Genomic DNA, 115,343 nt, shown 5'->3' on the forward strand with positions numbered 1-115,343 from the left:
CGTTTTTCCTGGGTCCAGCCAAACCATTCTGGTGGGGTCAATTCTGCACCGCTGGTGTACGGAGGCGTAAAGCCATAGGCAGGTAAATCACCTTGGTTTTTCACTTTGTTCACGATGATATCGCGATCCATACCCAGTTTCAGTGCTTCACGAACGCGTGCATCGGTGAATGGCGCTTTTTGGTTATTGATTTCGTAATAATAGGTGCACAGATACGGGTCAACATGAACTTCTTGTGGGATCTCTTTTTTAAGTTTCTGGAATAATTCAATCGGCATGTTGTTATAGGTCATGTCGATCTCGCCGCTGCGGTAGCGGTTAACATCAGTCACTTCAGAAGAGATTGGCAGGTAAGTAACCTGATTGATAACTGTTTTCGCATTATCCCAATAGGTTGGGCTGCGTTCTAACACAATACGTTCGTTAACGGTCCAATCTTTTAACTTATAGGCACCATTACCGACAAAATTCTGTGGCTGAGTCCACTTCTCACCAAACTTCTCAACCACAGTTTTATTAACTGGAGACATGGATGGATGAGCTAACAGTTTATCTAAATAAGGAACAGGTTCGGTCAACGTGACTTCCAAAGTATGGTCATCTAACGCTTTTACACCCAAGGTATCAGGTGATTTTTTGCCGGTAATAATATCGTCGATATTCGCGATATGGGCATATTGTACATAACTCGCATACGGAGAAACTGTTTTAGGGTCCGCCAGACGTTGCCAGCTATAAACGAAATCATGTGCTGTTACAGGGTCACCATTTGACCATTTAGCATCTTTACGCAGATGGAAAGTCCAAACTTTAAAGTCTTTGTTATCCCAACTTTCAGCGACACCAGGCAGAATCTTGCCGTTTGGATCGTTAATAACCAACCCTTCCAATAAATCGCGCGAAATATTGGATTCAGGCACACCTTCAATTTTATGCGGATCCAGTGACTGAGGTTCGGAACCATTATTGCGAACTAAAACCTGTTTCTCGGCCAGTTGTACACCTGCCGGCACATTGGCGGCAAAGGCAGTTCCCACAGCCATCATACCCATAGCAGCAGCGATACCTGCGGCCAGGAAAGTTTTCTTTGTGATGTTGGTCATGCTGATATCTACTCCAGATTTTATTATTGCGTCGCTCAGAGACTGAGCAAGCTTCACCTTTAAAAGGTATCTTTAAATCACATTGCGCGGGGAACGAACCCGGCCATGTAATGCCCTATATGTATTAGCATCAGACTAAAATCGGTACTGTGCTATACATCCCTATTACCTTGTCTGTCTCTTATTTGCTGTCATGCCACCGCGATTTTCGCTTGTGAACAATTGACATATAAGTCTGTTTTGCTGCGATAAACTTTTATAACTTAATATTTACTGCAACTTACGCATATAAAGATTTTTTAAATCCACTAAATCTTGTGGGTCTTTACCGGTAAATCCGCCGACAGTTGGCCGAATAAGTCGAACACTGACTCGATAATAGACCGGCACCATTGCAGAATCTTTATCCAATAAGTTCTCTGCCTGTTGATATAAAGCAGCGCGCGCCTCGACACTCGAAGTCGTCAGCGTTTTAGCTAACAGCGCATCGAATGCTGGATTTTTATAGAAGAAAGTATTATTGCTGCTATCCGATAGCAGCATATTCAGAAAAGCGGTCGGCTCATTGTAGTCACCACACCATGTTGCTCTGGCAACATCAAATTGCCCTTGATGGCGGCTTTCTAGAGAGGTTTTCCATTCTTGATTCTGCAAGGTAACGGTAGCACCCAAGTTTTTCTGCCACATAGAGGCAGCGGCAATCGCCTGCTGCTTATTTTGATCTGAGGTGTTATAAAGCAACGTAAACTTTAATGGATTTTGGGCATTGAAACCGGCCTCGGCAAGCACTCTTTTCGCCTCTGCATTGCGTTGTTCTTGAGTCCAGTTGGCCCATTCTGGCAATGCGAAATTACCCCCTGCGGTAAATGTCGGGGTAAAGCCATAGGCAGGGATCTGCCCTTGCCCCATAATTTTAGTCGCAATAATGTCGCGATCCAGCGTTAATTTAATTGCCGTTCTCACTCTGACGTCAGTGAATGGTGCTTTTTTATTATTAATTTCGTAATAGAAAGTACAGAGGTATGGGCTGATATGAACCTGCGATGGCAGATCCTTTTTCATTTTGGCAAATAAATTCGGGGGAATGGCACTGTTAGTCATATCGATTTCGCCGCTGCGATAGCGATTAATATCACTGACTTCTGACGTTATCGGTAAAAAAGTCGCCTTATTGATGACCGTTTCGTTGTTATTCCAGTAAGTCGGGCTACGCTCCAGCACAATCCGCTCATTAACCACCCATTCTTTTAGCTGAAAAGCACCATTACCGATAAAATTTTGTGGTAGAGTCCATTTATCACCATACTTTTCAACAGCCTCACGCTTAACCGGCTTCATCGAGGTGTGAGATAACATGCTGATAAAATAAGGAACCGGTTCCGTTAGCGTCACTTGCAAGGTTTTGCTATCTAATGCCTTAACACCTAATTCATCCGGTTTTTTGGTCCCTTTCAATACCTCGTCAACATTCTCAATTTGGGCATACTGCAAATAACTGGCATAAGGTGAACCCACTTTAGGGCTAGCCAAACGCTGCCAACTATAGACAAAATCCTGAGCAGTGACCGGAGTTCCATCACTCCACACGGCGTTATCTCGCAAATGGAAGGTCCAGACTTTATAACCGTCATTATCCCAGCGTATGGCAACTGCCGGAATTATATGCCCATTAGCATCATTGCTCACCAGACCTTCTAATAAATTCAGAATAATATTGGTTTCAGGAATGCCTTCAACCTTATGCGGGTCTAATGAGGCAACCTCGGAACCATTATTAATGGTAATACTCTGATCTATCACTAATGCCACACTGGCCGGAACTGCCGCCGCCATTGATACAGCCGAAAATGACAAACCCAGAATAGCGCCAATTATTGCCAGTGGTGGTTGCTTAAACTTTATTTGCATTTCAAACCGCCCTTTTACGAGATTTCGTGATGTTTTTCTCAAGGTTTACGTCAATCTGCTGCCCACAACGACTAGCAATAACTATTCCAAAAATCAAAATTCGGTTTAGTTTCATTAAAAAACAAGAAATCTCTTGTCGGGAAGTTGTCCGAAAACTAACAGAACCCGAAATCTGACGCCAATAAATTTTACAGAAATGTTAAGCAATTCTCTTTTCTACAGAGTAACTAACGATATTACCTATCTTAATTAGTCGCCTAAGAAATAATCATCTATATGATTTAGCTCAAAAAAAATCATTTAAAATTTAAATTCACAGCAAAAAAAATGTCAAAAAAGCCGTTCTAGAAACATAAAGTTAACATTAGCACTAATACCAGAATAAACACCTACTGATTACAGAGTAATCACTAATAACACCTAGATAAATTCCGCACAAGCCCTACAGAATGATGTGAGCATTTTAACAACAAATAGCGTATTTAGTTTACTCTGAGGGTCACTGAATGATTTATTAAAGATGAGTAAATAAGCCTTAAGCAAAATTATCTTTATAGAGATAGCATTATTGCAGCATTTAAGTGCAATAGATTAAATTACATACATATTCTGCACTAAAATAATGCTTAGATATTTAAATACCAGGCTGAAAAACAGCAAAGGTCACCCGTAATAATACCGGTGACCTACATACCGTGGGATATGGGGATAGATTAAAGTAATCCGGGGAAAATCGCTTTGATACCGGTGACAATAAACTCGATGCCTAATGCCATCAGCAACAACCCCATAATACGCGTTATAACGTTAATACCGGTTTGCCCTAACAGCCGAACCAGCAGCGGAGCCGCCCGGAATAGCAACCAGCAACAGAACGCAAACAAGGCCACAGCCACCGTCAAGCCTAACAAATTCTGCCAGCTGTGATAGCGGGAACTCCAAACAATTGTTGAACTGATGGCACCTGGCCCTGCCATCAGGGGCAATGCGAGTGGCACAACACCGATACTTTCACGGACCGCCGTTTCGGTTTTTTCCTGCTTGTTCTGCTTATCCTCACCGAGTTTGCCGCTGATCATCGACATCGCAATGCTGACGACCAGAATCCCACCGGCAATACGGAATGAGTCGATGGAAATACCAAAAATTTTCAGAATGGCATCCCCCAAGAACAAGGATATCCACAAGATAATCGCCACTGACAGGTTAGCTGTCAGGTTAGTTTTATCCCGCCCAGCCGCTGCCTGATAGCTGGTCATACTGATAAATACCGGCAATATACCTACCGGGTTTACCAGTGCAAATAAGCCAACAAAAAACTTGATGTAACCTGAAAGGTCCAACAATGATTGACTCACACATCACTCCGCGCAATAGCTGATAAAAACGTCACAGATAACAGGCCATTATAATTTAATGCCCCAAGACAACACACCTTATGGCCCGTGCCTGGAAAATTCGCGACAAAAATAATGTCGCAACCATGCAGAATGGCACCTGCATTATTCAAGCCTCTGACCACAGTTCTTTTCACTAAAAATCACCCTTAGGGCGCTCTTCTACAGATGTGCGCGCTAATGTAATGGAATTAGTCATAGGAATCTATGTAATAAAACAGCATTTATACAAGGTAAATTTTTACCGTTTAAAATGATAACTCTTGTTAATGTCCTGTGGTGTTAATGAAGCTTTAACGTCATGAATTATCAATTTATTCATGTTAATGATAATTACTCTCAACAAATAATTGCTGAATGGTGTCAGCTTGACGATTTTGTGATTTAAATCACGAAAAATATACCTAAGAATAGTTAAGCTCTGAACAGTGGTAGAGAGTAAGTTCACTGAGAAACAGAGTATAAAGGTTGAAAATGATATTTTCCCCCTCATCTTATTCTTAGTGGAACAAAAGCTCTTTCAGTAAATCAGCGGTAAAAAATGGGAAAGTAAGCTATAAAACTAGCTCTATTTGACCTTACGGCATACTAGAGCCTGACTATACTAGTTGCTTCAACAGCTCATTTACTAAAAGAGTTTAACATTATCAGGAGAGCATTATGGCTGTAACGAATGTCGCTGAACTTAACGAGCTAGTAGCACGCGTCAAGAAAGCCCAGCGCGAGTATGCCAACTTTACTCAAGAGCAGGTTGATAAAATCTTCCGTGCCGCAGCTCTGGCTGCAGCGGATGCCCGTATTCCCCTGGCCAAGCTGGCGGTAGAGGAATCAGGTATGGGTATTGTTGAAGATAAAGTGATCAAGAATCACTTTGCTTCTGAATACATCTACAATGCCTACAAAGATGAAAAAACTTGTGGCATTTTAGAAGAAGATAAAACCTTCGGTACAATTACTATCGCTGAACCTATTGGTTTAATCTGCGGTATCGTGCCAACAACTAACCCGACTTCTACCGCTATCTTCAAGGCATTAATTAGCCTTAAAACGCGTAACGGTATCGTATTCTCTCCACATCCACGTGCTAAAGACGCAACCAATAAAGCTGCAGATATCGTGCTTCAAGCCGCTATTGCCGCAGGTGCGCCAGCAGATATTATTGGTTGGATTGATGCGCCAACAGTTGAGTTGTCTAACCAACTGATGCACCACCCTGACATTAACCTGATTCTGGCAACCGGTGGCCCAGGCATGGTTAAAGCAGCTTATAGCTCAGGTAAACCGGCTATCGGTGTTGGTGCAGGTAACACTCCTGTTGTGGTTGACGAAACCGCTGATATTAAACGTGTTGTTGCATCTATCTTGATGTCAAAAACCTTTGATAATGGTGTGATTTGTGCCTCTGAACAATCTATCATCGTGGTTGATTCAGCTTACGACGCAGTTCGCGAGCGCTTCTCTTCCCATGGTGGCTACCTGTTACAAGGTAAAGAGCTGAAAGCAGTTCAGGATATCATTCTGAAAAATGGTGGTTTAAACGCCGCTATCGTTGGTCAGCCAGCAACTAAAATTGCTGAAATGGCTGGCATTAAAGTTCCTAGCAACACCAAAATTCTTATCGGTGAAGTTAAGGTTGTTGACGAGTCAGAACCATTTGCTCACGAAAAACTGTCGCCTACTTTAGCGATGTATCGTGCGAAGAGTTTTGAAGACGCAGTTGATAAAGCGGAAAAACTGGTAGAAATGGGGGGTATCGGCCATACATCTTGCCTGTATACCGACCAGGATAACCAACCTGCACGCGTTAAGTATTTCGGCGATAAAATGAAAACCGCCCGAATTCTAATCAACACCCCTGCCTCTCATGGTGGTATCGGTGACCTGTACAACTTCAAAGTGGCGCCATCTCTGACGCTAGGTTGTGGTTCATGGGGTGGTAACTCCATCTCTGAAAACGTTGGGCCGAAACACTTGATCAACAAGAAAACTGTGGCTAAGCGAGCAGAAAACATGTTGTGGCATAAACTACCGAAATCTATTTACTTCCGTCGTGGCTCTCTGCCTATCGCGTTGGAAGAAGTGGCAACTGACGGTGCAAAACGTGCCTTCATCGTGACTGACCGCTATCTGTTCAACAACGGTTATGCCGATCAAATCACCAGCGTGCTGAAATCTCACGGTATCGAGACTGAAGTCTTCTTCGAAGTAGAAGCGGACCCTACCCTGAGCATCGTGCGCAAAGGTGCCGAGCAGATGAACTCCTTCAAACCAGACGTGATCATTGCGCTGGGTGGTGGTTCACCGATGGATGCTGCCAAAATCATGTGGGTCATGTACGAACACCCTGAAACCCACTTCGAAGAATTGGCACTACGCTTTATGGATATCCGTAAACGTATTTACAAGTTCCCGAAAATGGGTGTGAAAGCGAAAATGATCGCGGTAACCACCACATCAGGTACCGGTTCAGAAGTGACACCATTTGCGGTAGTTACCGACGATGCAACAGGCCAGAAATACCCATTAGCTGACTACGCATTGACTCCAGACATGGCAATCGTTGATGCCAACCTGGTCATGAATATGCCTAAGTCTTTATGTGCCTTCGGTGGTCTGGACGCAGTAACTCATGCTATGGAAGCTTATGTTTCTGTATTGGCGAATGAATATTCTGACGGCCAGGCTCTGCAAGCGCTGAAACTGCTGAAAGAATTCCTGCCAGCCAGCTACAATGAAGGTGCTAAAAACCCAGTGGCTCGTGAGCGTGTGCATAATGCCGCAACCATCGCGGGTATCGCTTTTGCTAACGCCTTCTTGGGTGTCTGCCACTCAATGGCCCATAAACTGGGTTCTGAGTTCCATATCCCGCATGGCTTAGCCAACGCCATGTTGATTTCTAACGTTATTCGCTATAACGCGAATGACAACCCAACTAAGCAGACTGCTTTCAGCCAATATGACCGCCCACAAGCGCGCCGTCGTTATGCTGAAGTTGCAGATCATCTGGGTCTGAGTGCTCCGGGCGACCGTACTGCACAGAAAATTCAGAAACTGCTGACTTGGTTAGATGAAATCAAAGCAGAGTTGGGTATCCCAGCATCAATTCGTGAAGCTGGCGTTCAAGAAGCTGATTTCTTAGCTAAAGTAGACAAACTGTCTGAAGATGCATTTGATGACCAGTGTACCGGTGCTAACCCACGTTACCCGCTGATCTCTGAGTTGAAACAGATTTTGATGGATACTTATTACGGCCGCGAATTTAGCGAAGAACTTGACCGTGAAGAAGTTGCTGTTACAGCAGCTCCTGCACCAAAAGCTGAAAAGAAAGCCAAAAAATAATAGTAATCTTAATGTGTAACCCCCATTTATAGCTGGGGGTTACACAACAGAAGATATAGCCCCCAATTGCCATTGCTGTTGGGGGTTTCTTTTTATAAGCACACTTAAAAACATTTGGTATATAACCGCTCAAATCGCCATAGTCCGTTCCTACGGACCACGCATCTAATCCCCGGACTAATCTCAATACGGCTTGCCACATCGCCACCAACCCCTGCTATACCCAAGCTAATGCGTTATAACGTCATCCCCCGAATCGGCTATTGATTAAGGAGACATTAGGATCAACATCGTGTCTTTTATTAATTTTGTAAGATTGTAGAAAATGTGGCGATAAAGCCAAAATAATGACCCAGTCCAGGATATAACGTTAAACCAAGGCTTTTCACCCCGCATAAATACGAGGGATAAAGCTGTATGGCTTCATATGGCGTAAACTCAGCAAAAGGTTGGTTACCCCACAGCTTCAAATAAGAAATCCCGTGAGGCATCCTTGGTGGACAATGAGTATCTAGGAAGGATTTTGGAGAGAAGCCGCTTTAATCGCCTCTTTATAATGGCGGCGACAAACAGAAACGTAGCTTTCGTTACCACCAATAACGACTTGTTCGCCGTCATGCACAGCTCTGCCTTGTTCGTCTAACCGCAGCACCATGTTTGCTTTGCGGCCACAATGACAAATTGTTTTCAGTTCAACCAATTTGTCAGCCCACGACAACAAATATTTGCTACCGGGAAATAGTTCGCCGAGAAAATCGGTACGCAAACCGTAACACAATACCGGGATATGCAGTTCATCCACCACCTGACACAATTGCTGAACTTGCTCTTTGGTCAAAAATTGGCATTCATCTAGCAAGATACAATGAACAGGTTTTTCCTGATGCTCAGTGGCAATAATGGATAATAGTGAAGTTCCACTATTATAAAGCAGCGCCTGTGAGGACAGGCCAATACGCGAACTGACAGTCCCGACACCAAAGCGATTATCTATCTCTGCTGTAAACACCAAGGTACGCATGCCCCGCTCTTGGTAGTTATAAGAAGACTGCAACAGCGCGGTGGATTTCCCTGCATTCATCGCAGAGTAATAAAAATAAAGTTGAGCCATGGGCCCGTAACTCCAGTGGTATAATAAATGGTCACAATGACAACGAGTATCAAGTTTATCATAAATTCAGACTTAACGAGGAGCAGACTACTTCTCTATATTACTGTTTTCTATATTAAGTAATGGTAGCGTTAATGTAGCTGCCGACACTTTCATTTGAAGCACCTTGCTATTATTAGGTACATACATGACCAATCTCACAATATTGATACAGCGAACGTATGCTGCTTGAACATTAACCAGATTAGGTGAGTGGGATAGCAATAGGGTCGGATAGGATGTACCGCGATTGGTTCATTAATGATACAAGTAATGTATTACCATGGTTAATTGGTAAAATAGTGATAACAAATATTGTCAGAACCTGACAAAACCAATACAGCATGCTTTTCCCTTACTCAATCTTTCATCGTAGCTATATCAATATCGCACTTTTTGCATGATCAGTTATTGCACACGCTAGCACGATAAGTCGTCTATTTTTGCTTTATTGATATAAAGCAAACTTATAACTTAGTGAGAAAATCATGTTTTCGCGTAGGGTCATTAGCGAGCAAAATGAACTTTTACGTTAAAAACACTACGGAGAATAACAAACCGCCATCGCTTATTAGTAGCAAGCAGCAACTTTTCGCTAATAAAATACGTAAATTCGAGGATGCTAATCAAATTGTCTATTGCAGAAATTAAAATAGCACTCTATTATTATCCAGACGCCCCCCCACCAATTATAATTTGAGACCAGGACAATGAGCGAAGCGTTAAAGATTCTTAACAACATCCGTACTCTGCGTGCACAAGCGCGTGAATGCACTCTTGAAACTTTAGAAGAAATGCTGGAGAAGCTTGAAGTGGTCGTTAACGAACGCCGCGAAGAAGATTCTCAAGTACAAGCTGAAATTGAAGAACGCACACGTAAATTGAGCCAATACCGTGAAATGCTTATTGCAGACGGTATTGATCCAAATGAACTGCTGCAAACTATGAGTGCAACTAAAGCTACAACTAAAGCTAAGCGTGCTGCACGCCCAGCTAAATATAAGTATGTAGACGAGAATGGCGAAACTAAAACCTGGACAGGCCAAGGCCGTACTCCAGCAGTGATTAAGAAAGCCATTGAAGACGAAGGTAAATCACTGGATGATTTCCTGCTGTAATAGTATTAGTTAATTTACTATTATGATAAAAGTACCCTCCTATTATACGGGGGGTATTTTTTTACCTCCCTCTTGCCCTGCAATCATAGTTGAAATCCTTATCAATACGGCTGTTGAATTAACATACAATTGCCAAGTAGCACCTAACCTAAACATATCGCATTCGATAAATACCCCTTAGTTATCACTGTGCTTGTAAATCTATAAGAATGCTCTGCTAATTTATAACAATACAATAATCGATATAACTGACTAAATTTCCCATAATATTGTGATATATGAGAATCTTGGAGTGAAAGAGTTGTGTCACCCCCGCCCTACGGCATGAAGATTGAGCACAAAACAGAAACTAATTAAGTTTTGTACCCAACACATAAAATCATCTTTAGAACTTATTACGCTCGATTAATCGATGTACCCCGACCAATCCCATAATAGGTAAAACCTCGGCTATTTAACCGTTCTGGATCGTACAAATTACGCCCATCAAAGATAACCGGCTGTTTTAATCGGAGCTTGATCATATCAAAATCAGGTGCTCTAAAATTCTGCCACTCAGTACAAATAATCAGAGCATCCGCCCCTTGTAGCGCTGATTCTTTTGTCCCCATTAACTTTAGGTCATCCCTTGCACCATAAATACGCTGAGCTTCATCCATTGCCTCTGGATCATAAGCTTGAATAATAGCGCCAGCACGCCATAAAGCCTCCATCAAAATCCGACTGGGGGCCTCTCGCATATCATCTGTATTGGGTTTGAATGCTAATCCCCAGAGTGCAAATGTTTTCCCTGCAAGCTGCGAATCAAAATGGTATTGAATAAATTCAGTTAACTTACACTTTTGTTCGTTATTGATTCTCTCCACTGCACGCAACAGTTGCGGCTGATAGCCACAATTTTCTGCGGTACGAATTAATGCTTGGATATCTTTTGGAAAACAGGAACCACCATAACCACAACCAGAATAAATAAAATGGTAGCCAATGCGAGAATCTGAGCCAATACCTTGGCGTACTTTTTCGATATCTGCACCGAGCCGCTCTGCGATATTAGCGATCTCATTCATGAAACTGATTTTTGTCGCCAACATACCGTTTGCTGCATATTTGGTCAGTTCTGCACTGCGGACATCCATAATTAACATGCGGTCATGATTTCTGTTGAATGGCTCGTATAGTTCGCTAATTAAATCAATCACACCATTATCATCAGTATCAATTCCGATAACGATACGCTCAGGCCGCTTACAGTCAGCAACAGCAGCGCCTTCTTTTAAGAATTCAGGGTTCGATACCACATTGAAAGCTATATCTTGTCCACGTTGCTGTAAAATCGCTTTAATCCTTTGCTGCACTTGATCCGCGGTACCCACTGGCACAGTTGATTTATCGATAATAACTTTAGGCGCATCCATATATTTCGCAATAGTGCTGGCAACGTCTAACACATATTTAAGGTCAGCCGCACCATCCTCATCAGGAGGGGTACCAACCGCAATAAACTGAATCGTGCTATGAGCAACACCGGCTTCGGCATCTGTTGAAAATCGAAGCCGGCCCTCGTCGTAGTTTTCTTTTACCAATGGCGCTAATCCTGGTTCAAAAATAGCGACACGGCCTTTTTGTAGGTCGGAAACTTTGTTTGCATCGATATCGATACACAGGACATCATGACCAACTTCGGCAAGTACTGCTGCCTGAACCAGTCCTACATAACCGATACCAAAAACCGTCACTTTCATGCAATCAATCCTCACGTTGGAATTCGATAAGAGACACACCGCCGACCATTATCAAGACCTAACCTTAATTTAGCCTGAGGTAGCCAACCTTATTGCCAGCGAATAATAAAAGTTAACTGAAAATTTTCAGCCACAAGTAAGGAGGAAAGTATATCAACCGATATTTCTTACATCTCGGGCATACTCATTGATTGAAACAAATGAGGTTTATTTCGTAGATTCGTTATAGAACCATTGAGACTTGGAGGGTCATAGCAGTGAATAAGTGAGCAAGATACATAAATTACGTGAACTATTTATTGAGTAATACTTTCAAAATATAAACTATTCATCGGCTGAAAGCATCAACCTCAATCGACTCCCTCCTCCCCATACCTGGCATTGCCATGCTTCACAACGCTGACTAATTTGATTTAAATGTGCTGTTTTTAACGTACCTAAAGGCACACCATTACTAAGTTGAATCTGATTTTTACCCGCACTAACATTCGCGTGAAGACCAGCCGAAACCAGAATTAAATTTTTATATTCCACATGATAATAACCAACGAGCAAAGGAAACTGCCCATCCAAATGAGTACGTCTTAGTAACTGGTTAACTTGTTTAAGTAACGTTGACATCTGCGGTAAACGCTGTTGTTGATGTGCCAAATGCTCTTGAAGAATCCCGTTAAATAACACGCGTAATAATAGTGCGGCTAAAATTCCGTTATCCCCGGCGCGGGTGACATCCAGACAATAAAATGCCAGGTCCTTATCTGATAATACAGCGATATCAAGGACTAATCCCGGTTTCTCGACCATCGTTAACTGCCGGTAATTTACCCGACAGTGTGCAATGGTTTGCTGTGCCGGTGGTTGCAATTGCTTAAGTAACTGCGCTGCATCATGAGGATTCTTACGTAATGCATCCCAATCCTGGATAAGTTCTGTCTCTTCAATTGCATGAGAGGTAAACAGTATGGGATAAAGGCATGCCAGCACCGCTTCACGTAACCGATTTAAATCCACGATCGGTTTCAACAGTACGTCTTTCACGCCCATACGCATGACTTTAGCAATGTCAGTCATCTTATCAGTAGCCGATATAACTAAAATAGGGATCTTTACTCCTTGCATGAGTAAACGCTCAACAAACTCGATCCCTCCCATCTTAGGCATAGCGAGATCGCAGAGTATCAGGTCAGGTGATTGGACCTTAATCTGCTCTAACGCCTCCAGGCCATTTTCTGCCTGCTGGACTGCCGCACCGAGTGCCCTTAGAAACTCAGTGATTACAGTACGGAAGACCGTTTCGTCCTCGACGACTAAAATATTTTTACCTGCTAATGGTTTTTCCATGTACTGCTTCTCTTGCTAACCTTAAACGTAATAGTGGCCCAAAATGGCTGTTTGTGCTTGTCTGAAATTGTTACGTACTGCTTTACTCACACACATTTGTTACTCATCAGCCCCCTACCAAAGGACGTAACTGCTCTATATTTTTCTCCACAGCCAATTGTCCAGCGGCAATGGCTTCATCCGCCCGATGGAAATCCAGCATTGATATTTGTGGGCAGTAGGGCTGGATCAACACATCGGGAGGATCTCCTGCCATACGGTTACGTTTTAATCTGTTCTCCAATACCTGTATTGAGGTAGACATTATCTCCATGGCGCTGGGAACGGCCATCGTTGGATTACCTGACATATTGGTTATTCGTGCTTTTAAGCGCAAATGCCAACTTGCTGGCATCTCCGGGGGTTTACCTTCAGGAGATGATTGTGAGGAAAACAGATCTTGCCGAATCAGATGTGCATCATGTTGCAAATCAACGGCAATCACAATGTCAGCGCCCATTGCTCTTGCCAAAGAAATAGGAACAGGATTGACTACTGCACCATCAACCAACCAATAGCTACCGAAGCGGACAGGAGAAAGCAATCCAGGCATGCTGCATGAAGCCCTAATTGCCTGTTTAATATCCCCCTCAGTAAGCCATAACTCACGGCCCGTCGTTAAGTTGGTTACAACAGACCCAAAGGGCAATTTACATTCAGTAATGTCCTGCACTTCAATTATTTGGTTTACAGCATTAAAAACCCGCTCACCCCGCAGTAATCCGCCACGACGCCAGGAGAAATCCATCAATCGAATAACATCCCAATATTTAAACGAACGAACCCAGCGTTCCATCACATTCAGGTGATCACTGGCATACGCTGCACCAACCAAGGCACCAACCGAACAACCGGCAACAACATCAACTTTGACGCCCATTCTTCCTAGCGCGTTAATGACCCCGATATGTGCCCATCCCTTCGCGGCACCCGCGCCAAGTGCCAGTCCAATCTTAATTTTTCTCATTTTTATTTCGTCCATTTTCGATCAATTTGGCACTTTACCGCTCAACTAAATAAATCAGACTCTGATTTTGTTATCGACACTGCCGCTTGGCTCTTAACGCTAGCACGCAACAACTTAGCGCTCACTCAGAGGAAAAATCCATATTTACTCGCCAGTGCTATAACCCTACTGATTGAACTATAGTTAACATTTATCCTTCTGGTAAATTGATACAAATAGTTTACATTTCATTACTAAGATATAGGCTGTAAGTGGAAGGATATACTGTGAATATTGAAATATGCCAAACCGATCTATTTAATCCAGATCTTATTGCATTAATTGCTCAATTAGATGCGTATCAAGAAGCACTCTATCCGGCTGAAAGTAATCATACAGAGTCGATTGAGAGTATGGCTCAGAAAAAAACATTCGTTTATATTGCAACACGACAAGGTCGCGCTGTGGGATGCGCCATTCTTTTCCAACCCGAAAGTACATATCCTGAGATTAAGCGCGTTTTTGTCATCCCTGACTGCCGAGGTCATGGCATTGCGTCAATGCTAGTTACAGCACTGCTCGAAAAATCTATCTCTTTGAATTTAAAATATGTTTATTTGGAGACAGGGATTCATCAACCTGAAGCGGTAAAACTGTACCAGCGATTAGGCTTTGAATTTACGTCTGAATTTGGTTGTTATCAATACGACCCACTTAGTTTCTATATGGTAAAAACAGTGGCTAGTTGTCACTAAGTAAAAGATAAAACAGAGAGGTAGCACTCAGTTCATTCAGTAACCGTTGCTATTTTTGACTTTATTGCTTTGACACTCGACATAACACAGCAAAATAGCCACTATAGTAGTGGCTATTCAGAGTAAATATTCGGAGTTAAGACAAATTAAAATATTTAATATTATCTAGTAATATAAGATTCAATAAATAGATAATCGCGTTACATGCTGTCATTTCACCGTTAGCTCTCGTGGGCTATAGTGTTATTAACTATAACTCGACCTTTCTCAGAACATTATGAATTCTTACGGATTATTTAGGAAATAATTAACCGTTAATAGTACCAAATGAGACACTCATTTTTTCGAACATAGCGATAACTTTATTGATCAGTTTCATGGGTTGCTCCTGTAAATATCATTATTTTTATGTGATACACATCACAGTTATTAAGTTACTCCATAATGAAACGCCGGTCAACTATTTTTGTGAGCAACATCACAAAACTTAAGTTCACCCCATATCCCGCGCAAAATTATCAACTTTGAACCTCATCCCGTGATTAGGTAAGATAAGGCCCTATTTGCCCCTATTTGATTGCCCGCCTTCTTCTGTTGCTGACCATTCATTCGCAGATAAGATGGCATTATTGGTTTTTCGGAGAAATTTTGTCAGAACAGTGCCCATGTGGCAGCAGCTTTGAATATCAACGATGCTGTGCGCCTTATATCCTTAACACGCAAGTTGCGGCCAAACCTGTAATACTGATGCGCTCACGCTATAGCGCCTATGTAAAAAAGGATGCGGACTATCTGATTAAAACCTGGCATCCAGACTGCAAGGCACAAGAATGGCGAGATGGAATAATTCAAAGCTTCACCAATACTGTATGGCACGGATTAACAGTTATTGCAGAAACTACTGGCAGTCATGATGACGAAGCCTTTGTTGAGTTCATTGCCCGCTTTACTGATCCAAATAATATGCAGATAAGCACAATGCATGAACGTTCCCGCTTCCTTCGAATAAAAGAACACTGGTACTATATCGACGGAGTCCGGCCGTCGGTGGGTAGAAATGATATCTGTCCTTGCGGTTCAGGGAAAAAATATAAGAAATGCTGCGGGCATTAACAGTAAAATCGTTTCATTACGGACCGTAGCATCAAACATTTACATAACATCAAGTACTGTTAAGACAGGATTTACCACCTTATGCCACACCAGAATGTACAAAAGAAAGTGTTACGCACTATATGCCCTGACGCTAAAGGCTTAATCGCAAAAATTACCAATATTTGTTACAAGCACCAGTTGAATATCGTGCAGAATAATGAATTTGTTGATCATCTGACTGGCCGCTTTTTCATGCGTACAGAGCTTGAAGGTATTTTTAACGATACTACCCTGCTGGCAGACTTAGATGATGCTTTACCCGAAGGCACCAACCGCGAATTACATACCGCAGGGCGTCGCCGTATTGTCATTATGGTCACCAAAGAAGCACATTGCCTCGGCGACTTATTAATGAAGAGTGCCTATGGTGGTCTGGATGTTGAAATTGCGGCGGTGATTGGCAATCATGATGCACTACAGAATTTAGTGGAGCGCTTTGATATCCCTTTCCATCTCATCAGCCACGAAGGTTTGACTCGTGATCAACATGACCAACGTCTGATTGAGCAAATTGAACAATACCAACCAGACTACGTGGTTCTGGCCAAATATATGCGGGTGCTAACACCAGCCTTTGTTCAACGCTTCCCTTACCAGATTATTAATATCCACCACTCATTCTTGCCTGCATTTATCGGTGCTCGCCCTTATCACCAGGCTTATGAGCGGGGGGTGAAAATTATTGGTGCCACGGCTCACTATGTAAACGATAGCCTGGATGAAGGCCCAATCATCATGCAAGATGTTATTCACGTCGATCATTCGTACACGGCTGAAGATATGATGCGAGCCGGGCGAGATGTGGAAAAAAACGTTCTGAGCCGTGCTCTGTATCGTGTTTTAGCACAACGTGTTTTTGTTTACGGTAACCGCACCGTTATCCTGTAAGCGCGCAATAAACAGATGTTTTTTGCCCAGATAAACATCGTCAAGAACAAAAAAGCACCGAACAACTTATTTTTTTCATTTCAAGTCTTTACAGGGGCGCTTCATTTGATATGATGCGCCCCGCTTACCAAAACAGTATTGATAAGCAGTTAGGCCAGTGGTGGGGTTCCCGAGCGGCCAAAGGGAGCAGACTGTAAATCTGCCGTCATCGACTTCGAAGGTTCGAATCCTTCCCCCACCACCATTTTTACCTTGAACTTTAAACTTATCCGCAAATTAATAAATCGAGATGAGCATTGAAGGGGAAGGTAAGAACCTTCGACAAGGTAGCATCACAGATACGGCCAAGTATCTTAGTAATAAAAACCACAAATTCAGTGGTGGCCCCATTCCCGAACGAAACGCAACAAACCATCATGCGTTATGCAGCGAGTAGATACTCTAAAAATACCTCATTCGGTGAGCTGTATTCCAGAGATTTGCGCCCCCGAGTGTTGAGGATGTGCTCCAGTCTCGCAATATCTTCATCGCTGACGCCATTAAAATCGGTTCCTTTCGGATAAAACCGCCGTATCAGACCGTTGGTATGCTCATTCAACCCCCGCTCCCAGGAATGATAAGGCCGGGCAAAGTAAACCTTTGCGCCCGTTACCTGAGTGATGTCCTTATGTTTCGCAAACTCGGGTCCGTTATCTGCCGTCAGGGTTTTAAACTCACAGAAAGTATTCGCCACGATGTCCCTGAACGCTTCCACGACGCTCTCAGCGCACTTATTGGGGAGTTTACGGATAATGACCTGCTTTGTGGCTTTGTCCACGACCGTCAGCAGGAATGACTTCTGGTCTTTGCCAAAAATCGTATCGATTTCAACATGCCCGGGAACCTGTTTGAGTTCAGCCTCAGCAGGCCTGTGCTCAATGCCAACCCTGTCCGGGATGGGCGTGCGTCCGGGCTCACCCGTATCATAGCGATAGCGTTTACCCCGGTGAGGGAGCTGAAGGTAAAGCTTACCGCCAGCCTGTCTGTCCGAACGGATATAGCGGTAGAGGGTATTTTTGCTGACGGCGATATCAAACTGGATTTTCAGTCTCCCAGAGATAACCTCAGGGGAGGTATGTACAGCCAGCGCCTGCCGGAGAAAGTCTTGTGTCTGCTGGCCCAGAGGGAAACAGGCATTGTGTGCCGAGGTGGCGCCCCGCCGTTGTCTGGCTAAGGCATCAGCGCGTCTGGAGGAGTAAAGTCCGTTGAAGGCGGGGTCCGTATTACGTCTGAGCTCCCGGCTCAGGGTAGAGCGAGAGACGCCGAGCTCTCTGGCAATGCAGGACTGATTAACGCCTTCAGCTTTTCGTTTTTCGATGTAAAAGCGCTCATGCTGAGTCAAATGTTTTCCCTTCATGCAACAGGGTCTCCGACAGGGTCAATACGGCTATTTTATCCGTACCTGACCGGTGGGTCACTTTGTTGCATTTCGTTTGGGAATTGGCGAGCTGTTTGCGTTGTGCAGCCCATCCTTAGGCCTTGCCTCGGTGAGACCGCTGCCAGCAGTGTTCAAATCTGCTGGCAGCCTACCTACAACGCCAGTGACTTTGGCTATCGTTTCTATCAAATAAGCGTATTTGGCTGCAAAATCAACTTGCTGGCGATACCGGCAGCGTTTTTTTCTGTTGATCAGAGGCAATGCCCAGTTCAATTAATTCCATTACTTTTATCGCTTCCGAGGCGGGTACTGGGTTGGCAGCAGTACCTAAAATGGCATCACGGATCCCCGCATAATAAGCAGGATAATTACCCGGCAACGTCAGTAGTGGTTTCTCAGCGAGGATGCCATCATGTGACAGTGTCACTACTCCATCGCGCATATCGTAGCCCCAATCTGCCTGCGGCAAACGTTCACCCGCTTTCAGCCTGTCCTCTTGTGGGTCCAGACCAAATTTAATGTAACTCCCCTGCATGCCGTGCACGATATAACGAGCAGTTTCTGCTGCGGCTAACACCGTACCGTGTAACACTACCCGTTGCCCCGGATAGCTAAGAACCGCGTGGAAATAATCAACAGATTGCGCACCGGGGCGCAGCATCCCTAAATCAACATTTAGCGTCTGTGGCAAACCAAACAGTTGTAGCGCCTGATCCAACAGATGTGGGCCTAAATCGTACCAAATGCCACTGCCCGCACCGGCTTGTTCACGCCAACGCTGGCGGATCTCCGGGCGATAGCGGTCAAAATGAGATTCGAAATAGACAACATTCCCCAGTGAGCCTTCAGCCAGCAGTGTTTTCAGCGTCAGGAAATCACTGTCCCAACGGCGATTATGGAACACTGAAAGCAATAAGTGGGCCTCATCTGCTTGTTTCTTCAATTCATTTGCTTGTGACAGTGTCACGGTAAACGGTTTATCCACCACTACATGTTTACCGGCAGCCAGTGCTTGCTGAGCCAGCGGGAAGTGAGTGTCATTCGGGGTTGGAATCACGATAAGATCGATTGAAGGATCATCAAATAACGTTTTGGGGTCAGAAACCACCGTCATTGTCGGCCAGTCAGCATGTACTTTACTGGCATCACTACTGGAAACCCCTGCCAGCTCTAGCCCCGGAGTGCCCATAATCAGCGGCGCATGGAACGTTTTGCTGGCATAACCATAGCCCAGTAAACCCACTTTGATTTTTTCAGCCATTATATTTCCTCTCGCGCAGCATATTTGCCAATTGATATCAGTCGATCAATCGATTTGACACCATGATGATTCCCGCGACAAGAGGTAATTTTTGGCTGAATGTCAGTGGCGAGATTAAATTCGCACTATGGCCTCAGCATTATCCCGCCATTCTGGCTGTCGGAGGCTGCGTTGCGGGTAGTTGGTTTCAATGCTACGACGCCTGAAATCACTGGGGCTAACACCAACACGCTTACGAAAAACGCGGGAGAAATAGAGTTGATCGTCGTAACCCACCACGCGACCAATAGTGGCAATCGGTTCTTGCGTGGTTTGCAGTAATAACTTAGCCCGAATAACCCGCTGGTCTTCACGCCAACGCAATATATTGATACCAACTTGTTCACGAAACAGATGAGCCAGACGTGACGGAGACAGGCAAACATGACGTGCAACTTCGTCAATGCGCAGCTCACCGGCCAAATTGCCGGTAATAAACTGGCACGCTTCAATCACTCGAGGGTCCATAATGCGTTGTGGACTAAGAGGATCTTCTTCCATTGCGCGCAGCAGTAAGCGCTCAAGTAGATTCATACCCAACTCTTCACCAAAACGCCGTCCTGATTTTTGCGTCTGTTCAATATTGGCAAACAGGCGATCAAATTCCAGTAATAAGTTGTTGTTAGGCAAAGATAACCGCCCAACTTCATGCGTTTTGCTATGCCACTCCAACCAGTCCGCCCAGTATGCCCGTGGCCGGAAATAGACCCAACGGTGATACCAACAATCACTGTTCGGTGAGCGACCATAATAGTGTGATGCCTTAGGGGGAAAGAGCAGCAAATCACCTGGATTGCTGTAAAAGGTATTCTCACCGTCAAAAATCTTACCTTGCCCCTTAATGGTCAGATTCAGGATATAGCCCTTCATGCCGCCTGGCCTATCGATAAAAAAATCGAGTGGTCCATCGGCCAGAATCGGGGTTAATCCTGCTACCAGATAGGCATTAAAGGTATAGCCGGGTAACAAGGGATTGGGTTGCGGTTCCTGAACCATTCGATGGTACATTTAGCCTCCTTGGAGTCCTGATCTGATTGGCGTGCAAACACATGTGTTTATTTCAGTTTATCGGGCAGAATTCACGCTGCCCGATAGTGATTACAGAACTGTGAGCCAGATAGGCTTTTTATGGACTTTTCTGTCACCGTGCAACTTATACCGTCCGTTTAGCCAACTGTTTGTAACGGTCGAAGATAACCGCTGCCAGCAGGATCAAACCACGGACCACATATTGGGAGAACGGAGAGATATTGAGTAGGTTCATGGCATTTTCCACTGTCCCCAGAATCAAGATACCGGCGATAACATAGGAAATCTTACCAATCCCACCTTTCAGTGACACGCCCCCCAGCACACAGGCCGAGATAACAATCAGCTCATAACCAATCGACGTCATTGGCTGACCACTGGTCATCCGTGATGCCAAAATGATCCCAGCCGCCGCCGATACCAAACCCGATAAGACAAAAATGATGATTTTAGTGCGAACTACCGGCACCCCCGCCAGGCGCGCCGCATCTTCGTTGCCCCCGATAGCCAGGGTATTGCGGCCAAAGGTAGTTTTGTTTAACAAGAAGCCAAACAAGGCCAGACAGGCAATGGTAATCCAGATAGGAGCTGGCAAACCGAGCCAATTGGTGTAACCCAATGCGAAGAAACGCTCATCCTCGATACCCACCGCTTTACCATCAGAGATGATATAGGCCAGGCCGCGAACAATCTGCATCGTCGCCAACGTGGTGATCAAGGCGTTAATTTTCAATCTGGCAATCACAAAACCATTGATCAGCCCGCATAGCGCGCCCAGTAACAAACCGGCGCCTACCCCCAGCCACATATTTTCGGTCATATTGATAACAACTGCCGTCGTTACCCCCGCACAGGCAATGACTGAGGCGACGGATAAGTCAAAATCGCCGGATGCCAGACAAAACAGCATGCCACAGGCCACCATCCCCGACATCGAGATAGCCAACCCCAACCCTTTCATATTGATAAAGGAGCCAAAGTTAGGCACAAATATCACACAACCAATAAATACCACCGCGAAAACTACCAACATCCCATAGCTATCCCAAATACGGGATAGTCCTAGTCCACTTTTAGCGGGTGTATCTTGTGGTGGTTGCGACTGACTATTGTGTGCTCCACCTTTTAACTCAGTTGATGCCGGGTTCTTCTTATCAGAACTCAAAGTAACGCTGGACATGGATAACTCCTTCACAATCAAGCAACCGCAGGCGCGGCATCAGTAGCAATATTCGGGGTGCGTAGCATCGCCAGACTTAACGCCTGTTCTTCAGTGGCAGAACCGTGGTCTAACTCACCAGAGATTGCCCCTTCCCGCATCACCACGATTCGGTCAGCCAGCCCAAGAACTTCTGGCAAATCACTGGACGCAAACAGCACCGCAATACCCTGTTTCGCCAGTTGATAAATCACGTTATAGATTTCATGTTTAGCCCCAACGTCGATACCTCGAGTTGGCTCATCCAACAGGATCACTTTCATATCTTCGGATAACCAACGGCCCAAAATGGCTTTCTGCTGGTTGCCGCCGGACAAATTCATAATCAGTTGTTGAGGGCTTGGTGTTTTGATATTCAAAGACTGAATACGCAGTGCCGCATTCTCCTGCTCCCAGCGGTTGTTGATCAAACAGCCAGCCGTCAGTGTTTTGCGCCGTGCGCTGATATTGATATTGTCCTGTACCGAATGAACCGGAATAATGCCATCTGCTTTACGGTCTTCCGGGCATAACATGATCCCGGCGGTGATGGCATCGATGGGTGAACGAATCGTCAGTGGCTTGCCATCCAGCAAAACCTGACCACTGCTAAGCCTGGTGCCACCAAACAACCCTTTCAGTAATTCACTGCGCCCCGCCCCCACCAAACCAAACAGGCCAACAATCTCCCCTTGATGGACGGTCAGACTTATTGGCGATTTCACCCCAATCGCCTTCACCTCTTGCAATGTAAGACGCTCTGGCCCTATTTCACGCGGCTGATAACCATAAATATCACCCAAATTGCGCCCAACCATGGCTTGTACCAGCGAGTCGTTATTCACCTGGGTCATATCGTCAAACGTGCGCACATACCGGCCATCTTTAAACACCGTAATGGCATCACTCAGTGCAAAGATTTCTTCCATCCGGTGTGATACATACAAAATGACCCGCCCTTCGGCGCGTAATTCACGGATCACCCGGAACAGTTGTTCTATCTCTCTGGCAGAGAGCGAACTGGTCGGCTCATCAAAAGCAATGATTTTGGCATTACGGGCCAGCGCTTTGGCAATTTCCACCATCTGCCATTGGCCGATGGAGAGATATTTCAGTGGGGTATCGGGGGAGATGTCCAGCCCCAAATGTGAGAGCTGCAAACTGGATTCATAGCGCAATAATTTGCGATCAACCATGCCCATCTTGGTAGGTAATTGGCCCAGATAGATATTTTCTGCCACCGTCATTTCCGGCACCAAATGCAGTTCCTGATAAATGATCGCGACACCGGCATCAAGCGCATCGGTGGTATTGGCAAAATTAACCACTTTGCCCTTAATGTGAATTTCACCCTGAGTCGGTGAGTAGTTACCGCTGAGAATTTTCAACAAGGTTGATTTCCCCGCGCCATTCTCTCCCATCAGGGCATGGATTTGACCGGCCTGACAGGTAAAACTGATATCATCCAGCGCTTGAACACCGGGGAAACTTTTTCCAATGCCACAAAAAGCCAGATAAGGTGACTGTTCGGCTTCCAGCTCGGCTTGTAACGCAGAATGGAGTGCTGACATGATGGCTTCCTTATAAAGTTTGGGTCGCACGGTACCACCCGTCTGTGTGGTCCATTGGGGCAAACCGTAGCCTGCCCCCGTGCGCCATAGCGTGTATACCCTTCGAATTTGACGCGATCAGAGGGTTAGCCGCCACGCCCATGACGTTGGGTATAACGGAATTACATCAAGCCTTTCTTCTCTAACTCGACTTTGAAGTTATCCCGGGTGATCAGCACCACATCAGTCACTTCAGTAAATTTCGGTGGTTCAACACCTTTGGTCACCCAGTCATTCAGCATCTGGATACTCTTATAACCATGAATATCCGGGCTTGGTAACAGAGAACCATAGAAACCGGTAGCCTGGCCTTTGGACAGTTCACTGACTGCATCAACGCCATTGATACCAATGCCAATCACATTGGGTGCTTTAAAGCCCTGACCTTCTGTCGCCCGGACACCACCCAACACGGTGTTGTCATTCATGCCGACAATCAGCCAGTTTTTTACTTCAGGATGCTGGACTAACATGGAGTTGGCGGCATCAAATGCCCCAGGGATATCATTGGATTTGGTCGGTACTTTATAGATTTGCTTTTCTGGGAACCCTGCGGCTTTCAGCGCGTCCATTGACCCACTGGTACGTCGGCGAGCCGTGTCCAGTTCATCAGAAGTGATCGCCATTACCGCCGTTTCACCCGGTTGCCAGCCGCGTTTACTCATCTCTTTCCACAGTTCCTGTCCTTGACGCTCACCAATTTTGGTCGCCGCCATCATGACTAATGGAACACTTTCCATCGGTTTGCCTTTGGCATTCACAAATTGGTCGTCTACTGCGATCACTTTCAGGTTATAACTGCGCGCCTTCGCCTCGATGGCCGGCCCCAGTTTCGGGTCTGGTGTACAGATAACAAAGCCTTTCGCACCACTGGCGGCAAGGCTATCGATAGCATTCAAGGTTTTCTCACCATCGGGCACTGCAATTTTTATCACTTCAAAACCTAAATCTTTCCCTGCTTTATCTGCAAACTTCCATTCGGTCTGGAACCAAGGTTCTTCAGGCTGCTTTACCAGAAAACCCAACTTCATGCTTTCGGCAATAGCTGAATGTGACATAACTGCCGCTAACCCAACGACTGCCAGCGCCTTAGTTAATTTATGCATAGTGTTCTCCGAACTATTTTTGTAGGAAGAGATGATTTTTGTTTATTTAATCGTCAACCACCCAAATCATCTGATTTTTAGTGGAAACGTTATCAATGTTATTTTTCAGTTTTAGTGCGGTTGAATGCTTTATTGAAAGCCACTTAACCTCACCACACCCGGTAAGACGCTGACAGTTTTAACGTTAATTATGCTTTAGAATGTAGAGCGCTATCACATCCAGGGATTACAGTTTATTTATCCATATATTCAGCAAATTTAACCTCTCTCTAACTTTTGACTGACATCACAAAAACACTGTAGGAAGCAGAAAAGTACATACTTCCAGCCATCGGCTCCTCACATCTTGCTGTCACTCACTCCTATGGTTATTGGCAATGAATTCCTGTTTTCTGCAAATGTTAGGAGCAACCACTATGACAACCAGCGTTGTATCGGCGGACCGTCCTTTATTAACCAATAAAGCTATAGCGCTCGGATTAGATTTTGGCAGCGATTCCGTCCGGGTATTGGCGGTAGATTGTCAACATGGCACCGAGATCGATACCGAAGTTGTCTACTACCCTCGCTGGCAGCAGGGCCTTTATTGTCAGGCCGCACAAAATCAGTTTCGCCATCATCCACTGGACTATATAGAAGCCATGGAACAGGCGATCCGTCAGGTCGTCAGCCGCCTGTCAGAAGAGCAGCGCCTGCAAATCGTCGGGATTGGTGTTGACTCCACGGGTTCAACACCCGCGCCGATTGATGAGCAAGGACAGGTATTGGCACTGCGCCCTGAATTTGCAGATAATCCCAATGCGATGTTTGTGCTGTGGAAAGACCATACGGCTATAGAAGAAGCGGAAGAGATTAATCGCTTATGTCGCAGTGGCGAATTTGCCGACTATTCCCGCTATATTGGCGGTGTCTACTCTTCTGAATGGTTCTGGGCAAAAATCCTGCACGTGACACGCGCCGATGCCGCCGTGCGTGATGCAGCGGTGTCGTGGATTGAGTTGTGTGATTGGGTACCGGCACTGTTATCCGGCACCACCGCCCCACAGGATATTCAACGGGGGCGATGCAGCGCGGGCCATAAAAGCTTATGGCACCCATCATGGGGGGGATTGCCACCGCGTGAATTCCTGGCGGCACTGGATACCCGTCTGGTAGACGACCTTACATACCCTATGTTTACTGATACCTACACGGCTGAACGGCCGGTGGGTTTAATTACTGCCGCATGGGCTGAGCGTTTGGGGCTACCGACCGGTGTTGTGCTCTCTGGTGGCGCGTTTGATTGCCATATGGGTGCCGTGGGCGCAGGTGCTCAACCTTATACCTTGGTCAAAGTTATTGGTACCTCCACTTGCGATATTCTGATTGCCGATGACAAGTTGGTGGGTGAGCGCGCCATTGCCGGTATTTGCGGTCAGGTTGAAGGCAGTGTGGTACCCGGCTGGATTGGTATGGAGGCAGGTCAGTCAGCTTTTGGTGACATGTATGCCTGGTTCAGTCGTTTACTGAGTTGGCCATTACGTCAGGCCGCCTTGGCACAACCCGAATTGCAACCCCAGTTAAAGCAGATTGAATCTACCCTCCTCGCGTCACTCACCGCTGAATGGGCAAAGAACCCTTCACTGGATCACTTGCCAGTGGTATTGGATTGGTTTAATGGTCGCCGTACGCCGAATGCTAATCAACGTTTAAAAGGGGTTATTACCGATCTGAATTTGGGAACCGATGCCCCTACTCTATTTGGTGGTTTTATCGCAGCAACCGCTTTTGGTGCGCGCGCTATCATGGAGTGTTTTGAACAGCAGGATATTCCGGTTGAGAACGTGTTGGCATTGGGCGGTATTGCGCGTAAATCACCGGTTATCATGCAAGTTTGTGCCGACGTGATGAATCGACCACTGCAAATTGTTGCCTCTGATCAATGTTGCGCGCTGGGAGCGGCAATTTTTGCCGCCGTGGCCGCAGGAATATATCGCGATGTCCCTGCTGCGCAGCGTCAGATGGCCTGTAAGATTGAGCGCACTCTGACACCTGACGCCAGCCAGGTTGCTCGCTATCAGCAACTTTATCAGCGCTATCAACAGTGGTGTCTGTCAGCAGAACCACACTATATGCCAGTAACCGATACACCTGCGCCAATGACCGAGACGACACACTGATCTTGGCGATCAAACTGATTTATAAATATATTTTTTATAACAATTTATTAAACGGAGTATCAGATGGACGTATTCAAGCAATCAGAAGTGTGGTTTGTCATTGGTAGCCAGAACCTGTATGGCCCGAAAACCCTGCAACAAGTTATGGATAATGCCCATCAGGTGGTTAACAGCCTGAATAGTGAAGCGGGCTTGCCAATAAAACTGGTACTAAAACCGTTGGTGACCACACCGGATGAGATAACTGCACTGTGCCGTGAGGCGAACTATGATACCGCCTGTATCGGGGTAATGACGTGGTTACACACCTTCTCTCCCGCCAAAATGTGGATTGGTGGTTTGAGTATTCTGAATAAACCTTTATTGCAATTCCACACTCAGTTTAATGCGCAGATCCCGTGGGAAACCATGGATATGGACTTTATGAACCTGAACCAAACCGCCCATGGTGGCCGCGAGTTTGGCTTTATCGGCGCGCGGATGCGCCAACAACACAGCGTGATAACCGGTCATTGGCAGGATAAAGCAGCGCATCAACGTATTGGTCAATGGATGCGAGTAGCGGCAGCCAAACAAGAAAGCCAACAGCTTAAAGTGGCACGTTTTGGCGACAACATGCGCGAAGTGGCAGTAACCGACGGTGATAAAGTGGCTGCTCAAATCCAGTTTGGTTACTCAGTTAATGCCTATGGGATCGGTGATTTAGTCACGGTGGTGGATGCCGTTAGCAAAGGTGATATTGATACCTTGGTTGAAGAGTATGAAGCCACTTACCGCTTCACTGATGCGGTAAAACTGAACGGCAATAAACGTGAAAATTTGCTGGATGCGGCCCGTATTGAATTAGGCATGAAGCGTTTTCTAGAACAAGGTGGTTTTAAAGCCTTTACCACTAACTTTGAAAATCTGTATGGCTTGAAGCAGTTACCGGGGCTGGCAGTGCAACGACTGATGCAACAAGGTTACGGTTTTGGCGGTGAAGGTGACTGGAAGACTGCCGCGTTGCTGCGCATTCTGAAAGTAATGGGCACTGGCCTGAAAGGTGGCACCTCGTTTATGGAGGATTACACCTATAACTTCCAACCAGGCAATGATTTAGTGGTTGGCTCTCATATGCTGGAAGTGTGTCCCTCTATCGCCAAAGAAGAGAAACCGTTGCTGGATGTACAACACTTAGGTATCGGTGGTAAAGCCGATCCGGCGCGCTTGATCTTCTCTACACCGGCAGGCCCGGCACTGAATGCCAGTTTAATTGACATGGGGAACCGTTTCCGCTTATTGGTCAACGTCGTCGATACTGTCGAACAGCCGCACCCCTTACCTAAACTGCCGGTAGCCCGTGCTATCTGGCAAGCTCAGCCGTCGCTGGCAACGGCTGCTGAAGCTTGGATTATCGCCGGTGGCGCGCACCACACGGTATTCTCTCAAGCCGTCGGGGTGGATGAATTGCGCCTGTATGCCGAGATGCACGGTATTGAATTCCTGTTGATCGACAATGATACGACGCTTCCTGCATTTAAAAATGAAATCCGCTGGAACGAAGTGTATTACCATCTAAATCGCTGAGTTAAGGCTAATACAGCGATTTAATTTGTTGATTTAAATAGACCTGGTAATTTAAATAGACTTAGTGATTTAAATAAATCAATTGATTTAAACATGCTATCCAGGGGCTTAACGGCCCCTGAGTTTAATGACAACCTGTCCGCCACGGTGAAAAACCAGCAGATCGTAAAGACGTCATTTTCCCCGCGCATAATAAGCACCTATTTAGGCTCGAACCGCACCATCCTTGCCACGGATACAATATCTTCTGCCTATTCTCCCCACCAGAGCTCGTGTCGTCGAAGTTTGTCAGCAGTCTGAGGAGCTTAACAGCCCTATATGTTTTCAACATCGCAGTCACTGCCGCTAACGTGCTGCCCATAACCAATGAGGTGTGGCCTCTTGTTGTATCGTTGTCTCACTTAACTGTTTATCCAACAAGATATGGCGACAGTGGCTTTCCTGCTGTAGCGCCGCCACCAGCTCAGCAGCATGGGACACCACAATCACCTGGGTATGTTGTGCCGCCTGCCCAATCAACCGCGCTAATGGTTTTAACAGATCAACATGCAGGCTGATTTCGGGTTCGTTCAGGATCATCATTTCGGGAGGTCGTGGCGATAGCAATGCCGCCACCAGCAATAAATAACGTAAGGTACCGTCTGATAGCTCTGCGACCTTGAGTGGCCTTAACAAACCTTGCTGTGACAACAGCAACTCAAAATTGGGTTCAATAGCCAACGTAGTTCCGGGAAAAGCATCTGTAATGGTATGCGTGAGTGCATCGGTATCCCCGATCTCTCTGATCGTTTGTAACGCTGCGGCCAAGTCCGCACCATCGCTGGCCAGTACCGGTGTATAAGTCCCCACTTGAAGCTGGCGAGCTGGCGCATGACGGTCGGTACGCAGATTGTCATAAAAACGCCAGGCCCGCATCCGTTCGCGCATAAGCAGAATCTCTGGGGCATCACGGGGGTCTGTGCTGTGGGTCATCATACTGTCATAGGCCGCTAACCCGTGATATGACTCGCGCCAAATTCCGCGCTCATCACGGATGCGAACCCGCGGGCCTCGCCGCTCAGCAAAAAGCGCATTATTGTTCAGGGTATCGCCACACCACAGGCTTTCAAGCTTGATTTCAGGATCCAATGCAAAAAATGACCTGCGCGGTGTGGGGAGACCCAGATCGATAGCATAACCATAGTCCGCACCAGCAAAGCCCAATTTGAGGCTCACGGGATGATGGCGAGTGGTACCTTCAATCGGTTGTTCTCCTGATTTCATCGACTGGGAAAACGACGCGGGCCCCGCCCAGAGGGTTGATTGTAAACCGCCCTCCGCCGCCAATGATTGGATAACCTGCCCCTGACCAATATCTGACAGCAACCGGAGCGCTCGATAAAGACTGGACTTGCCACTGCCATTCGCGCCGGTAATGACATTCAATTGCCCCAATTCAAGTACCACATCGCGTAACGAACGGTAGCCAGAGATAGCAAGCCGAGTGATCATCATTCTTCCTTCTTCAACAAAAAATCTTAATTTGCGAAACACTGATTATATACACAGTGGTATTCAATGACCCATCTTGTCTTCACCTCGTTTAGGCACTGTTTACGGTTTTGTGATTGGTGTCTTGTATATCGCTGTCGTTTTATTGCCGTTCAATCACTCAATTTAGCATCACAGAAACCGGTTACAGAAACCGGTTGCATAAATAACGTTTTCCCTAATACACTGAGGATAGAGATTTTATCAAACACCCTTTTTATCCATTACATGAGAGTGATTTTATGTCTGCTTTCCCGAAAAATTTCCTGTGGGGTGCCGCCAGCGCCGCTTATCAAGTTGAAGGTGCCTATGATACTGATGGTAAAGGTCCTTCTATCTGGGACACTTTTGCACATCTGCCCGGAACCACCTATCAGGGAACCAATGGTGATGTTGCTGTCGACCACTATCATCGTTTCCGCGAAGATGTAGCTCTGATGGCGGAGATGGGCATGAAAAGTTATCGTTTTTCAATTTCATGGCCGCGTTTGTTGCCAACAGGCCGTGGGGAGGTGAACGCCGCGGGAGTTAAATTCTACAGTGAATTGATCGATGCATTGCTGGAACACAACATCGAGCCGATGATTACGCTCTATCACTGGGATTTGCCACAAGCCTTGCAAGATGAAGGGGGTTGGGAAACCCGCAGCACCACCGATGCTTTTGAAGAATATGCACGTTTGTGTTATCAGCACTATGGTGATCGGGTCAAGCTCTGGTCAACGTTCAACGAGACCATCTGTTTTATTGGTTTTGGCTATATTACTGGCGGTCATCCGCCGGGCGTCCAGAATCCTGCCCGTGCTATCCAAGCCTGCCATCACGTTTTTGTCGCTCACGCCAAAGCGGTTGCAGCATTTCGTGCCAGCGGTATCGACGGGACAATAGGTTTTGTGAATGTCCTGCAAACCAACACGCCACTGAGTGATTCCGCCGAAGATATCGCCGCATTTCGCTTAGCTGAAGGGATCTTTACCCATTGGTTATATGATCCAGTGTTAAAAGGTGAGTATCCAGCTGAATTGCTGGCACAGACCCAGGCCATTTGGGGTGTTCCACAATTCGCCCCCGATGATGATGCTCTGTTACGTAACAATATCTGTGACTTTATTGGGTTGAACTACTATAAGCGTGAAACTATTGCTGCCAATAACCAAGAAACGCATCTGACCATGAACACCTCAGGTGAAAAAGGTTCCGGTCATCAACAAGGGAATGAGTTCGGCTTCAAAGATTTGTTTAAATTTGTCCGCAATCCTAACGGGATTTATACCGACTGGGATTGGGAGATTTACCCGCAGGGCCTTACCGAAGGTATCATGAATATCAAGGCGCGCTATGGTGACATCCCTATCTATATCACTGAAAATGGCTTGGGTGCTAAAGACCCAATCATTGAGGGCGAAGTGGTTGATGATGACCGGATTGATTACCTGCGTCAGCATATTGTGGCAATTGAAGATGCCATCAAGCAAGGTGCAGATGTCCGTGGTTACTATCCGTGGTCATTTATCGATCTACTCAGTTGGTTGAATGGCTTCCAGAAGCAATATGGTTTTGTTTATGTCGACCATCAGAAACAACTGGCACGTCAGCGTAAAAAAAGCTTCTTCTGGTATCAAGGGGTGATTAAAACCAACGGTGACAAGTTGTAATCACGCACTGTATGGCTGGTGATAGCTGGGTGAGAGATTCTCACCCAGCGTTATTCTAAGCGAGATTAATAACCCACTGCGCGATGCATTACTCAGTTTGTAACCGCCACAACCGTGCATAGGCTCCTTCCTGAGCAAGTAGCGCCTGATGACTGCCTTGTTCCAATACTTGCCCGTTTCCTAATACCAAAATACGATGACATTGGCGCAATGTATTCAATCGATGAGCAATGCAGATGACGGTGCGATTACGGATAATTTCTGGTAACTGGCGCATAATTGCCGCCTCAGATTCATAATCCAGAGCACTGGTGGCTTCATCAAGAATCAGTATTTTAGGATCCGCCATTAGCGCCCTCGCCAGAGCAACTCGCTGCCGCTGCCCGCCAGACAGCATACTCCCTTTTTCCCCCACCTGGGTTTGATAGCCCTGCGGTAGAGCCATAATAAAATCATGCGCCCCCGCCTGCCGGGCAATCGACTCAACCAGGGTATCATCAGCATTAGGCTGGCACTGGCAGATGTTGTCCCGCAGGCTACCAGAGAACAAGATGCTATCTTGCAGTACCACACTCATTTGGCGACGTAATGCCGTGGCATCGGTAATCGCCAAGTCCTGCCCATCTATCAGAATTTGCCCATGTTGAGGAATATATAACCGCTGTAGTAACTTCGTTAGCGTTGATTTGCCACAGCCGGATGGCCCGGTAATGCCAATAAACTCGCCACCAGCAATATCTAAATTGAGATTTTGTAAAACTTCGGTGGTATCTGATCGATAGCGAAAACGCACCTGTTTAAATGTCAACCGCCCGGTGCACCCATGACTTGATGATAATCCGGTGCAGCCGGGCTCGGTTGGATAATCCAAAATGGTACCAATCCGTTTCAGAGCGACTTGCGTATGGTGGAAATCTTGCCATATCTGAGCCAAACGTAAAATGGGTTGAGTTACGTAACCCGAAAACATTGAAAAAGCAATGAATTGACCTGGGCTTAACCCTCCTGCCAGTACCAATTTAACGCCAAACCACAACACTATGGCTGAGGTGACTTTATTGATAAGTGTAATACCTTGCTCAGCAATATTTGCCATCCTCATGCCAGCAAATGATGCCCGCACATAACGGGCTAATGACTGCTGCCAGCTACGATTAAACTGGCTTTCGGTGGCAGTGGTTTTTATCGTTTCCAACCCGCTAATTGCTTCAGTTAAAAACGACGTATTATCTGCACTGGCTTCATATTGACGCTCAACCCGCTGACGTAAAACACCGCCAATGGCCCACCAAAACAAGAGGTAACAGATCAGAGAGAACAGAACTATCCATGTCAGTTGGCTGCTATAACAAAACATCACAATTATAAATGTACCAACAAAGATCAGGTCCAATAACATGGTTAATGCAGACCCCGTCAGAAAACTGCGAATCTGCTCCATTTCTTGTACTTTGGCGATAGTTTGCCCTGTCTGCTGTGCGCCAAAATAAGCCAGGGGCAACCCCAGTAAATGGCGATAAAGGCGGGTGTTAAGTTCGGCACCAACTCGGCTGGAGAGATGTGAGAACAGCCAGCCACGCAAGAAGGTGTAACAGGGTTCGGCAATTGCCAATGCTATCATGGCGCAGCCCAATACCATTAAGCTCCCGACGCCGCGGCTCACTAAGACTTTGTCGATCACCGTTTCAAATAGCATTGGCGTCACCAGCAAAATAGCCTGTAATAACAGTGACACTAAAACGATATTACGTAATTGATGGCGATATTTAGTAATAACCGGAATAAACCAACCAAAGCCAAAAGAGGCTTTTTTCGGTCCCTGTAACTCTGCTTTCGCCAATAAAATAGCGTCACCACGCCACAAGCAGGCCAGTGCTTGCTGGCTTATTTGCTGCTGCTGTCCCGTGGCGGCAAAATAAACCACCGCACCCTGATCATTCAGCGCCAGTAGTACATACCACTGATTCTCATCACTGAATAAGATAGGTAGCGCCAGATGTTTCAAACGGTCATATGACTGACTGACTTTTCTGGCCCGCAAACCAATCCAACCGGCACCACGACACAGCGCAATGTAATCTATTTTTTCCGGCGCTAATCCGAGTTGATGCGCCAACTGCGCAGGCTCAACCGCCAGATCAAAACATGCAGCAGCCCGAGCCAGTGCTGCCAATGGCTGGATGACCTGCGTTGATGTTGAATTCTTCATCTCAACGCTCCCTCATGGCTTCGGATTGGTATTCTTGTAATGGGCTGAGTAAGTAATCGATAACCCGCCGCCGGCCGGTTTTAATCTCTACACTGACCGCCATACCTGCGGATAAACGCACCGACTTCCCTTCAACGCTCAGCCTGTCGCTGTCCAGACGGATCCGGGCCGGAAACACTAAGCCTTGTTGTTGGTCCTCCATCGCATCACGAGAAATATGCTTTACTTCACCCGACAACGTGCCAAATCGGGTATAAGGAAAGCTATCAACTTTCACCTCCACCGCCTGCCCTGGCAGCACAAAACCCACATCCTTATTGAGGATCATGACATCGAGTTCTAACTGATGACTTTCCGGCACCAATACCATTAACGGTTGAGCCGTGGTGACCACGCCGCCCAGAGTATGAATCGCCAATTGTTGAATCACGCCGGTAACCGGTGCGCGTAAGGTCTGTTGGCGCTGCTTTTCTAGCAATTTGATCTGCTCTTGTCGCAATTGGTTGATAACTTCATGAGCTTGATTTAATCGTTCCTGGTAGCTCCGCCTCTTTTCAGCTAAATAGTGCAGTCGGGTTTGTGACAGGTGGCGTGCTTTCGCCTGCAAGATAGCCTGTTCATTGTCCAAACGGCTACTTTCAGCCGTGGCATTTAGCCATTCCCGCTCTTGTAGCAATAACTCCACGTCGGCGATTGACTTGGATTTAGCGAGTGTTCGTAACGCCTGCAACCGTTGATGAATGTTTTTCATTAACGCTTTCTGGTGCGTAATATTAGTCATACCCGCTTGAATATGGGCCTGGTTAACCGCCTGTTCACTCTCCTGGCGCGATAACTCTGCATTGACCTCGTTTACTTCTTTGTGCAAAAGTGCCCTGGCGGTGATGTTCAAATCATCAGGGCTACTTTCAGGGGGAGTAAACATCGCGGCGGGGTTCACTGTCAGTAGCGCCACCATACGGGCAGCTTCCAGTAAGCGATGCATTAATTGCTGATTGATATTACCTAGCTCGGCATCAATGCCGATTGGATTTAACTCAATCAACACCTGGCCGGCTTCAACTTTGTCACCATCGCGCACCTTAATTGCGGCCACCACCCCCGGTTCTAGCGGTTGGATCACTTTCGAATGTTCAGAAACAATCACTTTGCCCTTAGCTGATGCGTGAATATCAAGCCTTCCAACAATCGACCATACCAATGCCAGCAGCAGTGTCAGCGCCAGAAACCATGCAGTGCGCCGTGCCAGTGGTGCCACTGGCCGTTCCACAATATCCAGATAGGCAGGCAGGAAATCATATTCATCACGGGTGCGCTGAGGCGAGAAATGGCGTTGCCAACGGTTCTTTATGGCATTGAACCATGCTGTTCTATACCAATATTGCATCAACTTCATTTTGATTCCTCATGGCTGAAGTCAGCCTGTTGCTGCCACAATCGGGCATAAACGCCATTTAGCGCCAGTAGTTGATCATGGTTAGCCAACTCAGTAATGCGGCCTTGTGTCATGACACCGATGCGATGGCAATGTCGCACCGTCGAGAGGCGATGGGCAATAGTGATGACAGTACGATTGGCGATAATGCGGGCCATATTTTTCTGTACTTCCGCTTGCGACTCGTCATCTAACGCACTGGTTGCTTCATCAAAAATCAAAATACGGGGATTAGCCAGCAATGTACGGGCAATGGCAATACGCTGACGCTGACCACCAGAAAGCGAGGCACCGCCCTCTGACAGCACGGTGTCATAACCTAGTGGCAAGGCGAGTATAAAAGCGTTGGCTCCCGCCAGACATGCAGCCTTGACCACCTCATCCAATGATGCCGTGGGTCGTGAATGGGCGATGTTCTCCCGTACCGTACGGTTAAACAGATAACTCTCCTGCATCACAACCCCTATCTGACGCCGCAACATGTCGAGGGATAAATTTCCAATTGGGATGCCATCAATATTGATTACACCCTGCTCTGCGATATAGAGGCGTTGTAATAGTCGGGCAACGGTACTTTTACCCGAGCCTGATGGCCCCACCAGCCCGATATGTTCGCCAGCACGCAGAGATAAGGAAAAATCCTGTAGTACCGGGTTTAAATCGACGCGATAACGGAAAATCACCTGTTGCAACGTGATATCTCCTCGAATCGGGTGGTCAAGTGGCACCGCCCTCACCGACTGCTCCGCAGGTAAGCTCAAAATGTCAGAGATCAGCATTAGCCCCACTTGGGCCCGGATGCTCTGTTGCCACAAATCAACCAACTTACTCATTGGCATCAATGCCTGCACCGCCAACATGTTAAAGGCGATCAGTTGCCCGATACTAAGCTGCACCGACATCACTTGATAAGCACCCACCACAATCACCACTGCACCAGCCAGTTTTTGCAATAACTGAGCCGCCTGACTACTGAGATTTTGCAGGTTTTGTACCTGAAAATTCGCTTCAGCATAATCACGTGTTTGGGTTTCCCAGCGTTGATGCATTTGGGGTTCCAGCGCCAGACTTTTTACCGTTTCCACGCCAGAGACAGTTTCAGTTAAAAATGCCCCATTTTGTGCGGCACAACCGCACAGGACTTCAACTTTCTGTTGTAATGGCCGGGTGGTCAGCGCCGCTAATAACAGATATAACGGCAATGTGCCTAAAATGATGAGCGTCAGTAGTGGTGAAATGCACCACATGACAATAAACAACACCAGGGTAAAAACCACATCAACACATAGCGTCAGTGCGGATCCCGTAATAAATTCTCTAATATTGTCCAGCTCCTTCACTCGAGCGACAATATTGCCCACATGGCGTTGCTTAAAATAACTTAGTGGTAATTGCCCCATTCCCGAACGAAACGCAACAAACCATCATGCGTTATGCAGCGAGTAGATACTCTAAAAATACCTCATTCGGTGAGCTGTATTCCAGAGATTTGCGCCCCCGAGTGTTGAGGATGTGCTCCAGTCTCGCAATATCTTCATCGCTGACGCCATTAAAATCGGTTCCTTTCGGATAAAACCGCCGTATCAGACCGTTGGTATGCTCATTCAACCCCCGCTCCCAGGAATGATAAGGCCGGGCAAAGTAAACCTTTGCGCCCGTTACCTGAGTGATGTCCTTATGTTTCGCAAACTCGGGTCCGTTATCTGCCGTCAGGGTTTTAAACTCGCAGAAAGTATTCGCCACGATGTCCCTGAACGCTTCCACGACGCTCTCAGCGCACTTATTGGGGAGTTTACGGATAATGACCTGCTTTGTGGCTTTGTCCACGACCGTCAGCAGGAATGACTTCTGGTCTTTGCCAAAAATCGTATCGATTTCAACATGCCCGGGAACCTGTTTGAGTTCAGCCTCAGCAGGCCTGTGCTCAATGCCAACCCTGTCCGGGATGGGCGTGCGTCCGGGCTCACCCGTATCATAGCGATAGCGTTTACCCCGGTGAGGGAGCTGAAGGTAAAGCTTACCGCCAGCCTGTCTGTCCGAACGGATATAGCGGTAGAGGGTATTTTTGCTGACGGCGATATCAAACTGGATTTTCAGTCTCCCACAGATAACCTCAGGGGAGGTATGTACAGCCAGCGCCTGCCGGAGAAAGTCTTGTGTCTGCTGGCCCAGAGGGAAACAGGCATTGTGTGCCGAGGTGGCGCCCCGCCGTTGTCTGGCTAAGGCATCAGCGCGTCTGGAGGAGTAAAGTCCGTTGAAAGCGGGGTCCGTATTACGCCTGAGCTCCCGGCTCAGCGTAGAGCGAGAGACGCCGAGCTCTCTGGCAATGCAGGACTGATTAACGCCTTCAGCTTTTCGTTTTTCGATGTAAAAGCGCTCATGCTGAGTCAAATGTTTTCCCTTCATGCAACAGGGTCTCCGACAGGGTCAATACGGCTATTTTATCCGTACCTGACCGGTGGGTCACTTTGTTGCATTTCGTTTGGGAATTGGCGCAGGGTTGGGTACCCAACCGGCGTATTACCATATTGATATAGATGACGAAGGACACATTTGCGGGTTAAGCTAGTATCATACAAAGAAGTGATAGCGACAGATGGTTATCACTCCTTATTAATAGATTACTAAGGTTCACTATGTCTCAACCGCAGGAATATCAGCGCATTGGCGGCTGGTTATTGGCCCCACTGGCTTATTTGATCGTCACACTGCTCAGCGCCAGCCTGATGCTAGTACTGTATGCCATGGCCATCTTCACCCCAGAGTCACGAGAGTATCTGGTGACCAACTCACAGGCATTTACCCTACAATGGTATTTCTCGGTGATAACAACCTTGGTGATGTGGGCCTATACATTATGGGTCATCTGGTTGTTTTGCAGCCGCTCACGTCGTCTACCGAAATGGTTTATTCTTTGGTTATTGTTAACCGTGCTACTGGCACTAAAGGCCTTTGCTTTCTCGCCGATCAGTGATGATATTGCCTTACGCACTCTGGGATGGCCCTTGCTGGCCGCTGCTGTTTTTGTGCCTTACATCAAACGTTCTCAACGCGTGAAGCATACTTTTACCGAACTTTAATGGGATTGCGCACCTTTTCCCCCTAAAATAGCCAGTAAATCGTAATAACCCTGCACTTCATCTGTTGTCGTCAGGCCGCCAATTTTGGATAATAGGCGGCTTTTATTTTTTTAGGCTTCGTAATGACTGAATACCTGCTCCTGTTTGTCGGTACTGTATTGGTAAACAACTTTGTGCTGGTCAAATTTCTTGGCCTGTGCCCGTTTATGGGGGTCTCCAAAAAACTGGAGACCGCTATTGGTATGGGGCTGGCAACTACCTTTGTACTAACATTGGCCTCTGTTTGCGCCTGGATGGTAAACAGCTTTATCTTGCTGCCGCTTGGTTTGGTGTATTTACGCACATTGGCTTTTATTTTAGTCATCGCCGTCGTGGTGCAATTTACCGAATTGGTGGTACGCAAAACCAGCCCGGCACTTTATCGTTTGCTGGGGATATTTCTGCCACTGATCACCACTAACTGTGCTGTGTTGGGTGTCGCGTTGCTTAATGTCAATCAATCTCATAATTTTATGCAATCGGCGGTTTATGGCTTCAGTGCCGCAGCTGGTTTCTCTCTGGTAATGGTGTTATTCGCTGCTATTCGCGAACGGTTGGCGGTGGCTGACGTTCCTGCGCCATTCCGCGGGTCTTCTATCGCCCTGATTACAGCAGGTTTGATGTCATTGGCCTTTATGGGCTTTACCGGGTTGGTGAAGTTCTAATGATGTCGTTATGGATTGCCGTAGGTGCATTAAGTACATTGGCGCTGATATCAGGCGTGGTGCTTGGTTTTGCTGCTCGCCGTTTTCAGGTTGATCAAGACCCCGTGGTTGAGCAAGTAGAAGCAATCTTGCCGCAAAGCCAGTGCGGTCAATGTGGCTACCCTGGCTGTCGGCCCTATGCAGAAGCTGTATCCTCTCAGGGGGAGAAAATCAATAAGTGCGCACCGGGTGGCGAACAAGTGATGCTTAAGCTGGCTGAACTGCTGGCGGTTGAACCACAACCTCTAGAGGGTGACGAAGCGGCGGCTCATCCACAGCGTAAAGTGGCCTTTATTGATGAAGCCAATTGTATTGGGTGCACAAAATGTATTCAGGCCTGCCCTGTCGATGCCATTGTGGGTGCCACCCGAGCTATGCATACCGTATTGCCAGACCTGTGTACCGGCTGCGACCTTTGTGTTGCCCCTTGCCCGACAGACTGTATTGAAATGATTCCGGTTGCCACCACCACCGCTAACTGGAAGTGGGATCTGAGCACTATTCCGGTCAAAAATCTTCCCAGCCAGTTAGTGGCCTCACAGATGATTCCAGTGAAAATGATAGATGTGGAGCAACATGTTTAAGCTGTTTACTGCCCGCCAACACGACAATATCTGGGATTTTGACGGGGGTATCCATCCACCGGAAATGAAGTTGCAATCCAGCACGGTGCCAATGCGCATCGCATCCTTGCCTGAGCAAATGATCATTCCGTTGCAACAACATCTGGGGCCAGAAGGTGAACTGCGCGTCAGAACCGGTGAACAAGTATTAAAGGGCCAGCCACTGACCGTGGGCCGTGGCCGCACAGTTCCAGTACATGCCCCCACCTCTGGCACTATTACGGCTATTGCCCCGCATACCACTGCACATCCCTCCGGGTTGGCTGAGTTGTGTGTACATATTACCCCGGATGGCGAAGACCGTTGGCGTGAGCAACAGCCGTGGGCCGACTATTTACAGCGAGATACCGCAGCGTTACTGGATCGTATTCATCAAGCGGGTATCGCCGGTTTGGGCGGCGCAGGCTTTCCGACCGCCAGTAAATTACAAGGTGGCGTGAACAGTGTTACCACCCTGATTATCAATGCGGCTGAATGCGAGCCTTATATCACTGCCGATGATCGGTTAATGCAGGAGCACGCGCAGGAACTGGTCGCCGGTATTGATATTCTAAGACATTTGCTGCAACCACAGCAGGTGTTGATTGGCATTGAAGATAATAAGCCCGCCGCCATTGCGGCTTTACAACATGTATTACAGGGCCATGACGAGATCCAGTTGCGGGTTGTACCAACTAAATATCCGTCCGGGGGTGCCAAGCAGCTCACCAAAATCCTGACTGGTAAAGAGGTGCCTTTCGGCAAGCACTCCTCATCCATTGGGGTATTGATGCAAAACGTGGGTACAGTAGTTGCCATTAAGCGAGCGATTATCGACGATGAGCCATTAATTGAACGAGTCGTGACACTCACTGGTGATGCATTAGCAAACCCAGGCAATTTCTGGGCCAGAATTGGGACACCGGTATTGCACTTGTTGAAACTGGCCGGATTTCAGCCTCAGCACCAACCGATGGTGATCATGGGTGGCCCGCTGATGGGCTTTACCTTGCCAAGTTTGGATGTACCGATCGTTAAGATCAGTAACTGTATTTTAGCGCCGACCGAAGCCGAAATGGGGCTATCTGAACCGGAACAAGCTTGTATTCGCTGTGGCTTATGTGTTGATGCCTGTCCAGCAGGTTTATTGCCCCAACAGCTCTATTGGTTCAGTCGAGGTGAAGAACACGAGAAAGCGCGCAATCATAACTTATTCGATTGTATTGAATGTGGTGCTTGCGCCTATGTATGCCCGAGCAATATCCCATTAGTACAGTATTACCGTCAGGAAAAAGCAGAAATCCGCGCCCTCGATCAGGAAAATGCCCGAGCAGCGGAAGCCAAAGCACGTTTTGAGGCCAAACAAGCGCGGTTGGAACGAGAAAAGCATGCGCGTGAACTGCGCCATAAACAAGCCGCGGTCAAGCTGACTGATGCTGACCAGCAAAAGGTTGAAGCCGCTGTCAGTCGATTAGCTCGCCAGGATAAGAATGCCGACGCGGTTATCAGCGTGATCGCAGGGCAAGCACCGGATAACAGTGCCGTTATTGCCGCTCGAGAAGCACGTAAAGCACAGGCCAGAGCACGTCAGGCAGAAAAACAGCTGACTGTCGCCTCCGATGAGTCAACACCGTCGTCGGTTGATCCGCGCCAAGCCGCTGTAGCTGCTGCCATTGCCCGGGTCAAAGCCAAGAAAGCCGCACAAGCACAGCTTGAGTCCGCGGTTGCGACGCATGAACATGAAGAACCAGAAGAAGATCCACGCAAAGCCGCTGTAGCTGCCGCCATTGCCCGGGTCAAAGCCAAGAAAGCCGCACAAACACAGCTTGAGCCCGCGGTTGTGACGCATGAACATGAAAAATCAGAAGTAGATCCACGCAAAGCCGCTGTAGCTGCCGCCATTGCCCGGGTCAAAGCCAAGAAAGCCGCACAAACTGCTAACCCAGATTAAGAGGTAACACACTGAACTGACGCACTGCCACTGCGGCAGTACATCAGTTCGTCAACATCTGATAGTTATAAACCACCGAGATATCACGCATTTTTGATTCGGCGTGACAACTGTCTATCTCAATAACTTCCATTTCGATACCACCACCAAACTCTTCGCGTAATTTTGGCAGCACTTCATTAAACAAATAAATTGAGAATTTCACACACTCTTTGGCACTACCTTGGTGGGATATGGAGAGAAACTCCCCCGCCGGAATAGAGATATGATCAACCTCACGCAGCCCCTGGATTTCATGCCGCTTGTCTTTATCAATCGCAGTCGAATAATTCACACTGTTTTGCCCTTGTTGACACTCTTTGGCAGAAAACAGCGAGTACACCCGTTGGCATGAGAAATTAACTTCCTTAAAGAAATCGAGCAGAATTTCATCTTTCATCGCCATACAGGAGGAGTGTTGACCACTACAATGGTTGTGTTCGTCAAAATCCAGCCGCCGTGTAAAGCCCACCAATTCTCGCGGTGGTAAAGATATCCGTTTGATTTCTGGGGTGTAATTTTCACAAAAACCGAAACGGGGAATCATCCCTTGCACATCCCAGTGTTCCATTTGACGAAAACTATTTGGGGTAACACCAAAACGCTTCTTAAATGTACGGGTAAAGGTTTGCTGCGAATCGAAACCCAACTCATCAGAGATTTCAATGATAGGACGGCGTGAAATGCGCAATGCAACCGCTGCGCGAGTCAGTACCCGGCCACGTATATAGGAGGCTAATTGTACCCCCACAATACTTTTAAATTTCCGTTGTAGATGCCATTTTGAATATCCAGAAATCTTCGCCACATCGTCCAGTGTGGGCCTCTTTTCTAAATTGATTTCAATCCACTCAATTAATTCTTCTATAAACAATATGTCTTCGTTTATCATCTTATTGTTCTTTAAATATATAATTACAGTGCATACTACATTAATCTATCATTATGCCAACGCTTTTCTCAAATCTAATTTCACAAGTTAATAAATCGTTAACTTACAGTTGATTAGCTACAGATAAAACAAAAACAAACCCATTAAAACAAAGAGTTAAATCTATTTATCTGAGACCAAAGCCTAATACCCTCAAGCCGCACAAAAACCCGTTTTTGCTATATGTTTGTTACCATCGCGATATAAATTGCAAGTTAAATTTTTAGATTAGCCTGATTTATTAAATGCTACAGCTTACTTAATATTTCAACACATTATGGATAATAACCCTATGATTAAGGCGTATTACACTTTGTCTGAATAGGGTAGAATGCGGCACAAATATTATCCCCCTGACGGCTGAGTGTATCGATGCCCGCAAGTATTGACTTGCCAGCGCGATAACTGCGTTTAAGAACTCTGTTAAGCATTCGACATATGGTTGTAATTTCATGAAATTCAGGCCAGCAGCATCGACCCAGAACAAAGGGTTGCAAATAGCCAGTTCCCCTTTTACGCACAATCAACGTAGTACCCGTAGCATCATGCTGCTGGTGATTCTGGCCTGCATTCCGGGCATTATTGCTCAGACCTACTTCTTTGGTTATGGCAACCTGATTCAGGTAGCACTGGCAATGGTTACCGCCATGCTAGCCGAAGGGGCCGTTTTGCAGTTACGCAAACAGCCCGTATTGATGCGGTTACAAGATAACTCCGCCCTGCTCACCGGCTTACTGCTGGGGATAAGCCTGCCCCCATTGGCCCCTTGGTGGATGATTGTGTTGGGTACGCTGTTTGCTATCGTCATCGCTAAACAACTGTATGGTGGTTTGGGACAAAATCCGTTCAACCCGGCCATGGTGGGTTATGTTGTTCTGCTTATTTCATTCCCGGTACAAATGACCAGTTGGTTACCGCCGCTGCCATTACAAGCTACACCGGTGGGGTTTTATGACTCTCTTTTAATTATCTTTACCGGATATACCCACAGTGGCGCTGATATTCATCAACTCCAGATGAGTTATGACGGTGTCAGTCAGGCCACACCGCTTGATAGCTTTAAAACCGCCCTACGCTCACAACCCGTAGATCAAATTCTGCAACAGCCCATTTTTGCCGCAACGCTGGCGGGGGTAGGCTGGCAATGGATCAATCTCGGTTTTCTGGCGGGCGGCTTATTGCTGCTATGGCGTAAAGCGATTCATTGGCACATTCCGGTCAGTTTCTTGTTGGCACTGGCTGGCTGTGCCGCAATTAGTTGGATAGTTGCCCCGCAAAGTTTTGCCCCGCCGATGTTGCACCTGTTTTCCGGTGCCACCATGTTGGGGGCGTTCTTTATTGCCACCGATCCGGTCAGTGCCTCCACCACGCCCCGTGGCCGGCTGATTTTCGGCGCATTAATCGGTATTCTGGTGTGGTTAATTCGGGTGTATGGTGGCTATCCTGACGGGGTTGCCTTTGCCGTACTGCTGGCCAATATTACTGTTCCACTGATTGACCACTATACCCAGCCTCGGGTTTATGGTCACAACCGTGCCGGTAAATAAGGAGCCGTTATGCTAAAAACCATGAAGCGTCACGGCATTACTTTGGCGCTGTTTGCCGCCGGTGCTACCGGATTGACGGCGGTGGTTAACTCACTGACAGAGTCAACCATCGCCCATCAAGCCGCTTTGCAACAAAAAGCGTTGCTGGATCAGGTTGTCCCGGCTGAAAATTATGACAACGATATGCAAGCAGAATGTTACGTTGTCACTGATGCCGCGTTGGGTAACCTGTCGCCTCATCGCTTGTATCTGGCCCGGTTGGCGAATAAACCCGTGGCTGCCGCGATTGAAACCACCGCTCCCGATGGTTATTCCGGCGCTATCCAACTGTTAGTCGGTGCAGATTTCCACGGTAATGTGCTGGGCAGTCGGGTGATAGAACATCACGAAACCCCCGGTCTCGGTGATAAAATTGATATTAGAATCTCTGACTGGATTAGCCATTTCAGCGGCCAACATGTAGCAAGTGAACAAGACAAACGCTGGGCCGTAAAAAAAGATGGCGGTACCTTTGATCAATTTACCGGCGCCACCATTACACCAAGAGCAGTGGTGCGGGCGGTGAAAAGCACCACGCTGTATTTGGAAACCTTGCCAGCAAGGCTTGATAGCCTGCCAGTCTGTGGAGAACGGCAATGAGTGAAGCAAAAAATCTGTTAGCGCAGGGGTTATGGAAGAATAACTCAGCGCTAGTGCAGCTACTGGGACTATGTCCGTTGTTGGCGGTCTCCTCTACCGCCACCAATGCCCTCGGTTTGGGATTAGCTACCACGCTGGTATTGGTATGTACCAATACCGCGGTATCGGCTTTGCGCCGCTGGGTGCCAAATGAAATTCGTATTCCAATCTATGTGATGATCATTGCTTCCGTGGTCAGTACCGTGCAAATGCTGATTAACGCTTATGCCTTTGGGTTATATCAATCCCTCGGGATATTTATTCCATTGATTGTTACTAACTGCATTGTGATTGGCCGGGCGGAAGCTTACGCGGCCAAGAATCCGGTGGGGTTATCGGCACTCGATGGCTTGGCTATGGGGCTAGGGGCAACCAGCGCGTTATTTGTACTGGGATCACTGCGTGAAATCCTGGGTAACGGTACGTTGTTTGATGGCGCGGATATGCTGTTAGGTAACTGGGCAAAAGTGCTGCGTATCGAAATTCTGCATCTGGATAGCCCTTTTCTGCTGGCAATGCTGCCGCCAGGTGCCTTTATTGGTTTGGGATTACTGCTGGCCGGTAAATATGTCATTGACGAAAAAATAAAAGCGCGCAAAGCACAAGTAGTAGCAACTGCGCCGCAACTTCAGGATGGAGATGCCGGGAAAGCCTTATGAATAAAGAAAAACGTGTCGCGATTCTGACCCGTCTGCGGGACAACAATCCACATCCAACCACTGAACTGGTCTACACCTCACCTTTTGAACTGCTTATTTCGGTATTGCTCTCGGCACAAGCCACCGATGTCAGCGTCAATAAAGCCACTGCCAAACTTTATCCGGTGGCTAATACCCCGCAAGCCCTGCTTGACCTGGGTGTCGATGGCCTGAAGGCATACATCAAGACCATCGGCTTGTTTAATACCAAAGCTGAAAATGTGATTAAAACCTGCCGTATTTTGCTGGAAAAACATAATGGCGAGGTGCCTGAAGACAGAGCAGCACTCGAAGCGCTGCCCGGTGTGGGGCGTAAAACGGCCAATGTGGTGTTGAACACCGCCTTTGGTTGGCCCACAATCGCGGTAGATACCCATATATTCCGTGTCTGTAATCGCACTGGCTTTGCTCCCGGTAGCAATGTAGATCAGGTTGAAGCCAAGCTACTCAAGGTGGTTCCGGCTGAATTTAAGCTTGATTGCCACCACTGGTTGATCCTGCATGGCCGCTATACCTGTATTGCCCGTAAACCGCGCTGTGGTTCGTGCATTATTGAAGACTTGTGTGAGTTTAAAGAGAAGGTCTACCCCGAGCATTAATCCACTGACCACGCTCAGTAAATACCTGTGGCGGTGAGCACCGGCCGACGATAAGAATGCTGATACATCACGCTGCCACTCTATGCAGTGAGCGCGATACACTTCTGGCGCGTCTCACCGCATGTTATCAACCACGATAAGCCCCCTCTATGCCGCGATTGCGGTATTCGATTAGACGCCATACCGCCGCGCCACTAAACTTGTGACAAAACAGACTCAAACAGTTAATGATTTTGTTACCTGCTTGAAACAAAAAAGACACCTGCGGCGTATCATTATGAAATTTAAATCAGCAATAAAACCCTATACCGGCGCAGCTGGTGGCTGGGGTTCTCTCGAAGCAACCACCCGCTTTGTCCTGGACAGCAAGCAAGCGTTGAAAAATATTCGCAATTTGTTGCGGGTCAATCAGGTAAAAGGTTTTGACTGCCCCGGTTGTGCCTGGGGCGACGATAATCACAGCACCTTCAGTTTTTGCGAAAATGGCGCTAAAGCGGTCAGTTGGGAAGCAACCCGCAAAGCGGTGGAACCCCAATTCTTTGCCGAACACAGTCTGACCACATTGCGCCAGCAGAGTGACTACTTCCTTGAGTACCAGGGGCGACTCACCCATCCGATGCGTTATAACCCACAAACTGACCGCTACCAACCCATCAGTTGGGAAGATGCTTTGGCGTTGATCGCTCAGCATATTAATGGATTGGATAACCCCGATCAGCTGGAGCTGTATACCTCCGGGCGTGCCAGCAATGAAGCCTCTTACCTTTATCAGTTATTTGGCCGCATGTTGGGGACCAATAACTTCCCGGACTGCTCAAACATGTGCCATGAAGCCAGTGGTACCGGATTAAAGCAGAGTATCGGCGTTGGTAAAGGTACCATTCAGATGCAGGACTTCGAACTGGCCGATGCTATTTTTGTTTTCGGACAAAACCCGGGGACTAACCACCCCCGCATGCTACACAGCCTTCGTCATGCCAAAGATCGCGGTGCACGTATTGTTAGCTTCAATACCTTGCGTGAACGCGGTTTGGAGCGTTTCGCCGATCCGCAAAATCCTCTTGAGATGCTGACACCAAAATCCTCCCCTATTAGTTCTGCTTATTTTCAACCTAATTTGGGTGGTGATATGGCGGCGGTGCGCGGCATGGTAAAAGCCTTATTGGAAACCCATCGCTATCAATTGGCGCAAGGGGAATCAGGTTTGTTTGATCAAGCCTTTATTGCGGTACATACACAAGGTATAGCGGCGTATCTGGCGGCCGTTGATAACACCTCTTGGGCGCAGATCACCCAACAGTCGGGCCTGAGTGAAGAGCAAATTCGCCATGCCGCTGATATTTATCAACATGCCGAGCGCATTATCATCACCTGGGCGATGGGGATCACTCAGCATAAACATTCAGTGATAACGGTGCGGGAACTGGCTAATCTCCAACTGTTGTTTGGTCAGTTAGGCAAACCCGGCGCGGGGTTATGTCCGGTACGTGGTCACAGTAACGTGCAAGGTAATCGCACGATGGGCATTGATGAAAAACCCGCAAAAGCCATGCTGGATCGTTTGGCCGACCATTTTGGTTTCACCCCACCACAAAGTGCGGGTCATAACACCGTGGAAGCTCTCGAGGCGATGTTGCGCGGTGAAGTAAAAGTGCTGATTTCCCTTGGCGGGAATTTGGCGGCGGCGGCACCGGATACTGAGCGCACCGCACAAGCATTACGCAGTTGCGAATTGACCGTTCATATCAGTACCAAGCTAAATCGTAGTCACCTGATAACCGGCACTGATGCCTTGATTTTGCCGACACTGGGCCGCACCGAGCGCGATATGCAAGCCAGTGGTTCACAATTCATTACGGTAGAAGATTCTTTCAGTATGGTGCACGCATCTGAAGGTGTCGGGAAGCCGCTGGCGGATACCCAGCACGCCGAAACCGCCATTGTTTGTGGCATCGCCAATCCGGTTTTCGCTAACAAAAAGGTTAATGGTGCAAAGCTGGACTGGCTGGCATTGGCCGCTGACTACAATCTGATCCGTGATCATATTGCCGCCACCATACCGGGCTTTGATAATTTCAACACGCGTTGTGATCAACCCGGTGGTTTCTATCTGGGTAGTGCCGCCGCTGAAATGCGTTTTGCTACCCCAAGTGGTAAAGCTGAATTTTGCGCAGCGCCCCTGCCAGAGAGTCTATTCCCGCCGATTGCAGGGGGGGCGGCCCCGTTTGTGTTACAAACATTGCGCTCTCATGATCAATATAACACCACCATTTATGGTCTCGACGATCGCTACCGGGGTGTCTATGGTCAGCGAGAAGTTTTGTTCATTAATCCACAAGATTTGGCCGCGTTAGCTTTAGAAGATGGCGTGCTAGTGGAAATAGAAACCTTATGGAATGATGGGATTACTCGTAAAGTCAGTGGATTCAAGTTAGTGAGCTATGATATCCCGCGCGGTAATCTCGCCGCATACTATCCTGAAACCAACCCACTGGTGCCCTTATCCAGCTTTGGTGATCAAACCCACACCCCAACGTCAAAATCAGTGCCAGTGACCATTCGACGCTGGCAACCACCATTGTCACAGCGCATTGCCTGAGTTTGTTAGCTAAAGCCGGCCCTCTGGCTGTTGCCAGGGCTGGCAATCATGGGCAACGGATATGCCCATACCTTTAACAAGGAATTCCCCTCCAACGTGATATGCCGCTTGCCCGATGGGGCTGATTCGCGTAAAACTGTCAGCCGGATTAAACCCACTCACTACACCATTTACTGGACGATATGTTTCAAGATAACCCGCTGCTGGCGCAGCTAAAACAGCAACTTCACACTCAGACCCCGCGCGTTGAAGGCGTGGTTAAAGGTACTGAGAAAGGCTTTGGCTTTCTTGAGGTAGATGGGCAGAAAAGTTATTTTATTCCGCCGCCACAGATGAAGAAAGTCATGCACGGCGATCGGATTATTGCCACCTTGCACACGGATAAAGATCGTGAAATTGCTGAGCCAGAAACATTGGTCGAGCCGTTTTTATCCCGCTTTGTCGGTCGCGTCCAACGAAAAGATGATCGTCTGTCTATCGTGCCTGACCACCCGCTGCTGCGTGATGCCATCCAATGTCGTCCAGCCCGTGAGTTAACCCACGACTTCCAGAACGGTGATTGGGCGGTGGCTGAAATGCGCCGTCACCCATTAAAAGGCGATCGTGCTTTTAATGCTGATTTGACGGCATTTATTACCAATGGTGAAGATCATTTCGTGCCGTGGTGGGTAACATTAGCTCGCCATAATCTGGAGCGTGAAGCCCCGGTTATGGTTGAATCTACCTTACATGATAGCGCCTTAGTACGCGAAGACCTGACGGCGCTCCATTTTGTTACTATCGACAGCAACAGCACCGAAGATATGGATGATGCGCTGTATGTGGAAGACAACGGTGACGGTTCCCTGTTGTTGACCATTGCCATTGCTGATCCAACCGCCTATGTCGATGAAAACAGTGAGTTGGATTTAATCGCCCGTAAACGTGCATTTACTAACTATCTGCCTGGCTTCAACATTCCGATGCTGCCACGCCACTTGTCTGACAACCTCTGCTCTTTGCGGCCAAATGAGCGCCGCCCGGTATTAGTGTGCCGTGTGACTATCGCCGCTGATGGCGCGCTGAGTGATGATATTCGTTTCTCTGCCGCCTGGGTCGAGTCCAAAGCCAAACTGGTTTATGACGAGGTTTCTGACTGGCTGGACGGCAACACAGGTTGGCAGCCACCGGATGCGGATATTGCCGAGCAAATTCTATTGCTGAAACGGGTGTGCGAGGCGCGTAGCAACTGGCGTCAAGAACATGCCCTGGTGTTTAAAGACCGTCCAGATTACCGCTTCCAATTGGGTGAAAAAGGCGAGGTGCTGGATATCATTGTTGAGCACCGCCGTATTGCTAACCGTATTGTTGAAGAGTGCATGATTGCCGCCAACGTCTGCGCTGCTATTGCTTTGCGCGATAATTTGGGCTTTGGCATTTATAACGTACATACCGGTTTTGATCCGGCATTGGTTGAACAGGCAGCGACCGTGTTGCAGGCCAATGGTGTCGAGGCTGACCCACAGGCTCTACTGACCCTACCAGGCTTCTGTGAGTTGCGCCGTCATCTTGATGCATTGCCAACCCAGTTCCTCGACAGCCGTATCCGCCGCTTCCAGACCTTTGCTGAAATCAGTACCGTTCCTGGCCCACACTTTGGTTTGGGGCTAGAGGCGTATGCCACCTGGACTTCACCTATTCGTAAATACGGTGATATGGTCAATCATCGCCTGCTCAAAGCCATTATTACCGGCCAGCAAGCGGAGAAACCACAAGACGAGATAACGATTCAATTGGCTGAGCGTCGTCGTCTGAATCGCATGGCCGAACGCGATGTCGGTGACTGGTTGTATGCCCGTTATCTACAGCCTCAAGCGGGTACTGATACCCGTTTCCCTGCGGAAATTATTGATGTAACCCGTGGTGGTCTGCGTGTTCGTTTGCTGGATAATGGCGCCGTGGCCTTTATCCCTGCACCGTTTATTCATGCAGTACGTGATGAGATGGTATGCAGTCAGGAAACAGGTACCGTGCAAATTAAAGGTGAAACGGTTTATAGCCAAAGCGATAAAATCGAAGTGCGCATTGCCGAGGTTCGCATGGAAACTCGCAATGTGGTGGCCCGCCCGGTGGTTTGATATTTAGAAAAAACACATTAAGCCGTGGTGATACACAACATCCCACGGCTTTTTCAATTGCCCCCCGTCAATCCCACTTGATATTCCCTCCAGTTTAGCGCTGTCAGCGTCACAAAATGTAAGCAAATACTACTGAATATTACGTTAAAATAATTTATTGATCACACTTTTCACTTTCGCACCTTTTCTTTCACATTAAAGCTCCTATGTTAACTAACGGTTTGTATCTTTTTTCCAAAACCGATGCTGATAACTGTTAAATTTTCCTCATAACAAGGAGTCGTTACCCATGAAGAACGTCAAGACTGTCGTCATATGGCTGACCGTGGCGTTAATTGGTGCATTTGCCTTTGCTATGCTGGCACTCAGCCGCGGTGAGCATGTCAATGCCATCTGGTTGGTGATCGCCTCAGTGGCGTGTTACAGCATCGCTTACCGCTTTTACAGCCTATTTATTGCCAAGAATGTGTTTGAGTTGGATGACCGGCGCCTGACACCTGCTGAGCGGCGCAATGACGGCTTGGATTATGTCCCGACCAATAAATGGGTACTATTCGGTCACCACTTTGCGGCGATTGCCGGTGCCGGGCCATTGGTTGGGCCAATTCTGGCCGCACAGATGGGCTTCTTGCCGGGGACTATCTGGATTTTGGTCGGGGTAATGATGGCCGGTGCAGTTCAGGACTTCTTGATCCTGTTTATCTCTACCCGTCGCGATGGTCGCTCTCTGGGGGAGATGGCAAAACAAGAGTTGGGCGCTTTTGCCGGGGTTATCACTATGCTGGGCGCGCTGGGGGTGATGATTATCATCTTGTCCGCGCTAGCATTAGTGGTGGTTAAAGCCTTGGCTGACAGCCCATGGGGCCTGTTCACCATTGCAGCGACTATCCCGATAGCACTGTTTATGGGCGTTTATATGCGCTTTATCCGCCCGGGGAAAATCGCGGAAGTATCCTTAATTGGTTTCGTACTGATGATGTCCGCAATTATTTACGGCGGCAATATCGCGGCTCACCCTTATTGGGGACCATTCTTTACCTTACACGGCACCACCCTGACCTGGGTGCTGGTTATCTATGGTTTTATCGCCTCAGTGCTACCGGTGTGGTTGTTGTTGGCGCCAAGGGACTATCTGTCGACCTTCCTGAAGATCGGCGTCATTATTGGTTTGGCCGTTGGTATTGTCTTTGCCATGCCTGAAATGAAAATGCCTGCCGTCACACGTTTTATTGATGGTAGCGGCCCGGTATTCTCCGGTAGCCTGTTCCCGTTCCTGTTTATTACCATCGCTTGCGGGGCTATTTCGGGCTTCCACGCCTTGGTTGCCAGTGGCACTACACCAAAACTGATTGAGCGTGAAAGTCACACCCGCTTTATCGGCTATGGCGCGATGCTGATGGAATCCTTTGTCGCCATCATGGCGCTAATTTGTGCCTCGGTTATCGATCCCGGTGTCTATTTCGCCATGAACTCTCCGGCAGCGTTGATTGGCACCACAGTAGAAAGCGCCTCTCTGGCCATTAGCAGTTGGGGATTTGTAGTCACACCAGAAACCCTGGCCATGATTGCCAAAGATGTTGGCGAGAACTCCATTTTATCCCGTGCGGGTGGTGCCCCCACTTTCGCCGTTGGGATGGCGCATATTATCAGTGAGATATTTAATAGCCGCAATATGATGGCCTTCTGGTATCACTTTGCCATTCTATTTGAAGCCATGTTTATTCTGACCGCCGTGGATGCCGGTACCCGAGCCTGTCGCTTTATGGTGCAGGATTTGGTGGGTGTCGTAGTGCCGAGCCTGGCAAATAACCGCTCATGGTTGGGTAACTTGTCCGGCACCACAGTGGCGGTCGCCTGCTGGGGCTTCTTTGTTTATCAAGGTGTGGTTGACCCATTAGGGGGGATCAATACCTTGTGGCCACTGTTCGGTATCGGTAACCAGATGCTGGCATCGATGGCGCTGATTTTAGGGACTGTCGTCCTGTTTAAAATGAAGAAGCAACGCTATGCTTGGGTAACCATCCTGCCAACAATTTGGCTGTTTATTACCTCAATGACCGCGGGCTGGCAGAAGATTTTCCATGAAAAACCGAGTATTGGTTTCCTGGCTCAAGCGAAGAAATTCTCTGCCGGTGTTGAGCAAGGCGTTCTGATTGCTCCCGCCAAGAGCATTAAAGACATGGAAACTATTGTGTTCAATAACCAGATCAATGCCGCCTTATGTGCCTTCTTTATGCTGGTGGCAGTGACCATGCTGATTTCATCTTTCTTTGTGGTCCGTCGTGCGCTGAAATCCAGCAAACCGACCACCCATGAGACTGAAATTGTCTTCCGTGAGGAGGTTGCCCGTGGCTAATGCAGGTATACCGTTTCGTACCCGAACAGGGTTAGCAACCACGCCGCGCCAGATTACGCGTTGTGTACCGTTGGTTCCTGTGGCTGTCCGCCCGACTCATCTACGGGCTTGGTTGCGCCTTATCGCACACCGCGTGGCACAAAGCTTTCGACTGATGGTGGGAGTACAGGATTACGGCAATTATGTTAATCATATGCGCCGACATCATCCTGACACCACACCGATGACCGAACGGGAATTCCACCGTTATTGTCTGAATGCCCGCTTCCCCAGTGAGGCCGGCAAACTGGGGAAATGCCCTTGTTAAACTAGCAAGCTGAATCATAAAGTGACATTGTCACGCCCTGTTGATGTTTCACAGGGCGTTTTTATTTTCCGTTTGAACAGCAGGCACCACCAACTAGCTCAAGATTGGCGAGCCAAATGCGCCCTGCCAATCTTGTTCAAATTGTTCTACTGCCGCTTTTACCGCAGGCGCGCTGATAAGTTGCTCTGCTACATCCACCGGAATGGTGACCGACTGACAGCCCGCCAACAGGCAATCTACTACTTGACGTGGCGTACGGAAACTGGCCGCCAATACTTTCGCGCCCGGTGCATGTAAGGTTAACAATTGCTGTAACTCACGGGCCATCGCAATGCCATCACCGCCTTGTGCATCCAGTCGGTTAACATAGGGTGCGACATATTCAGCCCCCGCCAATGCAGACAGCAGCCCTTGCCCGGCACCATATACGGCGGTACCTAATGTCGGAATAGACATCCCTTTCAATTGCTTAATAGCCGCCAATCCTTCTGCGGTGGCGGGGATTTTGATAACCAAACCGGGGACGCGCTTTGATAGCATGATTGCCTCAGACACCATCAGTTCGCTGTCACTGGCCAGCACTTGTGCGAAAAGTTTACCGGTACCGCCCAGAGCATCGCGCAGCGCAGGTAACACCTCCCAGATAGGCTTGCCCGCTTTGGCCAAAATAGTCGGGTTGGTAGTGACACCTTGTAATGGCAGTACGCGCGCCAGGCGTTTTACTGCAGCTACATCTGCGGTATCAAGATAAAGCTCCATAAGAACCTCCGGTTTGGATTATGTAAGCAGCCAGACTGGTTAAACAAATAAGCCAGTTAAGCAAATGGATTTACCACCAATCATCAGCCGCAATCATAGACCAATCATGAATCGATAATGTGATCTTTATCAAAATACCTTCATTCGAAAGCAAATTAAACTTCAATCAAAAGCAATGTATTTTACATACTGCAAAAAATGCGATGATAGCGTTGTAAGACAGAGTTGTGGCTTGCCTCACTTTTCCCTTAGTAACACAGGGTGTTATCCCTACTATTTAAGGTATTATTTATCATTATGATGTTGTTGTGAACCGGCGAACTTTTACCACCACGTTGGCTGGTTCAATTTTCAGCACACTTTATTATCGGGAATGCCATGAATCCAAGACAGCAAATAATTTTACAGTTGGTAAACGACCGGCAACGAGTCAGTGTCAGTGAATTGGCGCAGGAAACGCAGGTCTCTGAGGTGACAATCCGTCAGGATCTCAATCAGCTAGAGACGAGAGGTTTGCTCAAACGAGTGCATGGTTCAGCCGTCGCTCTTGAGAGTGACGATGTCGATGTTCGCATGATGACTCACTTTGCCATGAAGCAAAAATTGGCTAATCACGCCGCTTCACTGGTCAATGAAGGTGAGACGGTATTTATCGAAAGCGGCAGTAGCAACGCCCTGTTGGCGCATCATTTGGCACAACGCCCTGGTATCACCTTGGTGACGGTGAGTGGTTATATCGCCAGACAATTGAAAGAGTCTTCCTGTGAAGTGATTCTTCTAGGCGGAATTTATCAGAAAAAAAGTGACAGTATGGTTGGCCCATTGACGCAACTTTGTTTGCGCCATGTGCATTTCAGCAAGGCGTTTATCGGTATCGACGGTTATCAGGCAGATACCGGTTTTACCGGGCGCGATATGTTACGCGCCGATGTGATTAATAGTGTGTTAGCCAAAGGTGCTGAAAATATCATTCTGGCCGATGCATCAAAATTTGGTCAGGTGCATCAGAACTCACTGATGCCATTATCGTCCATCAACCGGGTCATTACCGATAACCGCCTGCCCGCAGGTTATCAGCAGCAATTAACGGCACAAGGCATTCAAGTCGATATCCTCAGCGAATAAGAGGAACAACATTCATAACGGAGTAACAGCAATAATGGCGGACATCACCTTCACGCGTGAACAGACTCAACGGATGGCACGTAAAATTCAGGATTATCTGGAGCAGAACCTGAGTATTGAGCTGGAAGATTTTGATGCGGAATTTTTACTGGAATTCATCAGTCGTGAGCTGGGCGCGCATTATTACAATCAAGGTATCAATGATGCCATTGCACAGGTCGAAGCAAAAATGCTCGATATCACTGACTCCGTGCTATGGCTGGAGAAACCCGTGCAAGACTGAACACGGGTCACCTTCTCAACGAGAGGCCCAAACAGCGATTATTGCCCGTAATAGGCATTTTTACCGTGTTTGCGTAAATAGTGTTTATCCAACAGTTGCGGTTGCATATCACCAAGTTGCGGGTTCAATTGGCGTGAGAAAATCCCCATATAAGCCAACTCCTCTAACACAACCGCGTTGTGTACGGCATTATCCGCACTGGTCCCCCAGGCAAACGGACCGTGTGAATTGACTAAAACCGCAGGCACATCTTCTGGTTTAATGCCCCGTTGATGGAATGTCTCAACGATGACATTGCCGGTTTCCCATTCATAGCGGCCAGCAATCTCTTCTTGCGTCATCAACCGGGTACAGGGAATGGTGCCGTAGAAGTAATCTGCGTGAGTGGTACCCCACGCAGGCAAATCTAGCCCAGCCTGGGCCCAAATGGTTGCATGGCGTGAATGGGTATGAACGATGCCGCCAATTTGCGGGAAATTAAGATAAAGCACCCGGTGAGTATCAGTATCCGATGAGGGCTTCTTACTGCCCTCCACCACTTTGCCGGTTTCCAGCTCTACCACCACCATATCGTCCAGTGTCATCACGTCATATTCCACACCGGAAGGCTTAATCACCAGTAACCCATGTTGTCTATCGACAGCACTGACATTGCCCCAAGTGAATGTGACCAAATTGTGGCGAGGTAACGCCAGATTGGCGGCCAGTACCTGTTGCTTCAGTTCGTTGAGCATCGTCGTATCCTGAATGACTGAATTTCTCTCATTTTCAGCGCCACAGGTAAGAACCGGTATGGGATAAATGGCTATAAACTGCGTGCAGATCGGCTGGAAAGTACAGTCTGCGAGGTACACATAGCAGAGCGTCATATTTTATTTAGCACTGACAATGGGTTAATCGTGCCTTTAGTCTCAGACAATCCCTAATTCCCCGTCTTGTCAGATCAAATTAGGACTATTTACCTATTAAATGATTCGCGGATATTTATACTAGTTTCTATTGGTGACAAAACGAGTTTTTAGCATTAATTCTGAATTTAAATCTAAACGACGATTTTTATTCTAAACACTAACAAAATGAGACTTCGGCTAAAATTGCTACAACGCCTATACTTAGTTAGGTAATTTCAATTTTGCACGGATACATCAGGATAGATAGATTCAAACTATATGACCTGATCTATCCGTACTTAGCCAACGTCAGGAGAATTATGATGATGATAATCAATAAACGATTTGCCACTGCCGCCTTGGCGCTAACACTGGCCTTGTCCCTGTCTGCTTGTTCTAATATGTCCAAACGTGACCGCAATACCGCAATCGGTGCCGGTGCTGGTGCTGTAGGTGGTGCGGTGTTGACCGGCAGTACGCTGGGGACATTAGGTGGCGCGGCGGTTGGTGGGGTTATCGGGCACCAAGTCAGCAAATAATGTTATCGGTATGATTTGACGTTGCAGGGTGTTAGCTACGCTCACTTACCTGTGTAAGCTCATCGGGATTCGTTTGCTTGCTGCCTACCTGCAACGTCAATTAATTAGGGAAAACTGATAAATGAAACTGTAAATTATTCTCAGCCACCCGCCAGTTTGACTTTCATCCCTTTGGCTTCGAGCAGTTGCTTAAGAAGATCGCGTTTATCTCCTTGAATTTCAATAATGCCGTCTTTAATCGAGCCACCGCAACCGCACTTCTTCTTCAATTCTGCTGCCAGTTTATCCAGCACCTCATCACTGCCATCAACACCGGTAATCAGGCACACGCCCTTTCCTTTACGACCACTGGTTTGGCGCTGAATACGAACAATACCATCCCCTTTTGGCCGCGCGGGTTTTAGCTCAGGCTCACTGATACGCCCCGAGTCAGTTGAATACACCAAACGGCTATTATAATTCGTCATTATGCCACCTTGCTCAATGATGCCAGAATCTCACTCAGTGTTTTTTCTGGGTCAGGAGATTGGGTGATCGGACGCCCAATAACCATATAATCCACCCCAGCAGAGACGGCTTGCTCAGGAGTCATGATACGGCGCTGATCACCGGCCTCACTGCCCTGCGGGCGAATACCTGGGGTAACCAGTTTAAAATCAGCGCCACAAACCTGCTTGAGGCGCACAGCTTCATGGGCGGAGCACACCACCCCCTCTAAACCGCAATCCCATGTCAGTTTCGCTAACCGTTCGGCATGTTCTGCCGGGCTGATGTTAATACCGATATCACGTAAATCTTCGCCATCCATGCTGGTGAGCACCGTAACAGCAATCAATAGGGGTGCCTGGTGCCCATAAGGCAATAAAGCTTCTTTGGCGGCAGTCATCATGCGTGCACCACCACTGGCGTGGACATTGACCATCCACACCCCAAGCTCAGCTGCCGCACTCACCGCCTTAGCGGTGGTGTTGGGAATGTCGTGAAATTTCAGATCAAGGAAAACCTCAAAACCACGCGCATGCAGATCACGGACCAACTGAGGGCCATATAAGGTAAACATCTCCTTGCCCACTTTTAACCGGCAATCTTGCGGATTAACACGATCAGCAAAGGCTAACGCAGCGTCTTTATTGGCATAGTCCAACGCGACAATGATCGGAGAAGATATCGGGCCACTGTTATTAGTTTTAGTTGCAGACGTCATTTTTAAGCCCTTTTCAGTCAATAAGTAATGATAACGCTCATATTCTACAGGCTGCTCTACTGAAATTACAGCTATCGAGCGACACCAATACTTGCTGTTTATGGGTCGTAATTGCCGCAGAGGGTCAATTTACGTCAAGCAGTGAGATTGTGCTTACCTGCCATTAAGTAAATCAGCTTCAAGAAACGTAAATTCTCAATCAAATATTTTGATTTAGATGCTCAGTTGTTTGTGATTCTCATTCAATATTAATGCTGTATCATTCACTCCATCGCCAGACAGTAATTGTCTACTGAATAAGTAAAAAATATCAATTATTCAATATAATAAACTAGAAACTGGAGTTTCACATGAAAAGCATTAAATTCATCGCCCCGGCATTAATTCTGTCTCTCGCATCATTTGCTAGCGTCGCCGCCACTCAAATACAAACTAATCAATCAGCAGGATTGAATGAAGCTGGCGTGATTTCTGCCAGTAATGCAACTACCTTGACCGAGTTAGAAAATGCATTGGCGCAGCAAGCCAAAGCTGCCGGTGCAAAATCTTTCCTGATAACCTCTGCGACCGGCAATAACAAAATGCACGGTACCGCCATTATCTATCGTTAATACCCGTCTCTCCGGTTAACGCTTTATCTCTTTCTAAGAGCGCATTTGCGCTCTTTTTGCCGTGGCTAATGTGAATTTTTTGTGACAGTTGTGTTATCCCCTAGACAGTTTCGCTTCCCTCGCTTAGCTTGGTATTTCCTCCTAAGTTAAAGGTTATATGATGAGCGAAATATCTACCTTAACCATTAAAATCCCTCTGGAATTAAAAGAGAAAATCAAGGCTGCTGCCTTAGAAAAACAGTTTTCCCTGAGTACCGAAGTGTGCGAAAGATTAGAAAAGAGCTTTGAGGTTGATGTTAAAAGTAGTAAAGCCAGCCGCAAAGATGCCAAGTTGCATCAAGGTGAGATTGATAGCCAAGGTGTAGAAGAGATTTCAGAGCAGCCGTTAAGCCAAAAAGAGTTGAAGAAACTGCGACAATTATTGAAAGACGGTGTGAAAGCGCCTCAGAAGAAAAAATAAAGATAACACCACAATACTTCATCAAAAACTATCGGGTGGCTCAGGTCACCCGATGACTGTCGCGATACCTCTGACAATAGAAACGTTTACTGCCCATCCAATCCCCGGATCGGCTTAACCGAAGCCCAGGCTCGGCATGATGGACAGTGCCAGTACAGAGAGTGCGCGGTAAAACCACATTTATGACAGCGATAACGGGGTTTGGTCCGAATCTGTTCTCCTACCATGTCTCGCAGCAACAGCAAGCTCTCTTTCGCTCGCCCTTCTTCTGCATCTGCCAGGTGATAATCCATTAATCGATAGAAAACACGCATGGTGGGATGGCGTTGTAACTGGCGGTTGATATAGGTTTGTGCCACATCACGGCCTTCATGCTGTTCCAGTATTTCGGCCAGCATTAGTTCAGCCGTAGCACCCGTATTATCTTCAACGCAGCGTTTGAGGAAATTCGCCCACGCCTCGGGCTGTTGTAGATGTTGGTAGCAATCGCTCAACATAGGTAATGCCTCGCTGACCACTTCCTTATCCTGCTCCAGCACACGCTCCAGCGCCTCTACGCCTTTGGCATATTCACCCTTGGCAATATGCACCCGACCTTGCATGATGGAGACACGGGCGCACTGCTTATCCGCAATAGCCGCTTTCTTCAGCAACCCCATTGCTTTCTCTAAATCATCACTCCCCATGGCTTGCAGCGCCAGTTCGCAATAGAAATGTGCTATCTCCAGCCGCTGATTATCTTTGCCCATCTTGACCAGTTTTTCCGCCACTTCAATCGCGTTGTTCCAATCACTGGTGGCCTGATGAATAACCAATAACTGCTGTAGTGCCCCGAGCCGGAAATCTTGCTCTTCAACCAATTGATTGAACATATCCTCTGCCCGATCATATAAACCCGCGGCCATATAATCACGACCAAGTTGCTGAATTGCCAGCAATCGTTGTTCAAAGGTCAGAGAAGCACTTTCCATCAACGCCTGATGAATGCGGATAGCGCGGTCAACTTCACCACGAGAACGGAACAAATTCCCTAATGTCAGATGCGCTTCAACGGTCGAACTGTCTTCTTTCAACATCTCAAGAAACAGATCAACCGCTTTGTCCTGCTGATTAGAGAGAAGGAAGTTAACCCCTGCCACATATTCACGAGACAGGCGGTTAGCATCCTGTTGCTTATCCTGCTGAGCGCTTCTACGCCCCATATACCAGCCATAGGCGGCAGCGACGGGCAACAGCAGAAACAGCATTTCTAACATAGAAAATTATTCCTTGCTGACAGCAGGTGTGGAAACAGCCGCACTGGATTCAATAGGCTGCTCTTGCTGTGACTCAAGACGTTTAATTTTCCGCTCTGCGCGCCCCAGTAAAATTCGAACTCGCAGATAAAAAAGCCCACAAATAACCCACCCAAGTACCAAGCCCGCCGCAAAAAGCGTTGCCAATAACGTAGATACCCGATATTCGCCCTGAGCCAATAAATAGTTAAAGGTAACGACTTGATCGTTATTTGCCCCTAACGTGACTGAAATCACGAAAATCACCAGTACTAACAAAAAAATCAGCAAATATTTCACGTTTTTTCCTAAAGGCCGAATCAACCTGATGAATTATGCCAAAAATGTGGCGCCCTTACTTGATAAATTAGCACTTCCTTACCCAGCAAAGAAACCCTGCACCAAGATAAAGCGCCGATTGGGCACCTAATTGATATTATTTTAAGCGACTGGGCTGAGAATAATAACTAATCACTCAATTTTCCTCATGCTCACGTTTTTCTATCTCGCGCTGTTCTTGTGGCAAAATGGCTAACGAGCCGAACCAACGTTGTACTAAGCTACACACAATGGCGACCAATAACCCGCTGATAAGTGCTGCGGCTACCAGATCCCGTGGCCAATGCATGCCTAATACCAACCGGCTCATCATGACACCTTGCGCCCATATCATTAGCAAAATGACGGTTTTATAATGTCGCCGTGGCCACAATATGCCTACCGCCAACAATGCCCAACTGGCAGCAAAAACCGTGTGACCTGAGGGGAAAGCGAAGCCAGTTTCAAACTGCCAATGACTGCTCAACCACGGCGGAATAAAGGTTTGGCTCTGTAGTTGCTGCTTGACCAACTCACTGCGTTCAGCACGGGGAAGCGAATAGAAAAAGCGATTATCAATATGATGTTCTGCCTCAAGCCAGACGACAAATGGACGAGGTTCTTGTACCTGCTCTTTAATCAGTGATTTTATACCCTGACCGACAAGAATTACGCCGCCCATCAGGACCAACAACCCTATCGCGGGCTTAATCCGAAACCGTAGGCACCATAAAAACCAGCAACTGAGCAACGCACTGGTCAAGATTCCCCATGGCGCAGTGACCGTTTCAGTCACCCAGAACACACTTTTCAACCAAACATTATTACTGCCGGGTTGCCACTGCCAACCAGAAAGCCAGATAACAAGGGTGGGTAAGAGTAAGATAAGTGTTCCGACAGTGATTCGTTTCGCTATATTCCACATCTGGGGCCCTTGGTTACACATGATGTCTATATCGTCTTTTCCATGGTGATAGCACAAATTGTACAGCGGCTATAACCACACAGTATAAGTCCCATTAATCATTGATAACATAAACAAAATTATGTTATTACCCAAATATGTTCTCGTCAGACATTTTCTCTTTCCTTTTCGCTGCTTTGTTGAACAGCAGTGAGCCAAAAGTTATGGCAATATAGCTAATAATGATCGCAGAGAAACTTTTTATTTAACCCTATGCCCTAAGATGAAGGGATATAACGGGTTAAAGCGGGTATCCACATCAGGATGCGCGATAACATCCTTAAGGTCTGAAGTTATAATATGAACAGTAAGATGCAGCTTAAACGTGTAGCAGAAGCCAAGTTACCGACGCCTTGGGGTGATTTTTTGATGGTCGGTTTTGAAGAGTTAGCCTCTGGCCATGATCATCTGGCCTTAATATTTGGTGATATCAGTGGTGATAAACCAGTGCTCTCCCGTGTTCATTCTGAGTGCCTGACAGGTGATGCTTTGTTTAGCCTGCGTTGTGACTGTGGTTTTCAGTTAGAAGCCGCATTGGCGCACATTGCCGAAGAGGGGCGCGGTGTGTTGATTTATCATCGTCAGGAAGGCCGTAATATTGGTTTGCTGAATAAGATTCGCGCTTACGCGTTACAGGATAAGGGCTTTGATACGGTGGAAGCTAACCATCAACTCGGATTTGCCGCCGATGAACGTGACTTCACCTTATGCTCAGATATATATAAATTACTGGGCGTCAAAGCCGTGCGCTTGCTAACCAATAACCCGAAGAAGGTTGAGATTCTCTCCGAGGCGGGGATTAATATCGTTGAGCGGGTGCCATTGATTGTCGGGCAAAATCCCAAGAATGAACAGTATATGGCCACCAAAGCGGCCAAAATGGGCCATCTGCTGACCAAATAATTAGCCGCGTTCAAGAACAATAAAGGGTGGTTTCTCAACCACCCTTTTTATCGAACAAGCACCGTAGTGACACTGTCACTAATGGCTGTGCCATTCTAATAACGACAACATTCTAATAACTACAGCATTTTGCGGATAACATAATGCAAAATGCCGCCATTTTCGAAATAAACCAATTCATTACCTGTATCTATACGGCAGTGGGTATCTACCGTTTGTTGCCGCCCGTCAGCATAGGTTATCGTCACCGCCACCTTCTGCCCTGGGGACAGTTTTTGTAACCCACTGACGCTAATGGATTCATCACCCGTCAGCCCCAAAGTTTTGCGATTAACCCCTGCTGGGAACTCGAGGGGCAAAATACCCATCCCAATCAGATTGGAGCGATGAATACGCTCAAATGACTCAGCAATCACTACCCGCACCCCCAGTAATCTTGGCCCTTTAGCTGCCCAGTCACGACTCGAACCGGATCCATACTCCTTACCGGCAATCACCGCCAATGGCACATTCTCCTGCTGATAGCGCATAGCAGCATCATAGATAGCCATCTCATTTTGTGACGGAATATGACGAGTGACACCCCCTTCAACCCCCGGGACCATCTCATTACGGATACGGATATTGGCAAACGTCCCACGCATCATCACTTCATGATTACCACGACGGGAACCGTAGGAGTTAAACTCTTTAATCTCGACCCCACGATCACGTAAATAGCGGCCCGCAGGGCTATCAAGCTTGATATTACCGGCGGGAGAAATATGGTCTGTGGTGACAGAATCAGCCAAAATCGCCAAAATACGTGCATGGTGAATATCCTCAACCGGATCAGGCAACGCTTTCATATCACTAAAGAAAGGAGGCAAACGGATGTAGGTGGAATCGCTCTGCCAATCATAGGTTGGTGTACTATTAACCTGAATCGACTGCCACTCTTCATCGCCATCAAATACGGCGGCATATTCCTTACGGAACATCTCAGTTTTAACCTCTTCGACAGCTTTAGCGATTTCAAATCCGCTAGGCCAGATATCCTTTAGATAAACCGGCTTGCCGTCAGGGTCGTTACCGAGCGCCTCTTGTGCCAAGTTGACATTCAAATTACCGGCCAGAGCATAAGCCACCACCAGCGGCGGCGAAGCCAGCCAGTTGGTTTTTACTAAAGGATGAATGCGCCCTTCAAAGTTTCGGTTACCGGACAGCACCGCACCGACGGTCAAATCCCCGACTTTGATGGCATTTTCTATTGGATCAGGCAATGGGCCAGAGTTACCAATGCAGGTGGTACAACCATAACCCACCAGATTAAAGCCCAAATTATCCAGATAAGCGGTTAATCCGGCGGCATTGAGATACTCAGTCACCACTTTAGAGCCTGGTGCCAGCGAGGTTTTCACCCACGGTTTGGTTTTTAGCCCTTTCTCTGCCGCTTTTTTAGCTAACAGACCGGCTGCCATCAGTACACTAGGATTCGAGGTGTTGGTGCAGGAGGTTATCGCGGCAATTACCACCGCGCCGGGCGCCAACTCGTGCGTTTTCCCTTCCAGCGTGAAGCTAACATGGTCAACTTTATCTTTTTTGCTATTAATTTCCAGTTCTTCAAACGCTTTAAAAGCTAAAGGCACTTTGGGTAAAGCGACCCGGTCTTGTGGCCGCTTCGGCCCAGCCATACTCGCTTCCACTGTGCTCAAATCCAATGAGAGCTGGCTGGTGAAAATTGGCTCATCACCAGGATGACGCCACAACCCTTGTGCTTTACTGTAGCCCTCAACCAAGGCTATCTGTTCATCACTGCGGCCACTTAAGCGCATATACCCCAGCGTCACGTCATCCACCGGGAAGAAACCACAGGTAGCACCAAACTCCGGCGACATATTGGCTATAGTCGCGCGATCTGCCAGTGGTAAATCCGCCAGACCATCACCATAAAACTCAACGAATTTTCCTACTACCCCATGTTTTCGCAGCATTTGCGTTACGGTAAGCACCAAGTCCGTGGCAGTGATCCCTTCACGCATCTTACCGGTCATTTTGAAGCCGACCACATCGGGAATCAGCATTGAGACAGGTTGGCCCAGCATTGCGGCTTCCGCTTCAATCCCACCGACGCCCCAACCGAGTATCCCCAAGCCATTGATCATGGTGGTGTGGGAATCGGTACCCACTAGCGTATCGGGGTAAGCGACCTCCCGCCCATCCTGCTGTTCATGCCAGACCGTCTGCCCCAAATACTCAAGGTTAACCTGATGGCAGATCCCGGTACCCGGCGGTACCACACGGAAACGGCTAAAGGCTTTCTGCCCCCAACGCAGGAAGATATAGCGCTCGTGGTTACGTTCCATTTCGAGCCGGACGTTCTCGCCAAAAGCGGCTTTATCGCCAAACTCGTCAACAGTGACGGAATGGTCGATAACCAAATCTACCGGTGACAATGGGTTAACCTGCGCCACATCGCCCCCCAGCCGTTTGACTGCTTCACGCATCGCAGCCAAGTCCACTACCGCCGGTACGCCGGTGAAATCCTGCATTAATACCCGCGCGGGCCGGTAAGCAATCTCCCGGCTGGCATGCCCGGTGAGCTGCCAATCGACAATGGCTTTTAAATCCTCCTCTTGAACCTGTTCGCCATCCAGATGACGCAGTAGATTCTCCAGCAACACTTTCAGTGATTTCGGCAGTCGGTCAATATCCCCCAGCACTGCCGCCAGTTGCGGCAGGCTGTAGTAGTGATATTCATGATTAAGAGCGACCAACTTGGCCATACTCGTTTTTCGCAAATCTAACGACATAGCGCCTCCATTGTTTCTTATAAGTGCTCTAAAACAGCATTCATCCCAACAAGGCTATTCCCTTGTAATTATGAGGTCTGAATTAAATATAACACAAAGAAACATTAACATTTTGGCAACAATGGCAATTACTGGCAGCGATAGGTGTAAACGATGGTGATGGCCAATTTGTGTCAATTACTCAGATTTATGGACAGGGTTATTTACATTATTGAAACCATAATCGTCCCATTCATAATCATCTTCCTGCTGAGACACTAATCCATCATTTATCTCTTCTATCTCTTCAGGTTCTTGAGTTAATTTAACTGAATAACTTTCTAGTTGTTTAAGACCTTTCTCATCATTCTCTATCTCATTTTTAAGAACGCCAGAAAAGTTTGTTATCATTTGTTCAATTTTATTATTACTACACTCAGCTAATTCATTGTTTATATAATGAGTTATTTCATCAAACTCATGAGAAATTTTTCCAAAAAATTTATGGCGATCATTTTCATACTTTTCATTCGTTCTACTTTCTATTACGGAATCAGCACTATTATCCTGATTGATATTTCCTTTTAAAAAATTCACCTCAATAATTTTTTCCATATCGGCAACAGATTGAGCACGTTCAAGCGCAGAACCATTCAAATGGAATAAATTCATTAACCAATCTAAAAATTTCTTTATTACCGTTCTGGAGTCCAGAGCCTCTTCTAACACCGTAGGGCATTGAGGGAAAAATTCAATAGAAATTGAAGGTTTTTCATGACTTAATTGACAATCTTTATCAAACAGAAACTCACCCGTCAATTTAAAAAGATTACAGTTATCTTCACTGTGGATCACCCCATAATGCATCCTCACACCAGATTGACCATTCCCCTCAAAGCGGAAAGTTGGGTTATAATCAGGAGGCAGCCCACATTCGCCAATTCCCAAACGAAATGCAACAAAGTGACCCACCGGTCAGGTACGGATAAAATAGCCGTATTGACCCTGTCGGAGACCCTGTTGCATGAAGGGAAAACATTTGACTCAGCATGAGCGCTTTTACATCGAAAAACGAAAAGCTGAAGGCGTTAATCAGTCCTGCATTGCCAGAGAGCTCGGCGTCTCTCGCTCTACGCTGAGCCGGGAGCTCAGACGTAATACGGACCCCGCCTTCAACGGACTTTACTCCTCCAGACGCGCTGATGCCTTAGCCAGACAACGGCGGGGCGCCACCTCGGCACACAATGCCTGTTTCCCTCTGGGCCAGCAGACACAAGACTTTCTCCGGCAGGCGCTGGCTGTACATACCTCCCCTGAGGTTATCTCTGGGAGACTGAAAATCCAGTTTGATATCGCCGTCAGCAAAAATACCCTCTACCGCTATATCCGTTCGGACAGACAGGCTGGCGGTAAGCTTTACCTTCAGCTCCCTCACCGGGGTAAACGCTATCGCTATGATACGGGTGAGCCCGGACGCACGCCCATCCCGGACAGGGTTGGCATTGAGCACAGGCCTGCTGAGGCTGAACTCAAACAGGTTCCCGGGCATGTTGAAATCGATACGATTTTTGGCAAAGACCAGAAGTCATTCCTGCTGACGGTCGTGGACAAAGCCACAAAGCAGGTCATTATCCGTAAACTCCCCAATAAGTGCGCTGAGAGCGTCGTGGAAGCGTTCAGGGACATCGTGGCGAATACTTTCTGTGAGTTTAAAACCCTGACGGCAGATAACGGACCCGAGTTTGCGAAACATAAGGACATCACTCAGGTAACGGGCGCAAAGGTTTACTTTGCCCGGCCTTATCATTCCTGGGAGCGGGGGTTGAATGAGCATACCAACGGTCTGATACGGCGGTTTTATCCGAAAGGAACCGATTTTAATGGCGTCAGCGATGAAGATATTGCGAGACTGGAGCACATCCTCAACACTCGGGGGCGCAAATCTCTGGAATACAGCTCACCGAATGAGGTATTTTTAGAGTATCTACTCGCTGCATAACGCATGATGGTTTGTTGCGTTTCGTTCGGGAATGGGGCATTTATATACGTTGTTGAAACCTATCATCGTTTCTGCCAGTGGGGTCTCAACCAAAGAACTCAGTAAATTGTGCAGGTTTGTGTCTTGATAATTTGCAGATGGATTAACCCACCCATGTTTACATAACTCATCTAATACTTTATTAATTCCATTCTTTTTTTCTAAAAAAAACTGTTCTTCACCCATTTTTATATTAAAAATTTCACTCCCGGCATAGACATTATCATGAAATGAAAACACATTAGTTAATGTATTACTTAATAATGGACAAGATATTGAAGACATATATTCCCCTGAAAGTATTTATAAAAATAACACTATTATTTTCATAAGCAAATTAACAGGAGAGGTGACTATTGGCTTTTGAATTTTCACTTATTAGTTCTGTTATGGAAAAGCCATCACTAAAAAGAGATGGCTTTTATTTCTTTATAAATCACTTAGTCGGCAATTTAATGTCCTTGAACATCGCCTCGATATCATCATTAGAACGCAAGGCAACCGCTTTATCCACCACATCACGGGTCAGATGTGGGGCGAAACGCAGAATAAAGTCATACATATAACTGCGCAGGAAAGTGCTGCGGCGGAAACCAATTTTCGTGGTGCTGTAGGTAAAGATATCACGGGCATCAACTATCACCAGATCAGGATCTTGGATCGGATCAACTGCCATACTGGCGATAACCCCCACACCCAACCCTAATCGCACATAGGTTTTAATCACATCGGCATCTGTCGCGGTAAACACAATGCGCGGTGTCAGACCAGCACGATTAAACGCAGTATCTAGCTCAGAACGGCCAGTAAAACCAAAGGTATAAGTCACAATCGGGTATGCTGCCAGCTCTTCAATGCTGACGTGGGTTTTACCTGCTAAAGGATGATCAGGCTTGACTACCACAGCACGGTTCCAGTGATAGCACGGCAACATAATCAGGTCGTCATATAAATGCAGCGCCTCAGTGGCGATAGCAAAATCAGCGCTCCCTTTAGAAACCGCTTCGGCTATTTGGGTCGGCGAGCCTTGATGCATATGGAGCGACACACGCGGGTAGCGCTCGATAAAACCTTTAATCACATTCGGCAATGCATAACGCGCCTGAGTATGGGTAGTGGCTACATACAGCGAACCTTTATCAGGATAGGTATGTTCACCGGCAACGGCTTTGATAGCATCTACTTTGGATAAGACTTCACGGGCAATACGGATGATTTCCAGCCCTGCGGGGGTCACCTGCGTGAGATGTTTGCCACTGCGGGCAAAAATTTGGATACCCAGCTCATCTTCCAGCATTCGGACCTGCTTACTGATCCCCGGCTGCGAGGTATACAGTCCTTCTGCGGTGGACGATACGTTAAGGTTGTGATTGACCACCTCAACAATATAACGGAGCTGCTGCAATTTCATATCGATACCATCCTAGGTTGAACACTGTGGGAACGCCACAGTTTGGTATATCGGTATCACCCGGTATGCCGAGAAGTTATTAACTAAAACCCGTAAACTGCATGGTGCGAAGCTGGTCAGTATTGACCTTATAATAACATTAGGTGATAAGAAAATATTTTATATAACTACTATATCATTTCATCGCTAACTGTATATACCCTTCTTACTTGGTATTACAGTACATCAGCCTAAAAATAATAGTATTTTTTGATAAATGCAGACAGTAGCCAAAGTGTAATAACTTTAGCGGATTAACTAAGACTATAAAGCACTTGAGTAGATTAGCCCAATAAAAAAACCAGCCATTGAGGCTGGTTTTTTGTTGTGGTACCGGAGTACCGCACTATAGGCTTAAGTGTACTCCGATCGGTTTAACCACTTATTTTTTCGCTTCAACCCATTTTCCATCGATATAGAAAGCAGACCAACCCGTGGCTTTGCCATCTTTCTCGGATGAAACATACTGCTGTTTGGTTTTACGGCTAAAACGTACCATGGTTTTATTACCTTCTTTATCCGCCACAGGCGCATCAGCCAGATAACGTAATTTTTCAGGTAAACGATCTTTGAAGCGAACTAACTCTTCGACTAACGGCGCACGGGTTTCGCGCGACTTAGGGAAGGTGTTCGCAGCCAGGAACACGCCTGCAGCACCGTCTCGCAACACGAAATAGGCATCTGACTTCTCACAAGGCAGTTCTGGCAACGGTACCGGATCTTCTTTAGGTGGCGCGACTTCACCACTGCGCAAGATTTTACGGGTATTCTTACACTCGTCATTGGTGCAGCCCATGTACTTGCCAAAACGCCCCATTTTCAGATGCATTTCAGAACCACATTTTTCGCACTCAACAATCGGGCCTTCATACCCTTTGATACGGAACTCGCCCTCTTCTATCTCATAACCATCACACGCAGGGTTATTACCGCAAACATGCAATTTACGTTGGTTATCGATGAGATAGCTATCCATTGCCGTACCACATTTCTGGCAACGGCGGCGGGCGCGTAATGCGTTAGTTTCCGCATCATCACCCTCAAGGATATTGAGAATCTCAGCTTCGGGTACCAGATTGATCGTGGTTTTGCAGCGCTCTTTAGGTGGCAATGCATAACCAGAACACCCAAGGAACACACCGGTACTGGCGGTACGAATCCCCATCTGACGGCCACAGGTTGGGCAGTCGATGCTGGTCATCACCATCTGATTCGGGCGCATACCGCCCTCTTCAGGGTCTTTCTCTGCTTTTTCAAGCTGTTCGCTGAATTCGGCAAAGAAACCATCCAGTACAGCTTTCCACTCGGCCTGATCGTTGGCAACCTGATCCAGGCCACTTTCCATGCGCGCGGTAAAATCGTAATTCATCAATTCGCGGAAGTTTTCTTCTAACCGGTCAGTAACGATTTCACCCATTTTCTCGGCATAGAAACGGCGGTTTTCTACCCGCACATAACCACGATCTTGAATGGTCGAAATGATTGATGCATATGTGGATGGACGGCCAATACCCCGTTTTTCCAACTCTTTTACCAGTGATGCTTCGCTGTAACGTGCTGGCGGCTTGGTGAAGTGTTGGCTTGGGATAAGTTTTTGCAAATCCAGATCACTGCCCACTTCAATTACCGGTAAAGTGCGGTCTTCATCGCCTTTACGTAGCGCAGGCATCACCTTAGTCCAACCATCAAAGCGCAGAGTACGCCCTTTCGCCCGCAGTTGGAAATCGCCAGCCTGAACGGTCAACGTGGTGGAGTCATACTTAGCTGGTGTCATCTGGCAAGCCACAAACTGACGCCAAATCAGTTGGTACAGCTTCTGGGCGTCGGCCTCCATATCTTTTAACTGCTCAGCAATCACACTCACATCTGAAGGGCGAATAGCTTCATGCGCTTCTTGCGAATTTTCTTTGCTGCTGTACTGATTAGGCGCAGATGGCAGATACTTATCACCGAAATTGTCGCCAATATAATCACGCACCATGGTCAGCGCATCCTGACTTAAATTGGTGGAGTCAGTACGCATATAGGTGATATGACCTGCTTCATACAAGCGCTGCGCCATCATCATGGTTTTTTTCACACCAAAACTCAGACGGGTACTGGCAGCCTGCTGCAAGGTGGAGGTAATAAACGGCGCGCCGGGCTTGCTACTGGTCGGTTTATCTTCACGATCCAGCACCTTATAGCGCGCATTTTCCAGTAATTTCAGTGCAGCATGCGTCTGTTCGCGATTTACCGGTTTAAACGGCTTGTCATGGGCATGGGTGACTTCCATTTGAATCGGAACTTCACCTTTCGCCAGCAAGTCAGCATGCAGCTCCCAGTACTCTTCGGGAACGAATGCTTTGATATCCCGTTCACGCTCAACAACTAAGCGCACTGCCACTGATTGCACTCGACCGGCAGACAGGCCACGGGCAATTTTTTTCCAGAGCAGCGGGGAGACCATATAACCCACAACCCGATCCATAAAGCGACGAGCTTGCTGGGCATTAACCCGGTTGATATTCAATTCACCCGGTTGATTAAACGCCTGCTGGATGGCATTTTTGGTGATTTCGTTGAAAACCACACGGCTAAAGCGCTTATCATCACCACCAATCACTTCCCGCAAATGCCAGGCAATTGCCTCTCCTTCGCGGTCAAGGTCGGTTGCGAGATAGATGTGGTCAGCGTTTTCGGCTAATGCTTTCAGCTCGGCAACCACTTTTTCTTTGCCGGGCAAAATTTCGTACTGCGCTTTCCAGCCATGATAAGGATCGACGCCCATACGGTTCACTAACGCAACCTTTTCGTCTTTCTTTACTTTAGTCTTGGGCTTGTCGGTTTTCTTGGCTTTATCTTCAGTTGAGTTAGCGCTCTTCTTACTGGCTGATCCACTGGTCGGCAAATCACGAATGTGACCGACACTGGACTTAACCACGTAGTTATTCCCTAAGTATTTATTAATAGTTTTGGCTTTTGCCGGGGACTCAACTATTACGAGGGCTTTACCCATAATGACCTTTACCTAAATTATTTCTTCTAAAAGAAGGTTTTTATCTTGCCGTACCGCGGCATTCTGAATCTCTTTTTTATATTGCGGTACTTTCTCAGGAGATCAACCTGTTTTTTTGATCGGAGCCATAAATGCGCCTGCCGAGTCTTACCTGACGACCCCTCGATCCCTAAAAATTTTTGCCTACACCCAGCACTACAGCAGCGAATTCTGCCTCATGGCGTCAACAAAACCTTCCACCTAATAGTATAAAATCCCACACTGTACCTGATAAAAAGCGCTACGCAACCTAATTAGCGAGGAATATGAATTTATCCAATCACGGCTACAAAACAGCCAGAGGCTCGAATAAACCTTAGCCGGTTTGCGAACAAATGCTAACCCGCAGTACAATAGTGAGAGAGATTACATTGTAGTAAGGAGATATAATGCACGGAAACACAGCACCGATTGAGCGTAATAAATTATTAGCAGAGGCTAATGAGATTATTCGCCAGCACGAAGATTATATGCATGGGATGCAGGCAACTGAGGTTGAGCAAAAAGGGCCAGTATTGGTATTTCGCGGCGAGTTTTTCTTGGATGCAGACGGTTTACCGACAGCGAAAACAACCGCAGTATTTAATATGTTTAAACATTTGGCTCATGTTTTGTCAGCTAAATACCATTTAATCGATTAATTGCCGGTGACTCCTCCCATTATTACATGGCTAATTTCGCCATTGAGCCACAAATAACAGGGGGCTAAGCCCCCTGCCTTCCTTCACTAAAAACCCTATGCTCTCAGATTATAAAAGGGGTTTTTCGCCGCGCTGCCACCAGCGTAATAATAGACGGTCAGCGCTTTCTGCTGCGCTGCCGGTAAAACGATCCATCAGACGTTTGCGTCGCGAATAACGCACACCGATAACTTCATGATTATCCATTTCAGCAATCAATAAATCATCACTGGTACCAATGGCATCAACCAACCCTTTTTCTTTCGCTTGGGTGCCAAACCAGTGTTCACCGGTCGCAACCGCATCGATGTCCAGAGAGGGCCGCTGTTGCTGTACGAACTGTTTGAATAACAGGTGCGTTTCATTCAGATCTTCACGGAATTTCTCGCGCCCTTGTTCAGTATTCTCACCAAATAATGTCAGTGTGCGTTTAAACTCACCAGCAGTATGCAGTTCTACATCAATATCGTTCTTTTTCAGCAAGCGGTGGAAGTTCGGGATTTGGGCCACAACACCGATAGAGCCAATAATAGCAAAGGGCGCACTAATAATACGATCAGCCACACAGGCCATCATATATCCCCCACTGGCAGCTACTTTATCGACCGCCACCGTCAGGCGAATCCCTTTATGGCGCAAGCGCTCCAATTGCGAGGCGGCTAAACCATAACCATGCACTACGCCACCAGGGCTTTCGAGTCGCAGCAGCACTTCATCTTGCGCGCTAGCAACCGCCAGAACCGCAGAAATCTCTTCTCGCAATGACGTCACTTCATGTGCATCAATGCTACCTTTAAAATCAATTACATATAGGCAGGGTTTTACCGCTGCCACCGCACCGGCTTTGGCGCGCTGTTTCTTCAGCTTTTGATCCGCTTTTTGCTGCTTCTTAAACTCTTTGCTCCAGTTTTTTTGTTCTGCATGGCTCATGCGCGCTAGCCGCATTTCCCGCTGAATTTCCTTATATTGCTCACCCAAATCAACCAGATTCAATTCACCCCGTTGCCCTTGTTTTCTCATCCCTTGGCTGACAACCAGTAACACTACCGCACCAATGGCGACCACAATCGTCACTACTTTGGCTAGAAACAGTCCGTACAGAGAAATTAACTCCACAAATACCGCCTTTATTCATCTGCTATTAGAGAGATATCTGCATTCTAGCGAACCCGTAAGCTGCCGTCTTGCGCAAATGAAAAATTGCATTGGTTTCGCTTAAATATAAGAATGTAAGAGATATCGCGGCATGCCTGAATAAAATATCCGCCGCCAGTAAGAGGAATAACTATGCATTATCAACCTAAAGACGATCTGCTCAATAACCGCACTATACTGGTGACGGGAGCAGGCGATGGTATTGGTCGCGAAGCGGCACTGACCTATGCCCGTTTTGGTGCTCGTCTGGTGTTAGTTGGCCGGACTGAAAGTAAATTAATGGCGGTACAACAACAGATAGCTGAGGCTCAAGGGTTGCCCGCTGTAACACTGCCACTTGACCTATTACATGCATCGGAACAAGATTGCCAGCAGCAGGCAGACACCCTAAGTCAGCATGTTTCACATCTGGATGGTGTGTTGCATAATGCCGGTTTATTAGGTGATATAGTTCCGATGGCGCAGCAAAATATAGCCGTCTGGCAGGACGTGATGCAAGTGAATGTAAATGCGACATTTATGCTTACCCAAGCACTTTTACCGCTACTATTGAAATCTCACAGCGCCTCGCTGGTATTCACCAGTTCTAGCGTGGGTCGCCAGGGTCGTTCCGGCTGGGGCGCTTATGCCGTATCCAAATTCGCCACTGAAGGCATGATGCAAGTGCTTGCAGAAGAATATAAACACAGCAATTTGCGGGTGAATTGTATTAACCCGGGCGGCACCCGAACTCAGATGCGGGCATCCGCCTTCCCTGACGAAGATACAACTAAATTAAAAACACCTGCTGATATTATGCCGCTATATCTTTATCTCATGAGCGATGATAGCCGTAGAAAAACCGGCATCAGTTTCGATGCACAACCCGGCCGTAAAGCCGGCCCCGCAGAATAAAGGAACATGTTATGTCTGAAGAACGCCACCAGCAGCGCCAACAAAAAATAAAAGAAAAGGTTGAATCACGGGTTGCGGCAGCACAAGAAACACGCGGTATCATGATTATTTTTACCGGTAACGGTAAAGGTAAGACCACTGCAGCATTTGGCACTGTGACCCGGGCAGTCGGGCATGGTCTGAAAGCGGGGGTGATTCAGTTTATTAAAGGTGAATGGCCTAACGGTGAGAAAAACCTGCTGCAACAGCATGGGGTCGAATTTCAGGTTATGGCGACCGGTTTTACCTGGAATACTCAGAATAGAGAAACTGACACTGCCGCCTGCCAAGGTGTTTGGCAGCACGGTTTGCGCATGTTGGCAGACCCAAGCCTGGATTTAGTGGTGCTCGATGAGCTGACTTATATGGTCGCCTATGACTATCTGCCACTTGATGAGGTCATCACCGCCCTCAAACAGCGCCCTGCCCATCAAACCGTGATTATTACTGGCCGTGGCTGCCACCGCGATTTGTTGGAAATGGCCGATACCGTCAGTGAATTACGCCCGGTCAAACATGCTTTTGATGCCGGAATTAAAGCACAACAAGGTATTGACTGGTAATTCGCAGTATTCATGCAAACCAATGAAATGCCGCAGAGGCAATATCTGCGGCATTTTTCGCTATATATAATGAGATCTAAACTTACGGCCCCTTTTGGCAAACTCAGTTTTCCAAATTACTTCTCTAGAGGGATCATGGGTATTTTTGACGGGGTCAATGTCCCAATGGCGGGAGTTAGTGTTGCCATCCCAGGGACCACTTGGCTTGACGACTGCGCTTGGTGTTGTGTGCTGTCAAAATAGCAGATTTTTTTCAATGGTTTAGGGAGCGAACCACACGTGTTTTGGCAATTGTCACCATAGTGAGAGTAAGAGTGAGGCCCAGCACAAGCATAAGTTACAGATGAGAATCCGGTGCCGACGACAAATAAAATAGCCGCGCTGGTCGTTAACAGAGACTTTTTCATATTAATGCTCCTGAGATTTTAAATCCGAGGGGTATTCCCCAAGAGCAATATAGTCACGCCGAATATTTAGAGACTAGCGGTATCTCATCGTGGTTGACGGTGTGTATATGTGGTAAAACCATTTATTATAGAAATATTATACTATCCAATAGATGGATGGTGGTTTTTTATACTTCAGGAAGAAACACAATAGCTGAGGAAGGGATGTGAATGCTTAAAATCAATGATGGGGAGAAAATGCTCCCTCCCCATTAGACAAATTACCCGCGCTTGTTAGATCCGCGTCGAGCAGTCGTTGCTGCTGGCGCCGCATTACCCGTATTTTGACGAGTAGAACTTTTACGAGCAGAACCTTGACGACCCGCGACCTGACGGCCAGCGACTTCAGTGTGGCGTTTAACCGCACGACGGATTTGATTGGCTTTAACCCGGCGTCGGTCTTTCTCAACAGGCAGTTTACTGACAGTTTCAGAATCCAATTCGACCAACTCACGCAAGTAGTTGGTTGCCTTCAGATCCAATTCGGTCCAGCCACCTCGTGGCAGGCCCTTCGGCAAATTAATATCGCCATAACGCACACGAATCAGGCGGCTAACCTGCACGCCAACAGCTTCCCACAAGCGGCGAACTTCACGGTTGCGCCCTTCGGTCAACGTAACGTTATACCACTGGTTAATCCCCTCTCCGCCTTGGAAGCTAATGGTGCGGAAAGCCGCTGGACCATCTTCCAACTGCACGCCACGGCTAAGTTGTTTGATTTTTTCGTCATCGATTTGACCAAACACCCGCACGGCATATTCGCGTTCAACTTCACGGCTTGGATGCATCAGACGGTTGGCAAGTTCACCGTCAGTGGTGAACAATAATAACCCTGACGTATTAACATCCAGACGGCCTACCGCCACCCAGCGCGAACCGCGCAGTTTAGGTAAACGATCGAATACTGTTGGGCGACCTTCGGGATCATTACGGGTACAGAGTTCACCTTCCGGCTTGTAATACGCCAGAACACGGCAAACAGCCTCTTCAGATTCTTTAATAGAAAGAAGATGACCATCGAGGCGAATTTTGGTGGCCTGAGTGACTTCAACACGATCACCCAGCGTTGATATTTTACCATCAACGCTGACACGGCCTTGTTGGATAATAGTTTCGATTTCCCGACGCGAACCATGACCGGCACGTGCCAAGACTTTCTGTAATTTTTCACCCACAATTTTATCGCCCTGCGGTTTAGGGCTTTGTGGCTTTGAGTTTGGTAATTTTTGGTTTTCTGACTTCTCGCTCATTGAGCAACCTCTAATGTCGCCTTCACAGGCGTCGAATTATATATTGTAATCAACAAGTTAAGCTCGCAATCAAGCGAAACTCACTGAATGTAATACATTTTAGAACACAGCATGGCGCACTAAAAAGGGTGCAGGCGGCCTCACACACTGGTTCGTGACCCGACATATTACACTAATTTCACACTCAAGGATTCAAAAAGTGTCTGACCACCCTTTTCACTTACCCAGAGATCCACAGTGCCATGGCCAAAATGGATAAAAATCGTGCAATACAAGAATAATCCTACACCGATTGGATGCCTGTCTGATTATTTTGTGATCTAAATCAATTTAAGATGTACTCCATCAACTGCCATCTGCAGTGCTAATTCCAACTCGATAAGGCGAGTTTAAACCCGATTAAAAACCAAGCCTTTCTTTTCTCAATTTCTCACTTCTTATTTCTATTTCGTTTTCTTATTTCGATTTTATCTTTCTTGTAATCATTATTATTACCAGGATGTATTCATCTATATGAAACCTATTACAATCCAAAAATTAAATATTATTACCCGCTGCCTGATGGCAACGTTAATGACTGGTGCGGCCTCCAGTGCTTATGCTATTGAGTGTAACGACCCCGCCAGAACATCGGCTGATAGTGCCTGCACGGTCACTACAGCCTCAAGTACTGATATTATTGGCGTATTGGCGCAGGGTTCAGAGAGCACCGATGCCTCCGGGTATACTGTTACTGTCGATACGCCCGCATCCGCCACATTGCAATCTATTCTTGGCGGGTCTGCTGATGCTGTCGCATCAACGTCTAACGTAAGTAATACTGATGCGGTTATGAGCCGTGCTGATGCTAATGGGGCAAGTAATAATAATACGGTTGTCGTCAATAATGGTTTATTTAACGGCGATATTTATGGCGGTTATGCCAGTGCCGATGCCAATAGCGATGCAATGGTAAGCGCTATTGCGATAAGTCACATTGCCGAACGCCAATTCCCAAACGAAATGCAACAAAGTGACCCACCGGTCAGGTACGGATAAAATAGCCGTATTGACCCTGTCGGAGACCCTGTTGCATGAAGGGAAAACATTTGACTCAGCATGAGCGCTTTTACATCGAAAAACGAAAAGCTGAAGGCGTTAATCAGTCCTGCATTGCCAGAGAGCTCGGCGTCTCTCGCTCTACCCTGAGCCGGGAGCTCAGACGTAATACGGACCCCGCCTTCAACGGACTTTACTCCTCCAGACGCGCTGATGCCTTAGCCAGACAACGGCGGGGCGCCACCTCGGCACACAATGCCTGTGTCCCTCTGTGCCAGCAGACACAAGACTTTCTCCGGCAGGCGCTGGCTGTACATACCTCCCCTGAGGTTATCTGTGGGAGACTGAAAATCCAGTTTGATATCGCCGTCAGCAAAAATACCCTCTACCGCTATATCCGTTCGGACAGACAGGCTGGCGGTAAGCTTTACCTTCAGCTCCCTCACCGGGGTAAACGCTATCGCTATGATACGGGTGAGCCCGGACGCACGCCCATCCCGGACAGGGTTGGCATTGAGCACAGGCCTGCTGAGGCTGAACTCAAACAGGTTCCCGGGCATGTTGAAATCGATACGATTTTTGGCAAAGACCAGAAGTCATTCCTGCTGACGGTCGTGGACAAAGCCACAAAGCAGGTCATTATCCGTAAACTCCCCAATAAGTGCGCTGAGAGCGTCGTGGAAGCGTTCAGGGACATCGTGGCGAATACTTTCTGTGAGTTTAAAACCCTGACGGCAGATAACGGACCCGAGTTTGCGAAACATAAGGACATCACTCAGGCCCCCCATGTCAGGGTAGTTGTCGCCTCTAACTGAAAACATCCAAGGGGCTGGAGACAACAAGAATGAAAACGTATTCACCTGAGCTTAAAGCCGCTGTGATTGCCAGAATGATGCCACCACACAATCAGCCGGTTGTTCAGATTGCACGCTCTGAGGGGATCCCTGTCAATACGCTTTACACCTGGCGCTCCAAGGCAGGTATTTCGACCGCGAGCACCCACGTTGAGGTAAAAACCCCGCAGCAATGGTCCCGTGAGGCTCGTTTTGCCATCCTGGTTGAAACGGCACCTCTTTCCGCCCATGCTGTTGCTGAGTACTGTCGCCGTAAAGGGCTCTACCCTGAGCAAATTCAGCAGTGGAAGAATGAGATAATGCAGCCAGATCCGCGTGAAGAGAAAGCACTCGTCAAGAAACAGCAAAACGAAATTCATCAGCTTAAGCGTGAAATTGCCCGCAAGGATAAGGCGTTGGCTGAGGCTGCGGCATTGCTGATATTGCAAAAAAAGTTCAAGGCGTTGTTCGTCGAGGAAAACGGGGACGAATGACGCCGACTCCGGACAGGCTGCGATTGATGACAATCGTAAAGGAAGCCGTTGCTGCAGGCGCGAGGCTGAGCGAGGCTTGCCAGTCTATTGGGCTTAGTGAGCGAACATTACAGCGTTGGGGAAAAGGGACGCATGACCGCAGACCCACGGCGTCACGGCCCATCCCGAAGAACAAACTCACTGCCGAAGAGGAACAACAGGTTTTAGCCCTCTGTCATGAACTGCGGTTCGCCAGCCTGCCACCGACGCAAATCGTTCCTTTGTTGGCGGATGAAAAGCGCTATATCGCCAGTGAGTCAACGTTTTATCGGATACTAAGACGTGCTGGCGAAACAACGCACCGTGGTCGGCAGAGGGTAGCGCAAAGCAAGCCGCTATCGACCTGGAGGGCGACGGCACCGAATCAGGTGTGGTCATGGGATATTACCTGGCTGAGGTCGCTGACGGCAGGACACTGGTTCTATCTGTACCTGATAGAAGACGTGTTCAGCCGCAAAATCGTCGGTCACGAGGTTCACTTGGTTGAAAGTGGTGAGCATGCGGCAGAGCTGATGAATCGGACAGTGCTGAGCGAACGCTGTTGGCAGGAGCCGCTGGTACTGCATGCGGATAACGGAGCCCCGATGAAGTCACAGGTGCTGCAGGTAAAGCTTGCGGAACTTAAGATAACCCCGTCGCACAGCCGGCCACGGGTGAGCAACGATAACGCGTATGTTGAATCGCTGTTCAGGACGTTGAAATACGTGCCGAGCTGGCCGGAGAAGGGCTTCGCGACGCTGGAGGATGCGCAGGCGTGGGTAGAAACCTTCGTTGGCTGGTATAACGAAGAACATCGGCACAGTGGTATCCGTTACGTCACACCAGGGCAACGACACAGAGGTGAAGATCGGGCACTACTGGCGCAGCGTAAATCGGTCTATGAAGCGGCGAAAATGCAGAATCCACATCGGTGGTCAGGTTCAACGAGAAACTGGCACCGGCAGGATGAGGTCTGGTTAAATCCGGAACGTGAAACGTTGGCCGCATGAATTAACTGAGGCGACAACTACCTTGACACGCGCCGCAGGTAACGGGCGCAAAGGTTTACTTTGCCCGGCCTTATCATTCCTGGGAGCGGGGGTTGAATGAGCATACCAACGGTCTGATACGGCGGTTTTATCCGAAAGGAACCGATTTTAATGGCGTCAGCGATGAAGATATTGCGAGACTGGAGCACATCCTCAACACTCGGGGGCGCAAATCTCTGGAATACAGCTCACCGAATGAGGTATTTTTAGAGTATCTACTCGCTGCATAACGCATGATGGTTTGTTGCGTTTCGTTCGGGAATGGGGCCCGTGATATATCGGCAGCACTATTAATATGATTAGCCAGGTATCGCCGCGGTGTAACTTGAGCTGAATGCTAATAATCGCTACCATAGCGCGCCTAATAATGTCAGAGAGATAGTCGTGATGAAATACCAATGGATACTGTTCGATGCGGATGAGACACTATTTCACTTTGATGCATATCAAGGGTTAAAGCTGATGTTTTCTCGCTTTAATGTGGATTTTTCCGTGCAGGATTTCGATTATTATCAATTGGTTAATAAACCGCTGTGGGTTGATTATCAAGATGGGAAAATATCCGCCAGCGAATTACAAAACACCCGTTTTGAGATGTGGGCAGAGAAACTGGGGGTGGCAGCTACCCGGTTGAACAGTGAGTTTTTAGTCGCCATGGCGGATATCTGTTCACTCCTACCGGGTGCCCGTGAGTTGGTTGATGCCTTGAGTGGTAAAGTGAATATGGGTATTATTACCAATGGTTTTACCGAGCTACAAACGATACGTTTGGAACGTACTGGTCTGAAAAATGTCTTTTCTCCGCTGATCATTTCTGAACAAGTCGGGGTGGCCAAACCGGATGTGGCTATATTTGAGCATGCTTTCAATTTAATGAATAACCCGGCCAAAGAGCATATTCTAATGGTGGGCGATAATCTGCATTCTGATATTCAGGGTGGTATTAATGCAGGGATAGATACTTGCTGGCTTAATATGCACGGCAGTGTACCGGATGATAATATTGCGCCTCGTTACCAAGTCAGTTCGCTGGCAGAGTTACAGAAATTACTCTTGGCCTAATTAACCTCCTATCTAATTTTAAAAGGCTGTTAACGGTATATTATCGATAACAGCCGGTTATCTATGCTCGTATATTAGTTGCAAATCTTGATTATATTAATTCTGAAGGAATGCCCGTAGCCACGGGGTGAGTGCAAGATTTTATTTTCAATAGATTTAAAGAGGAATTTTAAATATGACGTTACTTCGTAAAAACTATCCTCATCTTGCTAACCCTGCGGGGGCTTACGTTCATAGCGTGCAGCACAATGGATTGCTTTATATTTCAGGTATGACAGCGTTCGGTACCATTGCACAAGGGAGAGGTATGGCCGAACAAGCTACAGAGATTTTTCATCAAATCGCTAGTATTGTGCAGGCTGAAAATAGCAGTTTTGCTGATCTTATTAAGATAACGATTTTTGTGACGGACATTTCGCAGCTAAGTACCTTACGTGATGTTATGTATAAATTTTATGGTGCAAACTTGGGGTTCCGTGCACATTTCCACGAAAATGCTAAACGTTTCGATAAAAATATCTATTTTTCATTATGTTAACTTTTCAAATTAATCCTGCTTCTTCCTCACTATTTAGTGGATCAACATCTTCTAGGATACTGTCTAGGCTCGTGATTGCTGGCTGTTCTTCAAAAGTATAGTTACCCCCCAGAAGGATATGACCCCAAGCAACCGGGGATAAATTAGCAAGCATCTCAATAGCCTTTTCATTCCCTTGTTTTTCAAATTTATCAATTAATCCAGATAGTATTGCTGCATTATAATAAATAATACAGTTTGCTATCAGTCTGGCACAATCATTCCATTGATCTATCTGGTAGTCATCACCGCCACGAAACTGATTTCCATTAACTGAGGCTATCGCTCTTCTCAACTGATGATAAGCCTCACCTCTATTTAGGGCCTGCTGAACAAATTGCCTTAACGTTTTATTATCAGCGTAATCCAGAACGTAAATACATCTAATCAGCCTGTCATATTCTCTCAGAGCTGCGAGCGTTTTGCTGCTACGTTTAGTATTAGATAACTTTTTAATTACTGTGCTTTGTACAGTTGTTTTCCGGCTCAAAGAACAAATGATATGCTGTATATTATCCCATTCCTGCATGATGAGTTTATGATTAAACTCTTTCTTCAGTTTAATTATTAATTCATCTTTATCTAGAATGATTTCAAACAACTCATTAAATATCTTTTTAAATTTCGCATATCGTGGAGAGAACTGATATGCAAAAATATCAAGAATGGCAAAGTTTATATTGTTGACACCATGACTATCCGTTGCCAGAGATTTTGGCTGTATTTCACTTGAATTATTATAAAGTAGATCGAATGCAAAATGTCCTTCATACTCATTTGGAGAAATGACAACTGTTTTTAATGGCACATGATTGGATACCAGCATCATGGATGAAACACCTTCTCCTTTTCGAAAGTACTTGGCAGAAAATCGGGCCTTGAAAGTATTTATTCTGCATGTGTGCTTCTGACCATCAATACTTCCAAAGGGTGACTCTTCATTTATTGTCCAGTATTTAAATACAGAAAGTTTGGCTATTGCATCCGATATGATGATATTTGCCTGTTCCGTCGTATCAGGACGAATGAATTTTTCATTTACGTCTCTCAATACCCCTATACTTCTGTCCGATGAAAATGCCATCCGATGAACACCATAGTTTGCACCATTGCCAAATATGCAGGCCAGGAGATCGTTGTCATTTGCTTCCAGATTATTCTTTCTGGATGTTATAGCATTAAAAGTTGACAGAAACCCTGTTTCTTTATTGACATATTTCATCACATCAATAATTCCGATGTTTTTTATTTGATTGTAAACCGGATTGTCAATACTGGTTTTCCATTTTTTACTTGCCAGACTCCATTGTAGCTTGTTTGATTTCGGCAGTCTTTTTACAAATTCATTTGCATCTGAATTTATACTTATACTTACTTTCTTTAACTGATCATTAAAGTTATTTTTAAGTTCTGATAGAGTCTGGGCTATGGGGGTAATCATTCTCTTCAGACCGGTCTTTTCTATCAGTATAGATTTATCTTTATCCCAGATCTCAGGAGCAATCAGATCATCCTCCAATCGTTTGTTTTGCTCGCTTTCTGATGCGTAAATCCTACCGTTTTCCAGCATGTTAGACACTCTGGTGTACATATGAAACTCGAAGCGGGATGTATTAACAGCTCCTTCGTTTACAATGTAAGATTTCTCGGCTGGGCGAATTATCCGCTGATCTGTGATGTCCAGTCGTCCTTTTTCTTTTAAATCCGTCCGGGACGTTTCAATTTGCTTACCTATGACAGAATGCTCTTTGTCATAAACAATATCAATGGCCATAAATAACTTTCTGATAGAGTTGGCGACTTTAAGATGGTTACTGTCAATGTACTGCCACTGGTATTCAATTTTGTCGATATTATTCTTGTCAAAGAATTGACTGACGAGATGCATATCTTCTCTGGATATAATTTCAAATACTTTTCTTCGAATATCACCAAAAGGCGTGTTGTCATCAATGCTTTCATCGATGAAATGGTTAAATACACTACCAGCAAATTTCAGTTTTTTATTTATTAAGTCAACTTCCTCAATCATGCGTTGCTTTGCAGATATCGATGAAGCTTCACTGTGTTTTTTTATAAGGTAACGAAAGGCAGTGATGGTTTTATCATTAATCTCTCTGTATCTGAAATATAAATAACAACATAAATAGAGAGTTCCCTGCCATTTCGGGTGTCGCTTAAGGCTGAACGCAGTACTGTGTTTCACTATTGTGGCATAATATGACATATTCCCCTTAGATATGCCCAATGAGTTAACAGTTTCCTTTATCTCATGGTAAATGTCGCTGATAGTTTTATGCGTGCTAAGTTCTTTTCCTATTTCAGATGGTGAAAAGTCTTTTGCATTTCCATTGCTCCCGCGTATATTATTCAATTTCCCTTCATCGTGTAAAATAGAATTAATTTTTTTGACTGTGGCATCAGTCATTCTTTTTGAAAGGATATTCAGGATGCGTTGCCTTTCCGAATTTAATGCTTCAGATACAAGATCCTGAACCGTACTGTAACCCGGAAGTGCAATTTTCTTCTGTCCTAGAAAAGCCAGCAGTTCGTCAAAAATATATCGGGGATCCATACTTATTGTGGCTACGTCATTCAGGCGAAAGGTCATCTCTTTTTTCAGTGGTGGGGTTAACTGTATAAAACCAAGGATTGATAACATGCGCTTAATTAACCAAGTGATAGTACTCCTGGGAATGTCAATCTCCATATCCGGATTTTCTTTCGGATAGAAATTCCGGACAATATATTTTATATCTTTCTTTACGCTTCGTGATGTAAATTCCGGGATCACTGGTTTATATCTGAAATAGCCTATAAGTAATATTATATATACTCTACTTTCTATTTTTATAATTTTATAATTTTATTTACCGTCCTACGAAGATTACTCTCTAATGAGAAGTACTCTTCCCTCTCTGTAGTGCTGAATGAAGGAGGCTCATATAATTCATTTATCTCATTACGGGTTAATATACTGATTCTTGTTTTACCTTTATGCATAATTCCCTCTGCATGTTAAGTCTGTGTTACATAAACTAGATGTCCGAAATATTATAAATTATCAGACACAGTAAAACGGGTTTATCTGTGTGTCTATTAAATCGTAATTTTGGCATAATATACACATCATGTCTGATATTCGATTTAGGGTACATTTTATGCGAACTTTTGGTTATGCGCGGGTCTCAACCAGCCAGCAGTCCCTCGATATTCAGATACGGGCGCTTAAAGAGGCAGGGGTGAAAGCCAACCGCATTTTTACCGACAAAGCATCGGGTAGCCATACTGACAGAGAGGGGCTAGATCTGCTGCGTATGAAGGTGGAGGAAGGTGACGTCATCCTGGTCAAAAAACTCGACCGGCTTGGCCGCGACACTGCCGATATGATCCATCTGATAAAAGAGTTCGATATTCAGGGGGTCGCTGTACGGTTTATTGACGACGGGATTAGCACTGACGGTGAAATGGGGAAAATGGTGGTTACCATCCTGTCAGCCGTAGCACAGGCCGAACGCAGAAGGATCTTAGAGCGCACGAATGAAGGCCGACAGGAAGCCAAGCTGAAAGGCATCAAATTTGGCCGCAGACGTACCGTGGACAGGGACGCCGTGCTGATGCTTCACCAGAAAGGCACTGGTGCAACGGAAATTTCCTGTCAACTCAGAATTGCCCGCTCCACGGTTTATAAAATTCTGGGAGACGAAAAGATCTCGTGATGCTCCTTGATTTATATATTAACATTATAATAATTAATGGTTTTAAGACGTTAGATGGAACTTTTCGGGGCGATGAGTGCCCGGAATCCCAAATATTACTAAACCGTTTGCTTTGCGCCCGGCACATGAACAAAATCACGGATACAATAAAGGCCCCATTCCCGAACGAAACGCAACAAACCATCATGCGTTATGCAGCGAGTAGATACTCTAAAAATACCTCATTCGGTGAGCTGTATTCCAGAGATTTGCGCCCCCGAGTGTTGAGGATGTGCTCCAGTCTCGCAATATCTTCATCGCTGACGCCATTAAAATCGGTTCCTTTCGGATAAAACCGCCGTATCAGACCGTTGGTATGCTCATTCAACCCCCGCTCCCAGGAATGATAAGGCCGGGCAAAGTAAACCTTTGCGCCCGTTACCTGAGTGATGTCCTTATGTTTCGCAAACTCGGGTCCGTTATCTGCCGTCAGGGTTTTAAACTCACAGAAAGTATTCGCCACGATGTCCCTGAACGCTTCCACGACGCTCTCAGCGCACTTATTGGGGAGTTTACGGATAATGACCTGCTTTGTGGCTTTGTCCACGACCGTCAGCAGGAATGACTTCTGGTCTTTGCCAAAAATCGTATCGATTTCAACATGCCCGGGAACCTGTTTGAGTTCAGCCTCAGCAGGCCTGTGCTCAATGCCAACCCTGTCCGGGATGGGCGTGCGTCCGGGCTCACCCGTATCATAGCGATAGCGTTTACCCCGGTGAGGGAGCTGAAGGTAAAGCTTACCGCCAGCCTGTCTGTCCGAACGGATATAGCGGTAGAGGGTATTTTTGCTGACGGCGATATCAAACTGGATTTTCAGTCTCCCACAGATAACCTCAGGGGAGGTATGTACAGCCAGCGCCTGCCGGAGAAAGTCTTGTGTCTGCTGGCCCAGAGGGACACAGGCATTGTGTGCCGAGGTGTCGCCCCGCCGTTGTCTGGCTAAGGCATCAGCGCGTCTGGAGGAGTAAAGTCCGTTGAAGGCGGGGTCCGTATTACGTCTGAGCTCCCGGCTCAGGGTAGAGCGAGAGACGCCGAGCTCTCTGGCAATGCAGGACTGATTAACGCCTTCAGCTTTTCGTTTTTCGATGTAAAAGCGCTCATGCTGAGTCAAATGTTTTCCCTTCATGCAACAGGGTCTCCGACAGGGTCAATACGGCTATTTTATCCGTACCTGACCGGTGGGTCACTTTGTTGCATTTCGTTTGGGAATTGGCGATTAAAATATCATTCAGACTGGCTGCACATCCCCAGAGCGGGAATAAACAGGAAAGCAAAATAAATTGGAATAACGGTGTTTTATTTAAATAGCCATCTGGCAGTTGAACGGTATTAAGGCGCATTTTATTTTCCTTGGTGTAGGGTCTTTAAAAAATCAATAAATTGCGACGCATCAGGATAAGAACGTTGGGTTCCCTTTCCTGTGACACTGTAGGCTGCAAAAGCAGAAGCCATTTCCATCGCTTTTAATATATTGCCGTGCTGGACATATTCAAGAGCAAAACAACCAATAAAAGCATCACCTGCGCCGCTGGTGTCGATGGCGTGGACACTAACCGGTGGCACATGGTCAATGTGTTCACCGTGCATCCATAATGATCCGCGATGCCCCAAAGTAATGATCAGGTTATGTAACCCTTTATCCAATAAGCTGCGCCCTGCACGGTAAATGTTATCCAGACTATCAACTGGCATTCCGGTCAGAATCGCGAGCTCAGTTTCATTTGGCATAAAGAACTCGCACTGACATGCATAGCCGATATCCAATGCTTTAGATGCGGGGGCTGGATTAAGAATGACTTTAATCTGGTGCTGGCGGGCAAAGTCGATAGCGGCGTAGACCGTTTCCAGCGGAATTTCGAGTTGTAGAATAATCAATTGGCAAGCTTTGAGCGCATCAGCAGCAGCATCGACATCCGCGGGTAACAAATGATTGTTAGCGCCTTTGATAATCAAAATTCGATTTTGTGATGATTTATCGACGAAAATCGGAGCCACACCACTCGAGGCCCCTGTAACTGCTTTTACATACTGGGTATCAACCCCAGCTTTTTGTAGATTCCTTATGGTATTTTCCGCAAATAGATCATCACCAACCCGAGTGACCATCATCACATTGGCACCTAACTTGGCAGCGGCAACCGCCTGATTGGCCCCTTTACCGCCGCACCCAATTTCAAAATTTGGTGCCTCCAATGTTTCCCCGACTTGTGGCATTTCATCAATATAAGTGATCAGATCAACCATGTTGGAACCAATTACTGCAATATCCATTGTTAACCCCTTTATTCTAATTTTTACCACGTAATGTTATTGCAATAACATTATCAGCTGACAAATGTTATGTGTGTGACAAAGATCGCAGCAATTGAAGTACACAGCATGGGAAAGACAGGAGTTTGGCATGAATTAAAATGTTATTATTATAACAATTGGTAAGAAATGATAATGTAAATCAGTGATATTTAGAGGATGGATATAATCGTAGCTAACAGAAACTAAAAATCCCGGCCATTATTGCACCGGGATTATTCAGCGAATTGTGTTGTAACAGGTGTATCGTGACTTATTTAATCGCCATAGCATCACGCATGGTAAAGAACAGGTCGGTTTGGTCTGTTAGACCAACCACATTTGCCGCATGTGGTCCGTAAGCTGCTATGCGCAATTGGGTACCCGTGTGCCCTTGAGAATCATCTTCAGAGTTGCCATAGCTTATCGCCATAACTGCGCCATCTTTCGTGGTTAACGCTTGTGTTAAGCCAGGAGCTTTTGCATCTGCTTCAATAATTTGACTGGAATGCGCGTGATCTGCCGTCACAATAACCAAGGTATTACCTTCTGCACGCGCAAACTCCAGTGCTTTTTGTACTGCTTCATCCAAATCGACAGTTTCACCGAACTGACCACAAGGATTCGCCGCATGGTCTTGTTTATCAATGGATGCCCCTTCAACCTGTAAGAAGAATCCTTTTTCGTTATGTTTCAGCAGGTCAATTGCTTTTTCAGTCATCACTGCCAAGGTTGGAATATCTTTAGTACGCTCGGCATTGTTTTCACAAACTACCGGCGGCTTATCTAAATTGCCATGATAAGACGCTTTCGGCCCCTGCCAACGTACTGGCATGTTACCTGGGCTAAATAACCCTAATAGCGGTTTTTGTTGGTCTGCCTGCTTTATTGCATTCAGATCGTCAAGATTTTCGACAATAACATAACCTCGAGCCAAGGCTTGTTCACGCAGAGATTTATCTTTCCATTCACCGGCTTTAGCGACTTGGCTGAATGATTTAGCGCCACCACCCAATGTGACATCCGCGCGCCCGGCAATCATCTGCTCAGTAATTGAACCGCGCCCACCCTTTTCCAGCGCATTGCTACTGCACTTCTCGCTTGTTTCCTCCGGGCCATAGCATTTTCGCCCAGTTACGTGAGCAAACTGTGCCGCAGGAGTGGCATCTTGCAGTTCAGCAGTTGAAACGTTACCAGTTGCTTTACCGGCTTTCTTCGCTAACTCCAACAAGGTGACGTGATCTTTTCCGAACACATCAACACCCAGCGCGCCGTTATACGTTTTTACACCTGAGGACCAAGCTGTTGCGGAGGCAGCTGAGTCAGTCACGTAATCCGGTTTTTGCGTTTTCTTATCTAATGAGTAGTGCGTGTATTGCCCTGTCAGTGGTAACGCATCAATTCCTTTAAAGAAACCACCGGCCCCCATAGCATAGTTACGTGCTGAGGTGATTTCTGAATCGCCCATACCATCGCCAATCAGTAAAATGACATTCTTTACGGTTTTATTGGAAAGCGAATCACGAAGAGCCTGTGTCTGATCACCGGTCAAACGTCGTGCCCCGCCAAATTGAGTGACATCTCCCTTGGCGCTACGGTCATATAAGCCAGTGGCGGAAGCAACAGCATTCGGTGTAAACAATGAACTGGTGAGTATCAGACTGGATAACGCTATGCCGGACAAAGTGGATACGCGGTTCTGCATCGGTATAATTCCTTGTTGTAAAACAGTAATACAATTTGTATTGATTGGTTACAACGGATACTAGAACAAGCGAATGACGCTTTTATGACAGTCGCGATTAATTGTTATCTCTGACAATGCAGGCTCCCCTGACCTTTCCACGCGTTCACCACAGGCTAAATCAGGCCACCGTTGGCGCGTAAAACTTGCCCATTAATCCAGCCACCGTCTTTTCCAACCAGAAAAGCCACGGCTGCCGCCAATTCCCAAACGAAATGCAACAAAGTGACCCACCGGTCAGGTACGGATAAAATAGCCGTATTGACCCTGTCGGAGACCCTGTTGCATGAAGGGAAAACATTTGACTCAGCATGAGCGCTTTTACATCGAAAAACGAAAAGCTGAAGGCGTTAATCAGTCCTGCATTGCCAGAGAGCTCGGCGTCTCTCGCTCTACCCTGAGCCGGGAGCTCAGACGTAATACGGACCCCGCCTTCAACGGACTTTACTCCTCCAGACGCGCTGATGCCTTAGCCAGACAACGGCGGGGCGCCACCTCGGCACACAATGCCTGTGTCCCTCTGGGCCAGCAGACACAAGACTTTCTCCGGCAGGCGCTGGCTGTACATACCTCCCCTGAGGTTATCTGTGGGAGACTGAAAATCCAGTTTGATATCGCCGTCAGCAAAAATACCCTCTACCGCTATATCCGTTCGGACAGACAGGCTGGCGGTAAGCTTTACCTTCAGCTCCCTCACCGGGGTAAACGCTATCGCTATGATACGGGTGAGCCCGGACGCACGCCCATCCCGGACAGGGTTGGCATTGAGCACAGGCCTGCTGAGGCTGAACTCAAACAGGTTCCCGGGCATGTTGAAATCGATACGATTTTTGGCAAAGACCAGAAGTCATTCCTGCTGACGGTCGTGGACAAAGCCACAAAGCAGGTCATTATCCGTAAACTCCCCAATAAGTGCGCTGAGAGCGTCGTGGAAGCGTTCAGGGACATCGTGGCGAATACTTTCTGTGAGTTTAAAACCCTGACGGCAGATAACGGACCCGAGTTTGCGAAACATAAGGACATCACTCAGGTAACGGGCGCAAAGGTTTACTTTGCCCGGCCTTATCATTCCTGGGAGCGGGGGTTGAATGAGCATACCAACGGTCTGATACGGCGGTTTTATCCGAAAGGAACCGATTTTAATGGCGTCAGCGATGAAGATATTGCGAGACTGGAGCACATCCTCAACACTCGGGGGCGCAAATCTCTGGAATACAGCTCACCGAATGAGGTATTTTTAGAGTATCTACTCGCTGCATAACGCATGATGGTTTGTTGCGTTTCGTTCGGGAATGGGGCACCGCCCTACCGCTTCGCGGGCTGTCGGGATGGCGAATGGATTGAACCCTATTTCAATTGTTGTCCCTTGTCATCGGGTCATTGGGCAACAAGGTGCATTGACAGGATATGCCGGTGGAGTGGAGAGAAAACGCTGGTTATTAATGCATGAGGGTTATCTTTTAGCACGCTAACTATTGTTGCTCTTATCAGACGCAAGAAAAGATGTTAAAATTGACGCATATCAATATTAATGGGAATACCCTATGATCCCGGAAAAACGCGTAATCCGACGTATCCAGTCTGGTGGTTGTGCAATTCACTGTCAGGATTGCAGTATTAGCCAGCTCTGTATTCCGTTTACCTTAAATGAAAACGAGCTGGATCAGCTCGACAATATCATTGAAAGGAAGAAACCTATTCAGAAAGGACAGGCGCTGTTTAAAGCGGGTGATGAACTCAAATCCCTGTATGCCATCCGTTCCGGGACCATTAAAAGCTACACCATTACCGAAGAAGGTGATGAGCAAATCACCGGTTTCCATCTGGCGGGTGATTTAGTCGGTTTTGACGCTATCAGCAATTTGCAGCATCCGAGCTTCGCACAAGCTCTGGAAACATCCATGGTTTGTGAAATCCCGTTTGATACGTTGGACGATTTATCCGGCAAAATGCCAAATCTGCGCCAGCAGATGATGCGCCTGATGAGTGGTGAGATCAAAGGTGACCAAGATATGATTTTGCTACTTTCCAAAAAGAATGCAGAAGAGCGTCTGGCGGCCTTTATCTATAATCTGTCTCGCCGTTTTGCTCAACGTGGTTTCTCTCCACGTGAGTTCCGCCTGACGATGACCCGTGGTGATATTGGTAACTATTTAGGTCTGACGGTAGAAACCATCAGCCGTTTACTGGGCCGTTTCCAGAAAAGCGATATTCTGAGTGTGAAAGGTAAGTACATTACTATCGAGAATACCGAAGCTCTGGCCAAACTGGCGGGTAATCCAAGACCAAGTCTGTAACCTGATCAAAACCAGAATAATAAATACCCGATAGATTTCAAGTTGCAGGAAGGCGGTAAGTAACGGCCTCGTAGAGAGCAGGTCTGAGGATCGACCGAGTAACACAAGCCGTCAGCAAATCTGCAACTTGAAAATTTATTGGTCTGCTTCCCCCAGCCACCTATCCTGTTTCCCTTTCATGGTTTACTCTTTAACTAACATACTGTTAATTCACGTTTGTAAGGAGACTCTATGGCAAAGTATCAGAATATTCTGGTTGCTATTGACCCCAATCAGGATGATCAACCTGCACTAAGACGTGCAGTTTACCTTGTGCAGCGCAATGGCGGCACAATCAAAGCATTTTTGGCTATTTATGATCTGTCATATGATATGACCACCCTGCTGTCGCCTGATGAGCGTACCGCAATGCGTAAAGGGGTTATCAGCCAACGTTCCGCATGGATAAGCGAGCAATGCCGCTTTTATCTTGATGCCGGTATTCCAATTGAAATCAAAGTGGTATGGCATAATCGGCCCTATGAGGCCATTATTCAGGAAATCCTGAACGCCAAGCACGATTTGTTGTTAAAAATGGCGCATCAACACGACCGCCTGGAGTCGATTATCTTTACCCCAACCGACTGGCATTTATTGCGTAAGTGCCCATGCCCAGTCTGGATGGTGAAAGATCAACCTTGGCCGGAAGGCGCCACAGCGCTGGTGGCCGTTAACCTCTCAAGTGAAGATCCACTCCATGACCCACTAAATCTCCGTTTGGTCAAAGAGACCAGAGAGTTAGCCGAACATGTCAATCAAACGCCAGTGCATCTGATCAGCGCCTACCCGGTAACCCCAATTAATATCGCCATTGAATTGCCTGATTTTGACCCGAGCGTCTATAACGATGCCATTCGTGGTCAGCATTTGGTTGCGATGAAAGCATTACGCCAGCAATTTGGCATTGATGAAAAATTCACCCATGTTGAAAAAGGTCTCCCTGAAGAGGTTATCCCTGATTTGGCTGAACACTTGCGGGCTGGGGTGGTTGTTCTGGGTACCTTGGGGCGTACTGGGCTATCTGCCGCCTTTATTGGGAATACTACCGAACATGTGATCGACCATCTTAAGTGTGACTTACTGGCAATTAAACCCGAAGGATTTACCTGTCCGATAGAAGGCCATGAAGATCTGGAAGAGATTGAATAACCCTTGTCTGACATCACCCATTGATTAAATCAAAAAGAAGGGCCACCAAATAGGTGGCCCTTGATCTGCGATTCGTAATAACGAATTACAATGCGCGTAAAATTGCTTCTACGCTGTCTTTAGCATCGCCAAACAACATTTGGGTATTTTCTTTAAAGAACAATGGGTTTTGCACGCCAGCATAACCGGTATTCATTGAACGTTTAAAGGCAATAACACTTTGCGCTTTCCATACTTCCAACACCGGCATGCCGGCAATCGGACTACGCGGGTCTTCAAGTGCTGCTGGGTTAACCGTATCGTTGGCACCAATCACCAACACGACATCAGTACTTGGGAAATCATCATTGATTTCATCCATTTCCAGCACTACGTCATAAGGGACCTTGGCTTCAGCCAATAACACGTTCATATGACCTGGCAAACGCCCAGCTACCGGGTGAATACCAAAGCGGACTTTGATGCCCCGCGCTTGTAGTTTTGCAGTAATCTCAGCGACGGGGTATTGTGCCTGTGCCACTGCCATGCCATAACCCGGAGTGATGATAACTGAGCTAGCATTTTTCAGCAGGTCAGCCACTTCTTCAGCCGTGGTTTCACGGTATTCACCCATTTCTTCAGCATTACCGGTTGAAGAACCATCAGTACCAAAGCCACCGGCGATCACACTGATAAATGAGCGATTCATCGCTTTACACATGATGTAAGACAGAATAGCACCGGAAGAACCGACCAAGGCACCCGTTACAATCAACAGGTCATTGCTCAACATGAAACCTGCCGCAGCCGCAGCCCAACCGGAGTAGGAGTTCAGCATTGAGACCACAACCGGCATGTCAGCACCACCGATAGATGCCACCAAGTGCCAGCCAAAGCCCAAAGCAATCACCGTCATCAATAACAACGCGACCACTTGTAAGCTAACGCTGTCGGTTTTGACGAACAGAATCATCAGCAGGAATGACACAACCAGTGCCACCAGATTCAACTTATGGCGTTGTGGCAACATCAGTGGTTTGGATGAGATAATCCCGCGTAACTTACCAAAGGCAACAATAGAACCGGTGAATGTTACTGCCCCGATAAAAATACCTAAGAAGACTTCAGTCAGATGGATATTAACCATCACCGCGTCCATCACCACCGGGCCGTGATCCAGATAGCTGTTAAAGCCAACCAGAACGGCTGCCAGACCGACGAAACTGTGCAAAATGGCAACCAGTTCTGGCATTTCAGTCATTTCGACTTTCTTCGCCAGATAGATACCAATTGCGCCACCAATCACCATGGCAATGATGATCCAGGCAACATTACCTGAATCCGGCCCAAGGATGGTGGCGATAAGCGCGATGGCCATACCGGTCACACCGAAAGTGTTACCTTGTTTGGATGTTTCGTGGCGCGACAGCCCAGCCAAACTGAAAATAAATAAAATCGCAGCAACTATGTACGCAGCTGTAACGAGACCACTAGACATCAGTTACCCCTATATTTTTGTGTGACATTATTTTTATACCCACCGAGTTTTATACCACTCAGTTTTTACGGAACATTTTCAGCATGCGCTGGGTGACCGTAAAGCCACCAAAAATGTTGATACTGGCAATCAGTACGGCAATAAAGGATAAGAAGCTTACCCAACCGCCATGGCCAATCTGCAATAATGCACCGACGACAATAATGCCTGAAATGGCGTTAGTGACTGACATTAAAGGTGTATGTAGTGCATGGCTGACGTTCCACACCACGTAATAACCCACTACGCACGCCAGTGCAAAGACCGTAAAGTGAGATAAAAACTCTTTCGGAGCAACATTTGCTAACCAGCCAAACAACACAACGACCAGTGCCATAATGATGTATTTCGGCCATGGCGAGCTAGGCTTGGCGTCTTCTTTCACAATAGGTTCAGCTTTAGCCGCCTGAGGCTGTGCTGATACCTGAATAGGCGGCGCTGGCCACGTTATTTCACCGGTTTTGACCACGGTTACACCGCGAATCACGGTATCTTCGAAATCAATATCTATCTCACCATTTTTCTCTTTACAGAGTAATTTCAGCAAGTTAACCAAGTTGGTTCCGTAAAGTTGCGATGACTGTGTGGGTAAACGGCTGGGTAGATCGGTATAGCCGATAATTTTTACGCCATTGTCTGTCACTGTCACTTTATCGGCGACGGTCAGTTCACAGTTACCACCGGTTTGCGCGGCCAGGTCAACAATCACACTGCCCGACTTCATGGATGCCACCATCTCTTTGGTGATCAACCGAGGAGCAGGTTTACCCGGAATCAGTGCAGTGGTAACAATGATGTCCACTTCAGCAGCTTGAGCGGCAAACAGTGCCATCTCGGCTTTGATAAAAGCGTCAGACATCACTTTGGCGTAACCATCACCACTGCCCGCTTCTTCCTCAAAGTCCAGCTCAAGGAATTCAGCACCCATACTCTGAACTTGTTCTTTTACTTCTGGGCGGGTGTCGAATGCACGCACGATAGCACCCATACTCCCTGCCGCCCCGATGGCTGCCAAACCTGCAACCCCAGCCCCGATAATTACCACTTTCGCCGGTGGAACTTTACCCGCGGCCGTAATTTGCCCAGTGAAGAAGCGACCAAATTCATGGGCAGCTTCAACAATGGCACGATAGCCGGCTATATTGGCCATTGAACTGAGCGCATCCATCGATTGCGCGCGAGATATGCGCGGCACTGAATCCATGGCCAATACGGTTACCTGACGCTCCGCTAACTTTTGCAGTAATTCCGGGTTTTGAGCTGGCCAGATAAAACTGGCTAACGTACTCCCAGCACGCATCAGGCTAATTTCTTCCTCAAGGGTCGCATTCACTTTGAGGATAAGGTCGGATTGCCACACATCGGTGGTATCCGTAATGGTGGCACCCGCTTCCTGGTACGCCGCATCGTCGAAGCTGGCTAAGTGACCAGCTCCACTTTCAATCGCCACGGTGAAGCCTAATTTCAGCAGTTGTTCCACCGTTTTCGGCGTTGCTGCAACACGGGCTTCATTGGCCAACCGCTCTTTTGGTACACCAATACGCATAATGTTCCCTTTTTACCTGTCTTTGATGATGAGTATTGCCATATCCATCTTACTCGGCGTTGCTGGGACGTTAGCGACTTACACTCACCCGAACCACTGACGTGAGATTCGTTTGCTTGCAGCCTACCGGCAACACCCACTAATTTGGGTATGCTTCAGTTCTATTTGGTTACTGATAAACCTGCGTTGCTACAGCTCCCTATAACCTACTGAAAATGTGACTGATGATCCATATCTGTGTGTGCTTCTGGTGCAGTTTTTGCACTAAAACTGGCAGGCGGAAAGAACTCTCTATAATTCACTACAAAAATAATATTTACTAGCGGCTTGTCCTGCAACTTTGCACCAAAATAACAAGCCGGACAATAATGAGGCAGCCCAGTAATGGCGCGGCATCAGGTTAGCAAAATGTAAATAATCAGCACTTATGACGTTAAAGCAATTATTCGTAAAGCTTATCCCTATTATTGCTGTAAAGTACCGGCGGGCTAATCTTCAGAATTGATATACTAAGTCATATAAATTGCTGAGACACCCGCCATTATTACATGTAATAATCATCTGCTATTCTGTTACACATCAATTGTTCCGCACGTATCAACGTTAATGCGCAAGGCGAAAGGATTTTTTATGAAGCTGAAATACACGATCATCGCATCGGCATTGCTATCACTCACCGCGCTTTCTGCTGCACAAGCGGCAAAAGAACTCGCGCCTGAGCAAGCAGCAGCCATTAAGCCATTTGATCGCATTACTATTACTGGCCGATTTAATGCAATAAATGAAGCAGCGGATGCGGTATCCCGCCGTGCTGACAAATTGGGTGCAGACTCCTTCTATATTCAGGATATCAACAGCAACAATAATGGCGGCAACTGGCGTGTAACGGCCGATGTTTATCATAACGATGCCGCGGAAGTGAGCAAAGAAACCCAGTATCGCGTCTTTAATGATGTGAAAGAATTGCCAAAAGCAGAAGCCTACGCGCTTCAGCCTTATGATACCGTTTCTGTTAGTGGCTTCTTCCGCAGCCAGCCTGATATCAACGATGCCATTTCAAAAGCGGCAAAAGAGAAAGGGGCTTACTCCTTCTTTATCGTACGTCAGGTTGATGCAAACCAAGGCGGCAACCAGTTTGTTACGGCATATGTTTATAAAGCAGATGCGGCAAAACGTGTTGTCCAGAGCCCGGATGTTATTCCTGCCGATTCTGATGCTGGTCGTGCGGCACTGGCTGCCGGTGGCGCAGCTGCTGCCAACGTTGAAATCCCAGGTGTTGCCTCTTCAGGTACGCCAAGTGCTGATGTGGGCCGTTTCTTCGAAACGCAATCATCAACCGGTAAACGTTACACTGTCACCCTGAATGATGGTACTCAAATTCAGGAGCTGAATAACACGACAGCCGCACAGATGGTGCCGTTTGATTCTATTACCTTTAGCGGTCACTACAACAGCATGACTGACGTATCTCATGAAGTGGCTAAACGTGCTGCGGCAAAAGGTGCGAAGTATTACCATGTGACTCGCCAGTGGCAGAACCAAAGTGGTGGTAACCTGAGTGTTAGCGCTGACTTGTTCAAATAAGTTTGCTTAAATCGTTACTGTAAGGGCAGCTCCGTGCTGCCTTTTTTTATGTGTCTGCTGTTGTCCTGCTTCTTATTGGTACGGACTGAATAATTTTTTGCCCAAATCGCATAACCAATCATTGCATGATCGCGTTCCACTCCGTAAAATCTCCCCAAAAATTTGGGGCTATTATCTGTCAATTATCGATAATCTTTCCTCATATAATGCTGCTTACAAGTCAGTAACCATTCATTAATACTTTCAAAACCAGGATCCATAATTGGAAAAAAAACTCGGCCTGACTGCGTTAACCGCGCTGGTCCTTAGCTCAATGCTGGGAGCGGGTGTCTTCAGCTTACCGCAAAATATGGCAGAAGTTGCCAGCCCTGCGGCACTGCTTATCGGCTGGAGTATTACCGGCGTGGGGATCATCTTCCTGGCGTTTGCCATGCTGTTACTGACGCGTTTGCGCCCTGATCTCGATGGCGGAATATTCACCTATGCCAAAGAAGGCTTTGGTGATCTTATCGGTTTTTTCTCAGCCTGGGGTTACTGGCTATGCGCCGTTATTGCTAATGTCTCTTACTTAGTAATTGTTTTTGCTGCATTAAGCTTCTTTACTGATAAATCGGGTCACATTATCTTCGGTGAAGGGAATACTTGGCAGGCATTGCTGGGAGCCTCCTTCCTGCTATGGTTGGTGCATGCACTGGTTCTGCGCGGTGTCCAAACCGCCGCCAGTATTAACCTGGCCGCCACCTTGGCAAAACTGCTGCCTATCGGTGGTTTTATTGTGTTGGCGGGACTTGCATTCAGCCTTGATACTTTCAGTTTTGATTTTAGTGGTGTCGCGCTGCATACCCCGGTCTGGCAGCAGGTTAAGGACACCATGCTAATAACGCTCTGGGTCTTTATTGGTGTGGAAGGCGCAGTCGTTGTTTCGGCCCGCGCACGCAATAAAAAAGATGTGGGTCGGGCAACCATGTTAGCCGTACTTTCTGCCCTGTGCGTTTATTTGCTCATTACCCTATTGTCTCTTGGCGTAGTGCCGCGGGCTGAGTTAGCAGGCATGCGTAATCCGTCGATGGCTGGAATTATGGTCGAGATGATTGGCCCTTGGGGGGAAGTCATCATTGCCACTGGGCTCATTATTTCTGTGTGTGGCGCTTATCTTAGCTGGACCATTATGGCTGCTGAAGTGCCGATGGTTGCAGCTAAGCACGGGGCTTTTCCCAAAATGTTCCGCCATCAGAATAAAAACAATGCACCGGCACAATCTTTGTGGTTAACCAACTGCGCAGTACAGGTGGCTCTGATTCTGATTTGGCTGACGGGTAGCAACTACAATACCTTACTAACAATTGCGTCAGAAATGATTCTGGTACCCTATTTCCTCGTGGGAGCCTTCTTATTTAAAGTCGCCTTAAAGCGTCATGACTGGCGTTTGATTGTTGCTGCCAGTGGCGCGTGCTTGTATGGTTTGTGGTTAATTTATGCTGCCGGATTAGTGTACCTGCTGTTGTCCGTTCTGTTATATGCCCCAGGATTATTGGTATTTATTTATGCGCGCAAAGGGCATGAAGGGCTGAAATTACTCAATACCGTGGAGCGAGCGGCTATCTGCCTGGTGTTGATTGCAACTATTCCAGCAACCTGGCTCGCGATGCATTAAGCCCGAATAAAAGCGGCGAAAAATAAGATCTCAAATGGGCTGACCGCGTTACCTCAGTTTGCCCGTTTGAGTATCGTCTGTTAACTAATGATTAGCTGCTCCCGCCAAATCCACCGATAAACACTCCCCCTGCTGGTTTAATTTTATCGATTCCGGCAATTTTTGTTTAATCTCACCGAGTTGATCAGTATCCAAAGGGTAAGGCAACTGGATATCCAACACCGTAATGCCCTGTTGTTCGGCTAGCCGAATCAAGCGAACAATATTGGTTTGGTCATTAAGCTGGGTAGATAATACCTGTAAGGCCAATGCTTTAAGCCGCTCTTGCGGTGTTTTTTCCGATTCAGTCTGCGATTTTACTACCATGCCAAATATCGGCATAACACCATAAATCGCATCGATAAAACTCCACCGTTTTTTGCATGATGCGGCTAAAAATTCCGTGTAATTGAAACAAACCTTTTCACTGTGCGCTGGCGCACCAATGTGTTCGCCACTCATCCCTCAGTCCTCAGCTGATCGATACAGCTATTCATTAATCGTAAGTATTGATATATAAACGATAGGCGCAACAAAATAGAGATGACGATATAATCACTTTTATTAATATAATGAAATGATTTACCTGTTGTCTAGCAATCACTCATCAGCATTAATGATAAGCGGAATAAATAACATGCATAGTATTGCTGTCAACTGCGCGCTATGCTGAATTCTGGCACCTTTATAAACTGAAAAACATGACCAAAATTGTTTTTGTGGAAGACGACCCGGAAGTCGGAAAATTGATTGCTGCCTATCTGGGTAAGCATGACATTGATGTGTTTGTAGAACCCCGTGGCGATACGGCCCAGGCGGTGATTGAACAACAACAACCGGACTTGGTATTGCTTGATATCATGTTGCCAGGAAAAGATGGCATGACGCTGTGTCGTGATTTGCGGCCGGTTTATGAGGGGCCGATTGTGCTACTGACCTCGCTTGACAGTGATATGAACCATATTCTGTCGCTTGAAATGGGCGCAAATGACTATATTCTCAAAACCACACCACCCGCAGTACTGCTAGCACGCCTACGGCTACATCTTCGCCAGCATAATCAGCAACAAAGCAAAGAGATCATTAGTCCGCCATTTACCGGTCATAATGCGATTCATTTCGGCTTACTCTGTATCGATCCGGTAAACCGCCAAGTTAATCTTAATGATGAAGAGATAACATTATCCACGTCTGATTTTGATTTGTTATGGGAGTTAGCTACCCATGCAGGAATAATAATGGACCGTGAAGCGCTACTGAAAAATTTACGCGGCGTCAGCTACGACGGCATGGACCGCAGTATAGACGTTGCCATCTCGCGTTTGCGGCGCAAACTCTATGACAATGCTTTCGAGCCATTTCGCATCAAAACCGTGCGTAATAAAGGCTATTTATTCGCCCCCAATGCCTGGGAGTCCGTGCAACAATGAGGAAGCTATTTATTCAGTTTTTCTTATTGCTGTTCGTCTGTTTTATGGTGATGGCGATGCTGGTTGGCTTGGTTTACAAAGTCACCGCAGAGCGTGCTGGCAGGCAGTCATTAGATGACCTGATGAAAAGTTCACTTTCGTTGATGCGCAGTGAATTGCGGGAAATTCCCCTGAAGGATTGGAATAAAACCATTGCTACACTGGACTTAAATCTTTCCTTTCAGTTGCATATAGAACCTCTCGATAAACGGGATCTCGGCGAGCGTTTGAATAAACGCCTGCGCGCCGGTGAAATTATTGCGTTAGATGATGAATATACTTTCCTGCAACGTATCCCACGCAGTCACTACGTTCTTGCTGTCGGCCCAGTCCCCTATTTATTTTATTTGCATCAAATGCGCCTGCTCGACTTGGCCTTATTAATCCTGATTGGTATGTCCTTAGCGCTGCCAGTATTCTTGTGGATGCGCCCGCACTGGAAAGACCTACTGAAACTGGAGAATGCGGCTCAGCGACTGGGGGCTGGCTATCTTGACGAGCGAACCCATTTTGATCCTACGTCCAGTTTAAACCGCTTAGGCGTAGCGTTTAATCAAATGGCTGACAATATCAATACTCTGATTGTTAGTAAGAAATTACTCATTGATGGTATTGCTCATGAACTCCGCACACCGCTCGTGCATTTACGCTATCGTTTAGCGATGAGTGACAACCTGACAGAAAGTGAACAATTGGCTTTAAATCATGATATTGGCCAGTTAGAAGCACTGATTGATGAGTTACTGACCTACGCTCGATTGGACCGCCCGCAGGTTTCCCTTAATCTGGAACCCATCGACCTACCCGCCTGGTTAACAGCAAAAGTCGTGGATATGCGCTTAATCCATAGTGATCGGGAAATCGAACTCGATATCCCCCATCGCGGTGACTTTGGTGCTGTTGACCTTCGTCTGATGGAGCGCGTATTAGATAATCTGGTTAATAACGCGCTACGCTATTCCACTCAACGACTGCGTATCGGATTATGGTTTGATGGTGACAACGCCTGCTTGCAAGTTGAAGATGATGGGCCTGGTATCCCTTTGGAAGAGCGCGCACGCGTTTTTGAACCTTTTGTTCGCCTCGATCCCAGCCGCGACCGGGCAACGGGAGGCTGTGGCTTGGGCTTGGCGATTGTTCACTCCATCGCACTGGCTTATCAAGGCAGTATCTCCGTCGATGCCAGTTCATTAGGCGGTGCCAGTTTCCGTTTCTGTTGGCCGGTAAAAAGCCTTTACTCACTGTCCGTTGCTCAAGATTAAGCACTAACTTTTACTTTGGAGTGTTTTATGACCACCGCTTACCACCACCTGCGTACAACCTTTACCCGGCTTGCACGTTTCGAACACCTGTCGGCTATTGCCGGATGGGATATGCAGACTATGATGCCAGTGAAAGGTAACCTTGCCCGCTCAGAAGCGATGGCGGAGCTGAATGTCTTACAACACCAGATATTAACGGCCAACCAGGTTGGTGAATGGTTAAAACAAGCTGAGCAAGAAACACTTGATGATATTGAGCAGGCAAATTTATGCGAAATGCGTCGCCATTATGACAATGCAGTCCTGCTGCCAGAAGCACTGGTAGAAGCTAAATCACTGGCAGGGGCGCGATGTGAGCATGCATGGCGGCAACAGCGTATCGCTAATGATTGGCATGGTTTTGCAAAGAACTTGCGGGAAGTGGTAAAACTCAGCCGTGAAGAAGCCTCGATACGTTCTCAGGCGGCTGGTATATCGGGTTATGACGCATTACTTAATCTCTATGAACCAGGGACTAACAGTGCCGATTTAGACCGTATATTTGGTGATCTTAAGCAATGGCTACCTGACCTATTACAAAAAGTGACGGCTAAACAAGCCAATGAAAACTGCCTGATACCACAGGGCACTTTTGACGTGGAAAAACAGCGTCAGCTTGGGTTACAAGTGATGAAAGTACTCGGTTTTGACTTTGACGGCGGGCGGGTCGATGTCAGTGTACATCCGTTCTGCGGTGGTGTTCCTCAAGACGTACGCATTACAACTCGTTATAACGAACAAGAATTTCTCAGTTCATTAATGGGTATTGTGCATGAAACAGGCCATGCCCGTTATGAGCAAAATCTACCACGTGAATGGTTAGGGCAACCCATTTCCCATGCACGGTCAACCGCCATCCATGAGTCCCAAAGCTTACTGTTTGAGATGCAATTAGCACGCAGTAATGAATTCTTACAAGTGATCCGCCCACTGGTAGCAAACCAATTTGGGGATCAACCCGCTTTTGCGCAACAGAACTTCATAGCTCTCAATCAACGGGTTAAAACGGGTTTTATTCGAGTTGATGCCGATGAAGTGAGCTATCCTGCCCATGTTATATTGCGGTATGAAATCGAAAAAGCGTTGATCAGTGGTGAAATCGAAGTAGATGATATCCCTATGCTGTGGAATGAGAAAATGCAGCAATACCTCGGTATTAATACTGAGGGTAATTACCGTAACGGATGTATGCAAGATATCCATTGGACCGATGGTGCTTTTGGCTATTTCCCAACGTATACATTGGGTGCAATGTATGCAGCGCAACTGTTCCAAACTGCCCGTGATGCTATGCCGGGGCTGGATAAAAGTATCGCTAGTGGCGATCTCAGCGCCCTATTCACCTGGTTACAACAGAATATCTGGCAGCATGGCAGTCGTTACTCAACCGCAGAATTAATTACCAAGGCTACCGGTGAAACACTTAACCCTCGCTATTTCCGCCAACATTTAGAGCGGCGCTATTTGTAATTTATTGCGTGTTAGTCTGCGCCTAACCTCTCATTAGGGTTGGGCGCCTTCTCCCTGCATAACTCAAATTACATCCCCACTATCAAGCGACGTTGATGTTACATAAGACGATAAGTTTATTAAAAGGCTATATGTATGTTGTAACTAAAATAAGTGATTTAGTCGGTTATTTATCTGGTTTATTGCCGTTGTACAATCGGTTACAAGCCGAAACCAATGACTCACGGAAGCCAGTATATATTTCCTCTACTCTCTTTATAACGACCCAACGGGGCCGATATACAAACAGAACACTGAGGAATAAATTATGAAAACAGTATTAGCTCTGATTGTTGCTGCAACCTTGGGTGTATCATCTATAGCAATAGCCGCCGACACCGTTGCACCACCGGCAGCACCCGTTGTTACAGCACCTGTAGCTCATAGTGCACCGGCTAAAACCATTCACCACAAGAAAGCTAAAAAATCTGATTCGATGAAAAAAATGGATAAAGCAGCCCCGGTGCAAAAAGCACAGGCAGCCAAAAAACACCATAAAAAAGCGACACACAGTAAGTCAGCTCCAACCGCAGTGCCAGTGACCAAATAGCGGCAGCATTTAACTTGTGAAAGCTACAACAGGCTCTCACGATTGACCTGCAACAGCGATTCACTCGACACCCGGTTTACCGGGTGTTTTTTATTAGGAGTGCTGATAATGCTGCGCCATTATTTATTTGAAATCACTTTAGCCATATTAGTTATTTGCGGTCTGATCACATTATTCTTTTATTTATAGTACCAACGGCCGATAGCGCTCTAAAATTATCGAAAAATCAATTACTGACAACATATGACACAACTTATTATGTCTATAGTTAGCGCTAGTAGAGCCGTGATTGGTCGTCTAATCAGCAGGTCTCAGGTGTGTTAATGGATAACCTTTGGTCAGTAAATAAAGGCAAGGCTAATTATTTATGCGTTTATCTTCATTATTACTATTGAGTCTGTTGCCACTTTCCATCTCTACGGCTTTAGCCCTTCCCCCCACTGACAAGCCGGATGATGAAAGCAGCATTGCGGATCAAACCACGTTGTTCTTCGGGAAAGATGACCGTACAGCGATAACAAATAGTACGGAGTGGCCGTGGCAAGCCATTGGGCAAGTTGAAACAACCAGTGGCAACCTTTGCACAGCAACGTTAATCTCCCCTCGTCTGGCGCTCACCGCAGGCCATTGCGTTCTTACCCCACCGGGGAAAATTGATCGCGCTGTTGCCTTACGTTTTATTTCTCATGATGGTCATTGGAAGTACCAGATTACCCGACTGGAAACGCTGGTTGATGCCAAATTAGGTAAAAAACTTAAACCTGATGGCGATGGTTGGATAGTTCCACCCGCCGCCGCCGCTTATGATTTTGCACTTATTCGGTTAACTAACACAAAGCCTATCCCGATTAAGCCGTTACCGCTTTGGGATGGAACCTCAAGTGAGCTGACACAAGCGCTTAAATTGGTTAATCGTAAAATAACTCAAGCGGGTTATCCCCTTGATCATCTTGAAACTTTATACAGCCATGAAGACTGTCTGGTTACCGGGTGGGCACAACAGGGCGTACTCTCACACCAATGCGATACCTTGCCAGGTGACAGTGGTTCCCCACTATTACTAAAAAATGACGACACGTGGTCTTTAATTGCGATTCAAAGTTCTGCACCGGCCGCCAAAGACCGCTATCTTGCGGATAATCGCGCCCTAGCGGTAACGGCGATTAGAGAACGGTTAAAAACGCTCGCTAAAAATGCAGCAAAGTGACCACTTTATTCAGTGATACACAGAGTGAGGGATATCCCCTATTTCTTACTGACACAATGGGGCTTTTGGTTGAATTTGAAAACAAAAGTCCCACCTAATGCTGCTGCGTAACGGCTCAACGTGGTGAGGTTGGGAGAAATGATACCTTTCTCCATACGGCTGATATTTTGTTTTTTCAGCCCTGCTCGTTGCGCCACTTCCTCTTGTGTTAAATTACATTGCTGACGGGCAGCTTTCAGCTCAGTCATCATGGCGTCGCGAATCTGCAAGTCTGTGTAAGCTTCTTTGACCTGAGGATGATTTAAAGCATCTGTTTTAACCTCAGCAAAAGAAATAATGTCAAAGTCATCTTGTTTTTTCATGGTTGCAATCTCCGTTTGATTTCCTTCATCCGCTGATAAGCCAACATCAGTGTTCGTCTTGGGGTCTTTTGCGTCTTCTTTTGTAAGATATGAATGATGTAAACCTGCCAACCCAGGTGGTAAAAGAAAAAACCACGCCCGCCCCCCTCTCTAGCACTAACCCGCAATTCCTTTAGCCCGCGCCCAATATCCCGCACCTCTGGCTCCCGCAACTCATGACCATAAGCCTCTGCCCCATTCCCGAACGAAACGCAACAAACCATCATGCGTTATGCAGCGAGTAGATACTCTAAAAATACCTCATTCGGTGAGCTGTATTCCAGAGATTTGCGCCCCCGAGTGTTGAGGATGTGCTCCAGTCTCGCAATATCTTCATCGCTGACGCCATTAAAATCGGTTCCTTTCGGATAAAACCGCCGTATCAGACCGTTGGTATGCTCATTCAACCCCCGCTCCCAGGAATGATAAGGCCGGGCAAAGTAAACCTTTGCGCCCGTTACCTGAGTGATGTCCTTATGTTTCGCAAACTCGGGTCCGTTATCTGCCGTCAGGGTTTTAAACTCGCAGAAAGTATTCGCCACGATGTCCCTGAACGCTTCCACGACGCTCTCAGCGCACTTATTGGGGAGTTTACGGATAATGACCTGCTTTGTGGCTTTGTCCACGACCGTCAGCAGGAATGACTTCTGGTCTTTGCCAAAAATCGTATCGATTTCAACATGCCCGGGAACCTGTTTGAGTTCAGCCTCAGCAGGCCTGTGCTCAATGCCAACCCTGTCCGGGATGGGCGTGCGTCCGGGCTCACCCGTATCATAGCGATAGCGTTTACCCCGGTGAGGGAGCTGAAGGTAAAGCTTACCGCCAGCCTGTCTGTCCGAACGGATATAGCGGTAGAGGGTATTTTTGCTGACGGCGATATCAAACTGGATTTTCAGTCTCCCACAGATAACCTCAGGGGAGGTATGTACAGCCAGCGCCTGCCGGAGAAAGTCTTGTGTCTGCTGGCCCAGAGGGACACAGGCATTGTGTGCCGAGGTGGCGCCCCGCCGTTGTCTGGCTAAGGCATCAGCGCGTCTGGAGGAGTAAAGTCCGTTGAAGGCGGGGTCCGTATTACGTCTGAGCTCCCGGCTCAGGGTAGAGCGAGAGACGCCGAGCTCTCTGGCAATGCAGGACTGATTAACGCCTTCAGCTTTTCGTTTTTCGATGTAAAAGCGCTCATGCTGAGTCAAATGTTTTCCCTTCATGCAACAGGGTCTCCGACAGGGTCAATACGGCTATTTTATCCGTACCTGACCGGTGGGTCACTTTGTTGCATTTCGTTTGGGAATTGGCGTCTAACTCATCCATAGCTTTAATCAGAGCCGCCTGAATGCCTACAGGTAATTTAAACAACTCGCGCTGTGCCAACCTCAACAAACTAATTTGATACATAAGCAATCCCTGCACTGGAAAAACTCTATCAAACTCACCATAGGTAATCAAATATGGTGACCCTAAATCAGACAAACTTTAACCCAATGGTCTGATTTATCAGTACCCATATAGCGGGAGTTCAAGATAGGAGGCAATAACGCCGCGGCCATGCAGCCCAGTTAATTTACAATTCTCGAGAGGCTTCGCATCAACATCAGCAAGTTTCATCTATTACATAGTTGACATGCAGATAAAAATAGACGAATCATAAAGATAGTGAATTCTATAGCGGTATATTAGGAAGGAATTTAGTCAGTAAGAGACTCCGCGTCTAAATCAATGATACTTAGAACGCGGAGTGATATTAATCGCTAATCAGGCAGAAAGCTGTTCGATAGTTTGTAGAATACGCTTGTCAGAAATAGGGTAAGCTGTCCCCAATTGCTGGGCAAATAAGCTCACACGCAGTTCTTCAATCATCCAGCGAACTTCTTTAACATCTTCATCTTGCTGGCGTTTTGGCGGCAATTTATGCAGCCATTGCTGCCACATCTGTTGCACATGTTCTACGCGTAGCATTTGGGCACGATCACGATGAGGGTCCATAGCCAGCTTTTCCAATCGGCGCTCAATCGCTTGCAGATAACGCAGTGTATCCGGCAGACGTTTCCAACCATTATTGGTCACGAAACCACGATAAATAAGCCCCCCTAGCTGGGCTTTGATATCAGAGAGAGCCAATGCCATTGAGATATCTATCCGGCCTTTCAGTCGCTTATTAATACTGAATACCGTCGTCAGAATTTGTTCAACTTGCTTGGCAATCTCAACCACCGTGTCATTCAGCTCAGCACGAACCTTTTCCTGTAGTCGAGCGAACTCCGCCTCTTGCCATGCGGGGCCACCATACTGCGCAACTAACTTATCCACACCACAAGCAATGCAGTCATCAATCAGGTCCAACACTTTGCCATAAGGATTGAAATAGAGCCCGAGCTTGGATTTGTTCGGCAATTTCTCATGTAAATACTTTATAGGGGATGGGATATTCAATAATAGTAAACGTCTTGTCCCCTGCCACATAGCTTGTTGTTGCTGAGATTCTGTATCAAACAAGCGAATAGCGACACTGTCTTTTTCATCCACCAGTGCCGGGTATGCCTTGACTTCATAGCCACCACGTCGCTGCTCATAGCACAGCGGTAGATCACCGAAACTCCAGATATGTAAGTCAGTTTGTTCAATACCATCGTCGGCAACGGCGGACAATGTTTCCTGCACTTTCTCTTGTAACTGTAGCTTCAAGGCAGCAAGGTCTTTACCTTCACGCAAAATACGATTTTTATCATCGAGCACACGGAAGGTTATTTTAAGATGATCTGGAACTTGGTCCCATTGCCAACTATCACGTGACACTGTCACACCCGTCATGCGCCGCAGTTCACGCTCTAATGCATCGAGCAGCCCCACCTCCATCGGGGTAACGCGGGCCAGAAACGCCTCAGCATAATTGGGCGCGGGGACAGAATTGCGCCGCACCGGTTTAGGCAAAGACTTGATCAGTGCAATCACTAATTCACGCCGAATCCCCGGTATCTGCCAATCAAAACCCTGCTCTTGGATCTGATTAAGGATGGGCAACGGAATATGTACGGTTACCCCATCAGCGTCAGTACCGGGTTCAAATTGGTAGGAAAGCCGTAACTTAAGCGACCCCTGATACCAAAAATTGGGATAGTCGAGCGGGTTAACTTTGTTCGCGCCATCTTTGATAAGCATGGTTTTTTCAAAGTTCAATAACTCTGGCTGTGTCTGGCTGGTTTTCTTCCACCAGCTATCAAAATGACGGGCTGAAATAACCTCTCGACCAATTCGCTGGTCATAGAAGTTAAACAGTGTCTCATCATCCACCAGAATATCGCGCCGACGTGATTTGTGTTCCAACTCTTCAACTTCAGCCAATAGTTTGAGATTGGCGCGGAAAAAAGCGTGACGCGTTTGCCAATCCCCCTCCACCAAGCCATGACGAATAAACAACTCACGGCATAGCGGTGGGTCAATCGGGCCGTAATTGATTTTGCGCTCAGCAACTATGGGTAAACCGAATAGGGTGACTTTCTCACTGGCCATCACCGCACCCTGTGCTTTCTCCCAATGCGGATCACTATAATGGTGTTTCACCAAATGCTGCGCCAAAGGTTCGATCCATTCCGGCTCGATGCGGGCAGCAATGCGGCCCCATAAGCGACTGGTTTCGACCAGCTCAGCCACCATGCTCCATTTCGGCGGTTTTTTAAATAAACCGGAACCGGGGAAGATAGCAAACCTTGCGTTACGAGCACCGGTATACTCTTGCTTTTCAACATCTTTTTGGCCGATATGAGATAACAAACCGGTCAATATCGCGGTATGCACGCTACGGTAGTCGGCTGCAACACTATTCACCGGAATACCCAGTTCTTTCACCACCTGGCGCAGTTGCGTGTAGATATCCTGCCATTCGCGCACCCGCAGATAGTTGAGAAAGTCACTACGGCACAGTTTACGGAACTGCGCTGATGACAACTCTTTTTGCTGCTCTTTCAGGTAATCCCATAAGTTAACAAACGCCAGGAAATCAGAATCCTTATCCGCAAAGCGACGATGTTTTTCATCAGAAGCCTGCTGCTTATCCATTGGCCGTTCACGCGGGTCCTGAATCGACAACGCCGAGGTAATGATCATCAGTTCACGGACACTGCCACTTTTCTGTGCTTCCAGCACCATCCGTGCCAGACGAGGGTCGACGGGCAATTGCGCTAATTGTCGCCCCAGCGGGGTCAGTTGTTGATGACCATTATCAGCGGTTTGTATCGCACCCAGCTCTTCCAGTAACCGAACACCATCTTGGATATTGCGTTTATCGGGGGCTTCCACAAACGGGAATGCCGCAATATCACCCAGACCGAGTGACGTCATTTGCAAAATGACGGAGGCCAGGTTGGTTCGTAGAATTTCCGGGTCGGTAAACTCTGGGCGAGAGAGGAAGTCCTGCTCAGAATAAAGACGGATACAGATACCGTCTGACACACGGCCACAGCGGCCTTTACGCTGATTAGCTGACGCCTGAGACACCGGCTCGATAGGCAACCGCTGCACCTTAGTACGGAAGCTATAACGGCTGATGCGAGCTGTACCGGGGTCAATCACGTACTTAATCCCAGGTACGGTGAGCGAGGTTTCAGCCACGTTGGTCGCCAATACAATTCGCCGCCCATGATGCGACTGGAACACCCGATTCTGCTCACTGTTTGATAAGCGGGCATAGAGTGGTAGTACTTCCGTATGGGGCAGATTTTGCTTCATCAATGCATCAGCGGTATCACGAATCTCACGCTCACCACTCATAAAGATCAGAATATCGCCGGGACTTTCATGGCCTAACTCATCAACCGCATCAAAAATAGCCTGTAGTTGGTCACGTTCAACATCATCGGCATCATCCACAATGGGGCGATAACGTACTTCGACCGGATAGGTGCGGCCAGAAACCTCGATAATAGGGGCATTATTGAAATGCTGGGAGAAACGCTGCGGATCAATGGTCGCCGAAGTGATAATTACTTTTAGATCTGGGCGTTTGGGTAATAATTCACGCAAATAGCCCAAGATGAAATCAATGTTCAGGCTACGTTCATGGGCTTCATCGATAATCAACGTATCATATTGCATCAACAGACGATCTTGCTGAATTTCAGCTAACAAAATCCCGTCGGTCATCAACTTAACCAGCGTGTTTTCACCCACTTGATCGTTAAAACGCACTTTATAACCGACACAACCGCCAAGGGAGGTATCCAGTTCATCCGCAATACGGTTTGCGACGGTGCGCGCAGCCAGACGACGTGGTTGAGTATGGCCGATCACCCCTTGCACGCCCCGCCCCAATTCCAGGCAAATTTTCGGCAACTGGGTGGTTTTACCGGAACCGGTTTCACCGGCGACGATCACCACCTGATGGTCACGAATAGCATGGTAGATATCTTGCTTTTTCTGGCTGACCGGCAAGTTTTCAGGATAAGTTATCGCCGGACAAGCAGCTCGACGACGAATAACCCGCTGCATGGCGGTTGCTATATCAGCCTCAAGCTCGAGGGTAATCGCCTCTACGGCCTGTGGATTATTAATTTTTCGTGCGCCTTGCAGCCGACGCCGCAGGCGTTGTTGGTCACGGAGCATCAACTCACCGAGTTGGGTGGATAATGCTGCGAGCGAAGATTTCACGTTCTGTGTTCCTTGTTACGATGCGGCTGCAACCTACGGTATCAGCCCAATGATTTTATGCTATGAGTTTGATTGGCAGATATTTTTTATTAATCGGTATCAATTTTTAACCTGCCAATACCCCCATTTTCGACGCCAAATAGATGAGTGACCCATAGCTTTTATTAGATAAACCCTTACCTGATATGGTAACACAGCCTCGGATTACGCTGTAACCCGGCGGAGATTTCCTATCTGATTATCATCGTTCAATTAAATCGAACAAAGAACGCAAAATATTACGCTATCACTAATAGAAAAATATTAATAAAGTGTATCTCATTGAAAGGGCGAACCGCCTAAGTCTCTGTTACCTGTTAAGGAATTACGATGAGCAAAGTACTGGTCCTGAAATCAAGCATTCTGGCAACTTATTCACAGTCCAACCAATTAGCTGACTTTTTTGTCGAACAATGGCAAGCAGCCCATGCTGACGACGAAATCACCGTACGTGACTTGGCCGCTCAACCGGTTCCGGTGTTAGATGGTGAACTGGTGGGTGCTCTGCGCCCTTCAGATGCCGCGCTAACACCGCGCCAACAAGAGGCTTTGGCACTGTCTGATGAGCTGATTGCGGAACTGCAAGCCAATGACGTGATAGTTATGGCAGCACCAATGTACAACTTCAATATCCCGACGCAGTTGAAAAACTATTTTGACCTGATTGCCCGTGCTGGCGTGACTTTCCGCTACACAGAAAAAGGTCCAGAAGGCTTGGTAACCGGTAAACGTGCCATTATTCTGACCAGCCGTGGGGGCATTCATAAAGACACCCCAACTGATCTGGTGGTGCCTTACCTGCGTCTGTTCCTGGGCTTTATCGGCATTACCGATGTTGAATTTGTGTTTGCAGAAGGCATTGCTTATGGTCCTGAAGTGGCGACCAAAGCACAAGCTGATGCCAAACAGTTACTGGCTCAGGTTGTCAGTGCTTAATTGATAACTTTCGCGCAGAAGTGGGTGTCTCCGTCAATGCGCGACTGAAAATGACCTTGTATTACCCTCGTGTTACCCAGTAGTGTCATTGGTTAATTGCGCGCCTTTCGGCGCGCTTTTTTCTCTGTGATTATGCCAGTAACGCCATCGCACTCTCTTCATCCGTAACCAAACCATTCACCCAATGCCCCCTGAGCGCCGCTTTAATAGCCTGATGTTTCTCCTTACCACCTGCGATAGCAATCACCGGTTTTTCTGGCTGAATACGTAAGCTGGCACTGGTTAAACGCTGATCCAATTCATAGGCGACGCGCTGACCATCGATATCAATGAAATTACCCAGCATTTCTGCCACAACATTCGCGGCCATGAGCACATCGACATCTTGTGCAGAAATAAAGCCATCTTTATGCAATGGACAATGATACCCCATTGAGCCAATACCGATAAACGTAACATCAGCCTGAGCTGCTTTCTCAGTGACAGTGCGGTAAATCCGGTGATTACACCACAGGTCACGATCCGCCGCGCTGTCAGCAAACAAAGGCGCGGGCAAAATAAAGTAGCGTCCTTGTGTTTTCTCGGCCATCCACAGCGGGACGTCATAGCGTGTACAGGAACCATCAGCAGCAATAGCGCCGATAAGTGAGACACAACTGTGCTGAGGACGTTCGAAATCAGGTAACTCATCAATGGCGGCTTTCAAACTGCGACCAGAGCCGACACCAATGACCAGTGGCTGTTCTTGACGCAGAAATTGCGACATCACTTCAGCCCCCACCACAGCAATGGCTCGTTGGATACCCGCGCTGTCCATCCCCAAGCTGGGGACCACCTGACACTGATGCAAGCCATACTGCTTTTGCACCTGTTCGGCCAGCGCCATACAGCGGCCAACCGGGTGAGCAATGCTGACACTGACCAGCCCGTTATCAATAGCACACGCCACCAGCCGCTGGGCCACCTGACGCGAAACCCCCAGGGCATCAGCAATTTCATGTTGCGTCTGCCCGGCAACGTAATACATCCAGGCCGCTCTGGCCGCTTGATCCAGCTTCTTATCACTCTTCTGCATGAGTTATCTGCGCAATATTATTTGAAATAGAGATAGGGGGTGAAACCACAATGGTCATCATCTTACGCCTCTATTTGACAGATTTTTATCTCTACTTACGGTTATGTGAGCCAAAGCCCACATTTCGGGCAAAAGTTACACTACCCTAACGCCATTAGAGCAAATGCCCTACATTAGAGCTTATGCTCAAATTATAACGCCAACACTTACCGTGATTGTGGAGATAATTTATGAACAGTTTTCTGAATACCACCCATGCAGTATGGTTGCACATTGGTGCAGGCTCCTTCCACCGTGCTCACCAAGCCTGGTATCTACACCGGTTACGGGCCATAGGCGATAATCGTTGGTCTATTGCTCTGGCTAATATTCGGGATGACGCGACCCCGTTGCTCAATGCATTACAAGCCCAAAACGGCGAATACACCTTGGAAACCGTGACACCAGGGGGGGAGCGTCAATATGAAAAAATCACATCAATCCGCAAAATTATCCCTTGGGATAAAGAACTGAGGCCCCATTCCCGAACGAAACGCAACAAACCATCATGCGTTATGCAGCGAGTAGATACTCTAAAAATACCTCATTCGGTGAGCTGTATTCCAGAGATTTGCGCCCCCGAGTGTTGAGGATGTGCTCCAGTCTCGCAATATCTTCATCGCTGACGCCATTAAAATCGGTTCCTTTCGGATAAAACCGCCGTATCAGACCGTTGGTATGCTCATTCAACCCCCGCTCCCAGGAATGATAAGGCCGGGCAAAGTAAACCTTTGCGCCCGTTACCTGAGTGATGTCCTTATGTTTCGCAAACTCGGGTCCGTTATCTGCCGTCAGGGTTTTAAACTCGCAGAAAGTATTCGCCACGATGTCCCTGAACGCTTCCACGACGCTCTCAGCGCACTTATTGGGGAGTTTACGGATAATGACCTGCTTTGTGGCTTTGTCCACGACCGTCAGCAGGAATGACTTCTGGTCTTTGCCAAAAATCGTATCGATTTCAACATGCCCGGGAACCTGTTTGAGTTCAGCCTCAGCAGGCCTGTGCTCAATGCCAACCCTGTCCGGGATGGGCGTGCGTCCGGGCTCACCCGTATCATAGCGATAGCGTTTACCCCGGTGAGGGAGCTGAAGGTAAAGCTTACCGCCAGCCTGTCTGTCCGAACGGATATAGCGGTAGAGGGTATTTTTGCTGACGGCGATATCAAACTGGATTTTCAGTCTCCCACAGATAACCTCAGGGGAGGTATGTACAGCCAGCGCCTGCCGGAGAAAGTCTTGTGTCTGCTGGCCCAGAGGGACACAGGCATTGTGTGCCGAGGTGGCGCCCCGCCGTTGTCTGGCTAAGGCATCAGCGCGTCTGGAGGAGTAAAGTCCGTTGAAAGCGGGGTCCGTATTACGCCTGAGCTCCCGGCTCAGGGTAGAGCGAGAGACATCCAGTTCTCTGGCAATGCAGGACTGATTAACGCCTTCAGCTTTTCGTTTTTCGATGTAAAAGCGCTCATGCTGAGTCAAATGTTTTCCCTTCATGCAACAGGGTC

Annotated in this window: 92 protein-coding genes, 1 tRNA gene and 7 pseudogenes (1 of these 100 only partly in view); 51 read left to right on the forward strand and 49 right to left on the reverse strand. The window is 47.2% G+C overall.

What is annotated here, in order from left to right; genetic code table 11:
- From oppA to ACWJJO_RS11470, 3 genes are all read right to left on the reverse strand, one after another.
- Positions 1-1,103, reverse strand: partial view of an oligopeptide ABC transporter substrate-binding protein OppA gene (gene oppA / locus ACWJJO_RS11460; RefSeq protein ID WP_083158945.1) — the 5' portion only. Its footprint begins 535 nt before the window's first position; only the first 1,103 of its 1,638 coding nucleotides appear in the window; its start codon is at positions 1,101-1,103; its stop codon lies off the left edge, out of view.
- A 270-nt stretch (positions 1,104-1,373) separates the two neighbouring features.
- Positions 1,374-3,011, reverse strand: a complete 1,638-nt coding sequence (locus tag ACWJJO_RS11465; protein WP_372569140.1) for an ABC transporter substrate-binding protein — start codon at positions 3,009-3,011, stop codon at positions 1,374-1,376.
- Positions 3,012-3,724: 713 nt separating this feature from the next.
- Entirely contained in the window at positions 3,725-4,369 is a 645-nt protein-coding gene (locus ACWJJO_RS11470; RefSeq protein WP_050101351.1) for a YchE family NAAT transporter, read from the reverse strand.
- A 699-nt stretch (positions 4,370-5,068) separates the two neighbouring features.
- Here ACWJJO_RS11470 and adhE point away from each other — a divergent pair.
- Entirely contained in the window at positions 5,069-7,747 is a 2,679-nt protein-coding gene (adhE, locus tag ACWJJO_RS11475; protein ID WP_481091030.1) for a bifunctional acetaldehyde-CoA/alcohol dehydrogenase, read from the forward strand.
- A gap of 511 nt (positions 7,748-8,258) precedes the next feature.
- On the opposite strand, the gene ACWJJO_RS11480 is transcribed toward adhE, so the two are convergent.
- Entirely contained in the window at positions 8,259-8,858 is a 600-nt protein-coding gene (locus ACWJJO_RS11480; protein WP_372558957.1) for a thymidine kinase, read from the reverse strand.
- 749 nt (positions 8,859-9,607) lie between these two features.
- Between ACWJJO_RS11480 and hns the strand changes: the two genes are divergently transcribed.
- Positions 9,608-10,015, forward strand: a complete 408-nt coding sequence (gene hns, locus ACWJJO_RS11485; RefSeq protein ID WP_083158951.1) for a histone-like nucleoid-structuring protein H-NS — start codon at positions 9,608-9,610, stop codon at positions 10,013-10,015.
- Positions 10,016-10,410: 395 nt separating this feature from the next.
- Here hns and ACWJJO_RS11490 read toward each other — a convergent pair whose 3' ends face one another.
- The 3 genes from ACWJJO_RS11490 to rssA form a co-directional block, all read right to left on the reverse strand.
- Positions 10,411-11,757, reverse strand: a complete 1,347-nt coding sequence (locus ACWJJO_RS11490; RefSeq protein ID WP_083158952.1) for a UDP-glucose dehydrogenase family protein — start codon at positions 11,755-11,757, stop codon at positions 10,411-10,413.
- Between the two features lie 324 nt (positions 11,758-12,081).
- A complete protein-coding gene (rssB, locus tag ACWJJO_RS11495; protein WP_481091031.1) occupies positions 12,082-13,098 on the reverse strand; it encodes a two-component system response regulator RssB in 1,017 nt (338 codons plus the stop codon).
- Positions 13,099-13,204: 106 nt separating this feature from the next.
- Positions 13,205-14,104, reverse strand: coding sequence for a patatin-like phospholipase RssA (rssA, locus tag ACWJJO_RS11500; protein WP_442820915.1), 900 nt, complete (start codon positions 14,102-14,104; stop codon positions 13,205-13,207).
- Positions 14,105-14,370: 266 nt separating this feature from the next.
- Here rssA and ACWJJO_RS11505 point away from each other — a divergent pair, with 266 nt between their 5' ends.
- The 4 genes from ACWJJO_RS11505 (at position 14,371) to ACWJJO_RS11520 (ending at position 17,125) form a co-directional block, all read left to right on the forward strand.
- Positions 14,371-14,838, forward strand: coding sequence for a GNAT family N-acetyltransferase (locus ACWJJO_RS11505; RefSeq protein ID WP_420073316.1), 468 nt, complete (start codon positions 14,371-14,373; stop codon positions 14,836-14,838).
- A gap of 648 nt (positions 14,839-15,486) precedes the next feature.
- Positions 15,487-15,951, forward strand: a complete 465-nt coding sequence (locus ACWJJO_RS11510) for a YchJ family protein (RefSeq protein ID WP_083158956.1) — start codon at positions 15,487-15,489, stop codon at positions 15,949-15,951.
- Between the two features lie 81 nt (positions 15,952-16,032).
- Positions 16,033-16,881 carry a formyltetrahydrofolate deformylase gene (gene purU / locus ACWJJO_RS11515; protein ID WP_025378136.1) on the forward strand — a complete coding sequence of 283 codons (849 nt, stop codon included), beginning with the start codon at positions 16,033-16,035 and terminating at the stop codon, positions 16,879-16,881.
- 159 nt (positions 16,882-17,040) lie between these two features.
- Positions 17,041-17,125: transfer RNA gene (locus ACWJJO_RS11520), tRNA-Tyr, on the forward strand.
- Positions 17,126-17,302: 177 nt separating this feature from the next.
- Here the strand turns inward: ACWJJO_RS11520 and ACWJJO_RS11525 are convergent.
- The 6 genes from ACWJJO_RS11525 to ACWJJO_RS11550 all read right to left on the reverse strand — a co-directional run bounded on the left by ACWJJO_RS11525 (position 17,303) and on the right by ACWJJO_RS11550 (position 24,541).
- Positions 17,303-18,277 carry an IS30 family transposase gene (locus ACWJJO_RS11525; RefSeq protein WP_481090518.1) on the reverse strand — a complete coding sequence of 325 codons (975 nt, stop codon included), beginning with the start codon at positions 18,275-18,277 and terminating at the stop codon, positions 17,303-17,305.
- 232 nt (positions 18,278-18,509) lie between these two features.
- Positions 18,510-19,559 (reverse strand): oxidoreductase, encoded by a 1,050-nt coding sequence (locus ACWJJO_RS11530; RefSeq protein ID WP_083158870.1) that lies wholly within the window; start codon positions 19,557-19,559, stop codon positions 18,510-18,512.
- A 114-nt stretch (positions 19,560-19,673) separates the two neighbouring features.
- On the reverse strand, positions 19,674-20,606 hold the full coding sequence (gene araC, locus ACWJJO_RS11535; RefSeq protein ID WP_083158871.1) for an arabinose operon transcriptional regulator AraC: 933 nt from the start codon (positions 20,604-20,606) through the stop codon (positions 19,674-19,676).
- A 145-nt stretch (positions 20,607-20,751) separates the two neighbouring features.
- Positions 20,752-21,807: an L-arabinose ABC transporter permease AraH gene (gene araH, locus ACWJJO_RS11540; RefSeq protein WP_102970410.1), complete on the reverse strand. Its 1,056-nt coding sequence runs from the start codon at positions 21,805-21,807 to the stop codon at positions 20,752-20,754.
- Positions 21,808-21,824: 17 nt separating this feature from the next.
- Positions 21,825-23,396: an L-arabinose ABC transporter ATP-binding protein AraG gene (gene araG / locus ACWJJO_RS11545; protein ID WP_102970411.1), complete on the reverse strand. Its 1,572-nt coding sequence runs from the start codon at positions 23,394-23,396 to the stop codon at positions 21,825-21,827.
- Between the two features lie 161 nt (positions 23,397-23,557).
- Positions 23,558-24,541, reverse strand: a complete 984-nt coding sequence (locus ACWJJO_RS11550; protein WP_083158872.1) for an arabinose ABC transporter substrate-binding protein — start codon at positions 24,539-24,541, stop codon at positions 23,558-23,560.
- Between the two features lie 416 nt (positions 24,542-24,957).
- On the opposite strand from ACWJJO_RS11550, the gene ACWJJO_RS11555 reads away from it, so the two are divergent.
- Both ACWJJO_RS11555 and araA read left to right on the forward strand, forming a co-directional pair.
- A complete protein-coding gene (locus ACWJJO_RS11555) occupies positions 24,958-26,700 on the forward strand; it encodes a ribulokinase (RefSeq protein WP_102970412.1) in 1,743 nt (580 codons plus the stop codon).
- 63 nt (positions 26,701-26,763) lie between these two features.
- Positions 26,764-28,266: an L-arabinose isomerase gene (araA, locus tag ACWJJO_RS11560; protein ID WP_083158873.1), complete on the forward strand. Its 1,503-nt coding sequence runs from the start codon at positions 26,764-26,766 to the stop codon at positions 28,264-28,266.
- A gap of 345 nt (positions 28,267-28,611) precedes the next feature.
- Here the strand turns inward: araA and ACWJJO_RS11565 are convergent, their stop codons facing one another.
- Entirely contained in the window at positions 28,612-29,757 is a 1,146-nt protein-coding gene (locus ACWJJO_RS11565; RefSeq protein ID WP_083158874.1) for an AAA family ATPase, read from the reverse strand.
- Between the two features lie 281 nt (positions 29,758-30,038).
- Between ACWJJO_RS11565 and ACWJJO_RS11570 the strand changes: the two genes are divergently transcribed.
- Positions 30,039-31,451, forward strand: a complete 1,413-nt coding sequence (locus tag ACWJJO_RS11570) for a GH1 family beta-glucosidase (RefSeq protein WP_083158875.1) — start codon at positions 30,039-30,041, stop codon at positions 31,449-31,451.
- An 88-nt stretch (positions 31,452-31,539) separates the two neighbouring features.
- Here the strand turns inward: ACWJJO_RS11570 and ACWJJO_RS11575 are convergent, their stop codons facing one another.
- From ACWJJO_RS11575 to ACWJJO_RS11590, 4 genes and pseudogenes are all read right to left on the reverse strand, one after another.
- Positions 31,540-33,660: a type I secretion system permease/ATPase gene (locus ACWJJO_RS11575; protein WP_083158876.1), complete on the reverse strand. Its 2,121-nt coding sequence runs from the start codon at positions 33,658-33,660 to the stop codon at positions 31,540-31,542.
- A 1-nt stretch (position 33,661) separates the two neighbouring features.
- Positions 33,662-35,056, reverse strand: coding sequence for an HlyD family type I secretion periplasmic adaptor subunit (locus ACWJJO_RS11580; protein ID WP_481091032.1), 1,395 nt, complete (start codon positions 35,054-35,056; stop codon positions 33,662-33,664).
- Positions 35,053-36,489: pseudogene (locus ACWJJO_RS11585) on the reverse strand (peptidase domain-containing ABC transporter); the annotation flags it as partial. The pseudogene ACWJJO_RS11585 and the gene ACWJJO_RS11580, both read right to left, overlap by 4 nt.
- A gap of 37 nt (positions 36,490-36,526) precedes the next feature.
- Positions 36,527-37,501, reverse strand: a complete 975-nt coding sequence (locus ACWJJO_RS11590) for an IS30 family transposase (protein WP_481090511.1) — start codon at positions 37,499-37,501, stop codon at positions 36,527-36,529.
- A 230-nt stretch (positions 37,502-37,731) separates the two neighbouring features.
- Here ACWJJO_RS11590 and ACWJJO_RS11595 point away from each other — a divergent pair, with 230 nt between their 5' ends.
- The 4 genes from ACWJJO_RS11595 to rsxC all read left to right on the forward strand — a co-directional run bounded on the left by ACWJJO_RS11595 (position 37,732) and on the right by rsxC (position 41,471).
- The gene (locus ACWJJO_RS11595) at positions 37,732-38,175 is read left to right on the forward strand and encodes a DUF2569 domain-containing protein (RefSeq protein ID WP_372558995.1); all 444 of its coding nucleotides are present in this window, start codon (positions 37,732-37,734) and stop codon (positions 38,173-38,175) included.
- Between the two features lie 122 nt (positions 38,176-38,297).
- Positions 38,298-38,879, forward strand: coding sequence for an electron transport complex subunit RsxA (rsxA, locus tag ACWJJO_RS11600; protein WP_013649928.1), 582 nt, complete (start codon positions 38,298-38,300; stop codon positions 38,877-38,879).
- Positions 38,879-39,502 (forward strand): electron transport complex subunit RsxB, encoded by a 624-nt coding sequence (gene rsxB, locus ACWJJO_RS11605; protein WP_083158881.1) that lies wholly within the window; start codon positions 38,879-38,881, stop codon positions 39,500-39,502. Before rsxA ends, rsxB begins: the two co-directional genes overlap by 1 nt.
- Positions 39,495-41,471 (forward strand): electron transport complex subunit RsxC, encoded by a 1,977-nt coding sequence (gene rsxC / locus ACWJJO_RS11610; protein ID WP_083158882.1) that lies wholly within the window; start codon positions 39,495-39,497, stop codon positions 41,469-41,471. The genes rsxB and rsxC overlap by 8 nt, the downstream gene beginning before the upstream one ends.
- 43 nt (positions 41,472-41,514) lie before the next feature.
- On the opposite strand, the gene ACWJJO_RS11615 is transcribed toward rsxC, so the two are convergent.
- Positions 41,515-42,402 (reverse strand): helix-turn-helix domain-containing protein, encoded by an 888-nt coding sequence (locus ACWJJO_RS11615; protein WP_083158883.1) that lies wholly within the window; start codon positions 42,400-42,402, stop codon positions 41,515-41,517.
- A 491-nt stretch (positions 42,403-42,893) separates the two neighbouring features.
- Here ACWJJO_RS11615 and rsxD point away from each other — a divergent pair, with 491 nt between their 5' ends.
- The 8 genes from rsxD to ACWJJO_RS11655 all read left to right on the forward strand — a co-directional run bounded on the left by rsxD (position 42,894) and on the right by ACWJJO_RS11655 (position 53,342).
- The gene (gene rsxD / locus ACWJJO_RS11620) at positions 42,894-43,988 is read left to right on the forward strand and encodes an electron transport complex subunit RsxD (RefSeq protein ID WP_481091033.1); all 1,095 of its coding nucleotides are present in this window, start codon (positions 42,894-42,896) and stop codon (positions 43,986-43,988) included.
- Between the two features lie 9 nt (positions 43,989-43,997).
- Positions 43,998-44,627: an electron transport complex subunit RsxG gene (gene rsxG, locus ACWJJO_RS11625; protein ID WP_372569166.1), complete on the forward strand. Its 630-nt coding sequence runs from the start codon at positions 43,998-44,000 to the stop codon at positions 44,625-44,627.
- Positions 44,624-45,325, forward strand: coding sequence for an electron transport complex subunit E (locus ACWJJO_RS11630; RefSeq protein WP_083158885.1), 702 nt, complete (start codon positions 44,624-44,626; stop codon positions 45,323-45,325). The genes rsxG and ACWJJO_RS11630 overlap by 4 nt, the downstream gene beginning before the upstream one ends.
- Complete coding sequence (nth, locus tag ACWJJO_RS11635) at positions 45,322-45,963, forward strand: endonuclease III (protein WP_372558991.1); 642 nt, start codon at positions 45,322-45,324, stop codon at positions 45,961-45,963. The genes ACWJJO_RS11630 and nth overlap by 4 nt, the downstream gene beginning before the upstream one ends.
- 277 nt (positions 45,964-46,240) lie before the next feature.
- Positions 46,241-48,562, forward strand: coding sequence for an FdhF/YdeP family oxidoreductase (locus ACWJJO_RS11640; RefSeq protein WP_481091034.1), 2,322 nt, complete (start codon positions 46,241-46,243; stop codon positions 48,560-48,562).
- Between the two features lie 182 nt (positions 48,563-48,744).
- On the forward strand, positions 48,745-50,679 hold the full coding sequence (locus ACWJJO_RS11645; protein WP_372569164.1) for an exoribonuclease II: 1,935 nt from the start codon (positions 48,745-48,747) through the stop codon (positions 50,677-50,679).
- A gap of 289 nt (positions 50,680-50,968) precedes the next feature.
- Positions 50,969-53,035: a carbon starvation CstA family protein gene (locus ACWJJO_RS11650; protein WP_083158889.1), complete on the forward strand. Its 2,067-nt coding sequence runs from the start codon at positions 50,969-50,971 to the stop codon at positions 53,033-53,035.
- Positions 53,028-53,342 (forward strand): CstA-like transporter-associated (seleno)protein, encoded by a 315-nt coding sequence (locus ACWJJO_RS11655; RefSeq protein WP_420073496.1) that lies wholly within the window; start codon positions 53,028-53,030, stop codon positions 53,340-53,342. The genes ACWJJO_RS11650 and ACWJJO_RS11655 overlap by 8 nt, the downstream gene beginning before the upstream one ends.
- 93 nt (positions 53,343-53,435) lie before the next feature.
- Here the strand turns inward: ACWJJO_RS11655 and fsa are convergent, their stop codons facing one another.
- A complete protein-coding gene (gene fsa, locus ACWJJO_RS11660; protein ID WP_481091035.1) occupies positions 53,436-54,101 on the reverse strand; it encodes a fructose-6-phosphate aldolase in 666 nt (221 codons plus the stop codon).
- A 378-nt stretch (positions 54,102-54,479) separates the two neighbouring features.
- Here fsa and ACWJJO_RS11665 point away from each other — a divergent pair, with 378 nt between their 5' ends.
- Positions 54,480-55,226, forward strand: a complete 747-nt coding sequence (locus tag ACWJJO_RS11665; RefSeq protein ID WP_083158892.1) for a DeoR/GlpR family DNA-binding transcription regulator — start codon at positions 54,480-54,482, stop codon at positions 55,224-55,226.
- A 34-nt stretch (positions 55,227-55,260) separates the two neighbouring features.
- The gene (locus tag ACWJJO_RS11670; RefSeq protein WP_005191610.1) at positions 55,261-55,509 is read left to right on the forward strand and encodes a DUF2164 domain-containing protein; all 249 of its coding nucleotides are present in this window, start codon (positions 55,261-55,263) and stop codon (positions 55,507-55,509) included.
- A gap of 38 nt (positions 55,510-55,547) precedes the next feature.
- Here the strand turns inward: ACWJJO_RS11670 and araD are convergent, their stop codons facing one another.
- Positions 55,548-56,243 carry an L-ribulose-5-phosphate 4-epimerase gene (araD, locus tag ACWJJO_RS11675; protein WP_083158893.1) on the reverse strand — a complete coding sequence of 232 codons (696 nt, stop codon included), beginning with the start codon at positions 56,241-56,243 and terminating at the stop codon, positions 55,548-55,550.
- A 479-nt stretch (positions 56,244-56,722) separates the two neighbouring features.
- Here araD and osmB point away from each other — a divergent pair, with 479 nt between their 5' ends.
- The gene (gene osmB, locus ACWJJO_RS11680; protein ID WP_083158894.1) at positions 56,723-56,938 is read left to right on the forward strand and encodes an osmotically-inducible lipoprotein OsmB; all 216 of its coding nucleotides are present in this window, start codon (positions 56,723-56,725) and stop codon (positions 56,936-56,938) included.
- 140 nt (positions 56,939-57,078) lie between these two features.
- Here the strand turns inward: osmB and yciH are convergent, their stop codons facing one another.
- Together yciH and pyrF are read right to left on the reverse strand one after the other, a co-directional pair.
- Positions 57,079-57,405: a stress response translation initiation inhibitor YciH gene (yciH, locus tag ACWJJO_RS11685; RefSeq protein WP_083158895.1), complete on the reverse strand. Its 327-nt coding sequence runs from the start codon at positions 57,403-57,405 to the stop codon at positions 57,079-57,081.
- Positions 57,405-58,142, reverse strand: coding sequence for an orotidine-5'-phosphate decarboxylase (gene pyrF / locus ACWJJO_RS11690; protein ID WP_083158896.1), 738 nt, complete (start codon positions 58,140-58,142; stop codon positions 57,405-57,407). The genes yciH and pyrF overlap by 1 nt, the downstream gene beginning before the upstream one ends.
- 350 nt (positions 58,143-58,492) lie before the next feature.
- Here pyrF and bhsA point away from each other — a divergent pair, with 350 nt between their 5' ends.
- A complete protein-coding gene (gene bhsA, locus ACWJJO_RS11695; protein WP_083158897.1) occupies positions 58,493-58,753 on the forward strand; it encodes a multiple stress resistance protein BhsA in 261 nt (86 codons plus the stop codon).
- A 160-nt stretch (positions 58,754-58,913) separates the two neighbouring features.
- The gene (locus ACWJJO_RS11700) at positions 58,914-59,213 is read left to right on the forward strand and encodes a hypothetical protein (RefSeq protein WP_193784662.1); all 300 of its coding nucleotides are present in this window, start codon (positions 58,914-58,916) and stop codon (positions 59,211-59,213) included.
- Between the two features lie 86 nt (positions 59,214-59,299).
- On the opposite strand, the gene lapB is transcribed toward ACWJJO_RS11700, so the two are convergent.
- From lapB to pgpB, 3 genes are all read right to left on the reverse strand, one after another.
- On the reverse strand, positions 59,300-60,469 hold the full coding sequence (gene lapB / locus ACWJJO_RS11705; RefSeq protein ID WP_083158899.1) for a lipopolysaccharide assembly protein LapB: 1,170 nt from the start codon (positions 60,467-60,469) through the stop codon (positions 59,300-59,302).
- A gap of 6 nt (positions 60,470-60,475) precedes the next feature.
- Complete coding sequence (locus tag ACWJJO_RS11710) at positions 60,476-60,787, reverse strand: LapA family protein (RefSeq protein WP_005191595.1); 312 nt, start codon at positions 60,785-60,787, stop codon at positions 60,476-60,478.
- 175 nt (positions 60,788-60,962) lie between these two features.
- Entirely contained in the window at positions 60,963-61,730 is a 768-nt protein-coding gene (gene pgpB / locus ACWJJO_RS11715) for a phosphatidylglycerophosphatase B (protein ID WP_481091036.1), read from the reverse strand.
- A gap of 351 nt (positions 61,731-62,081) precedes the next feature.
- Between pgpB and ribA the strand changes: the two genes are divergently transcribed.
- Entirely contained in the window at positions 62,082-62,672 is a 591-nt protein-coding gene (gene ribA / locus ACWJJO_RS11720) for a GTP cyclohydrolase II (RefSeq protein ID WP_083163652.1), read from the forward strand.
- A gap of 119 nt (positions 62,673-62,791) precedes the next feature.
- Here the strand turns inward: ribA and acnA are convergent, their stop codons facing one another.
- Together acnA and ACWJJO_RS11730 are read right to left on the reverse strand one after the other, a co-directional pair.
- Positions 62,792-65,464, reverse strand: coding sequence for an aconitate hydratase AcnA (acnA, locus tag ACWJJO_RS11725; RefSeq protein ID WP_481091037.1), 2,673 nt, complete (start codon positions 65,462-65,464; stop codon positions 62,792-62,794).
- 177 nt (positions 65,465-65,641) lie between these two features.
- Positions 65,642-66,415 (reverse strand): hypothetical protein, encoded by a 774-nt coding sequence (locus ACWJJO_RS11730; RefSeq protein ID WP_481091038.1) that lies wholly within the window; start codon positions 66,413-66,415, stop codon positions 65,642-65,644.
- 52 nt (positions 66,416-66,467) lie between these two features.
- Between ACWJJO_RS11730 and ACWJJO_RS11735 the strand changes: the two genes are divergently transcribed.
- The gene (locus ACWJJO_RS11735; RefSeq protein ID WP_481090518.1) at positions 66,468-67,442 is read left to right on the forward strand and encodes an IS30 family transposase; all 975 of its coding nucleotides are present in this window, start codon (positions 66,468-66,470) and stop codon (positions 67,440-67,442) included.
- On the opposite strand, the gene ACWJJO_RS11740 is transcribed toward ACWJJO_RS11735, so the two are convergent.
- From ACWJJO_RS11740 to topA, 3 genes are all read right to left on the reverse strand, one after another.
- The gene (locus ACWJJO_RS11740) at positions 67,428-67,766 is read right to left on the reverse strand and encodes a hypothetical protein (RefSeq protein ID WP_481091039.1); all 339 of its coding nucleotides are present in this window, start codon (positions 67,764-67,766) and stop codon (positions 67,428-67,430) included. The genes ACWJJO_RS11735 and ACWJJO_RS11740 overlap by 15 nt on opposite strands.
- Positions 67,767-67,917: 151 nt before the next feature.
- Positions 67,918-68,892, reverse strand: a complete 975-nt coding sequence (cysB, locus tag ACWJJO_RS11745; RefSeq protein ID WP_005191584.1) for an HTH-type transcriptional regulator CysB — start codon at positions 68,890-68,892, stop codon at positions 67,918-67,920.
- Between the two features lie 421 nt (positions 68,893-69,313).
- Complete coding sequence (gene topA, locus ACWJJO_RS11750) at positions 69,314-71,929, reverse strand: type I DNA topoisomerase (protein ID WP_083158916.1); 2,616 nt, start codon at positions 71,927-71,929, stop codon at positions 69,314-69,316.
- 428 nt (positions 71,930-72,357) lie between these two features.
- Here topA and ACWJJO_RS11755 point away from each other — a divergent pair, with 428 nt between their 5' ends.
- Entirely contained in the window at positions 72,358-72,609 is a 252-nt protein-coding gene (locus ACWJJO_RS11755; protein WP_083158917.1) for a YciN family protein, read from the forward strand.
- Positions 72,610-72,717: 108 nt separating this feature from the next.
- On the opposite strand, the gene sohB is transcribed toward ACWJJO_RS11755, so the two are convergent.
- Positions 72,718-73,764, reverse strand: coding sequence for a protease SohB (sohB, locus tag ACWJJO_RS11760; protein WP_083158918.1), 1,047 nt, complete (start codon positions 73,762-73,764; stop codon positions 72,718-72,720).
- 171 nt (positions 73,765-73,935) lie between these two features.
- On the opposite strand from sohB, the gene ACWJJO_RS11765 reads away from it, so the two are divergent.
- Both ACWJJO_RS11765 and cobO read left to right on the forward strand, forming a co-directional pair.
- Positions 73,936-74,697: a YciK family oxidoreductase gene (locus tag ACWJJO_RS11765; RefSeq protein WP_481091040.1), complete on the forward strand. Its 762-nt coding sequence runs from the start codon at positions 73,936-73,938 to the stop codon at positions 74,695-74,697.
- A gap of 11 nt (positions 74,698-74,708) precedes the next feature.
- Positions 74,709-75,299 carry a cob(I)yrinic acid a,c-diamide adenosyltransferase gene (gene cobO / locus ACWJJO_RS11770; protein WP_083158920.1) on the forward strand — a complete coding sequence of 197 codons (591 nt, stop codon included), beginning with the start codon at positions 74,709-74,711 and terminating at the stop codon, positions 75,297-75,299.
- Between the two features lie 667 nt (positions 75,300-75,966).
- Here cobO and rluB read toward each other — a convergent pair.
- Positions 75,967-76,995: a 23S rRNA pseudouridine(2605) synthase RluB gene (rluB, locus tag ACWJJO_RS11775; protein WP_102970413.1), complete on the reverse strand. Its 1,029-nt coding sequence runs from the start codon at positions 76,993-76,995 to the stop codon at positions 75,967-75,969.
- 513 nt (positions 76,996-77,508) lie between these two features.
- Between rluB and ACWJJO_RS11780 the strand changes: the two genes are divergently transcribed.
- The 6 genes and pseudogenes from ACWJJO_RS11780 (at position 77,509) to ACWJJO_RS11805 (ending at position 82,027) form a co-directional block, all read left to right on the forward strand.
- Positions 77,509-78,033, forward strand: a complete 525-nt coding sequence (locus ACWJJO_RS11780; RefSeq protein WP_481091041.1) for a hypothetical protein — start codon at positions 77,509-77,511, stop codon at positions 78,031-78,033.
- A gap of 35 nt (positions 78,034-78,068) precedes the next feature.
- Complete coding sequence (locus ACWJJO_RS11785; RefSeq protein WP_481091042.1) at positions 78,069-78,848, forward strand: IS30 family transposase; 780 nt, start codon at positions 78,069-78,071, stop codon at positions 78,846-78,848.
- A 29-nt stretch (positions 78,849-78,877) separates the two neighbouring features.
- A protein-coding gene (locus ACWJJO_RS11790) for an IS3 family transposase (RefSeq protein ID WP_481090522.1) occupies positions 78,878-80,388 on the forward strand; the annotation gives its coding sequence in 2 pieces (ribosomal slippage) (positions 78,878-79,313 and positions 79,313-80,388; 1,512 coding nt in all).
- Between the two features lie 35 nt (positions 80,389-80,423).
- A pseudogene (locus tag ACWJJO_RS11795) lies at positions 80,424-80,657 on the forward strand (IS30 family transposase); the annotation flags it as partial.
- Between the two features lie 157 nt (positions 80,658-80,814).
- Positions 80,815-81,489: a pyrimidine 5'-nucleotidase gene (gene yjjG / locus ACWJJO_RS11800; RefSeq protein WP_083158814.1), complete on the forward strand. Its 675-nt coding sequence runs from the start codon at positions 80,815-80,817 to the stop codon at positions 81,487-81,489.
- Between the two features lie 175 nt (positions 81,490-81,664).
- Entirely contained in the window at positions 81,665-82,027 is a 363-nt protein-coding gene (locus ACWJJO_RS11805) for a RidA family protein (protein ID WP_481091043.1), read from the forward strand.
- A 4-nt stretch (positions 82,028-82,031) separates the two neighbouring features.
- Here ACWJJO_RS11805 and ACWJJO_RS11810 read toward each other — a convergent pair whose 3' ends face one another.
- Positions 82,032-84,860 (reverse strand): Tn3 family transposase, encoded by a 2,829-nt coding sequence (locus ACWJJO_RS11810; protein ID WP_481091044.1) that lies wholly within the window; start codon positions 84,858-84,860, stop codon positions 82,032-82,034.
- A 367-nt stretch (positions 84,861-85,227) separates the two neighbouring features.
- Here ACWJJO_RS11810 and ACWJJO_RS11815 point away from each other — a divergent pair, with 367 nt between their 5' ends.
- On the forward strand, positions 85,228-85,785 hold the full coding sequence (locus tag ACWJJO_RS11815) for a recombinase family protein (protein ID WP_481091045.1): 558 nt from the start codon (positions 85,228-85,230) through the stop codon (positions 85,783-85,785).
- Between the two features lie 190 nt (positions 85,786-85,975).
- Here ACWJJO_RS11815 and ACWJJO_RS11820 read toward each other — a convergent pair whose 3' ends face one another.
- From ACWJJO_RS11820 to ACWJJO_RS11840, 5 genes and pseudogenes are all read right to left on the reverse strand, one after another.
- Complete coding sequence (locus tag ACWJJO_RS11820) at positions 85,976-86,950, reverse strand: IS30 family transposase (RefSeq protein ID WP_481090619.1); 975 nt, start codon at positions 86,948-86,950, stop codon at positions 85,976-85,978.
- An 88-nt stretch (positions 86,951-87,038) separates the two neighbouring features.
- Positions 87,039-87,164 (reverse strand): annotated as a pseudogene (locus tag ACWJJO_RS11825) (hypothetical protein); the annotation flags it as partial.
- Position 87,165: 1 nt separating this feature from the next.
- Positions 87,166-88,095 carry a ribokinase gene (rbsK, locus tag ACWJJO_RS11830; RefSeq protein WP_481091046.1) on the reverse strand — a complete coding sequence of 310 codons (930 nt, stop codon included), beginning with the start codon at positions 88,093-88,095 and terminating at the stop codon, positions 87,166-87,168.
- Between the two features lie 292 nt (positions 88,096-88,387).
- Positions 88,388-89,818 (reverse strand): alkaline phosphatase, encoded by a 1,431-nt coding sequence (gene phoA / locus ACWJJO_RS11835; protein WP_442820877.1) that lies wholly within the window; start codon positions 89,816-89,818, stop codon positions 88,388-88,390.
- Between the two features lie 155 nt (positions 89,819-89,973).
- Positions 89,974-90,063 (reverse strand): annotated as a pseudogene (locus tag ACWJJO_RS11840) (3-ketoacyl-ACP reductase); the annotation flags it as partial.
- Positions 90,064-90,143: 80 nt separating this feature from the next.
- On the opposite strand from ACWJJO_RS11840, the gene ACWJJO_RS11845 reads away from it, so the two are divergent.
- The 4 genes and pseudogenes from ACWJJO_RS11845 to uspE all read left to right on the forward strand — a co-directional run bounded on the left by ACWJJO_RS11845 (position 90,144) and on the right by uspE (position 93,342).
- Positions 90,144-91,118 carry an IS30 family transposase gene (locus ACWJJO_RS11845; protein WP_481090692.1) on the forward strand — a complete coding sequence of 325 codons (975 nt, stop codon included), beginning with the start codon at positions 90,144-90,146 and terminating at the stop codon, positions 91,116-91,118.
- A 37-nt stretch (positions 91,119-91,155) separates the two neighbouring features.
- Positions 91,156-91,329: pseudogene (locus ACWJJO_RS11850) on the forward strand (methylated-DNA--[protein]-cysteine S-methyltransferase); the annotation flags it as partial.
- A gap of 72 nt (positions 91,330-91,401) precedes the next feature.
- A complete protein-coding gene (locus tag ACWJJO_RS11855) occupies positions 91,402-92,154 on the forward strand; it encodes an FNR family transcription factor (RefSeq protein WP_004390269.1) in 753 nt (250 codons plus the stop codon).
- 231 nt (positions 92,155-92,385) lie between these two features.
- Positions 92,386-93,342 (forward strand): universal stress protein UspE, encoded by a 957-nt coding sequence (gene uspE, locus ACWJJO_RS11860; protein ID WP_083158802.1) that lies wholly within the window; start codon positions 92,386-92,388, stop codon positions 93,340-93,342.
- Between the two features lie 85 nt (positions 93,343-93,427).
- On the opposite strand, the gene pntB is transcribed toward uspE, so the two are convergent.
- Positions 93,428-94,819, reverse strand: coding sequence for a Re/Si-specific NAD(P)(+) transhydrogenase subunit beta (pntB, locus tag ACWJJO_RS11865; RefSeq protein WP_083158801.1), 1,392 nt, complete (start codon positions 94,817-94,819; stop codon positions 93,428-93,430).
- 58 nt (positions 94,820-94,877) lie between these two features.
- Positions 94,878-96,404 (reverse strand): Re/Si-specific NAD(P)(+) transhydrogenase subunit alpha, encoded by a 1,527-nt coding sequence (gene pntA, locus ACWJJO_RS11870; protein WP_481091047.1) that lies wholly within the window; start codon positions 96,402-96,404, stop codon positions 94,878-94,880.
- A gap of 630 nt (positions 96,405-97,034) precedes the next feature.
- On the opposite strand from pntA, the gene ydgH reads away from it, so the two are divergent.
- Together ydgH and ACWJJO_RS11880 are read left to right on the forward strand one after the other, a co-directional pair.
- A complete protein-coding gene (gene ydgH, locus ACWJJO_RS11875; RefSeq protein ID WP_083158798.1) occupies positions 97,035-97,988 on the forward strand; it encodes a DUF1471 family protein YdgH in 954 nt (317 codons plus the stop codon).
- Between the two features lie 262 nt (positions 97,989-98,250).
- Positions 98,251-99,642, forward strand: coding sequence for an amino acid permease (locus tag ACWJJO_RS11880; protein WP_083158797.1), 1,392 nt, complete (start codon positions 98,251-98,253; stop codon positions 99,640-99,642).
- Positions 99,643-99,726: 84 nt separating this feature from the next.
- Here ACWJJO_RS11880 and ACWJJO_RS11885 read toward each other — a convergent pair whose 3' ends face one another.
- Entirely contained in the window at positions 99,727-100,143 is a 417-nt protein-coding gene (locus tag ACWJJO_RS11885; protein WP_083158796.1) for a hypothetical protein, read from the reverse strand.
- Between the two features lie 239 nt (positions 100,144-100,382).
- Between ACWJJO_RS11885 and rstA the strand changes: the two genes are divergently transcribed.
- The 5 genes from rstA to ACWJJO_RS11910 all read left to right on the forward strand — a co-directional run bounded on the left by rstA (position 100,383) and on the right by ACWJJO_RS11910 (position 105,717).
- Positions 100,383-101,111, forward strand: coding sequence for a two-component system response regulator RstA (gene rstA, locus ACWJJO_RS11890; protein ID WP_083163624.1), 729 nt, complete (start codon positions 100,383-100,385; stop codon positions 101,109-101,111).
- Positions 101,108-102,412, forward strand: coding sequence for a two-component system sensor histidine kinase RstB (gene rstB, locus ACWJJO_RS11895; RefSeq protein ID WP_481091048.1), 1,305 nt, complete (start codon positions 101,108-101,110; stop codon positions 102,410-102,412). The genes rstA and rstB overlap by 4 nt, the downstream gene beginning before the upstream one ends.
- A 27-nt stretch (positions 102,413-102,439) precedes the next feature.
- Positions 102,440-103,921, forward strand: a complete 1,482-nt coding sequence (locus tag ACWJJO_RS11900) for a carboxypeptidase M32 (RefSeq protein ID WP_193784657.1) — start codon at positions 102,440-102,442, stop codon at positions 103,919-103,921.
- Between the two features lie 307 nt (positions 103,922-104,228).
- Positions 104,229-104,510 carry an acid resistance repetitive basic protein Asr gene (asr, locus tag ACWJJO_RS11905; protein ID WP_481091049.1) on the forward strand — a complete coding sequence of 94 codons (282 nt, stop codon included), beginning with the start codon at positions 104,229-104,231 and terminating at the stop codon, positions 104,508-104,510.
- Positions 104,511-104,877: 367 nt separating this feature from the next.
- Positions 104,878-105,717, forward strand: a complete 840-nt coding sequence (locus tag ACWJJO_RS11910) for a trypsin-like serine peptidase (protein WP_481091050.1) — start codon at positions 104,878-104,880, stop codon at positions 105,715-105,717.
- A gap of 38 nt (positions 105,718-105,755) precedes the next feature.
- Here the strand turns inward: ACWJJO_RS11910 and ACWJJO_RS11915 are convergent, their stop codons facing one another.
- The 5 genes and pseudogenes from ACWJJO_RS11915 to hrpA all read right to left on the reverse strand — a co-directional run bounded on the left by ACWJJO_RS11915 (position 105,756) and on the right by hrpA (position 111,755).
- The gene (locus ACWJJO_RS11915; RefSeq protein ID WP_083158791.1) at positions 105,756-106,079 is read right to left on the reverse strand and encodes a helix-turn-helix domain-containing protein; all 324 of its coding nucleotides are present in this window, start codon (positions 106,077-106,079) and stop codon (positions 105,756-105,758) included.
- On the reverse strand, positions 106,076-106,345 hold the full coding sequence (locus ACWJJO_RS11920; RefSeq protein ID WP_481091051.1) for a type II toxin-antitoxin system RelE/ParE family toxin: 270 nt from the start codon (positions 106,343-106,345) through the stop codon (positions 106,076-106,078). Before ACWJJO_RS11920 ends, ACWJJO_RS11915 begins: the two co-directional genes overlap by 4 nt.
- 3 nt (positions 106,346-106,348) lie before the next feature.
- Positions 106,349-107,323, reverse strand: coding sequence for an IS30 family transposase (locus ACWJJO_RS11925; protein WP_481090692.1), 975 nt, complete (start codon positions 107,321-107,323; stop codon positions 106,349-106,351).
- 85 nt (positions 107,324-107,408) lie between these two features.
- A pseudogene (locus tag ACWJJO_RS11930) lies at positions 107,409-107,510 on the reverse strand (type II toxin-antitoxin system RelE family toxin); the annotation flags it as partial.
- A 357-nt stretch (positions 107,511-107,867) separates the two neighbouring features.
- Positions 107,868-111,755: an ATP-dependent RNA helicase HrpA gene (gene hrpA, locus ACWJJO_RS11935; RefSeq protein WP_481091052.1), complete on the reverse strand. Its 3,888-nt coding sequence runs from the start codon at positions 111,753-111,755 to the stop codon at positions 107,868-107,870.
- A gap of 369 nt (positions 111,756-112,124) precedes the next feature.
- On the opposite strand from hrpA, the gene azoR reads away from it, so the two are divergent.
- Positions 112,125-112,730: an FMN-dependent NADH-azoreductase gene (azoR, locus tag ACWJJO_RS11940; protein ID WP_083158789.1), complete on the forward strand. Its 606-nt coding sequence runs from the start codon at positions 112,125-112,127 to the stop codon at positions 112,728-112,730.
- Positions 112,731-112,860: 130 nt separating this feature from the next.
- Here the strand turns inward: azoR and ACWJJO_RS11945 are convergent, their stop codons facing one another.
- Positions 112,861-113,805 carry a sugar-binding transcriptional regulator gene (locus ACWJJO_RS11945; protein WP_083158788.1) on the reverse strand — a complete coding sequence of 315 codons (945 nt, stop codon included), beginning with the start codon at positions 113,803-113,805 and terminating at the stop codon, positions 112,861-112,863.
- A gap of 230 nt (positions 113,806-114,035) precedes the next feature.
- On the opposite strand from ACWJJO_RS11945, the pseudogene ACWJJO_RS11950 reads away from it, so the two are divergent.
- Positions 114,036-114,350 (forward strand): annotated as a pseudogene (locus tag ACWJJO_RS11950) (mannitol dehydrogenase family protein); the annotation flags it as partial.
- 7 nt (positions 114,351-114,357) lie between these two features.
- Here ACWJJO_RS11950 and ACWJJO_RS11955 read toward each other — a convergent pair.
- Positions 114,358-115,332 (reverse strand): IS30 family transposase, encoded by a 975-nt coding sequence (locus ACWJJO_RS11955; protein WP_481090564.1) that lies wholly within the window; start codon positions 115,330-115,332, stop codon positions 114,358-114,360.
- Positions 115,333-115,343 lie beyond the last annotated feature (11 nt).

This window comes from Yersinia antarctica (genome assembly GCF_056636475.1).

Bases quoted from the DNA above. Each gene is read 5' to 3' on its own strand.
- ACWJJO_RS11465 (WP_372569140.1), bottom strand. From the start codon at position 3,011: ATGCAAATAAAGTTTAAGCAACCACCACTGGCAATAATTGGCGCTATT.
- adhE (WP_481091030.1), top strand. From the start codon at position 5,069: ATGGCTGTAACGAATGTCGCTGAACTTAACGAGCTAGTAGCACGCGTC.
- ACWJJO_RS11480 (WP_372558957.1), bottom strand. From the start codon at position 8,858: ATGGCTCAACTTTATTTTTATTACTCTGCGATGAATGCAGGGAAATCC.
- hns (WP_083158951.1), top strand. From the start codon at position 9,608: ATGAGCGAAGCGTTAAAGATTCTTAACAACATCCGTACTCTGCGTGCA.
- ACWJJO_RS11490 (WP_083158952.1), bottom strand. From the start codon at position 11,757: ATGAAAGTGACGGTTTTTGGTATCGGTTATGTAGGACTGGTTCAGGCA.
- rssB (WP_481091031.1), bottom strand. From the start codon at position 13,098: ATGGAAAAACCATTAGCAGGTAAAAATATTTTAGTCGTCGAGGACGAA.
- rssA (WP_442820915.1), bottom strand. From the start codon at position 14,104: ATGAGAAAAATTAAGATTGGACTGGCACTTGGCGCGGGTGCCGCGAAG.
- purU (WP_025378136.1), top strand. From the start codon at position 16,033: ATGCCACACCAGAATGTACAAAAGAAAGTGTTACGCACTATATGCCCT.
- ACWJJO_RS11525 (WP_481090518.1), bottom strand. From the start codon at position 18,277: ATGAAGGGAAAACATTTGACTCAGCATGAGCGCTTTTACATCGAAAAA.
- ACWJJO_RS11530 (WP_083158870.1), bottom strand. From the start codon at position 19,559: ATGGCTGAAAAAATCAAAGTGGGTTTACTGGGCTATGGTTATGCCAGC.
- araC (WP_083158871.1), bottom strand. From the start codon at position 20,606: ATGTACCATCGAATGGTTCAGGAACCGCAACCCAATCCCTTGTTACCC.
- araH (WP_102970410.1), bottom strand. From the start codon at position 21,807: ATGTCCAGCGTTACTTTGAGTTCTGATAAGAAGAACCCGGCATCAACT.
- araG (WP_102970411.1), bottom strand. From the start codon at position 23,396: ATGTCAGCACTCCATTCTGCGTTACAAGCCGAGCTGGAAGCCGAACAG.
- ACWJJO_RS11550 (WP_083158872.1), bottom strand. From the start codon at position 24,541: ATGCATAAATTAACTAAGGCGCTGGCAGTCGTTGGGTTAGCGGCAGTT.
- ACWJJO_RS11555 (WP_102970412.1), top strand. From the start codon at position 24,958: ATGACAACCAGCGTTGTATCGGCGGACCGTCCTTTATTAACCAATAAA.
- araA (WP_083158873.1), top strand. From the start codon at position 26,764: ATGGACGTATTCAAGCAATCAGAAGTGTGGTTTGTCATTGGTAGCCAG.
- ACWJJO_RS11565 (WP_083158874.1), bottom strand. From the start codon at position 29,757: ATGATCACTCGGCTTGCTATCTCTGGCTACCGTTCGTTACGCGATGTG.
- ACWJJO_RS11570 (WP_083158875.1), top strand. From the start codon at position 30,039: ATGTCTGCTTTCCCGAAAAATTTCCTGTGGGGTGCCGCCAGCGCCGCT.
- ACWJJO_RS11575 (WP_083158876.1), bottom strand. From the start codon at position 33,660: ATGAAGAATTCAACATCAACGCAGGTCATCCAGCCATTGGCAGCACTG.
- ACWJJO_RS11580 (WP_481091032.1), bottom strand. From the start codon at position 35,056: ATGAAGTTGATGCAATATTGGTATAGAACAGCATGGTTCAATGCCATA.
- ACWJJO_RS11590 (WP_481090511.1), bottom strand. From the start codon at position 37,501: ATGAAGGGAAAACATTTGACTCAGCATGAGCGCTTTTACATCGAAAAA.
- ACWJJO_RS11595 (WP_372558995.1), top strand. From the start codon at position 37,732: ATGTCTCAACCGCAGGAATATCAGCGCATTGGCGGCTGGTTATTGGCC.
- rsxA (WP_013649928.1), top strand. From the start codon at position 38,298: ATGACTGAATACCTGCTCCTGTTTGTCGGTACTGTATTGGTAAACAAC.
- rsxB (WP_083158881.1), top strand. From the start codon at position 38,879: ATGATGTCGTTATGGATTGCCGTAGGTGCATTAAGTACATTGGCGCTG.
- rsxC (WP_083158882.1), top strand. From the start codon at position 39,495: ATGTTTAAGCTGTTTACTGCCCGCCAACACGACAATATCTGGGATTTT.
- ACWJJO_RS11615 (WP_083158883.1), bottom strand. From the start codon at position 42,402: ATGATAAACGAAGACATATTGTTTATAGAAGAATTAATTGAGTGGATT.
- rsxD (WP_481091033.1), top strand. From the start codon at position 42,894: ATGAAATTCAGGCCAGCAGCATCGACCCAGAACAAAGGGTTGCAAATA.
- rsxG (WP_372569166.1), top strand. From the start codon at position 43,998: ATGCTAAAAACCATGAAGCGTCACGGCATTACTTTGGCGCTGTTTGCC.
- ACWJJO_RS11630 (WP_083158885.1), top strand. From the start codon at position 44,624: ATGAGTGAAGCAAAAAATCTGTTAGCGCAGGGGTTATGGAAGAATAAC.
- nth (WP_372558991.1), top strand. From the start codon at position 45,322: ATGAATAAAGAAAAACGTGTCGCGATTCTGACCCGTCTGCGGGACAAC.
- ACWJJO_RS11640 (WP_481091034.1), top strand. From the start codon at position 46,241: ATGAAATTTAAATCAGCAATAAAACCCTATACCGGCGCAGCTGGTGGC.
- ACWJJO_RS11645 (WP_372569164.1), top strand. From the start codon at position 48,745: ATGTTTCAAGATAACCCGCTGCTGGCGCAGCTAAAACAGCAACTTCAC.
- ACWJJO_RS11650 (WP_083158889.1), top strand. From the start codon at position 50,969: ATGAAGAACGTCAAGACTGTCGTCATATGGCTGACCGTGGCGTTAATT.
- fsa (WP_481091035.1), bottom strand. From the start codon at position 54,101: ATGGAGCTTTATCTTGATACCGCAGATGTAGCTGCAGTAAAACGCCTG.
- ACWJJO_RS11665 (WP_083158892.1), top strand. From the start codon at position 54,480: ATGAATCCAAGACAGCAAATAATTTTACAGTTGGTAAACGACCGGCAA.
- ACWJJO_RS11670 (WP_005191610.1), top strand. From the start codon at position 55,261: ATGGCGGACATCACCTTCACGCGTGAACAGACTCAACGGATGGCACGT.
- araD (WP_083158893.1), bottom strand. From the start codon at position 56,243: ATGCTCAACGAACTGAAGCAACAGGTACTGGCCGCCAATCTGGCGTTA.
- osmB (WP_083158894.1), top strand. From the start codon at position 56,723: ATGATGATAATCAATAAACGATTTGCCACTGCCGCCTTGGCGCTAACA.
- yciH (WP_083158895.1), bottom strand. From the start codon at position 57,405: ATGACGAATTATAATAGCCGTTTGGTGTATTCAACTGACTCGGGGCGT.
- pyrF (WP_083158896.1), bottom strand. From the start codon at position 58,142: ATGACGTCTGCAACTAAAACTAATAACAGTGGCCCGATATCTTCTCCG.
- bhsA (WP_083158897.1), top strand. From the start codon at position 58,493: ATGAAAAGCATTAAATTCATCGCCCCGGCATTAATTCTGTCTCTCGCA.
- ACWJJO_RS11700 (WP_193784662.1), top strand. From the start codon at position 58,914: ATGAGCGAAATATCTACCTTAACCATTAAAATCCCTCTGGAATTAAAA.
- lapB (WP_083158899.1), bottom strand. From the start codon at position 60,469: ATGTTAGAAATGCTGTTTCTGCTGTTGCCCGTCGCTGCCGCCTATGGC.
- pgpB (WP_481091036.1), bottom strand. From the start codon at position 61,730: ATGTGGAATATAGCGAAACGAATCACTGTCGGAACACTTATCTTACTC.
- ribA (WP_083163652.1), top strand. From the start codon at position 62,082: ATGCAGCTTAAACGTGTAGCAGAAGCCAAGTTACCGACGCCTTGGGGT.
- acnA (WP_481091037.1), bottom strand. From the start codon at position 65,464: ATGTCGTTAGATTTGCGAAAAACGAGTATGGCCAAGTTGGTCGCTCTT.
- ACWJJO_RS11735 (WP_481090518.1), top strand. From the start codon at position 66,468: ATGAAGGGAAAACATTTGACTCAGCATGAGCGCTTTTACATCGAAAAA.
- ACWJJO_RS11740 (WP_481091039.1), bottom strand. From the start codon at position 67,766: ATGTCTTCAATATCTTGTCCATTATTAAGTAATACATTAACTAATGTG.
- cysB (WP_005191584.1), bottom strand. From the start codon at position 68,892: ATGAAATTGCAGCAGCTCCGTTATATTGTTGAGGTGGTCAATCACAAC.
- topA (WP_083158916.1), bottom strand. From the start codon at position 71,929: ATGGGTAAAGCCCTCGTAATAGTTGAGTCCCCGGCAAAAGCCAAAACT.
- ACWJJO_RS11755 (WP_083158917.1), top strand. From the start codon at position 72,358: ATGCACGGAAACACAGCACCGATTGAGCGTAATAAATTATTAGCAGAG.
- ACWJJO_RS11765 (WP_481091040.1), top strand. From the start codon at position 73,936: ATGCATTATCAACCTAAAGACGATCTGCTCAATAACCGCACTATACTG.
- cobO (WP_083158920.1), top strand. From the start codon at position 74,709: ATGTCTGAAGAACGCCACCAGCAGCGCCAACAAAAAATAAAAGAAAAG.
- rluB (WP_102970413.1), bottom strand. From the start codon at position 76,995: ATGAGCGAGAAGTCAGAAAACCAAAAATTACCAAACTCAAAGCCACAA.
- ACWJJO_RS11780 (WP_481091041.1), top strand. From the start codon at position 77,509: ATGAAACCTATTACAATCCAAAAATTAAATATTATTACCCGCTGCCTG.
- ACWJJO_RS11785 (WP_481091042.1), top strand. From the start codon at position 78,069: ATGAAGGGAAAACATTTGACTCAGCATGAGCGCTTTTACATCGAAAAA.
- yjjG (WP_083158814.1), top strand. From the start codon at position 80,815: ATGAAATACCAATGGATACTGTTCGATGCGGATGAGACACTATTTCAC.
- ACWJJO_RS11805 (WP_481091043.1), top strand. From the start codon at position 81,665: ATGACGTTACTTCGTAAAAACTATCCTCATCTTGCTAACCCTGCGGGG.
- ACWJJO_RS11815 (WP_481091045.1), top strand. From the start codon at position 85,228: ATGCGAACTTTTGGTTATGCGCGGGTCTCAACCAGCCAGCAGTCCCTC.
- ACWJJO_RS11820 (WP_481090619.1), bottom strand. From the start codon at position 86,950: ATGAAGGGAAAACATTTGACTCAGCATGAGCGCTTTTACATCGAAAAA.
- rbsK (WP_481091046.1), bottom strand. From the start codon at position 88,095: ATGGATATTGCAGTAATTGGTTCCAACATGGTTGATCTGATCACTTAT.
- phoA (WP_442820877.1), bottom strand. From the start codon at position 89,818: ATGCAGAACCGCGTATCCACTTTGTCCGGCATAGCGTTATCCAGTCTG.
- ACWJJO_RS11845 (WP_481090692.1), top strand. From the start codon at position 90,144: ATGAAGGGAAAACATTTGACTCAGCATGAGCGCTTTTACATCGAAAAA.
- ACWJJO_RS11855 (WP_004390269.1), top strand. From the start codon at position 91,402: ATGATCCCGGAAAAACGCGTAATCCGACGTATCCAGTCTGGTGGTTGT.
- uspE (WP_083158802.1), top strand. From the start codon at position 92,386: ATGGCAAAGTATCAGAATATTCTGGTTGCTATTGACCCCAATCAGGAT.
- pntB (WP_083158801.1), bottom strand. From the start codon at position 94,819: ATGTCTAGTGGTCTCGTTACAGCTGCGTACATAGTTGCTGCGATTTTA.
- pntA (WP_481091047.1), bottom strand. From the start codon at position 96,404: ATGCGTATTGGTGTACCAAAAGAGCGGTTGGCCAATGAAGCCCGTGTT.
- ydgH (WP_083158798.1), top strand. From the start codon at position 97,035: ATGAAGCTGAAATACACGATCATCGCATCGGCATTGCTATCACTCACC.
- ACWJJO_RS11885 (WP_083158796.1), bottom strand. From the start codon at position 100,143: ATGAGTGGCGAACACATTGGTGCGCCAGCGCACAGTGAAAAGGTTTGT.
- rstA (WP_083163624.1), top strand. From the start codon at position 100,383: ATGACCAAAATTGTTTTTGTGGAAGACGACCCGGAAGTCGGAAAATTG.
- rstB (WP_481091048.1), top strand. From the start codon at position 101,108: ATGAGGAAGCTATTTATTCAGTTTTTCTTATTGCTGTTCGTCTGTTTT.
- ACWJJO_RS11900 (WP_193784657.1), top strand. From the start codon at position 102,440: ATGACCACCGCTTACCACCACCTGCGTACAACCTTTACCCGGCTTGCA.
- asr (WP_481091049.1), top strand. From the start codon at position 104,229: ATGAAAACAGTATTAGCTCTGATTGTTGCTGCAACCTTGGGTGTATCA.
- ACWJJO_RS11910 (WP_481091050.1), top strand. From the start codon at position 104,878: ATGCGTTTATCTTCATTATTACTATTGAGTCTGTTGCCACTTTCCATC.
- ACWJJO_RS11915 (WP_083158791.1), bottom strand. From the start codon at position 106,079: ATGAAAAAACAAGATGACTTTGACATTATTTCTTTTGCTGAGGTTAAA.
- ACWJJO_RS11920 (WP_481091051.1), bottom strand. From the start codon at position 106,345: ATGATGGTTTGTTGCGTTTCGTTCGGGAATGGGGCAGAGGCTTATGGT.
- ACWJJO_RS11925 (WP_481090692.1), bottom strand. From the start codon at position 107,323: ATGAAGGGAAAACATTTGACTCAGCATGAGCGCTTTTACATCGAAAAA.
- azoR (WP_083158789.1), top strand. From the start codon at position 112,125: ATGAGCAAAGTACTGGTCCTGAAATCAAGCATTCTGGCAACTTATTCA.
- ACWJJO_RS11945 (WP_083158788.1), bottom strand. From the start codon at position 113,805: ATGCAGAAGAGTGATAAGAAGCTGGATCAAGCGGCCAGAGCGGCCTGG.
- ACWJJO_RS11955 (WP_481090564.1), bottom strand. From the start codon at position 115,332: ATGAAGGGAAAACATTTGACTCAGCATGAGCGCTTTTACATCGAAAAA.